A 92,170-nucleotide genomic window follows, 5' to 3' on the forward strand; every position below is an offset into this window, starting at 1 on the left:
TATCCAAGAACCACTTCTTCTTACTACTTCTCTCTCGTGAGCTAAGTAAAGTGAAGGTATTTGAATGTTTTCTCTTTGAATGTAATTCCAAACATCCATTTCTGTCCAGTTACTTATTGGGAATGCTCTAAAATGTTCTCCTTCAAAATATTTACCGTTTAGTAAGTTCCAAAGTTCTGGTCTTTGGTTTTTAGGGTCCCATTGTCCAAAATCATCTCTATGAGAGAAAAAACGCTCTTTAGCTCTTGCTTTTTCTTCGTCACGACGACCACCACCAATAGCACAGTCTATTTTATTACTTTCTATAGCATCTAACAAAGTGGTAATTTGTAATGCGTTTCTGGTTGCATTTTTACCTTTTTCTTCTGCTACTCTACCTTGATCTATAGACTCTTGTACTGAACCAACAATAAGTCTAGCGCCTAGTTCTTCTACTAAATCATCTCTAAATTTTATTGTTTCAGGGAAATTGTGCCCTGTATCTACGTGCATTAAAGCAAATGGTATTTTACTTGGATAAAATGCTTTTTTAGCTAAGTGAGTTACTAAAATGGAGTCTTTACCTCCTGAAAATAAAATTACAGGATTTTGAAATTGAGCATAAACCTCACGCAGTATAAAAATTGCCTCAGATTCTAATTCGTCTAAATAATTTAAATAATATTTACTCATGACTTGGTAGTTGTAATTTTGTTTTTATTTTATCCATTATAATTTGGATGCACTCTGCTATACTTTCTTTTTCTGAATTTACTAACACATCTGGATTAGTGGGAGCCTCGTAAGGGGCGCTAATGCCTGTAAAATTTTTTATTTCACCATTTCTGGCTTTTTGGTAAAGTCCCTTTACATCTCGCTCTTCACAAGCGCTAACGCTAGCTTCTACATAAACTTCTATAAAGTTGTCTTTTCCTACAATTTCTTTAATTTTATTTCTGTCTTTTTCAAGAGGAGAAATAAAGGCGGCTAAGGTAACAACTCCTGCATCGATAAACAACTTTGCAGTTTCTGCTATTCTTCTAAGGTTTTCTTTTCTTCCTTCTGGTGTAAAGTCTAAATCGGTATTTAAACCTCTTCTAATATTATCTCCGTCTAGCACATAAGTTTTAAGGTTCTCTTTATGCAAGTGTACCTCTAATTGATTGGCTAAGGTAGATTTTCCTGAACCAGATAAACCTGTAAACCAAATTAATAAACTGTTATGATTATTTTGTACTCTTCTATCATGAACAGTTACATTATAATCTTGTTGAATAACATTTTTATTCATTTTATAACTAATTATCTTTTTTCTACGTCTTCTTGATAAGAAATTCCAAAATTGGTTTTGTACCATAATCTCTCATGCAGGTAATATAAAACCATTTTTGTAATAACTTCTGTTACACCTATTTTTAATCCCGTATAAGGATCTCCAGAAATTGCCCAACCTAAAAGGGTTGTATCTAATGTACCTATTAAACGCCAAGTTATGGTTTTAGCAATGTGACGTTTTCTACTGTTTAATAACTCTTTGGTTTTATTTAAATCTGCTTTTGCCCATATTCTCTCATGAAAATAATATAAAATTGGTTTTGTTAGCAGCTCACAAGTACCCAACATCATTCCTGTTTCTGAACTATCTATTACAGAACCTAAAAAAATAGTGTCTAGTGTACCTAATGTACGCCAAGTTATGGCCTTTGCTATGTGCCTTTTTTGGGCAATCTTTACTTTTTTATTCTTCTTCTCCATCAATCTATTAAAAGAATTATTTTTTAATTCCGCAGAAATCTAATATTACTTTTTCTTCTGAAATATCTAATTCTTTAAATTCATTATGAGCTACAAGAAACACAATAATATCTGCTTTTTCTACTGCTTCTTTATAACCTGTTATTTTAAAAACCTGATGGCTTTTTATATTTGGTTCTACAATGTAATAATCTTCATCTTGTGCATTTTGCAATACTCTTTGTGCTATATATTTTGCTGGAGACTCTCTTAAATCATCTATATTTGGTTTAAAAGCCAAGCCCATAATAGCGATAGATGGTTTTCTTTTATTCTTAATTTCAAACTCTTGTTTTGCCTTAACTACTTGCTCTGCACACCAAAAAGATTTATAGTTATTAATCTCTCTAGCTTTACCTATTATTTGAGATTCCATAGGGAAATCTGAAACTATAAAATACGGGTCTACTGCAATACAATGCCCGCCAACACCACAACCTGGTTGTAATATATTTACTCTTGGATGTTTATTTGCTAAAGTAATTAGCTCCCAAACATTAATGCCTGCTTTATCACATATGAGTGATAACTCATTAGCAAATGCTATTTGCACATCTCTAGAAGAGTTTTCTGTAAGCTTACACATCTCTGCTGTTCTTGCATTGGTAGCGTGTAACTCCCCTTTTACAAAATCTTTATAAAAAGCAATTGCTTTTTGAGTAGAAGCATCATCTACACCACCAATTACCCTATCGTTATGTACTAACTCATACATTACATTACCAGGTAATACTCGCTCTGGGCAATATGCTATATGTATTTTGTTAACTAGCTCTGGTCTTTCTGCATAAATATAATCACGCATTTTTTCTGTAGTACCTACAGGTGAAGTAGATTCTATAATATATAAATCTCCTTCTTTTAAATGCGGTATAATTTCTTTTGTAGCTGCTTCTACATAAGAGATATCTGGTTCGTGATTACCCTTAAATGGGGTTGGCACTACTACTAAATAAATATCTGCAGCTTTCATTTTTACACCTGCTTTAAAATAACCATCTTTTACTGCTTTAGCAACAATAGTATCAAGCTCTGGCTCTACAATATGGATTTTCCCTTGGTTAATAGTATTTACCACTTCTGGATTAATATCTACCCCAAAAACCGCTACTTTATTACTCGCAATTAATGCGGAAGTAGGTAAGCCTATATACCCTAAACCTATTGTGGTTACTTTTGGTGTCATAAATTTTTATAAATTATAAAAGAACTTGCAAAAATAAGATTTTATACGACTAAGCCTTAGACTTCATAAATGAAATTATTCTTTTACTTGCTTCACCATCTCCATAAGGGTTATGAAGCTTACTAAGTTGCTGATAGTAAGTTGTATTATCTAATAATTTTTGAGTTTCTGTAACAATCTTTTCTTTGTTTGTGCCTACTAAAATTACAGTTCCTGCTTTTACCGCTTCTGGGCGCTCTGTAATCTCTCTCATGACTAATACTGGTTTTCCTAAACTTGGTGCTTCTTCTTGCACCCCACCACTATCTGTAATAATTAAATAAGACTTCTCCATTAGCCATACAAATGCTGGATAATTTAACGGAGCTATTAGTTTTATATTATCTACTTCTGAAAGTAAATCGTAAACCGGTTTTTGTACATTTGGATTTAAATGAACAGGGTAAATTAATTGACAGTCTTTATTATTTTCTGCAATTGTTTTTAAAGCCTGACATATATTAACAAAACCTTCGCCGTGATTTTCTCTACGATGACCAGTAACCAATATAATTTTCTTTGAAGTATCTACTACTTTCTGTACGCTTTCTATTTCTGCATCAGAATAGTTTTGCTGCTGAAGTTTATTTACACTAAACAATAAAGCATCAATCACTGTATTTCCAGTAATTTCTATACTTTCTTCTAAAATTGCTTCGTTAAGCAGGTTTTCTTTAGAACGATCTGTAGGCGGAAAATGATAATCTGCTAGTCTACCTGCAATAGATCTATTTATTTCTTCTGGGAAAGGTGCTCTTTTATTAAATGTTCTTAAACCTGCTTCTACGTGGCATACCTCAGCTCCGCTATAAAATGCTGCTAAAGCTGCAGCCATAGTGGTGGTGGTATCTCCGTGCACGTACACATAATCTGGTTTAAAATCTTCTAGCACTGGTTTCATATTTTCAATAATACCAGCGGTTAATGAATATAGATTTTGATTAGGTTTCATCAAATCTAAATCATAATCAGGCTTAATTTCAAAAAAATCTAATACCTGATCTAGCATTTCTCTATGTTGAGCAGTGATGCAAACTTTAGTTTCAAAGTGTGCTGTATTTTGCTCAAAAGCTTTAACTAAAGGTGCCATTTTAATAGCCTCAGGCCTGGTGCCAAAAACAATAAGATTTTTCTTCATTTAGAGGCTTTTTTGCAAATCTGATAAACTCTTGTCCCACTCCGCAATTTTGAGTCCTAATTTATTCTTAATTTTTTCTTTGGCTAACACACTATTTACTGGTCTCTCTGCAATAGTTTTATACTCGTTAGAGGCTATTAAATCTACTTGATTTAATTTATCTGCATTATTAAATATAGCTTTTGCAAAATCATACCAAGTAGCTTTTCCCTCATTACTGTAGTGATAAATACCGTATGCTGAATTATTGTTTGTTATAATTTGTAATACTGCCAAAGCCAAATCATTTGCATTTGTAGGGGTACCTTTTTGCTCTGTAGTAATTTTTAAGACACAGTCTTTTTCTGTAGATTTTCTCAACATTGTATTGAAAAAATTATGACCAAACTCTGAGTACAACCAAGAGGTTCTTAAAATAAAAAACTCTTTTAATTCTTGCTGAATGTACTGTTCTCCCTTTAATTTGGAAGCGCCGTAAACATTTATTGGGTTTACCTCATCTTCTTCTGTGTAAGTAGAATCTTTTTTCCCGTTAAATACATAATCTGTACTAATATGAATAAGCTTCACCTTATTTTTTGAGCAAGCTTGAGCTAAATGCTTAGCTGCTTCTGCATTTACTGAAAAAGCTTTTTCTTTATCTGATTCTGCCTTCTCTACGTTGGTATAAGCTGCACAGTTAATACACCAGTCGTAATTACCTTGAGCAAATACTTTATTTACATCTTCTGCTTTAGTAATATCTAATTGTACAGACGAAAAATAATGCATTTCTAAACTTGAAAATGCGGTAGATTGCTTTTTAATACATTGCCCTAATTGACCATTAGCACCGGTTATTAAAATTTTCATGCGTTTTTAAATTCTGCTAAGGTTGGTAATTCTTTATCTTTTGCTGAAATAGTTAATTGTTCTTCTGGCAAATGCCAATCTATATTCAGTGTCTTATCATTATAAATTATACCCGCCTCTGAAGCTTTGTTGTAATAATTATCACACTTGTAAGCAAAAATAGCTTCTTCTGAAAGTGTTATAAAACCATGCGCAAACCCTCTTGGCACAAATAATTGATGATTATTTTTCTCATTTAATATAATGCTGTAGGTTTTACCGTAAGTCTCAGAGCCTTCTCTTAGATCTACCACAACATCCATTACCTCACCTTTAACCACACGTACTAGTTTTGCTTGTGCGTGCTCTCCTTTTTGCAAATGAAGCCCTCTAAGCGTTCCTTTTTTAGAAACAGATTGGTTGTCTTGTATAAAGTTTACGTTTAAACCGGTTTCTTTTTTAAATGTTTGTTCATTAAAGCTTTCAAAAAAGCATCCACGGTCATCTTCAAAAACTCGAGGTTTAATAACTAAACAATCTTTTAAAGGTGTTTTCTCTACTTGCATAAATTAGTATTGTAAGTTTTTAGCGTAACCACTTTTTAACAGTGATTGTACTTGATTTTTCATTTCTTCTTTGGTTATATATCCCATTTTATAGGCTACTTCTTCAATAGAACCAACTTTTAATCCTTGTCTCTCTTCAATAGCTTCTACAAAATTAGATGCTTGCATAAGAGATTTAAAAGTACCTGTATCTAACCAGGCTGTACCTTTATCTAAAATACTAACGCTAAGTTTCCCTTTTTGTAGGTAGGCATTATTTACATCTGTAATTTCTAACTCTCCTCTATCGCTTGGTTTTATATTTTTAGCAATGTTTACTACATCATTATCATAAAAATAAATACCAGGAACTGCATAACGAGATTTAGGATTCTTGGGTTTTTCTTCAATAGAAATTGCTTTTCCTTCTTCATTAAATTCTACCACACCGTAACGTTCTGGATCATGAACGTGGTATGCGTAAATTACGCCACCATCTGGGTTGTTATTGCTTTGCAGCAACTCATCCATCCCTGCGCCATAAAAAATATTATCTCCCAGTATTAAAGCAACTTTATCATCTCCTATAAATTCTTCTCCTATAATAAAAGCTTCTGCAAGACCATTAGGTTCTTCTTGTACAGCATACTCGAAATTACAGCCTAAGTTTTTACCGTCTCCTAAAAGCTGTTCAAAAAGAGGTAAATCTTTTGGGGTAGAAATAATAAGAACATCTTTGATACCTGCTGACATTAATGTAGAAAGCGGATAATAAATCATAGGTTTATCATACACTGGCATAAGTTGTTTACTCACTGCAATAGTTAACGGGTGAAGTCTTGTACCTGAGCCTCCTGCGAGAATTATTCCTTTCATATGGATTGTTTTTTGGTTTGTTGGTGGTATTTTTTAATTGCTGTACTTCTGTAAATACCAATTGATTGTTTTTTTAATTCCGGTTTCAAAAGTTTCTTCAGCTTTCCAACCTAAATTATCTTCAATTTTAGATGCATCTATAGCGTATCTAAAATCATGACCAGGACGATCTTTTACAAAAGAGATTAATTCACTATAACTCTTATTAGCCTCTCTTGGTTTTAACTCATCTAAAATAGCACATATTTTTTCTGCTATATAAAGATTCTTACGTTCGTTACGGCCACCTATATTGTAAGTTTCTCCTAATTTACCTTTAGCTACTGCTAACTCTATCCCTTTACAGTGATCTAATACATATAACCAATCACGAATATTGGTTCCTGCTCCGTAAATAGGGATATTTTCTTCACTTATTGCTTTTCTAATAATTGTAGGAATTAATTTTTCATCATGTTGATGCGGACCATAGTTATTAGAACAATTGGTAGTTACTACTTGCATACCATAAGTATGAAAATAACTTCTTACTAACATATCTGAAGATGCTTTAGAAGCACTATATGGGCTATTTGGAGCATAAGGGGTTTCTTCTGTAAAAAGACCTTCTTCTCCTAAAGTACCATACACCTCATCTGTAGAGACGTGTAAAAACTTAGCATTGGCAAACTCTTCTTTTATTTCAAAAGGACCATCCATCCACAATTTATATGCAGTTTGCAATAAATTAAATGTACCAGTAATGTTTGTGTCTATAAAAGCAGAAGGATCTAAAATAGAATTATCTACGTGAGACTCTGCTGCAAAGTGAATAACCTCATCAAATTTATACTCGTTAAATAAAGATTGTACAAATTTTAAGTCACATATATCTCCTTCTACAAAGGTGTAATTATCTGCGTTTGGGTTTTCTATATTATCTAAATTACCAGCGTAAGTAAGTTTATCTAAATTGACAATGTGATTATCTCCTTTATTAATTTGATAATTTACATAATTACTACCTATAAAACCAGCACCACCGGTTACTAATATTTTTTTCATTATTTATTTAGTTTTCTTGCTTTAATAATAACTTTTGAAAATATAATAAATGCAAAGTACGCCAACACTAATAACAATGGTGTTAAGATTAACTTATAAGAAGTTAAACTTTTATCTTCGATTTCTGCTGGGTAACCTAAATCTACCAAAGTAAATAACTCTTCACTAGCAACTTTATTTGCATATAATTTGTCTAATTCTTCTAAAAGATTACTTCTATTACCTATCATTATCCCTAAATCTAATGTGGTATTAGAGTAATTAACAGAAGAGGTAGGTAAAGGTTGATTTTTGTTTTCTTTTGAATAATTTTTTACTAATGAATCTATTTGAGATATTAAAAACTCATTAGAATTTATTAAAAAATCTATCTTTTTTGAATTTAACGTATAAACTTTTTTATAGTAATCATTATCTCTAATAATCTCTAATACTTGGTTTAACACTAATCTTGAATCTAATTTTTCAGGATGTATTAATTTTATTCTATAAAAATTAGAAAATCTTTTTATCATCCCTTCTTTTTCTTCATCACCTAAAAAGTTTGATTCATTTAGAGCTTCGTAATATTTTTCTTGCTCATTGGTCAACTCGTTAATATTGATTAAAGGGGTAATTTCAAAAGAAAGATTTGTTAGGGTATCATTAATTTTTAATGCTTTTAATATTTCTTCGTCTTCTTTTTTGATTTTATACTGTAACTCGTCTATAGATTTATATAAATATTCTGCACTATTAAAGTCTGCAGCAACAATCATTTCTGTTTTTACAAGTTTATCAGAAATATTTTGCAGAAAATAACCTGCTATTGTACCTATTATCACAAGAATAATTAAAACAATAGCGTGCTTTAAAACAAAGCTTACAAAGTTTATAAAAACCGAACCTATACTTTTAAAAATTTGCTTTAATAATCTAAATAAATCTCCCAGATTTACTTCTTGCTCGTTACTTTTCAAATCTTGATTCATTAATCGTTAAATATTTGTTCTAGAATTTTCTCTGTTATTAAATAAGTAGGTTTTACTCCGGTTGTACCTAAACCACCAGAAGCTAAAGTGCTTCCTGTTTCTAGTGGATTATCACTTGCGTAATAAGCATATCTTACCTTTACTTTTGGCTTTATATTACCTCTTAATTGGGAGGCTGCTTGTATTGCTTTTTGGTAATGTGCGCCTTCCATTTCTAGGCCTATAACATTCCAAGTAGAGTCGTGAAAGAAAGATAAAATATCTTTATTTTGAAGAGAAGTACCTAAAACAGTAATCATAGCTCCTTCATAAACATCTATACCATTACCTTCTAAATCTTTTTTCTTTAGGTTATTTTTAAATGGGTAGTTATCTGCTGTTCCTTCAAATAAATGTGCAGACGGAATCATGATATCTCCTTTTTTTCCTTCTAAAATACCTGCTTTTCCCATAATAGAGATAGACTCTACATCTAAGTGTATTTGCTTTTCTCCTAACTGAAAGGGTTTTAAAAGCTCGTCTATGGTTTCGTAAGCTTGTTCTCCAAAAGCATAATCCATCACCAAAATAACTGGCGCATTGGCTTCATCTTTATTGGTATTAAAACGTTCTTCTGGGTTATTAATTTTTGAAGTATCAAAAAGTTGTACATTGATATTTGCACCGCTTTTATCTTCAATATAAATCATTCCGTTCTCTGAGGCAGACTTGTTTACTTTTTGTCTTAATTTTCCGTTAGCACTATTACTTAAATCTTCGTAAATAGCATTAATTGGTTTCTTTTTTAGTTCTGTTGGTAAGGCTAAAGGTGCGTAAAGTGTATTCATTACGCTATGCATATTTGCACTAATAATGTGTATTGGCCTTTGTAACAGTCCGTTTTCAGAAAGTATTTGCTTTATTTTATCTGCCCAAACTTCTCCGTGAATATGATGCCCTAGTCTTTCTCTAAGTACTGGAGTAAAAGTTACAATTCGTTTATTATTGCTTATTGTTTCATCAATAGCTAATCTCCCTAAGTTGTAAATTATATTGAAAAAACGTTCTTTATTATCTGCAGTGCTAAATAGAGGGTGTACTTGGGCAACTTCTTTAAAAGTTCTACCAAGTATATTAGCAGTATGAGTTAATACAACTTCTCTTTCTGCATTAGTTAAATCTTTTTGTTTTACTGCTGCCTCTAACTTTTGCCAATCGCGATTTACGCTTCCTTCTTCATCTATAAGCACTCTTCTCATAATTTTATGAGATTCAATAAATAAAAAAGTTAGGTGAGTTAAAATATCATAAATTTCTGATCGCCCTCTAGTAATTTCAATATTCATCTGCTCTTCGTCTATACGATAGCAGTTTCTTCTTCTTTTAGGCGGTACAATAGGTTTAAAATGAGAATTGCCATAACCCTCATCACTAGTAAGATTAATAAATCTACATTCTTCTATGCCTATTGGTAATCTATCTATTACGTACAATAAACCATCTAACTCTAGCTTTTCTTCTGCTACAGAACCATAAATTTCTGGTCTTAATATAAGCAGGGCTTCCCGAAGTGTTTCTCCAGAAATTCCCATAGGTTTGTAAAAGCCTCTATTAAAAAGATGTCTCATGGTAATGTACATTCTTTCAATAGCATTAGAGCTTTCTTGAGCTCTAGTTCTTCTTATATTTTTTAAATTACTCATAGAGTGATAAATATATAATAAATTTTATTGCTGAAATTTCTCTAATACCTCTGCTATTTTACGATCGTTAGCTAAACGAGGTATTTTATTTTGCCCACCTAATTTACCTATAGATTTCATATATTTTTGAAAACTACCTTGAAGCACAGATGTAATCACCAAAGGTCTTAAAATTTTCCCTTCAATCAAGTCAAAATAATAACTGTTTTGTTGCTGAAGTTTTTGATCTACAAATTCTGCAAAATCTCTTATCGATTCTGGTTCTTTTTCAAACTCTACAAACCACTCGTGGTAAGGCAAACCGTTTTCTGGATTAATTTGCGGTGCCACCGTAAATTCTGCTATTTGCACTTTAAATTTTTGTGTAGCCTCACCTATAGCTGCTTCTACCTCTTTAGCGATAACGTGTTCTCCAAATGCAGAGGTGTAATGCTTTATTCTACCAGAAACAATAACTCTGTACGGTTTTGCATGAGTAAAAATTACTGTGTCTCCTAAATTATATCCCCATAAACCTGCATTGGTAGAAATAATCATTACATAATTTACTCCTACTTCTACTTCTCCAATAGTTAAACGCTTTGCATCTTTATTAAAAAAATCATCTGCTTTAATAAACTCATAAAAAATACCTGCGTTTAAGCGCAATAGCATTCCTTTTTCATCTTGTTTGTCTTGAAAAGCAAAAAACCCTTCAGATGCAGGAAACAATTCTATACTAGAAATTTTTCTTCCTATTAAGTTTTCAAATTTTGCTCTGTATGGCTCAAAATTTACACCTCCGTAAATAAATAGGTTAAATTCAGGAAAAACTTCTCCTATCTTTTTACCAGTTTTGTTGTAAATTTTTTCAAAATACATTTGCACCCAAGAAGGAATACCACTTATTACCGTCATATTTTCTGGTAAAGTTTCTTCTACAATTGCTTCTACTTTTTCTTCCCAATCTTCTATGCAATTGGTTTCCCAACTTGGCAATCTATTTTTTTGGAGGTAAGAAGGTACAAAATGCGCTACAATACCAGATAAACGCCCTAATTGTATACCGTTTTTAGAATGTAATTCTGGGCTTCCTTGTAAAAATATCATTTTACCATTTACAAAATCAGCTTTGCCTGTCTCTGCTATGTAATTTAAGATAGCATTTCTAGCTCCATTAATATGCGTTGGCATAGACTCTTTAGTTAACGGAATATACTTTGCTCCACTAGTAGTACCAGAAGTTTTAGCAAAATAGAGTGGCTTTCCTGGCCAAAGAATATCTTCTTTTCCCTCTACTACTTTAGTTACGTAAGGTTTTAAATCTTCATAATCTCTTACGGGTACGTTTACAGAAAAATCTTTATAATTTTTTATGTTCTGAAAAGAATGATCTTTTCCAAACTCTGTATTTTGAGCAGATTTTATTAACTGTTGAAATACTTTTTCTTGTGCTTCAATAGGTTTTTGAGCCCAACTATTTATTTGATGCTTTATATATTTTGCAAAAACTTTAGCTGCTAATGATTTTATACTCATACTATTCAAATTCTAAAAAATCTGTAGGGTTTACGGGTCTACCGTTGCTCCAAAGTTCAAAATGTAAATGAGGCCCTGTAGTAAGCTCACCTGTTGAGCCTACCATACCTATTACTTCTCCTTTTTTTACTAGTTCTCCTTGCCCTTTTGTTAAACTAGAATTGTGTTTGTATACAGAAATTAACCCGTAGCGGTGTTCTATTATAATTACATTACCAGTTTCTGCTGTCCATTCAGAAAAAATTACAGTTCCTGCTGCTGCTGCTTTAACAGGTGTGTTTTTTTCTGTAACAATATCTACTGCAAAATGATTTTCTTTAGGGTTATAATCTTCAGAAATTTGCCCTTTTACTGGGGTAAATAATTTGAAGTCTGTTTTGTCTATAGCTCCATCTACAATATTATATTTATCTTCTTGCTCTACTTGTTGACGTAATAAAGAGTCTTCTTTAGAGGGACTTAAACTTATAGCTGATATAGTTTCTTTGTTTATTTCTATAGAATCATCTTCTAAATTTTCTACAAGTACCTCGCCATTAAGAACTTTTCTAATAGAATTAAAATATTGATTTTTTTGGTGTATTACTTGCTGTAAAGAATCTGTTTTTAGCAATAATTGGGTTGCTTCATTTTTTAATTTTGCTGAAGAGTAACCAGGTATATACTCTCTTAACGGAGTAAATGCTATTAACAACGTGGTGAAAATTATTAAAATTAATGCAGAGATACCTGTAGTTACAAATACGTTTAACATAGTTAGCTTAAAGGTGAACTTTTCTTCAAAAGTGTCTTCATTTAAAACTACTAAACGGTATTTGTGTAGCAATTTTTTTGCTAATTTCTTGTCTTTCTTTTTTTTTGTTGCCATACCAGCTTATTACTTTACAAATATAGAATAATCTATTATTGTAGACTTATTTATTAGATTGTTAACGTAAACATTAAATATTAATTATTATGTTTGTACCACACTAAAAACAAGAAATTATGTCATTAGGTATTTTTTTAATGATGGGAACACCTCAAATTATTCTTATTGTGGTGGTTGTGTTATTAATATTTGGCGGAAAAAAGATTCCTGAATTAATGAAGGGATTAGGAAGCGGAATAAAAGAATTTAAAGATGCTTCAAAGGAAGATGAAGCAACTACTGACAAAAAAGTTGAAGACAATAAAAAATAAAAATTTATTTGTTGAAAACCATTTGAAATAAAAAAGCCCGATGAAAATTTCATCGGGCTTTTTTATTAATTAATTTTTGCAGATTTTAATATAGATTCTAACTCAAAAACATTGTCTCTTTTAGAATTAGATGGTTTAAATACAAAACCTTCTAATATTACGTATCTATCATTTTTTTCGTCTCTTACCGCGTAGTTTATAAATGGCCCGGCCATAAACGCTCCTTTAACCTCCCAAGTACCTTTAGTTTCGTAAGCAAATTTTCCATCTATTTTAGACTCAAACAAATATGGTGCGTAAGCTTCTTCTGTGATAAGAAAACTACCCTCGTTAGGCCCTGGTACGTGTTGCTCACCAATAGAATCACGCATTTTAATAATATTGCCAATTACATTGGTATCTTTATCTATTACGCTTAATGGCACTTCATAAATTAAAATTTCCATACTACCGTGTCTTATTTCTTTTCTTATCCAGAAAAAATCATCTTCGTTTTTAGCATATCTATATGCTGTAGGAAACTTTAAACTAACTCCTAATTTTTCTTTTAGCTTATCATCACTTTTTAAAGATTTAGATATTCTTTTTTGTTGTTCTTTTAGCTCTGTATTTTTAAAACTCTGAATGATTTTAGAAATATTTTCATTTATTATTCCGTTAATTTCATTAGAAGATGATCCTGCAACATAAATACCTGTTTGTGGTCTTGCTAAAGTATCTTTTACAATTTCAAAAGTTGGAGTAGCGCTTTTTTTAATATGTAAAAAGGTTCTATTTCTAGCTGCAAAACCAGAAAATGATTTAAGCGGCATTTGGTCTAATGAAAATAATGGTTCTTGTTGTGGTAAACCGTCTACAGGAGATGCTAGTTTTTCTCTAATATTTTCTCCAACAGAACCTTCCCAGAGTTCATTATCTACAATTATAGATAGGCTATTTAATCTACCAGAAGACTCTGCAAGTATTTTAGTATTCTTTTTATTAGATTCTTTACAAGCAACCAATAAGGCGATTGCAAATAGTAAAAACACGATTTTTTTCATTAGTTTAACTTTAGATTAGTTATTAACCGTTAGAAACTTTTAATTTCATTCCTGGTTTTAGCTTATGACTACTAATATCGTTCCAATTTTGAATATTTTGTACAGTAATACCTGGAAATTTTTTAGAGATACTCCATAAAGAGTCTCCTTTTTTAACGGTATAATATTTTTCCGAGATACTAGACTTAGAGACTTTTACTTTTTTACTGCTTACAGGTGCACTTGCTACCGGTTTTCTTGGGTAAATAGTTAAATATTGCCCTATTCTAAGATTATTGCTTCTTAAATTATTCCACCCTTTAATTTTACTAACTCTAACTCCATATTTTTCTGCTATTTTACCTAAATAATCTCCAGATTTTACACGGTATCTAATTCTATCATTAGCTTCATAATATTTAGGTAGTGGGTCTTCTTCTGCGGTAGCTAAATTAGCTTCTTCTGCGTAATTGTAAATTAAATTTTCATTCGCTACAAAAACTCCTGTTTCTACCAATGGTAATCTTATGTAGTAATCTTTATCTTCAATATACGGAATTATATTGAGTTTATAACTTGGGTTTAAAAACTCTAACAACTCTGTATCAATATTAGTAACTCTAGTTATTTGATCAAATTTTATTAAGTTTTTTACTTTAATTGTATCTGTCTCAAAATAAGTTACTCTAGGCTCGTATGGTTGGTAACCGTGTTCATCTGCGTATTCAAATAAATACATGGTTGCTAAAAACGCTGGCACATAACCTGCAGTTTCTCTAGGTAAATAATCTCTTAATTCCCAATAGTTCTTTTTACCTCCGCTACGTCTAATTGCTTTAGAAACATTTCCTGGACCTGAGTTATAGGAAGCCAATGCTAGATCCCAGTCGCCAAAAATATCATATAAACTAGAAAGGTATTGACAAGCAGCCTCTGTAGCCATAACAGGATCCATACGCTCATCTACATAACTACTTACGTCTAAGCTCATCATTTTACCTGTAGCAAACATAAATTGCCATAAACCTGTTGCTCCCACTCTAGATTTTGCTCTTGGGTTTAATGCAGACTCTACAATGGCAAGGTATTTTATTTCTAAAGGAATATTGTATTTATCTAGCTTCTCTTCAAACATTGGAAAATAATAATGGCTTAAAGACATTAAGCTTTCCATTCCTTTTTTATTTCTTTTCAAATAATATTGAATTACACTTTCTAAAGACTCATTATAAGTAACATTAAAAGGTGTTTTTGCATCTAACCTTGCAAGACGTGCTTTAAGAGTATCTGTAGAAACAGCTTTGTTTATGGTATCTAAATAAGGCGAAGTATTCACCATTTCTTGCATTTCTGCATATAGCTCTGAATTTAATAGAGTTTTTGTCCAAACAGAGTCTATTAATGCTGGCTGATGATAGTCTTTTAGACCAAATAAGACAGAGTCTTTTAAAAAGGTAGAAGTGGGAGAAAAAGCTGTAAATTGAGGTTCTATGTACTTATTAAAACCTTCAGTAGATTGTTTATTTATTGAAGTATTTGTTTTGGTAATTGAATCTGCTGGTTTTTTTGGGGTTTGAGCAAATGCTATGCTACTTACAAATGCTAATCCCAGCATTGTTTTACTAATATTCATATAAGTTTTTTCCTATTTAAATTTTTGGGTATAAAAACATCTGTACTATAACTCAAAAATTAGAGAAATAGTACAGATGTATAATAAACTGAAACAAGAATTATGCCTAAGCGTTCTCTATAGCAGCTATTCCTGGTAAAGATTTACCTTCTAGTAATTCTAGCATTGCTCCACCCCCAGTAGATACATAGCTTACTTTATTTTCAAAACCAAATTGCTTTACAGCAGCTACACTATCACCACCACCTACTAAAGAAAAGGCTCCTTTTTTAGTAGCTTCTGCAACAAAATTACCTACTTGTATAGTTCCGTTAGCAAAAGATTTCATTTCAAAAACACCAAGAGGACCGTTCCAAAGTATAATTTTAGAGTCTAAAAGTACTTTCTCTAAATTTTCTAAAGATTTTGGCCCAGCATCTAATCCCATCCATCCGTCAGGAATTTCAAAAATATCTGCTGTTTTTTTATTTGCATCTTCAGAAAAATCGTCTGCAATTACACAATCTACAGGTAATAAAATGTTTGTGTTTTGCTCTTTCGCTTTCTTCAAAATTGATAATGCTAACTCCATTTTATCATCTTCACAAAGAGAATCACCTATTTTACCTCCTTGGGCTTTTATAAAAGTATAAGCCATACCCCCACCAATAATCAAGTTATCTACTTTAGGTAAGATATTTTCAATTACTGTAATTTTAGAAGAAACTTTTGCTCCACCTAAAATTGCTGTTACAGGCTTTTCTGTAGAATGTAAAACTTTATCTAAGCTTTTAATCTCTTTAGCTAATAGATAACCAAAGCACTTATCTTCAAAAAATTGAGCTACTACAGTGGTAGATGCATGTGCTCTGTGGGCTGTACCAAAGGCATCATTAATATAAATATCACCGTGTTTAGCAAGTTTTTCTGCAAAGTCTTTATCTCCTTTTTTCTCTTCTGCATAAAAACGAAGATTTTCTAGTAATAATATTTCACCATTACCAAGCTCTTCAGACATTTTAAAAGCTTCTTCTCCAACACAGTCTTCTGCAAATTTTACCTGAACACCAATTATTTCTGAAACTTTACTTACAATGTGTTTTAGAGAATACTTTTCTTCTACACCGCTAGGTCTTCCTAAGTGAGACATTAAAACTACAGCGCCTCCATCTTCTAATACTTTTTCAATACTAGCTTTTGCAGCTTCAATTCTGGTGGTATCTGTTACTTCATTTTTATCATTTAAAGGGACATTAAAATCTACTCGAATTAATGCTTTTTTATCTTTAAAATTATAGTCTTCAATGGTTTTCATAAGTATGTTTTTTTCAAATTTAATTATTTATTGCTTTGTAGGGTAAATTCAACGCAAATAAATGAAAAATAACTATTTTCGCTGCTATGTTATTTTCTAATATTTTAGGCTTAGAGCACATTAAAAAACACCTAACTGGCACAGCAGATAGAGGTAGAATACCACACGCTCAACTTTTTATAGGTGAAACAGGTTATGGTACTTTACCTATGGCTATTGCTTATGCTCAATATGTTTTGTGTAAAAATCAAAATGGGGAGAATACTGGTGAAAATGCATCGTGTAATACAAAATTTACCAATTTTACCCATCCAGATTTACATTTTGCTTATCCTGTTATAACGGGAAAAGTGGGTACTAAACCAAAATCTACAGATTTTATTGAAGAATGGCGTTCGTTTATTTCTAATAATTTATACGGAAGTTTATATGAATGGTACCAACATTTAGGCGTTAAAAATCAGCAAGGTGAAATTAGAGTACAAGAAGCAGCAGATACTTTAAAAAAGCTTTCTTTAAAATCTTATGAGGGCGGGTTTAAAGTTTCTATTATTTGGGGAGCAGATAAAATGAATACTGAGTGTGCTAATAAACTGCTTAAGTTAATAGAAGAACCGCCAAACAAAACGCTTCTTATTTTAATTGCAGAAAATGAAGAAGATATTTTACAAACCATAAGGTCTCGTTGCCAGGTATTGCATTTTCCTCCGTTAGGAGAAAAAGTAATTGCAGATGCTTTAGAAAATAAAAAAGGTTGTACGCAAGCAGAAGCTCTAAAATTAGCTCACCGTGCACAAGGAAATTATAATACCGCTTTACAATTTTTAGACGAAGATAATGCAGATGATATTTATGAAGAATGGTTTATTGCTTGGGTTAGAACTGCATTTAAAGCTAAAGGAAATAAAGCTTCTATTAGAGAATTAATTAGTTGGAGTGAAGAAATTGCTGGTGTTGGAAGAGAGTCTCAAAAAAGATTTTTATTATACTGCCAAAACTTTTTTAGACAGGCTTTGATGCAAAACTACACACAAGGAAAACTAGTATATTTTGAACCTGCTACCAAAGGTTTTCAATTAGAAAAATTTGCGCCTTTTGTTCACGGTAATAATATTATTGAAATTACAGAAGAGTTAGAAAAAGCTATTTACCACATAGAACGTAATGTAAATGCAAAAATAGTTCTTACAGATTTGTCTATTAAACTCACTAGATTACTTCATAAAAAAGCATAAAAAAGCATAAAAAAGCATAAAAAAGCATAAAAAAGCATAAAAAAGCATAAAAAAGCATAAAAAAGCATAAAAAAGCCCTCTATTGAGGGCTTTTTTTAACTTAATAAGTAAGTTTTATTTACTTTTCTGTTGATGCTTCTTCTAAAGTTGCCTCAGAACCGCCATATTTACTGTTTAAAGCACTTAATACTTCTGTTGTAATATCTTTACCTTCTTTTGCATACATAATGTTAGCAGACTCATTAGAACCAAAAATATACGTGTAACCTTTTTCTTTACCGTAATCTGCCACAAAGTCTTTCACTTTAGTAATTAAAGAATCAATAATTTTATCACTCTCTTCTCTTAGTTGACCACTTTGTACTTGTTGTTGTCTAGATAATACTTGTTGCTTTTGCATTAACATCTGCTCTTGCTCTTGGCGTTGGCTACTAGACATACTTGCAGATTGAGACTGATAGTCTTGTACTTCTTTTTGAAAAGCAAGAGCTACAGAATCTAAACTTTTTTGAAGTTTTTCTGAACGTTCATTAAAATATGCTTCTGTTTCTTTCATCTCCTTAAAATCTTGAATTAAAACCGTATTATCTACATAAGCGGTTTTTTCTTGTTCTTGATTACAAGAAGCTAAAGTAATTGCTCCTAAAATTACAACTGCAATTTTTTTCATAGTTTGAGTTTATTTTGAAGCGCTAAAGTAAAGAGTAAATTTTAAAAAATCAATGAATTATTAAATATCAATTATTTCTATTAAAATAAATATTTCAATAAAAATAAGCAATTAAAAAAGAGGTTTTTTAATGCGTTTTAAGAGGTTTTCTCTAAAAACATATACACTACATTAATTTATATTTAAAAGCGCTTTAAATCGTCTGTAAAAAGATAATTACTCTTTTTTAAAGATATAAATTAGAGAAGAATACTCTGTAGATGATCTTGCTTTAAGGTTGCTCTTTAATCCTAAGAAAAATGCTTTTATTAAATTAGATTTTCCTGTTTTATTTTTTTCTGATAAAAGACTTACGTAAAAAGAGTCAAAATACAATGGTTTTGTTTTTACCAATTTAAATTGATTTTCTTTAAATAATCTTTTAATTCCTTTTTGAGAAAAATGCCAAAGATGTTTTGGCACATCATAAGCTGCCCAAAATTCTTGATAATAATTAGCATCAAAACTTTTAAAGTTAGGTACTGCAATTACCACGTGACCATCATTACTTAAAAGTGAATGTAATTCTTGTAATTGTTTTTTTACATCTGGTACATGCTCTAAAACATGCCACATAGTAATTACTTCAAAATTTTTATTTTTTAATTCTTCTGTAGTTAAATGTAAACTTATTCCTTTTGCTTTGGCAAGCTGTTTTGCTTTATCATTAGGTTCAATACCTTCTACCTCCCAGTTCTCTTTTTTTGCTGAAAGAAGAAAATCTCCCGTTCCCGCACCAATATCTAATAAACGCTTAGTAGATTTTTTAGAAAGTGCATTTATTAATTTCACTTTCTTTTTAAGCATTACACTTTTTACAGTTTGATATAATTTATCTGAGATACTTTTAGAAGCATCTGTATGAGAAATATAATCTTCCGTTTGGTAATATTTTGGTAATTCTAAAGGGGAAGGTTGAGGAGTAGTAATTAAAATATCCTTTTCTTTATTCCAAACTAATTGAAATTCTTCTTTAGAAACAGTAAAATCTTTACAGGTTAAAAACAACTGCTGATTTTGCATTAGTATATATTTTCTAATTGGTTTTTAAATCTATTTAAATTTTAAATTACCAGATGTAATTTAAAAGCATTTTCTCCTTAACTAACCATCATTTGAAAGTAAACACAATAATTGAATTTTAAATTATTAATTGATTTAACTTTCTTTCGTTTCTGTTTTTTTGGATTATCGAAATACTCTTTAGATTATTTAATTATTCTATTATTTTTAAAATACCAAGAGAGCTATCATAATCTTTGTGATAATAAATAAACACATTCATCTTCTCTTTCTGAAAAAATAAAGTTATCTGATAATTAGATTTTTTTTAAAAGAATTTTCAAAATATATCTGATATCGTGAATACTTAATAGAACAGGATTATACATCTACATAAATATTATTAGGTATTAATATATTATCATCTTGAACACATTCTGCACGACACGTAGATATATAAAAAAACTGAATGCAATAGCTAAGAAGAATAGTAATTTCATATTTACAATACAAACTGACTATTTTTTTTATACCTAAAGCATTCGGTTTTTTATAATTTATTGCAATGTTCCACGTGGAACATTTAATTTATCTTCCCATATAAACTAGTAGTACAGAAATATCACTAGGACTAACACCACTTACTCTAGATGCTTGAGATACGGTTGTAGGTTGAATTTTATTTAATTTTTCTCTTGCTTCTAAAGACATAGATTTAAGCTTAGAATAATCAAAATTAGCAGGGATTTTTAAATTTTCTAGACGATGAAGTTTATCTGCATTGTTTCTCTCTTTAGTAATATAACCAGAATACTTTACTTGAATTTCTGTTTGTTCTAAAACTTCTTCATCTAAATTATTTTCAGAAATATAACTTTCTACTGCTTTAAAATTTCTTACATCATCCATGGTGATTTGTGGACGTGCAAATAACTTAAACATCTTTCCGCTTTGCTTAACTGGGGCAGAATTTTTCGCAGCTAAAACTTCATTTGCTTCTTCTGGAGAAACGCTAGTTTCTTTAAAAAAGTTTACAAATTTTTCTGAAGCATTAAGTTTCTCATTCATTCTATGTAAACGCTTTTCTGAAGCTAAACCTATATCAAAAGATTTTTGAGTTAATCTAAAATCTGCATTATCTTGTCTTAATAGAGTTCTATACTCAGCTCTTGAGGTAAACATTCGGTAAGGTTCTTCTGTTCCTTTAGTAATTAAATCATCTACTAAAACACCTATGTAAGCTTCATCTCTACTTAAAATAAATTCTTCTTTCTCTTGTACTTTTAAAGCTGCATTTATACCAGCCATCAATCCTTGAGAAGCAGCTTCTTCATAACCAGTAGTACCATTAATTTGTCCGGCAAAATATAAACCATCAACCAACTTAGTTTCTAAAGTATGTTTTAATTGTGTAGGCGGAAAATAATCATACTCTATAGCATAACCTGGTCTAAAAAACTTTACATTCTCAAAACCTGCTACAGATTTTAATGCTTTGTATTGTACTTCTTCTGGCAAAGATGTAGAAAAACCATTTACATAATATTCTACCGTATTCCAACCTTCTGGTTCTACAAATAATTGATGACGATCTTTATCTGCAAAACGATTTATTTTATCTTCAATACTTGGGCAATATCTTGGCCCCACACTTTCTATTCTACCATTAAACATTGGAGATCTATCAAAACCTTCTCTTAACAAATTGTGCACTTCTGGTGAAGTATATGTCATTTGGCATGAGCGTTGTTTAGTAAGTGGTTTGGTTATATCTAAATAAGAAAATTTAGCAGGTTTCTCATCTCCTGGTTGCTCTATCATTTTAGAAAAATCTAACGATCTACCATCTACTCTTGGCGGCGTACCAGTTTTCATTCTTCCAGATTCAAAACCTAAATTTATTAAATCTGCTGTAATTCCAGTTGCAGCCCTCTCTCCTGCTCTACCACCACCAAAGTTTTTTTCACCAATATGTATTAATCCATTTAAAAAAGTACCGTTAGTTAAGACTACAGATTTAGCTTTAATCTCTATTCCTAAAGATGTTTTTACACCTACTATTTTATGATTTTTGGTAATAATACCAGAAACCATTTCTTGGTAAAAATCTAAGTTTTTGGTGTTCTCTAACATCAATCTCCAATCTTCTGCAAAACGCATACGGTCACTTTGCACACGTGGACTCCACATAGCTGGTCCTTTAGATTTATTAAGCATTTTAAATTGAATAGCACTAGTATCACTAACTATACCGCTATAACCACCTAAAGCGTCAATTTCTCTAACAATTTGTCCTTTTGCTATACCACCCATAGCAGGATTACAAGACATCTGAGCAATGTTTTGTAAATTCATAGTCACCAACAAAGTACTACAGCCCATATTGGCTGCAGAGGCAGCTGCCTCACTCCCTGCGTGACCACCACCTACTACAATAACATCATATTCCTTATCAAACATATACTTAAAATCTTCTATTGTTCCACGTGGAACATTTTAATTTTTTCGTCTTCTTTACTTCTCATTAATGCAGAATCTTCTGGAGTTTTATCTTTGTAACCACAAAAATGAAGTACTCCGTGAGCTAAAACTCTTTTTAGTTCTTCTTGAAAAGTTACTTTATATTTTACTGCATTTTCTGTAACTCTTTCTGTACTTATAAAAATATCACCGTGAAGTATATTACCTACAGCATTATCAAAACTAATGATATCTGTATAGTCGTCATGATTTAAATACTTTACATTTATTTCATGTAAATAATCATCATCACAAAAAATATAATTAATCTCTCCTTCTTTTTTATTTTCTGAAGAAATAATTTCTTGAATCCATTTTAAATAATGCTCTTCATTATCTAAACTAAAATTGTTTTCACTAAAAAAATTAATCATTAGATTGGAAATATTCTTGAACTTTTTGTTTATAATTTGCGCGCAAAGGTAAGCTTTGTCTATTTAAAATTTCAGTGGTATTAAAATATTCTTTTGCTTTCTGTAAACCTTCATTTACATCGTTAGTAAACTTATTTTTATTAGTTTGAGATTCTCTCTTGTTATCTTGGCCTTGTTGTAAAGAAGCTTCTTCTAATTTTAATAATTGATGTTCTATATTCTTCATTTGAGATTCTGTTCTATTAGTAACACCATTACGCAAAAGTTCATCTTCTATATTCTTCATAGATTGGGTTAACTCTTTTACTTTTTGAGTTAAACCTTCTTGCTGAATCATATTTTCTAATTGGTTTCTAAGATCTTGTTGTTGTTTAAAAATCTCATATATTTCACCACTAAGTTGTTCTTGACTTTTACCTGCTTTACCGTTTTTGCCTTCTGTACCACCTTCAGAATTACCATTAGAACCTGAACCTCCTTCACCAGATTTGCCTCCTTTTTTTCCATTATCACCGCCAGAGTCACCATCACCAGATTCACCAGGTTTTTTACCTTTACCTTGGCCAATTTGCTCACCTAATTCTCCTTGTTTTTTAATTATGTCTGATAATTGAAATCCTTTATCTTGACCAGAAGAACCTTGACCTGATTGGGGTTTACCCTCACCCTGACCGCTACCCATAGCCATTGCTTGCATTTGGTCTAAAGATTCATTTAACATATTTGCTAAATCATTAGCACCTTTAAAAGTGTACTGTTGACTAGAAACACCTGTAGTAATATCATTTTCAGATAATCTTTCTAAAGATTTATTTATATTATAATCAATATCAGTGAGTTGAACAGTAATTTTATCTCCTATCATAGGATTTCTTAATGCTAATGCGTATAAACTATCGTCAATGTGTTTAAAATTTTCTTTTAAAACATATTGGTATTTTAAATTACGAGGATAGTTAGGACTATTTTCTTTAAAAGATTTAAAATCTTCCATCAACTCTTCTTGCTGAAAAGAAAATGTAATTAAGTTATCTAAAATTTGACGAAGCATTTCTGCATCTTCTTGATTTTGTTGTGAGCTTCCTTGCATCATCATCTCCATCATTTCACCAGCCATTTGTTGCATTTTTTTTGCAGCAGACTTTTGCTTTTGTTGTGCTTTTTGAGGTGGAGAAGGTTTTGAAGATTTACTTTCTTTAGAAGAATTACTTTCTTCTTTCTCTTCAGATTTTTTTAATTCCTCTTGAGCTTCTTGTTGTTCTTTCTCTATTTCTTTTTCGGTATCATTATCACGAGGGAGAAATAAGGGCTTTTTTAAATTTTCATTTTCTTTTTCTAAATCATTTAATTCTTCTTGCAATTTTTTAAATTCCTCGTTTAATTCATTTTGTTTTTCAGAGGTATTAGTACTATCATTTTTTGCTAAAGCCTCTTGCTTTTTTGCCATTTTATCTAAATCTGTAGTAAGTTTTTCTGCTTTTTTCTGCACGTAATAACGCTTAGTTAACTCTAAAAGCTGCTCTAAACTTTTTTGCTGATTTTGATTTTGTTTACTTAATTTTTCAATTTTTTCGTTTAATTGTTCTTTCCCTATTTTATCTTTATACTTTTCTAATTCTTTTAAAAGCTCTTCATTTTCTTCTATACGTTTTTCATTATTGTCTAAACGCTTCTTTAATTCCTCTTTATATACATCTTCTTTATTAGGCTGAAACTCTTCTAAATTTTCTTTTAGTTGTTTAGAATATTGTTTCATTAATTTTTCTTGTTGTTGTTGCCTTTGTAAATAATTATCTAATTTTTTTTGATCGTTGTAATTAAGTTTAGGCTTTTCTTTTTGTAACTGATCTAGCTCTTTAAGTTCATCATTATCCTTTTTCATTTTATCTAAAGAGCTATCCATTTCTTTAATGGTTTCTTCTTGTTTATTTAATTGCTCGTTCTCTTCTTCACTTTCTGTAAATTTTTTATAACTAAAGGTTTTACTCTTTGTATTTTTATTTCCATTTACTCTATCATTATCAAAAACCTCAAAATAAAATTCGTAAGCAATACCTCTATCTAAATTTAAATCTGCAGGAAAAGAAAACACAAAATCATCAAAAGTAGATGTGGCAATTGGTAAAGATTTTTTATTAATTTTATCTGGTGAATCTAAACGGTAATACACTAATTGTAATTTAGTTAAGCCATAATCATCTGCCACTTTACCATAAAAATACATTAATTGAGAGTCTAAAGAATCTCGTTTCATTTGTATTTCTAACTCTGGATGTTCATCTCTAACTACTTTTAATTGGTAAGACAACTTTTCATAATCTTTAAGTTGCTCATTAGAAGTAGAGATTTGATAATTAGTATTTCTAAAAATTTGTTCTTCTAAAGAAAAAATACTAGAAGATTGTTTAAATGTTTTAATGGTATCTAGTAAATTTAATTGAATTAGATTAGTAGATTTTGCCTTTAATTGCCATGTAACTTTAGTACCTTCTGGTATAGTTGCATTTCCTGTTCCCTTTAAAATTTCATCTTGCTTACCAACATAGGCAGGATAATTTAATTTCATTTCAAAATTAATTAAAGTAGGAACATTGATAACTTCTATTTGATAATTGCGAGAAGTAACATTATTAGAACTTAAATAAAAATCTGTATTCTCTGTAATTCTATCAAAAGTGTATTCAAAAACACCAGGAGAAATTTTTTCTAGAAAATAAGTTTCTCCTTGATAATGAATACTTGCGTTTTCTGGGATAACCGTACCGTTGGTGTAAAAACGTAAACGTAAACTTTCATTCTCTTTAATTTGAAGTAAGTTTTCATCTAACTGAAAAGAAAAAGGAGCTGGTGGCTCATAAGCTTGTTCATAATTTACCACACGAGTATAACTTTCTGAAAACATAGTACTATTACCAGAAATATAAATTGCAATAAAAATGAAAACCGGAATTATTGCATACTTTACGTATTTAAGATTAGATTTAAAATTTACTGCAATTTGAAAAGGAACCGGTTTTAGCTCTAAAGATTTTTGATTGATACTTGCTAATAATAATTCAGAATCTGTAGTATTTGCATTTTTATGTAGCTGAAGAATATTAAGTAATTTATCATTTACTTCTGGAAAATGATTACCAATAATTTTTGAAGCTTGCTCATAATTAATTCCTTTAGAAATTTTAAATAATTTAGCGAGTGGGTATAAAATAAACCTACCAAACAACGCTACCTCTACTCCAACAAAAAGCCAGAATAAAATTTTTCTTCCTAAGGTGTTTAACCAGAAAAAATACTCAAAAGAAACTGTAAGTAAAAAATACAGAAACCCGATAGCAAAAAATAAAATTGCACCTTTTACCAATTCGTTCAGGTAATATTTTCTTATAAAAGCTTCTAACTTATGCTTGATAAGTTGGTAATTATTCATCTAAAATAAGTTTGAGTAACGGTTAACTTTTAAAACTACAATAAAAATTTAAGAAGTCTAAATGCCTTAATTAGTTTAACATCAGCTATTCAACAAATTTCTTACCAATTTTATCTTTAGCATAAGGTTGAATTTTCGGTAGATAAGATTGTATCTTTGTAAAAAAATAGATAAAAATGTCTCAAAAAGTACGTGTGCGTTTTGCACCAAGCCCAACAGGACCTTTACATATTGGTGGTGTAAGAACTGCTTTATTCAACTATCTTTTTGCTAAAAAACACGGTGGTGATTTTGTATTGAGAATAGAAGATACAGATCAAAATCGTTATGTAGAAGGCGCAGAAGATTATATTGTAGAAGCTTTAAATTGGTTAAACATACCTTACGATGAAGGGCCAGGTAAAGAAGCAGATGCTGGACCTTATCGTCAAAGTGAACGTAAAGCCTTGTATAGAAAATATGCAGATAAATTATTAGCTAGCGGAAATGCTTACTATGCGTTTGATACTGCAGAAGAATTAACTGAAAAAAGAGCAGAATACGAGGCTAGAAAAGAGACTTTTATCTATAACTGGCACAACCGTAAAAAATTAAACAACTCTTTAACTCTTACAGAAGAAGAAACCAAACAAAAAATTGAAAGTGGTGAAGCGTATGTAATTAGATTTAAAGCGCCAGAGAATGAAGACTTACACTTAAAAGATGAAATTAGAGGAGACATAAACGTTAACACAAAAGTGTTAGACGATAAGGTCTTATTTAAAAGTGATGGTATGCCTACTTACCATTTAGCAAATATTGTAGACGATCATTTAATGAACATCACTCACGTAATTCGTGGTGAAGAATGGTTACCTTCTTTAGCTTTACATGAACTTCTATATAAAGCATTTGGTTGGGAAGCACCAAAATTTGCGCATTTACCACTTATTTTAAAACCTACCGGAAAAGGAAAATTAAGCAAACGTGATGGAGATAAAATGGGATTCCCTGTTTTTCCATTACAATGGAAAGATCCAAAAACCGGAGATATAGCTTCTGGTTATCGTGAAGATGGTTACTTGCCACAAACGGTAATTAACATGTTAGTTTTCTTAGGATGGAATGAAGGTGATGGAACGGAAAAAGAAATTTATACTCTAGATGAATTAACCCAAGCTTTTAGTTTATCTCACGTTTCTAAAGGAGGTTCTAAATTTGATCCAGAAAAAACAAAATGGTTTCAGCACCATTACTTACAAGAAGAAGACAACGTAATATTGGCTGAACAGTTTTTACCAGTATTAAGAGAAAAAAATATTGATGCTGCTCTAACCTATGTTGAAGAAGTAATTGAAACTATAAAAGAACGCGCAACATTTGTAAGTGATTTTTGGGATTTATCTTCTTTCTATTTTGTAGCACCAACAGAATTTGATGCAAAAGCAGCCAAGAAAGCCTGGAAAGATGAAACTTCTGATATTATGACTTCTGTAAAAAATATTATTACTGAAGTAGATAATTTTGAACAAGAAAACCTTCAAGATAAAGTAAAAGGATGGATTACCAATGAAGGAATTGGATTTGGTAAAGTAATGCAACCACTACGTTTATCACTAGTTGGTGAGATGAAAGGTCCCGATCTATTTCATATTATGGCTTCTATTGGTAAAGAAGAAACCCTAAAACGTATCGATTTTGCAATTGCAAATTTAGGATAATACCAAAATAATTTCATCTTGAACCGTCACACTGAGCAGAGTCAAAGTGTTTCTTCAAGATTAAAAAGCAGTTTGATATCTTCAAGCTGCTTTTTTTATTCTAATAAGAAGGTAACGGTTAATCATGTATATTTAGAGCATTAATCAATTTATAAGTTATGGGTATATTTTTTACAGGTTTTATTATTTTCTTGGGGTTAATCATATTAATTTCAGGAATATTTACCGTTAAGCAGCAAACCTCAGCAATAGTGGAGCGTTTTGGTAAATTTAATTCTATTAGAAATTCTGGTTTACAATTTAAAATACCAGTTTTTGATAAAATTGCAGGTAGAATTAATTTAAAGATTCAGCAATTAGATGTAATTGTAGAAACAAAAACAAAAGATGATGTTTTTGTAAGACTTAAAATTTCGGTACAGTTTCAAGTATTAAAATTAAAAGTTTATGATGCGTTTTATAAGCTTGAAAATCCGCAAGATCAAATCACATCTTATGTTTTTGATGTAGTACGTGCAGAAGTGCCTAAAATGAAGTTAGATGATGTATTTGAACGTAAAGATGATATTGCAAATGCCGTGAAATTAGAGCTAAATGATGCGATGATAGATTACGGATACGATATTATTAAAACATTGGTAACAGATATTGATCCAGATGTGCAAGTTAAAGCCGCTATGAACCGTATTAACGCGTCTGAGAGAGAGAAAGTAGCTGCAGAGTATGAAGCAGAAGCAGAACGTATTAAAATTGTTGCTAAAGCACGAGCAGAGGCAGAAAGTAAACGTTTACAAGGGCAAGGTATCGCAGACCAGCGTAGAGAGATTGCAAGAGGTTTAGAAGAATCTGTAGATGTGTTGAATAATGTAGGTATTAACTCACAAGAAGCATCTGCATTAATTGTAGTAACTCAACATTACGATACATTACAATCTATTGGTGAAGAAACAAATAGTAATCTTATTTTATTACCTAACTCTCCGCAAGCAGGTAGTGATATGTTAAATAATATGATTGCTTCTTTTACTGCCTCTAATCAAATTGGAGAAGAGATGAAAAAGCAAAATAAGCTTAGAGGGATTACTAATAAAAAGAAATCTAAGCCTAAAAATATAGATCTTCCGTCATCTGAAGAAAATGATGATGAATACAGAAGTGAAGAGTAAATCTTTTTATGACTAAAAGCAAAAAACCCGCTAAAATTAGCGGGTTTTTTTATGAAATAATATTGCTATTACTCTACTTCTTCTGGATTATGAATTGCTAAAATATAACCATCTGTTAAATATTTTTTAGCAACTTTCTTTAAATAAGAGGTATTAATTTTTTTAAGATTCTTCTCAAAATCAAATACTTTTGAAGCATCTGTATTTTCATAATCTGCATTTTGTAGTAGAGACAACCAATAGTTATTCTTTTTAAGTGACTCTTTGTGCTCTAGCAATTGTGTTTCTTTTACCTTTTCAAGATCAGTTTCAGAAGGTCCTTCTTCTACTAATTTTTCTACTTGTTTTATAGCAGCAGCTTTAAGCTTATCTACATTTTCTGGTCCGCAAGGAAAACTAATACTAAAGTTATACCAACCATAAGGGGTTTTACTTATACTACCATTAGCTCCTACTCCATACACACCACCTTCTTCTTCACGTAGTTTTTCAACTAATTTAATGGTTAAAATTTCACCTAAAGTTTTTAATGCGTAGGCTTCTTTTTTGTTGTATTTAGCCTCACCTTGGTACGTAATTTTTACAGAACTTTTAGGGTCTTTTCCTTTTTCTACAATTTTTTCATGAGAACCAGAAAGTGGTCTAAAATCTGAAACTTTGTATTCTTCTTTTAAATTATTAGATGGTAAACTTGCTAAATATGTAGTAGCATAATCTTTAAGTTTAGTTTCGTCTATATTTCCTACAAAATAGAAATGAAAGTCGCCTGCATTTGCAAAACGCTCTTGGTATTTTTTATAAGCTAAATCATAATCTGCTTCGTCCATCTTTTCTGGCGTTGGGAAACCTGTGTAACGAGGATTGTCTCCATACATAAATTCTCCTAATTCTTTTTGAAAATAAAATTGTGGACTTGCTAATAAGTTACCTAAAAATGCTTTTTGCTTATTTATATAAGATTGGTAAGCTTCTTCATCTTTATTTAATTTAGTAAAATATAAATACGTTAATTGAAACAATTCTTCCAGATTTTTTGGAGCTGCATTACCTCTAAACCCTTCTGAATATGTAGAAATATATGGACGTACAGATACTATTTTACCAGACATCATTTTGCTTAAATCTACTTTACTAAAATTGTTAATTCCAGCTTCTGTTAAACCACTATTAGCAAAAGTTGTTGCTTTATAATCTTCTAGAGAATATAAAGAAGTACCTCCATAACTAAAGGCTTGAAAAAGAACTTCGTCATTTTTAAAATCGGTGATTTTATAAGTTACCGTAGCGCCATTACTTAAAGTTAATGTAGTAGTACCTAACTTATCGTTAGTTTCTGTTTTAGTAATACTTCCTTTTTTAGGTGTTGTATCCATAAAAGAATCAGCAACTTCTGTTTCTTGATAGGCTTCTAATTCTTTGTTTTCAATTTCTTTAAAAAGAGCTTTTACTTCTTCTTCTGTAGGTTGTTTTACATCATCTTTTTTTGGTCCTGTAAGCACCACTACTCTATTTTCATCTGTAATATAATTAGAAATTAAACTATTAATTTCTTTTAAATTAATAGTAGGTAATTGTTCTTTATAAAAGTTAAATTCCCAATCTATACCAGGCATTGGTTCATTTTGAAGAAAATTTCTTACGTATTCACCTATAATTCTAGAAGATTCATTTTTACCTTTATTTTTAAAAGATTGCTCTAACCTAGCTAAAATGTCTTTTTTAGCACGATCTAATTCACCTTTACCAAAACCGTGTTGTTTAACTCTTTCATTTTCTTCTAATAAAGTTCTTAAAGCAGTTAATTGTTTGCTTGCATCACACATAGCAAAAGACTGGTAAGCTTCTTTAGTACGTGCCCAAGTGCCACCGTGAAAACTATAACCATATACAAATGGAGGGTTTGCACTATTTCTTAATTCGTCTAAACGGTTATTAAGCATTTGTGCAAAAAGAGACTCTACCATAGATTCTCTATAATCTTCTAAAGTTTCATCTTTTTCTGCTAAACCTTGATCTTTAAATAAAACTTGAACATTAGCAAATGTTGCTTCTTCATCAGATTCTATAGCTATTAAGGTTTCTTTGTGGTTAGGAAGCTCAAAAACTTCTCTTTTCTTTTCATTTGTAGGGTTTTTAATTCCAGAAAAGTGTTCTTTTATTTTCTTTTCTAGTACGTCTACATCTACGTCACCAACTGCCATTACAGACATTAAATCTGGACGATACCAATCTTTATAAAACTTTCTAATACTTTCATAATCAAAAGTTTCTAGATTTTCTTTCGTACCAATTGGCAATCTATCTGCATATTTAGATCCATGTAGTATTTTAGGTAAATACTCTTGGCGCATACGTTGTTCTGCACCCTGGCCTAATCTGTATTCTTCTAAAACAACGCCACGTTCTTCATCTATATCTTTATCTTCTAATAATGCATTGTGTGCCCAATCTTCTATAATTTGAAATCCTTTTTCTAGCTTTTCTGGATCGTCACTTGGTATAGGAAGAATATAAACGGTTTCATCAAAACTAGTGTAAGCGTTTAAATGAGCTCCAAATTTTACACCTATACTTTGAAGATAATCTACTAATTCATTCTTTTTAAAATTTTTGGTACCATTAAAGTTCATGTGCTCCATAAAGTGAGCTAAACCTCTTTGGTCTTCATCTTCTAAAATAGAACCTGCATTTACTACAAGTCTTAGTTCTACTTTATCTTCTGGTTTACCATTGTTTTTAATGTAATAGGTTAAGCCATTTTCTAAAACGCCTTTTTTTACTTCTGGATTAAATGGAATTTTAGATTGTAAATCTTGTTTTTGAGCATAAGTGACTGCACTGAGTGATAAAAATGCTGCCACAAAAAGACTCGAAAGGTTAAGTTTTCTCATTTTTGATAGTTAAGATTAAGTAATAAATATATAATTTATATATTAAACCGTAAAATTTGCAATTTATTATACCTTAATAAAAACAAAAAAAACCCGCTAAAATTAGCGGGTTTTTTTTATAAAAATATTGAAAATATCTTATTTATCTACAATTTTTGCTCTTTGTATACCTACTAGTTTGGCAACTGTTTTTAAAACAATTGCTTTTTTAGCAATATTGCTAGCAATGCCAGTAATTACACTTACTACAGAAAAATCTTCTTTAATATTATTGGTAGATAATTTTATTTTTTCTCTATTAATTTGTGTTTGAAGTTTTAAAATTTTTAGATCGTGTTCTACCTCTTCGTATGTTTCGTAAATCTTCATATTAACTATCTATTTCATCTTTAAGAGAACTTTCTACTACTTCTTCTACAGTGCTTTTGTTGAATAACATTTTAGAAAATTCTTTAAGAATCATTTTGTCAATTAATTTACTACCAAAAACTATTAGTAAAATAAATACGAAAAGGAAAAAACCTCCCATTATAAAAAATCCTAAAGCAAAATTTTCTAAAGCTTTTCCTATTAATAATGCTAAACCAATAGAAACAAATGCTAGAAAGATTAAAAAAATACTACCAAAAACTATCAATTTTATAAATTGTGAAGAGCCTTTAGTAAGATTTTTAAATGCTTCTAGCTTGTAATATTCAAGCATACTATCTATGTATGCCTGAATATTATCATTAAGGTCGTTAATATGATTAGATATATCTTTAAAAGCCATAAACAACTATTATGCTATAGCATTTTTAGTATCTGTTTTAATTTCTTCTTCTTTCAAATTTTTATGAAGCTTGGCATTTTTTGCTCTTAAAGCTTCTAATTTTTCTTCCATAGCAACAAGAATATCATCTGCTTTATAACTTGCAGAAGATAATGTTTCTTCTAATTTAGACTCAAAAGTTAGTTTTGCTTTTTTAGCAGAATCTGACAAATGAGAAGAAGTTTCTTTTACTTGTTTATCTAATTGCTTTTTTGCTTTTTTAGCTTCTTTATTTAGCTTTTTTCTAGTGTTTTCACCTTTATCTGGAGCATACAATAAACCAATACCTGCTCCAATTGCTGCTCCTGTTATTAATGCTAAAAGTGTGTTTCCTGTATTTGCCATGATAAGTTAAGTTTAAAGGTTAATTATTTACATCAAAGTTAAATTTAACTTCTGTATATAGCTGTTAATAACCGGTTAATATCTTGAAATTCAATGCTAAAATATTCTTAATTATTCTTTTTAGCCCAAGAGTCTTTAAGCGTAACCGTTCTATTAAATACTAACTTATCTTTAGTAGATGTTTTATCTACACAGAAATAACCAATTCTTTGAAACTGAAAACTATCTAACTCTTTAGAAGTTTGTAAACTTGGTTCTACGTAACCCGTAATAGTGGTTAGTGAATTTGGATTTACAAATTCTAAATAATCTTTTTCTTTATCTGCATCTGGTGCTTCTACTGTAAAAAGACGATCATATAATCTAACATCAGCTTTAAGAGCGTGTTTAATAGATACCCAATGTAATGTTCCTTTTACTTTACGCTTAGATTCTTCTGTACCACTACCACTTTTACTTAATGGATCGTAAGTACAGTGTATTTCTAAAATATTTCCATCTTCATCTTTTACAACATCTTCACCTTTAATGATATATGCATTTTTTAAACGAACTTCTTTACCTAAAGTTAATCTAAAAAATTTACGGTTAGCACTCTCTTTAAAGTCTTCTCTTTCAATATAAATTTCTTTAGAAAATGGTATTTGTCTTGTTCCTGCAGTTTCATCTTCTGGATTATTCTCTGCTTCTAACCATTCTTCCTCTTTATCATAATTAGTAATAACTAACTTTACTGGATCTAAAACTCCCATTACTCTTTGGGCTGTTTTATTTAAATCTTCACGAGCACAAAATTCTAAGTGAGACATATCTATAATATTCTCACGCTTCCCTACTCCAATAGACTCTGCAAAATTTCTGATAGATGCTGGAGTATATCCCCTTCTTCTTAATCCAGAAATAGTTGGCATTCTAGGATCATCCCAAGACTCTACAAAGCCTTTTTCTACAAGTTGTGCTAGTTTACGTTTACTAACAATAGTATGACTTAGGTTACGCCTTGCAAACTCTCTTTGTTTAGGTTGAAAATCTTCTGGTGTACTTACTTTATTTACAAACCAATTATATAATTCTCTATGTGGAAGAAACTCTAACGTACAAAAAGAATGAGAGATAGATTCTACAAAATCACTTTCACCATGTGCCCAATCATACATTGGATAAATTTTCCAATCGTTGTTAGTACGGTGGTGCGCAGTATGCAATGTTCTATACATAATAGGGTCACGCATAAGCATATTAGAAGAAGTCATATCTATTTTTGCACGAAGAACGTGAGCTCCTTCTGGAGTTTCACCATTTTTCATTGCTTCAAAGAGACTAAGATTTTCTTCTACAGATCTATTTCTATATGGGCTTTCTGTACCGTGTTTGGTAGGAGTACCTTTTTGAGTAGCAATTTCTTCAGAAGTTTGGCTATCTACATAAGCATCTCCATTTTTAATAAGCGCTACAGCCCAATCATACAATTGCTGAAAATAATCTGAAGCGTAACATTCTTTAGCCCATTTAAAACCTAACCACTCTACATCTTTTTTAATAGAATCTACAAATTCTTGCTCTTCTTTTATAGGGTTAGTATCATCAAAACGAAGGTTTACAGGAGCGTTGTATTTAAGCCCTAAACCAAAATTTAAATTGATGGAAGAAGCATGACCTATATGTAAATAACCATTAGGTTCTGGCGGAAATCTAAATTTTAATTCCTCTTTTTTATAGCCATTGTTTGCTAAATCTTCTTCTATAATTTGCTCAATAAAATTGAGTGATTTTTTTTCTTCTGACATAATTTTTCTTGTAAAGCAACAAAGTTATCAAAAATTAAAATGTATAGTATAACTATCAAAGGTTTTATAACTTTATAATTAAAACAAAAAGATGAATGAGCTTCAAAAAATAATACTTTATGCAGGACTTTCTGGAATTACAGTATTTATAGGTGGTTTAATTGCTAATCTAGTAGAAAAAAAATCTAAAAAAAATTCTACGGTAATTAAAGAAATAAACCACGGCATTTCAGCATTTGGTGGTGGTATTATAGTATCTGCTTTAGCTTTAGTATTAATCCCCAAGGGTATAGAAAAATTATCACTTTTTCCTGTAATATTATGGTTTACCTTAGGTTCTATCTGTTTTTTTGTCTTAGACAGATTAATTGCTAAAAAAGGCGGAAAAATAGCACAACTCTTAGCAATGTTAATGGATTTTGTACCTGAAGCTATTGCTTTAGGTGCTGTATTTGCCACAGACAATAAAACAGGGATACTTCTTGCAGTATTTATAGGTTTGCAAAATTTACCTGAAGCTTTTAATTCTTACAAAGATTTAAAAGCTACTGGATTTAGTAGTAAAAAAACACTCAGCCTTTTATTTTTTCTAAGTTTTAGTGGTATTGTAGGCTCTTTAATAGGTTATACATTTTTACAAGACCAACCAGAAATTACTTCTTCATTAATGCTTTTTGCAAGTGGTGGTATTTTATATTTAATTTTTGAAGATATAGCTCCAGAAGCTAAATTAAAACATACTTGGTTACCTGCTTTAGGAGCCAATTTAGGTTTTCTAGTAGGTATAATTGGTCACCTATTAATTTAACTGCATTAAAATTTAGATAGTATATTCGTAAAAAAAAATTATGGGAATTATTAAACTGAATAATATACGTGTATTTACTAACCACGGTTGTTTGACTGAAGAAGCTAAAATTGGTAGTGAATATAGAGTAGATTTAGAAATTCATGCTTCTTTAGAAGCTTCTTCTATTTCAGATGAATTAAAAGATACAGTTGATTATGTGCATCTTAACCAAATTGTAAAAGATGAAATGGCACAACGTTCTAAACTTTTAGAACATGTAGCTAAACGTATTATAGATCGTATTTTTGAAGAGTTACCAATGGTAGAACAAGCAGAAGTTGCAGTATCTAAAATAAACCCACCATTGGGCGGAGATGTAGAAAATGTAACTATTGTATTATCTAAGGCAAGATAATAGTTTGCATTTAGCTAAAAATTATTACATTTGCAGTCCTTAATAACAAAGGGTGCCGTGGCCGAGTGGCTAGGCAGTGGTCTGCAAAACCATCTACAGCGGTTCGAATCCGCTCGGCACCTCAACAAAAAAGCCTTCTAAATTTTAGAAGGCTTTTTTATTTAGTTAATAGTATCTTTTTCAGGAATTATATTTTCTACTTGATTTTCAATCTGTTCCATTTCTGAAGGGAAAATTCCTCTAGATATTAACACCACTCCAAAAATTATAATAAGAATGCTAATTCCTTTTTTTAGCTTATAAATTCTAGTAGGTGTAAGTTTATGGTTAAGCTTTTTGGCTAATAGTATTTTAGCTAAATCTATTACAAAATAGGTAATAATTACGGTAGCAAAGAAAACTAATAATCTGTTAGGGTTCATTTCTAGTTGAGGTCCAAAAACAATAATTAATCCCAACCAAAATCCTAAAACACCAATATTTACGAAGTTTAATAAAAAGCCCTTTACCGCTAATTGAAATAGGGCACTTTTCTTAAGCTTTCTTATTCCATCTTCACCGTCTGGATGCGGAATAGCTTTTTTTTCTTTTACAAATGTAATTACACCGTAAGTTGCCATTATGCAACCACCAAATATAAAAAGTGCAGGATCATCTTTAATACTGTTTAATAATTTGCTGGTTCCTAAATAAGAAACCGATAAAAAGAATATATCTGCTACAATTACTCCTATATCAAAAAAAACAGCAGCTCTAAAACCTTTAATTGCAGCAGTTTCTAATAATACAAAAAACACTGGACCCAATAAAAAGGCAAGAAAAATACCTAAAGGTATTGCAGCTAAAATGTCCTGAAACATATTAATAATTTAATCTAAGTTACTGCAAAGGTAAGTAATCCAAATTTGGTATTATTTTAGTTTAATATTACCGCCAAGAGTAATTTTTTTATCTACTTTTTCTGTATCACCATAAATATTAATATTTCCGCCTGCACTAACTTTGGCTTTACAATATTCTGTTGCATTTACATCTGCATTACCACCTGCTTTTACATTAACATCTGTGGTTTTAGTTTCTAGATCTTCTCCATTATAATTACCACCAGTTTTAATTTCTACAATTTGAGTAGTTGAAGTACCAGAAGTTTGAATATAACCACCGGTTACACTTTTAATTTGAAGATTTTCTACTTTTAACCTTGGTGCAATAATCTCTGCACCTTCTTGTACTTTTAAGGTTAAGGTAGTTTGCTCAATACCATCTTGTATTTCTACGTAAGATCCTTCATTACCATCTATGGTTTCTACACTATTAAAGTAAATTTTTATTTGGGTATCTGTTTCACTCCAAATATTATCTAAGCCTAGTTTTACTTTTAAAACGCCGTTTTTAACTTTAGCATCAATGTCATCTTTATCAAAACCAGTAGCTACTATTTTATTTTCTGAAGAAGGAATTAATTGCGCTTGAATTTTATTGTAAATCTTAATTTCTGAAAATTCTTCGTTGATGGCTATCTCTGTTTCTTGTGCAACTACAGAAGCACTCACACTTAGCAAGAATAAAAACAATAACTTTTTCATAAGGTGTTGAATTGATTATTTTCTACCACAAAAATACAATCTTAATTAAGTTTTTATTCTAAAAACGTGTTAACGGAAATTTTTTAAATGAAAAAAGGAACCTTTTTGAATTGGTTCCTTTTATAAAATAGATAATATCAATATAATTTATTTTGAAAAAATTGTATCACCACTTTTAATTTCTTTGATTCTCAATTTACAATTATTTCTTTTAATAGAATTATCTAATATTTTTTTTAAGCTATCAGTTATTATGAAAGTATTTTCTTCACATCTAACTTCATAAATCTTATAATCGTTGAAAACAGGTTTTATAAAATATGATCCATTTGAAAGTGTATCATACAAGTTCGGATCAATTATATTACAGATTTCATTACACGAATACAATTTATCATCCTTTTCGTTTTTATTTATACCACAGGATACTATAATAAAAAATAATATAAAATACTTCTTCATTTCATTAAGGTGCAATTAAAACTATTTCTCCATTATTGGGTTCAAATTCCCAATAACCTCCAACAAATAGCGCTTCAAAAAGTTCACCTAACTCTTTCTTTGGTGTGTCTTGCATCGAGCCATCAAATTGGAAATCTTCGTAATGAACTAATTCATGTAAACAAACTGCAAATATCATTAATGAATTTAGTTTTGCTAACTCCTGCTGTTGAGGTTGAGTTGGGTTTTCTATATCACTTATTTGCTCTAAATGATTAAGATATATATCTCAACTTCAATGTTTATAACTTTTAGAAAATTTGAGGGACTTTATAAAATATACTAAACTTTGGGTTAAATGCCAAAACCCATATTATTTTGGCTATTGTTAGCTATAATTTTATCGTCTTCTTCTGCTAATTACTGGTGGACTGTAAATATTATATTCTAAATTTAATTCTTCATTAAGACTTTTGATTATTTTTTCGGCATAATCTCTTCTTCTCGTTATCAGTATAATATCTTTATAAGAATGATTACTGTTCAATAGTACAACTTTTGATATTTCTGTACTTACTGATAAATCGGGATTTGCAACTGAAACCCAAGCTAGTTTTTGAGAAGCCCGGTAGGTTAGAATTGTAATGTCAGTAATATTTTCAAGGTTTATTTTTTTTGACAAGAAAGGTATTCCAAAAATGAATAAAGAATATTTTAGATTTCCATTATCCGTAATTATTCCTTGTTTACTGAATAGTAGCATAAATAAAAATATAGAAACGAAAAATAATGAAGAAAAAAAGTAATCACTAAAACTATTTACATAATTTGGTTGTCCTGGCATTTCAATGAAAAGGTAAATTAGAGTAGGTAGTCCAATTAAGAATGCTATAATCATAAACACTGTTAACATTAATTTTTGTTGTCCAGTAAATTTTGAATTGATGATAGTTTTTTTCATAGTTAATTTTTAATTATTACCTATAACGTTCAGTATAAGAAACGTAAGGCAGGTGATAAGCATTATCGTTTAGGTTTATAACTTATCCAAATATTTATATTTTGATTTTATACTTTCTTCTATTAAATGCCAAATTTTATATTTAGCCGACTTAGTAAATAGACACAGAACTTTGTATTTAATACCAAAGCCCTATTTTTTATACATTGTTGTATGCCGTATTTTAATTTTTTTTTGCGTTAAGGATGGAAGTGGCATCCTTTTTTGCTCGCCTTTACTTTTTGAGTGAGTAAAGACGAGCAAAAAAGATACAACGTACAGCCTGACCCGCAGGGTAACGCCCTTATCTAAATTATGCTTCTACTTGTTCTTTTGTACCAATTAAATTAAAATCTAAATGACGTTTTACTAGGTCTGCATTTTTTACAGTTACGTAAACCTCATCACCTAATTGGTAGGTTTTATCTGTATTACGACCTACGATGGCAAAATTTTCTGCATCAAAATCAAAATGGTCTTCTTTAATATCTTTAAGTCTCACCATTCCTTCACATTTATTTTCTTCAATTTCTACATAGATTCCCCATTCTGTAACTCCAGAGATAACTCCTAAAAATTCTTTGTTTTGGTGATCTTGCATAAACTTTACTTGCATATACTTGATAGAATCCCGCTCTGCAGATGTAGCAAACATTTCCATTTCACTACAGTGGTTACAACGAGCTTCATAATCTTCTTCACTTACCGAAGGTTTTTTATCTAAGTACAGTTGCAATAAACGGTGTGCCATTACATCTGGATAACGACGTATTGGGGAGGTAAAATGTGAGTAATAATCAAACGCTAACCCGTAATGACCAATATTTTGGGTACTGTAGTAGGCTTTACTCATGGTACGTATGGTAAGTGTATCTACCATATTTTGTTCTTTTTTACCTTGAACATCTTTTAAAAGTCCGTTTAAAGACTTGCTAACAGATTTTCTATCTTTTAGGTTAAGCTTATACCCAAATTTACCTACCAGTGTTTCTAAAGATGCTAATTTATCGTCTTTAGGTTCATCGTGGCAACGGTACACAAATGTTTTTTGTGGTTGCTGTTTCCCTATAAATTCTGAAACTTTTCTGTTTGCCAATAGCATAAATTCTTCTATCAATTTATTGGCATCTTGTGAGGTTTTGAAGTAAACGCCTACCGGATCGTTGTTTTGATCTAAATTAAATTTTACTTCTACTTTATCAAAAGAAATAGCACCGTTAGACATACGTTTGGTACGCATAGTTTTGGCTAGCGTATCTAAAGTAATTACAGCTTCTACAATTTCTGGTTTTGCTTGGTAGGCTTTATCTGTAATAGAAATTTCTGTTGGTATTTCTCCTTTTTTAGTTTCTATTATATGTTGTGCTTCTTCGTAGGCAAAACGGGCATCACTGTAAGTTACCGTTCTGCCAAACCACTCTTTTACTACTTCGGCTTTTTTGTTAATTTCAAAAACGGCAGAGAAAGTATATTTTTCTTCGTGCGGTCTTAAAGAACAAGCGCCGTTAGATAAAACTTCTGGTAACATTGGTACTACTCTATCTACCAAGTAAATAGATGTTGCACGCTCGTAAGCTTCATCATCTAAAATAGTGCCTGGTTCTAGGTAGTGAGAAACATCTGCAATGTGAATACCTACTTCGTAATTTCCGTTTTCTAAAACTTCAAAACTTAAGGCATCATCAAAATCTTTTGCATCTTTTGGGTCTATGGTAAACGTTAGCGTTTTACGCATATCCCTACGTTTTTTTATTTCTTTTTCTTGTATAGAAGTATCTATATTATTAGCATAATCTTCTACTTCTTTAGGAAACTCTGTAGGTAAACCATTTTCTGCAAGTATAGATTGCATTTCTGTTTCATGCGCGCCAGCTTCTCCAAGAACTTCTAAAATTTTACCAGTTGGTGAATCTTTTCTTTTTGGCCAATCTTCCATTTTTACCAAAACAACAAGTCCGTCTTTGGCTTCTGGTATTAAATTTTCTTTAGGTATAAAGATATCTGTATACATTTTTGGATTTTGTATTACTACAAAACCAAAATTGTCGTTGAGGTGTAATACCCCTACAAAATTTTCTTTTTTACGTTTTAAAACTTCTACTATTTCACCTTCACTTTTTCTACCTCTTCTGCTTTTGTAGATATATACTTTTACTTCATCACCATCTAATGCTCTATTAATATTGTTACTAGGTATGTAAATATCTTCTTCTAAATCTTCTACCACTACGTAACCATCTTTACGAGTAGTCATATCTAAATAGCCAACGTGGTAATTTACACGTTCGTTAATTTGAAATTTTCCAGTTTCTACTTGTACAGTTTGGTTTCCTTTGGCAAGTTTAGCTAGTTCTTTTATAATTTGATTTCTGCCAAAAGCATCTGTTACTTCTAGTTTGGCAGCAATTTGTTTGTAGTTAAAGGTACTTTTAGGGTTACTTCTTAAAATTTGTAGAATCTTTTTAGAAAGACCTTGTATTTTATGGTTACTTTTTTTTTTACTTCTTCGTTTTGTCATTTATTCTTTTCTCTATTGATTCTAAATTTACAGTTTATAATCTAGAATACATTTTTTTTAAATTAAAGTTTTGTTAAGTCAAACTTTATAAACCTTCGTTATTTATTTAACTGAATATATATTTTTCTCTTGTTAATATAGCACTAAATACCTAAAGTTTTAAATTCTATTTTTTTTGAAGCATTTTAATATTAGAATAAAAAACTTAAACAACTAAACATCAATAATTTATATATATAAGCTCTTTTTATAAATCTTCTTATTCTTCTAACAATATTGGCAAACAGAAGAAAACAATAAAACCATTCTTTTTTTTTAATAGTAAGAGAGTTTAAATAGAATTACTAAACTTTAGTTTTTTTATTCTTCTATTTAAAAGTAGTTGTTATTAACACTATATATAATTATTATCTTTTTTTTATAAATTTTAAAAATCTAATGATGGTATATTATTGCTTGTTAATAGCGGTAAATTTTTTTGAAATATAATTTTGATTTGTGTTTTGTAAATTGATTTGAACCGAATTTTATATAGATTGTTAATAGTAAATATTTGATTTTAAACTAAATTCTAAACGTTATTAACATTATGAATATAACTTGTTAATAGCTAAAAGTTGATTATTAATTTCTAAAATTACTGTTAATAACCTGTTTTTACCTCTTCATAACTTTTCATCAAAAAATGAAAACAAAATTTGCATAGCTAGAATAATTTTACTGATGGATAAATTATTGAGATAATCAAAAAAAGTTTATCAGAAACAATAAATAGTTATTCACAAAAGTTGTTAAATGCTACTCGTTTGAAAATAAACTTATTAATTATTTTAATTAACAGGCTAAATTATTTGGGTTATACAGGGTTTATTTACCTTTGTTCTTTAAACAAAATAGACACTCATGAAAATAGCTATTGGTAACGATCACGCTGGTACAGCTTACAAAAACGAAATTATTAAATATCTTGAAAGTAGAGATATAGAAGTGACAAATTACGGTACTAACACCGATGATAGTGTAGATTATCCTGATTTTGTACATCCTGTTGCTAATGATGTTGAAAACGAAAAAGTACAATTAGGTATTATTATATGTGGTAGTGGTAATGGTGCTTCTATGACTGCTAATAAACACCAACAAGTAAGATCTGCTTTATGTTGGACAACAGAGATTGCAAAATTAGCTAGAGAGCATAATAATGCTAACGTAATTAGTATACCTGCACGATATACTTCTATACCTCAAGCATTAGATATGGTAAAAACTTTTTTAGATACACCTTTTGAAGGAGGAAGACACCAAAATAGAGTAGATAAAATTGCTTGCCAATAATAACCTATGCATTCCCACGCAGAACATAATCACCCAACCGTAAAAGGTAAAAACTTATGGTATTCTATATTATTAAATATAGTAATTACCGTAGCACAAGTAATAGGTGGTTTGTTAAGCGGTAGTTTATCTCTACTGTCTGATGCTTTGCATAATTTTAGTGATGTTATATCTCTAATTATTAGCTTTATTGCTAATAGAATTGCAGGTAAAGAAGCATCTTACAATAAAACATTTGGTTATAAAAGAGCAGAAATTATAGCTGCATTTGTAAACGCACTCTCTTTAATTGTAATTGCAATATTATTAATTAAAGAGGCTGTGTTTAGATTTTTAGATCCGCAACCTATAGAATCTAACTTAGTAATAGGTTTAGCAATTCTTGCAATTATAGGTAATGGATTAAGTGTTTTACTTATGAAAAATGATAGTAAAACCAATATGAATATGCGTTCTGCATATTTACACCTCTTTACAGATATGCTAGCTTCTGTTGCAGTATTAATAGGAGGATTACTCATGAAATTCTATCAAATTTTTTGGGTAGATAGTTTACTAACAGTAGCCATTGCAATATATTTAATATTTGTAGGTTGGGATTTATTAAAAGATAGCTTTAAAGTATTAATGCTATTTACACCTAGTGAAATACCTTTAAAAACTATTGCTGAAGAAATTTGTAAAATAGAAGAGGTTAAAAACATGCATCATATTCATGTATGGCAGTTAAATGAAACAGAAACTCATCTTGAAGCACATATAGATTTTAAAGAAGATATTACTTTGTCTCAATTTGATACCATACTAGTAAAAATTGAAAATAAAATACGAGAGTATGGCATTAACCATATTAATATTCAGCCAGAATTTAATAAACCAGATAATAAATCTATAATAGTTCAAGATTAAATATGATTCAAATAGAAACTAAGACTTTTCAAGATTTAAGTATTCATGAATTATATGAATTGTTGCAACTTAGGTCTGAAGTTTTTGTGGTAGAACAAGATTGCGTTTATCAAGATATAGATGGTAAAGACCAAAAAGCTCTTCATATTATAGGAAAAAAAGAAGGTAAAATAGTAGCTTATACTCGTTGTTTTGCTCCTGGTTTTTATTTTGAAGAAGCATCTATAGGAAGGGTTGTAGTAAAAGAAACTGAACGTACATATGGTTTTGGTCACGAAATTTTAAAAGTTTCTATTTCAGAAATCGAAAAAAAATACAACACTTCTGTTATTAAACTTTCTGCACAACAATACCTTACAAATTTTTATGAATCTCACGGTTTTGTACAAATTGGTGAAGGATATTTAGAAGATGGCATACCTCATATTGCCATGATAAAAAATTGATTCACATAAAGTTATAGTATTAGTTTTGGTAAAAGCTGTTTTATCTCTACTTTTGCACGCTTAAAAATTTAGCTCTAATGAAAAAAGTACTCAACCTTTTTGATTTTAAACAGAAAGTAAACTATAAAACAGAAATTTTAGCCGGTTTAACGGTCGCTATGACGATGATTCCAGAGTCATTATCATTTGCAATACTTGCTGGTTTTCCTCCATTAGTAGGTTTGTATGCCGCATTTATTATGGGAATTATTACAGCTATTTTTGGTGGTAGACCTGGTTTAGTTTCTGGAGGTGCAGGTGCAACAGTAGTGGTACTAATAGCATTAATGAACTCTCACGGGTTAGAATACGTTTTTGCTGCAGTAGCTGTAGCAGGAGTTATTCAAATAATAGTTGGTCTTTTTAAATTAGGAAAATTTATAAGATTAGTACCACAACCAGTAATGTTTGGTTTTGTAAATGGTCTAGCTATTATAATTTTCATGTCTCAGTTAGAGCAATTTAAAACAGTATTAAATGGAGAAGTAGCTTGGTTAACGGGTACACCGTTATTAATTATGGGCGCTTTAGTAGCATTAACTATTGCTATTATAGTAATACTACCAAAGTTTACCAAAGCTATACCAGCTTCTTTAGTTGCTATTATAGTAGTATTTGCTATTGTATTAGTATTTAATATAGATACCAGACAAGTAGTAGATATTGCATCTGTAAGCGGTACATTACCTCCGTTTCATATTCCTCAAATTCCATTTACTCTAGAAACGCTACAAATTATTTTACCATATGGGTTAATTATGGCTGCAGTAGGTTTAACAGAAGGTTTATTAACCTTAAACCTAGTAGATGAAATTACAGGTACAAAAGGAAGTAGTAATAGAGAATGTGTAGCACAAGGTGTTGCTAATATTGCTAACGGATTTTTCTACGGTATGGGTGGATGCCCAATGATTGCTCAAACATTGGTAAACCTTTCTTCTGGTTCTAGAGCTCGTTTATCTGGTATTGTAGCAGCATTAACTATTTTAACTATAATATTAGTAGGTGCACCAGTGATAGAATTATTACCTATGGCAGCACTTACAGGAGTTATGATTATGGTAGCTTTTGGTACGTTTGAGTGGGCTAGTTTTAGAGCTTTAACCAAAATGCCAAGACACGATATTTTTGTAATGCTTATTGTTACTTTAATTACTGTACTACTACATAATCTTGCGCTAGCTGTTTTAGTTGGTGTGGTAATTTCTGCATTAGTTTTTGCTTGGGATAATGCTAAACGTATTAGAGCTAGAAAGTTTGTAGGAGAAGATGGTATTAAATATTATGAAATTTACGGACCATTATTTTTTGGTTCTACTACTGCTTTTAATACTAAGTTTGACGTATTAGAAGATCCAGATGAAGTTGTAATAGATTTTTCTGAAAGTCGCGTGGTAGATATGTCTGCTATTGAGGCTTTAAATAAATTAACAGAGCGTTACCACCAAGCAGGTAAAAAAATTCATTTAAAACACCTAAGTAACGATTGTAGAAAACTATTAAGTAATGCTGAAGCAATTATAGATGTAAATATAATTGAAGATCCTACTTATCGTGTGGTGACCGATAAATAGTTACCTTACAAGTGTCGTCATTCTGAATTTAATTCAGAATCTTATTCTGTTTGTTTATCTAGTATTAAGATTCCAAATTAAGTCTAGAATGACGATTTTTTTATATACTATCTCTTCGAGTAATTTTGTGCAGAGAAACGAAGCAAAATTGTAACAATAATCAAATTTTCATTCGAATTGAAGTTTTTAAAATTTATCTACTTCAACCAAAATTTAGCAAAGTTTAGTAATTTTTCTTGTTTTACTCCTCTAAAAAAACCAAACATCACCATACCGTATACAAGTTGGGTTTTAAAGTTTCCGTGATTATCGTAAGTTCTAGTGCTAACTAAAACATCTTTTTGTATTACTTTATAATCAGTTTTTTTGGCAGCTCTTTTTAAAAAATCATATTCTTCCATAAGTAAGAGAGAATCATTATAACCATTTAAATCACTAAAAAGTTGTTTTGTAATCCATAACGTTTGTCCGCCACCTCTAAACATCATTCCTTTAAATCTAGAAAAATAACTATTTATAAGTAAAAACTTATTTTTAGTATCAAACAAAGATCTAAAACAACCAAATTGATAACCTGTTTCTATTTGTTTTAAAATATCTTGGTAAAAACTACTAGGCGGTATACTATCTGCGTGTACAAAATATAGAATATTACCAGTTGCTATTTTTGCACCCGCATTCATTTGTTTTGCTCTGCTTTTAGGTGAATCTATAACCTTTATATTGTAAGATAATGCTATTTCTTTACTATTATCTGTGCTCCCACCATCTACCATTATAATTTCTTCTGCGTGATTATTTTTAAGATGCGGAAGTAACTTTTTTAAATTGTCAGCTTCATTTATAACAGGAATAATTACACTAATTTTTTTGCCACTCATTATATTATCAAATATTTGATTATTGTTTGTAATTAACCCTATTTAACTTGCTAAGCAGAATTTATATTCATTTTATATCAGAATTATATAAAATGAATATAATTTAAAATTAGATGTAATTTTTTAAATCTAGCTCCCAATTATAGTCTAAAAACTCTACCTCTGGATCTGCAGATTCAGGTATAAATTGATAATTTTTCAAAATTTTAATAGCACCATCTTTTCCTCCAAAATCACCTCTAAACCAATCCATCAATTTAGGTACATATACTTTACCTACTTCTTTTTTGTAGTTAACTACTTTAGTTAAATAGGTTTTAGAAGATTTTTCTAATTGTTCATTAATAGTTTCTGATTTATAAAATGCTACAGGTGGGCAACTTTTTGCTCCACAATTTAAAGCAAAATGAACGCGCCAATCTTTTTCACTTACTCTAAATTTCTTTTCAAATTTAGAAGCAAAAGGATCTTTTAAATGCCCCATAGATAGCTTTACACTAGAATCTCTAATAATACCATGTTCTACATCATCTAGGCTTAGTTTTTTACCAGCAATGGTAAATCTTTCTTCTGTAAAAAAATTAGAACGGTCTTCATATAATTCTGGATTTTTAGTTAACAAATACTGTACGTAAGTATTATAAATATTAATCCAAAATGCCTTTTTTTGATCGTTTGTTTGAAGTTGACTTTCTAAATTATCTTTAGTAATATTTTCTAATTGAGTAATATAAGTTTGAGCATTTTCGCCATTTTTTACCGCGAAATAAAAATTTTCTGCAAGCTTAAAAGCATCTACATTTTCTTGAATATAGTTTGCAGTAGTAGTTAATTTTTCTTTTTGTTTTACATCTGTACAAGCCATTAATAATGAAACATGAGAAATTACGACTACCGTGAGTATACTTTTTAAATAGTTATTGAACATGGGGATTTTTTTTAGTTTTTAATATATACGAAAAACACAGCATATGGTTTTACTTAAATAATATTTTAAGCTTAAATTTAATAGCTGTCTGTATTTTTTGTCTGAATCTGCTAGAGATTCTTACACTAATTATTCAATTTTAAATAAGTTGAGAATTATATACGTTTTAAAGAGTTTACCACCACACTACAAAAAACCGCTCAAAAGTAAAATTGTCTTTCTTCATCCATAGCAAGGCTGCTTTTTGGTGCTGAAACAAAACTTCTATTTGCTCTAAAATTTCATTAAAAGATTTCCACTCTGTATGGTATTGTGGTTCTACTGGCCAATTAGCTTTTTTAGGAGAATAAAATTGATGAGGTTGGTATTCATTTGTAAGAAACTCATTTTTCTTAATCCAATACCCAACTATGGCTTTATTATTAATCTCACAAAATTCTTGATTAATTCTATGTTTAGGTACAAATAGATTTGCTAAAAAACAGACCTGTTGTTCTATTTTGTGTGCATTTAAACTTAATTTAGAAAGTACTTGGCTACTTTCTTCTTGATATAATAAAGGAAGCTGATGTGTTTTTAAATGATTTATTTTCTTTAAAAAAGTATCTCTTCGGTTAGGTCCAATCCACCCTTCTAACTCATTTTTAAAATCGGGATCAAAAATGTAAAATTTATACACTAGCTCTACGTGTATAATTTGGTTACGTTTTACATCTTTCAGAAAAAAATCAAATTCGCCTAGAGTTCTTTTTTCGTGTATAATTTGAAGATTACTTGCCAGTAACTCAAAAGTAGAAGATTGTTTAATAGCTTCTGCAAAAAAAAGTTCTGCACGTTTCCCTAACACTAAATTAGCAGGAATATTAAATTGTGAAGTAAGTGCTGCTGAGGTTTTAGGTAATTTAAAGCAATGTATATTTAATGCCGACTCTTCTTCAAAAATAGAAGCTGTTTTTAAAAAACCTTGGTATTGAAGTTGGATTGATGAAATAGCATTTAAATTTTTGTGGTTTTAGAAAGCTTCTCGACTCCGCTTGAAGTGACACTCTACACTCGTCATTCCGTGCTTGACACGGAATCTCATCTTACTAAGTAAATAAACTTATCGTCATGCTGAATCAAGTTTAGCATGACGATAAGTTTGTAACTATAATTTCCCTAAAATTCTATTATACTCTTTACTATTATTTAGTATTTCTACAGCTTTTAAAATTTCCGGATTTTCTTCTATATAAAAGTTATATAAACCTTCTTGGTAAAAATAGCGCTTAATAATTTCGTCAGTTAACAAGTTAACTATTTCAGGTTTTTTATCTTCTAAATCTTTCTCTTTTGCCTTATTAATAGAATTTAAAAGTTGTTGGTATTGTGTGTTAATATCATCACTAAATCCTTCTTTTTGAGCTATTTTTAAAGTATTTTTTAATTCTTTTTCAGTTTTGGTGGTGTAATCAAAATCTGTAGACTTTAAAAATGTTTTAAAATCTTGGTAATCTTTATCTGTAAAATTAAAATCTTTTACATTAGTTAATTTGTGAGAAAAATAATAATGCGTAGCATAATCAAAAATCGCATTTTTTTCTACCAAAGCTTGTGTTACTCCACTAAACTTAGAAGTCTCTAGCAATACATCTGGTAAAATACCACCGCCATCGTAAACTTTTCTACCATTACGAGTGGTAAATTCATTATAATCTTCTGCTTTGGTTCTTACTGCATTTCCATCTTTATCTCTGTTCCAATAATCTAAGGCTTGTATACATCTTCCGCTAGGGGTATAATAACGAGAAATAGTTACTTTAAGCTGCGTATTGTAGGTTAATGGTTTTGGGCGTTGTACTAAACCTTTACCAAAGCTTCTTGCACCAATAACCACTGCACGGTCTAAATCTTGTAAACTACCAGAAACAATTTCACTAGCAGAAGCACTTCTACCATTTACCAAAACAGCTAACGGTATATCTATATCTAAGGGATCTTTTTGGGTTTTATAACTCTGGTTATATTTTTCTATAATAGATTTTGTTGTGGTAATTACCTCTCCCTTATTTACAAAAATATTGGTAGTATTTACAGCTTCTGTTAGTAAACCACCAGGATTACCTCTTAAATCTAAAATTATTTTTTTAGCACCTTGTTCTTTCAATTTTTTTAAAGCAGAGGCAACTTCAGAAGAGGCTTTTCTATTAAATTTAGAAAGTACAATGTAACCAATATCATTATTAAATAATTTAAAAAATGGCACTGCATTAAGCTCTACCGCTTCCCTTTTTAATTCTGTAGTTTCAATTTTACCTTGACGTCTATATTTTAATTGTACGCTAGTACCAGGAGCACCTTTAAGTAGCTCTCCTGCATCATCATTAAAATCTGATACGTTTACTTCTCCAATTTGTATAATTTCGTCTCCAGCTTTTAAACCGGCCTTATCTGCGGGATAACCTTTGTACGGTTCTACAATAGTTATTTTATGATCTCTAGTTTGTACACTTGCACCAATACCAGTATATTCTCCAGAATTTTGAATTCTTGCTTGTTCTACTTCTTGCTCGTTCCAATAAACCGTATACGGATCTAATTCTGCTAACATTGCAGTTATGGCAGTATCCATTAACTCTGCAGGATTAGTTTCATCTACATAATTCATATTAATTTCTTTAAAAAGCGTAGTAAAAATTTCAATCTGCTTTGCTATTTCAAAAAAATCTGATTTATAAGAAGTAGTTGTAAAAAATATTGCAACAGCTATAATGGGTAAAATTATTTTTTTCTTCATCATCTTTCTAAATTATTCTTGCTGCATAAATTTAGTTAATATTTTTTGAACCGAATTTTGCAATTCTTCTAAGCTCGCTTTTTTTCTACCTAAATAAATAAACATGAGAGCATAATTATTTTTTTCATCTTTAAGTAAATGTTTATTTTCTCTATACGCTTCTCTTAAAAGTCTCTTTAAATAATTACGATCTACTGCAAGTTTAAAACTTCTTTTAGGTACAGAAAATGCTACTTGATTTTTTACAGAAGCGTTGGTTAGAGGTAAGTACACCAATTTTAAAGGAAAACTTTTTACACTCCTGCCCTCTTCAAATAATTTTGAAATCAAGATTTTGCTTTTTAGCTTTTCTGCTTTTCCTAAGGTTTGCTTCATTTATTAGAATTCTATTTAATAGCTAGATGTGATGCAGAATCAAGTTCTGCATAACGTGCTTATAAAAAATATGGTAATTAATTAATAATCAAAAAAAAACCTTTCAATTTAAAACTGAAAGGTTTTTGTAATCTTTTTAATATGTTAGCTACATTTAGCTAGAAATAATATGTTGGGCGTTTCCCTATTGGGTCGGGCTATTCGTTACAATTCCTCATTTCGCTTTGCTTCATTGCGGGATTTTCACTGCTATCCCTAACGCTAAATTAATTTTCCCAAACGTTATTACTTCTATCTATATCTGCCATTAAACCACTAGGATCAATTTCAATCTTTTTAATGTTTTCTTTTGCAGCATATAATTCAATAACATGAGTTGGGTAAGCCCAAGCCCAAGAACCAGAATTTTCTAAATCTTCTTTTTTCCAATTCATCATCGTTAACGGAGTGTAAATAATTGCTGTTTCACCATTACTAAAAGTAATTTTCACTTCAATTGGCATTGGCATTTGCCCTATTCTTTCTAAGGTAACTTGAGTCATATTTTCAACTTCTTCTACAGATTTAATACCGTAATCTATAGTGTTGGTAGTTCTTGTCCAATCATTAAGGTACCAGCTTAATTCTGCACCACTTACTTTTTCTGCAACACGAATAAAATCGTTTGGTGTTGGGTGTTTAAACTTCCATTCTTGGTAGTAACGTTTTAAAGTTTTGGCTAAATTTTCTTCTCCAATTATATAACCTAATTGTGCTAAGAAAACAGAACCCTTAGAGTAAGCACCAATACCATAATTCATATTAGTTTGGTAACGATCTGCGTGTGTAGAAAGTGGTTGTTCTTGCCCAGAGTTTGCTAAATAATTATAACCACGATAAGAACCATTTAAAGGATTTGGGCTATTTTGATTTAGAATTTCATCTTCTGCAAGAACAGAAATATAGGTTGTAAAACCTTCATCCATCCACTCGTGCTGAGACTCATTGGTAGCTAAAAGAAACTGAAACCAAGAATGTGCAAATTCGTGAGCGGTAACACCTACTAAACTTTCGTAACTTCTTTCTCCAGTAATTAAAGTACACATAGCATACTCCATACCACCGTCACCACCTTGAATAACAGAATATTGATCGTAAGGGTATTGACCAATGTGTTTGTTATAATATGCTAATAACTCTGCTGTTTTAGGTTGCAGTTTTTTCCAGTTCTCTTTAATTTCTTTGTTGTCTTTGTATAAAAAGTGAAGCATTGTACCATCTTCCGCTTTTAATTTATCGTGAATATAGTCTGGATCTGCTGCCCAAGTAAAATCATGTACGTTTGGTGCTAAAAAGTGCCAAGTAATTTTTTTGCCTTTACGTTTTACTTTTTGGCCTTCTTCTTCATACCCGTAACCAATTTCTTGTGGGTTTTGTAAGTAACCTGTACCACCTAAAATATAATCTTTATCGATGGTAATTTTCACATCAAAATCTCCCCAAACTCCATGAAATTCACGGCCAATATATGGGTCAGCGTGCCAACCTTCAAAATCATATTCGGCTAATTTTGGGTACCATTGCGTCATAGAAAGTGCAACACCTTCCGCATTATTTCTACCAGAACGTCTAATTTGTACGGGTACTTGACCTTCAAAATCCATACTAAACGTAGTAGATTTTCCAGGAAGTAAAGGTTTATTTAATGCTACTTGTAAAACGGTTTCTATGGTTTTATAAGTTACTTTGTCTCCATCTTGCTTTAAAGATTTTACTTTAAGAAAACCAATTTCATCTTCATTTAGTTTACTAATTCTACTTTCATATTCAGGATTTTCACGAGTACCTAAATTATTTACCATTCTACCATCTGGATCTGGAATTGATTGCAAGCGTGCATCCATTTGGCTTCCTGGCTGAAAAGCATTAAAAAATAAATGATAAAAAACTTTGGTTAAAGTATCTGGAGAGTTGTTGGTATAGGTAAGTTCTTGTTTACCATTGTACTGGTAATTTTTAACATTTACATCTACCTCCATTTTGTAATCTACTTTTTGCTGCCAATAACCAGACTGGTTTTGTGCAGTTAAAGCTCCTGTTACCAAGAGTGAGAATAATAGACCTTGAAGATTAAATTTCATAAATTTTAAAATTTTAAATTAAAAAAAGGGCGTTCACTTTGCTAAGATAAGCTAGTTAACGCCCTTATAAAAATACATCTTAAAAGATGATTACATTTTGCTTGCCATAATTAAGGCATTGTATAAGTTTACCATTTTACCAGAAACAGATAACTGAGCAAAAGGTTTTACATTATCTGCATCTCCTCCAACAATTACTTCTTGCGGAGTAGCTAAACCACTTTTCATGATAACTTCTTTTACTTCTGCAGCACTTAACTTAGGATAGTAAGATCTAATTATTGCAGCTACACCTGCTACAGCCGGAGAAGCCATAGAAGTACCTTGTAAATATTGGTATTCGTTATTTGGAGTGGTAGACCATATTTTTGTTCCTGGAGCAAAAACATCTACGTTAGTTTGACCGTAGTTAGAAAATCTAGCTACTAAACCTTCACCATATTCAAAATTTGATGCACCTACTGTTAAAAAGTTATCTGCAATTTCTTCTGTATTTTCTGGCGTTTGATCGTTAGGGTAAATTCTAGTAACATCCATATCTAATGCATCGTTACCTGCTGCGTTTACAATAAGAACATCTTTTTTAGCAGCATATTTTATAGCATCTAATACCCACTCTGGGTGGTTAGAGAAATACTTACCAAAACTTGTATTTATTACTTTAGCTCCATTATCTACTGCATATCTAATAGCTAAAGCAATATCTTTATCGTACTCATCACCATCTGGAACGGCACGTACAGCCATTATTTTTACATTGTTAGCAACACCGTTCATCCCGATATTGTTATTTCTTTGAGCTGCAATAATACCAGCTACGTGAGTACCGTGTTTAGCGTCTTCTTTTTTAGGGTCTGGACCATCTACATCGTTATTACCGTAGTTAGTATCTGTAATATCATTTACATCATCTCCTGTTTTTCTTCCGTCTAACTCTAGGTTTAAGTGAGACTCAAGACCACCTTGAAAATAATCTATACCACCTTGCAGTTGTTTAAGTACTTCATCTACATCTCCGCCAACATTATTCATAATGTTTAATAGAAAAGCAGCTTTTTGTTGCACAGTAGTATCTTCTGTTTCTATGTTTTTTAAGTCTTCTGCAGTAAAATCTTCTTTTCCTAGTGCTGCTGCTACATCTTTTTTAGCAGTAGTAACTTGTTGTTTTATTGCTGAATAACGGTCAAATCCTGCTTTTTTATCGTTATATTCTTTTTCATACTCTTCTTTTGCTCTTTGGTAAAGCGCAAATTCTTCTTGGTCTGCAGCACTAATTTCTGAAGCTGTTTTACCGTCGTACTTTGGTTTTAGGTCTCTTAAAATTCTAACAAATTCTAAGTTTTCTTTGATGGTATTTCCTAAGAAATTCCATCCGTGAATATCGTCTACATATCCATTTTTATCATCATCTATTCCGTTACCAGGAATTTCATCTTCATTAGTCCAGATAATATTTTTAAGATCTTCGTGCTCAATATCTACACCACTATCTACCACACCAACAATAACTGTTTTTCCTTGAAAATCTTTAATAATTTCACGGTAAGCTTTTTGTACGCTCATTCCAGGAATAGTGTCTGTCACTAAATCTAAACTTCCCCAAGTTTCTAGTTCAGTTTCTGTAAGATCTGCAGTTTTTAATGCTTGCTGATCTATATTTTCTATTGGGGTTGAAGTAATTGTAGGTCCTGTAGTACCACAACTTGAAGCTAAAATAGCAGCAAACACTGCTGCTAGGGTAGGTTTAATAAATGCTCTTTTCATTTAGGGGTTTTTATTATGAATTAAATAATTGATTAAATGTGTAGGTTTGGTCTAATCGAACTCCTTTTTCAGTTCTTTTTACCGTAATAATTTCGTGATGAGCATCGTGTTCTAAAAATAAATAGAAACCTTCATCTGCTGCTTTTTCTAAAAAAGCTTCTTTTTCACCTAAAGTTAATAAAGGTCTAGTATCATAACCCATTACATATGGTAAAGGGATATGCCCTACAGTAGGTAGTAAATCTGCCATAAAAACTAGGGTTTTATCTTGGTAGGTAATGTGTGGTATCATTTGTTTTTCGGTATGACCGTCTACAAATAGAACTCCAAAATTAAGGTGTTTATAAAAGTGAGAACCTTTATCTCGATCTAAAAAGTGTAATTGTCCACTTTCTTCCATTGGTAAAAGGTTTTCTTTTAAAAACGAAGCTTTTTCTCTTGGGTTTGGTTTAATTGCCCAGTCCCAGTGGTTTTTATTTGTCCAAAATTTTGCATTTTTAAAAGCAGGTTCATAACCTGTTCTGTCTTTATTCCATTGTATACTTCCGCCGCAGTGATCAAAATGAAGATGGGTTAAAAAAACATCTGTAATATCATCTCTATGAAAGCCTAGTTTTTTTAGTGAAGAATCTATACTAAAATCTCCCCAACGGTGATAATGGCTAAAAAATTTATCACTTTGTTTGTCTCCTAATCCGTTATCTATCAATGTAAGTTGATTACCTTCTTCTATTAAAAGGCAACGTGCACCAATATCTATTAAATTATTATTATCTGCAGGGTTGGTACGGCTCCATAAACTTTTAGGAACGACACCAAACATAGCTCCTCCATCTAGTTTAAAATTACCGGCTTCAATTGGATATAAAGTCATAAATTATGAATTAATTGAAAAATGATTCGCAAAATAAGAAATAGTTAGTTTTTGGACTATAATATTAGAGATGAATTAACTATTTATAAGAGAATCTTTTTCTTAATAAAACATATTTAGTTAACAAGTGTTTTATAAGCATAAAAATCTTATTTTGCAAAAAAATGAAATATGTTAGAATTAGCAGGAATAATCATATTAGGGATATTGGCTCAATGGGTTGCTTGGAAGTTTAAAATACCAGCAATTTTACCATTAATTTTAATTGGTTTAGCAGTAGGCCCACTAGCAACTTTTTATACAGAAGATGGTTCTAAATTAATAGAACCTATATGGAATGGTACTTCTGGACTTTTTCCTGGAGAGAGTTTATTCTATTTTGTTTCTTTAGCCATAAGTATTATTCTTTTTGAAGGTGGTTTAACTTTGCGTAGAGGAGAGGTATTAAATGTAGGCCCAGTAATTGTAAAATTAATTACTATTGCTGTGGTAGTAACTTTTTTTGGAGCAGGTATTGCTGCACATTTTATTTTTGATCTTTCTTGGCAAATATCATTTTTATTTGCTGCCTTAATTATAGTAACGGGACCAACTGTTATCACGCCTATTTTAAGAAACATTCCTTTAAAAAAAGACGTATCTGCAATTTTAAAGTGGGAAGGTATATTAATAGATCCTATTGGAGCATTAGTAGCAGTATTAGTATTTGAGTTTATAAGTGCTGGAGAAGGACGTGAGTTTACAGAAACAGCTTTAGCAGAATTCGGAAAAATAGTTTTATTTGGTTTTACCTTTGGTTTTACCTTTGCTCACGCTTTAGGTTTTTGTATTAAAAAGAATATTATACCTCACTACTTATTAAATGTATTTACACTAGCAAGTGTTTTAGGGGTTTTTGTGTTAGCAGATTTATTTGCTCACGAAAGTGGACTTTTAGCTGTAGTAGTAATGGGTATGGTATTGGGTAATATTAATTTACCTAACATTAAAGAGTTGTTATATTTTAAAGAATCTCTTAGTGTACTTTTAATATCTATTTTATTTATCCTGCTTTCTGCAAACATTAATATTGAAGATTTATTATTAATTTACAACTGGAATGCCTTACTACTTTTTGGTGCTGTAGTATTTTTAGTGAGACCACTAGGTGTATTTTTAAGTAGTATTAATTCTTCTCTTAAGTTAAATGAAAAATTGTTTATAAGTTGGGTAGGGCCTCGTGGTATTGTAGCTGCGGGTATTGCCTCTTTATTTGGATTAAAACTAGCTAGCCAAGGTATTGAAGGAGCAGAATATATTACCCCATTAGTGTTTATGATTGTATTGGGTACTGTATTATTAAATGCAACTACAGCTAGAGGTTTTTCAAAATTAGTGGGTGTATTTTTAACTAATTCTGAAGGTATATTAATAATTGGTTCTTCTTCTATCTCTAGATTAATCGGGGCTTATTTAAAAAAGAATAACCGTCATGTAGTTTTGGTAGATAATAATAGAACTAATATTAGAAAAGCTAAAGAATTAGGTTTAGAAGCAATTGAAGGGAGTGTATATTCTGACGATTTAGGGAATAATATTGAGCTGAATGATGTTGGTTATTTAATGGCACTAACTGGTAACTCAGAGATTAATAAAACTGCTATTTCTAAATTTCAGAAGCATTTTGGAGAGAACGGATCTTTTAGAGTGGTTTCTGCAGATGAAATGTCTGATCCAGAAAACAACCCAGTAGAGGGTCTTTTTTCTCATACAGATGATTTTATTAAACTTACAGAAGTGGCAAGAAAATTTCCTACTATTCAAGAAATTCAGCTTAATTCTCAAGAGCATTATAGCGGCTTAATAGAAATAACTAAAACAGATGATGATATTATACCATTATTTGTAAAAGATAACGAAGGTGATTTAAGTATTATACCTTCTAACAGTCAAGAAGTAGAAATTAAAGAAGGTTATATATTGGTTTACTTAGGTAAAACTATAGAAGTAGAAGCACCAGAAGAGACAACAGATTTAGAAGAAACAGTTTCTAAAATAGATGACGAAGATTAAAAGTAGTTTAATATTATAAAAAGAAAAACCCTCTGAAATTTCAGAGGGTTTTTTTATATCTAATCGTTAAGTTTTAAAACTGCCATAAATGCTTCTTGAGGTATTTCTACATTACCTACTTGACGCATACGTTTTTTACCTTTTTTCTGTTTTTCTAATAACTTACGTTTACGAGAAATATCACCACCATAACATTTTGCAGTAACATCTTTACGTAATGCTTTCACGGTTTCTCTAGCAATAATTTTAGCACCAATTGCAGCCTGAATTGGAATATCAAATTGCTGACGCGGAATTAGTTCTTTCAGTTTTTCACACATTTTCTTCCCAATATCATACGCATTGTCCACGTGTAATAAAGCAGAAAGTGCATCTACATTACTCCCGTTAAGTAATACATCTACTTTTACTAGTTTAGAAGTTTGCATTCCTAATGGTGAGTAATCAAAAGAAGCATAACCTTTAGAAACGGTTTTTAAACGATCGTAAAAATCAAAAACAATTTCTGCCAAAGGCATTTTAAACGTTAGTTCAACTCTTTCTGTAGTTAAGTAAGTTTGGTTAGTTATTTCTCCCCTTTTTTCAATACAAAGAGACATTACCGGCCCTACAAAATCTGATTTCGTAATAATTGTAGCCTTAATAAAAGGTTCTTCTACTCTATCTAATTTTGATGGTTCTGGTAAATCTGAAGGGTTATTTACCAAAATTTCTACTTCTGGTTCTTTATTAGTAAATGCGTGGTAAGATACGTTAGGTACAGTAGTAATCACCGTCATATCAAATTCACGCTCTAAACGTTCTTGAATAATTTCTAGGTGAAGCATTCCTAAAAATCCACATCTAAATCCAAAACCTAATGCAGCAGAGCTTTCTGGTTGAAATACTAAAGAAGCATCATTTAATTGTAGCTTTTCCATACAAGAACGTAGCTCTTCATAATCTTCTGTATCTACGGGATAAATACCAGCAAAAACCATTGGTTTTACATCTTCAAAACCTGCAACAGCCTCTGTAGTTGGTTTTGCAGCATCTGTAATGGTATCTCCTACTTTTACTTCACGCGCATCTTTAATACCAGTAATAAGGTAACCTACATCTCCTGTTTTTATTTCTTTTTGTGGAGCTTGTTTTAATTTTAGCGTACCCACTTCATCTGCAGAGTAATTTTTGTTGGTATTAACAAATTTAATTTGTTGCCCTTTTTTTATACTACCATCTAATACTCTAAAAAAGGTTTCTACTCCTCTAAAAGGGTTATACACAGAGTCAAAAATTAATGCTCTAAGTGGAGCATCTACTTTACCTGTTGGTGCAGGTATTTTATTAATTACTGCGGCTAAAATTTCTTCAATACCAATACCTGTTTTAGCACTAGCAGGTATTACATCTGTAGCATCACAACCTAATAAATCTACAATATCGTCTGTAACTTCTTCTGGACTTGCACTTGGTAAATCTACTTTATTTAGTACAGGAATAATTTCTAAATCATTCTCTAAAGCTAAGTATAAGTTAGATATAGTTTGTGCTTGTATACTTTGTGCAGCATCTACCACCAATAAAGCTCCTTCACAGGCAGCGATAGATCTAGAAACTTCGTAAGAAAAATCTACGTGTCCAGGAGTATCAATTAAATTTAGTACATATTCATCGCCATTATACGTATAATTCATTTGTATAGCGTGACTCTTAATGGTAATACCACGTTCACGCTCTAAATCCATACTATCTAATAGTTGCTCTTGCTTTTCTCGCTCTGTTACAGAACCTGTAAAGTCTAAAAGCCTATCTGCCAAGGTACTTTTACCGTGATCAATGTGTGCGATTATGCAGAAATTTCTAATATGCTTCATATATCATTTTCAGTGTTTTGTATTGATAGTTAACATTTTAAAGCCTAAATATATACCAGATTAATGGACTTTATAGATCAATACACTTTTGCAAATATAGTTTTTTTGAAATCTAAAACAGAAGTATCTAAAAACGATATAAATTTTAATACTAAAATTATAGAATAGTCTCTTATTTATAGGTGTAAATTTTATCTATTATAAGGGTGTTGAGCTTTTAATTTTAAGAATAATAAATCTGATATAAATTGTTAAAACATAACATTATTAGACGAAGCCGTTTGGTTTTTTTATTTTTATAAGAATAGTTAATAAACTAGACTTAGAGTAAACAAAAATCATATGAAATATCTTTTCTTATTTTTCATTTTCTTATTTAGCCTTACTTGTACTTGTCAAAACCAAGCAAGAGTAGAGTATGCATATACTAGTTATTATAAACCTAAAAAAACGGATAAAAACGATTTAAAAAGTCAAACGGTTCATAAAATATTTAAAAGCACTGAAGAATTATCTTTTGAATTAATTTTTGATGGAAATAAAAGCCTTTTTAAGGTAAAAGAAAGAATGGCAGTAGGTAATAAATCAGGAAGTTTAGCTAGAATGTTACCAAGATATTATGTAGATTTTAAAGATAATACAGTCTATAGTTTACACGAAATGCCTAGTCAAACCTTTTTTGTAAAGCAAGAAATAGAAAATGATTGGCAAATTACTTCAGAGAAAAAGAAAATATATGGTTATCAATGTAAAAAGGCAATACTTTTAGATAAAGAGGGTAATAAACAAGTTGAGGCTTGGTTTACCTCAAAAATACCTGTAAATATTGGCCCATTAGAGAGTTATGGACTTCCTGGTCTTATTGTTTTAACGAAAAGTTTTAATAGAAAAGGAGAAGCTTATTCTGGCTTTAGTGTTATAGATATAGATTTTTCAAAACAAAAAGAAATAGAAATACCAGATTTAGAGCCTATAACTCAAAAAGAATATATTGAAAAAACCAAGAGGTTATAAAGGTTATTTTTTGATATAGATTATTTAAAAAATATAATTAGAAAGAAAACGTACTAGACACAAAACAAAACCATTTTATTTAAACTTTCTTATAAATTATAGTATTTTGGGCAAAGCCTGCGGCCCGGGCTATGCATTGCCATCTTTTTTTGCCATATATCAAAGCAAAAAAAGGATGTTCATTACTATCCCTTTTGCGGTATTTACTTCAAACTTTTTATAAAGAAATAGCAATTCATACTTATTTATTAGTTTTGCAACTTCAACTTTTAATAAAATTCAGTTTTGGCAAAGATAGGAGATATAGATGTAGGAGAGTTTCCATTATTATTAGCACCAATGGAAGATGTGAGCGACCCACCTTTTAGAGCATTGTGCAAAGAGCAAGGCGCAGATGTGGTGTATACGGAGTTTATCTCATCAGAAGGTTTAATTCGTGATGCAGCTAAAAGCGTCATGAAACTAGATATTTACGAGAAAGAACGCCCAGTGGGTATTCAGATTTTTGGAGCCAATTTAGAATCAATGTTAGAGTCGGTTGCCATTGTAGAGAAATCGGGTCCAGATATTATCGATATTAATTTTGGTTGCCCGGTAAAAAAAGTAGTTTCTAAAGGCGCCGGTGCCGGAATTTTAAAAGATATAGACCTCATGGTTTCTTTAACAGAAGCGATGGTAAAACATACCAATTTGCCTATCACGGTGAAAACACGTTTAGGTTGGGATCATGATTCTATTAAAATTGTTGAGGTTGCAGAGCGTTTACAAGATGTAGGCTGCAAAGCTATTTCTATACACGGTAGAACACGCGCACAAATGTATAAAGGTGAAGCCGATTGGAAACCTATTGCAGAGGTAAAAAATAATCCGCGAATGCATATTCCTGTTTTTGGTAACGGTGATGTAGACTCTCCAGAAAAAGCAATGAAAATGCGAGATGAATTTGGACTAGACGGAGCGATGATTGGTCGTGCTAGTATTGGTTATCCTTGGTTTTTTAGAGAAGTAAAACATTATTTTGAAACCGGAGAACATTTAGACCCACCCACTATGGCAGAGCGTTTAGATGCTGCTAGAAGGCATTTACAAATGGCAATAGATTGGAAAGGAGATAGATTAGGAGTTTTTGAAACTCGCCGACACTATACCAATTATTTTAAAGGAATTCCGCATTTTAAAGAACACCGAATGAGAATGGTTACTAGTGATGAAGCGGTAGATGTTTTTAAAGCTTTTGATGAAGCTGAAAAAGAGTTTGGAGACTTTCAGTTTACTAGATAAATAAATTTTAATCTTTTTATTACTGAAATATTTGTGATATACTCGTCATCTTGAACTTAAGATAAGATGACCTCATTTATAATGGGAGTTTAAAATATTAAGATTTTCAGTATAAACTTTTTACCTTATTTAGTTCCCGTCATCCTGAACTGGATTCAGGATCACATCTTCTATAACAGGAATAATTCAGAGTATCAGGGTTTCAGTATAACTACGTCCCTATTTATTCAATTTGAGTTAGAATTTTTATACATCGTATTTTGTGGTCGCTGTATATATTTGAATATTTATCATCCAGCTATCATCATCCTGAACTGGATTCAGGATCTCATCTTCCTATAATGAAATATTCTATTTTCTTGTCTGAAAAACAGGTAATTAAGAGTTTACCTCAATCACTCTTTTAATACGTGTAGAACCAATATAAGAGGCAATAATACCTAAGGTCATAATTGTTAAAAATACGATGACTAAGTTTTTTGTTTCAAATAACACAGGGTAAGGTAAACTTGCAGTGATCATAACTAAGCTAAATTGTTGTTGTAGTACAATTACAACACAAGCAATAACTAAACCTAAAACTCCGCCAATAAAGGTGAGCAATGTTCCTTGTAAAAAGAAAACCCTACGTATTTGATGAATGTTTGCTCCTAAATAATACAAGGTTTTTATATTGCTTTGTTTATCTAAAATTGCCATAACAATAGCACCACCAACATTAAACAATGCAATAATCAAAATTAGCGTGAAAATTAAATAAACTGCTAAATTTTCGGTATTTAGCATCTTATAAAGTTTATCATTCAACTGAATTTTATTTTTGATAATTACTTGATGATCAAAAACTTCTTCAATTTTTTCTCTCACTTTGTCTTCATCTGCTCCTTTTGCTAAATTTATTTCGATAGCAGAAATTTCATTAGGTTCTAATTCTAATAATTGTTGTGTAAAAGAAAATGGAGCGTATACATATTTATTGTCAAGCTCTTCATTAATACTATAAATACCAATCACCATAGAAGAAATAGTATTAAAGGCTTCTGAAGGGTTGGATACTTGTCCTTTTCCTGGTTTTGGTACAAAAATCTTTAAAACATCACCGTAACCTGCTACACCAATAGAGAGTTTTCTAGAAATACCATTCCCTATTACTACTTGCTTTTCTTTTTGATGTAACCAAGCGCCAGCTAATAAAGTACTATCTACCGCATTTACATTTAAAAAATTTTCATCTACCCCTTTTATATAAGAAGAGGGAACATTTTTATCTCTAAAATTTAGTAGTACACGCTCTTCAATAACTTTAGAAGATTGTTTAATTTCAGAAATAACAGCAATTTTTTCTTGTTGCTCTGGTAAATAATTAAAATACTTACCTGTTTTAGGTAATACTTTTAAATCTGGATCATATTTATTAGAGAAAGATAAACTAAACTCTTTGAGACCAGAAAAGCCTGATAATACTATAAAAAGCGCCATTGCGCCAGCAAAAACACCAATACTAGCTATTATAGTAATAATATTGATGGCATTGTTCTTACTCTTGGTAAACAAGTAGCGCTTGGCGATATAGTATGAAAAATTCAAATTAAGATTTTTTACGCTTATCTAATAAGTCTGGGTTTTCAATAGGGTTTTCTTCTCCCTTCACCGCTTTTTCTATACTTTCAATATAGTCTAAAGAGTCATCTAAATAAAAACTTAGTTCAGGCATTTTGCGTAATTGATTTTTAGTACGCTGTGCCAGTTGGTGTTTAAGTTTAGATTTTATGGCTGTTAATTCTTCTAATAAACCTTTTGCATCTTTTGCAGGGAAAATACTAATATAAGCCTTTGCAATAGATAAATCTGTAGTTACTTTTACCTTAGAAACAGAAACAATAATTCCTGTTACATTATTTGTTTTTAGTTCTTGCTGAATCACATCTGCAAGATCGCGCTGTAAAACGCCTCCAATTTTTTTCTGTCTATTTGTTTCTTCCATAGTGCAAAAATAGTTTATTTAATAGGAATTGTTATTTTGGTAGAACAAATTTTACAAAAATGAAAAAAATAGAACACATAGGCATAGCGGTTAATAACCTAAATGAAGCAAATAAACTATATACTACTTTGCTTAATACACCACCTTATAAAGAAGAAGAAGTAGAAAGTGAAGGTGTAATTACTTCTTTTTTTGAAGTAGGAGAAAGTAAAATAGAATTATTAGCAGCTACGAGAGAGGATAGCCCAATTGCTAAGTACATAAAAAAGAAAGGAGAAGGTATTCATCATATAGCTTTTTATGTAGATAATATTGAAAGTGAGATTGCTAGATTGCAAAAAGAAGGTTTTGTATTATTAAATGACTCTCCTAAAAAAGGAGCAGATAACAAAAAGATAGCATTCTTGCACCCTAAGTCGGCTCACGGGGTTTTAATTGAGTTATGTGAAGATTTAAAATAATTAATCAAAATAAATTTGGTTGGTATAGATCTATTACATATTTTTGCGTCCTGTCAGGACCCATAGCTCAGCTGGTTAGAGCACCTGACTCATAATCAGGGGGTCGATGGTTCGAGCCCATCTGGGTCCACAGATTTTTTTTGAAATGTTAGAGGTCTTGTCGTTATATAAAAACCTTAATTAAACTTTAGCTTTTAATTAATGATTTTTTAAGATATAAAAGACTGGTTTTAAGTTATCATTTTCTAATTTAGCACCTCTTATGAAAAATATGAAAAATAAATATTTGCTAGTTGTTGCTGTAGTTTCTTTAACTACGGTTTCTAGTTTTGCATTTCAAGGCGGAGCTCCACCAAACCCAACACCTCCAGGTTTACCAATTGATGGTTTTGTTTCTATAATTTTAGCTGCAGGAGCTTTTTTTGGAGTAAAAAGTTTAAGAAGAAAAAAATAATCCCTTTATAGAGATTATTTTTTATAAAGTTTCTTAGCGTATTTCCCTATTACATCAAACTCTAAATTTACTTGATCTCCTATACTTAGATACTTAAACGTAGTATTCTCTAATGTATAAGGTATAATAGCTACACTAAACGTATTATCACCACTGTTAAATACGGTTAGGCTTACCCCATTAACTGTGATAGAGCCTTTTTCAATGGTAATATTCTCGTATTCGTTACTATATTCAAATGTAAAAATGTGGCTTCCGTTTTGAGAAGTTTTATTAATACAAATACCGGTTTGGTCAACGTGCCCTTGTACTAAATGGCCATCTAGTCTTTCACCTAAAATCATTCCTCTTTCTAAGTTCACAAAATCACCTACAGAAAGGTTATTGAGTGTAGTTTTATTAAGAGTTTCTTTAATAGCTGTAACCTTATATAGATTACTATTAATTTCTACAACCGTTAAACAAACACCATTATGAGCTACGCTTTGATCAATTTTAAGTTCAGATGTAAAATTTGCTTCTACAGTAATATGTAGGTTTTCATTTTCTTTTTCTATACTATGTATACGAGCTACCTCTTCTATTATTCCGGTAAACATATTTTGAAGATTATTTAGTTACCTTTGTCTTAAGACAAAAGTAGTCATTATTATATGAAAAAAGCAGAAAAAGTAAGGATAGGGATTAGTATTGGTGATTTAAATGGAATAGGGAGTGAAATTATTTTAAAGACTTTCCATGATGCTAGAATGTTAGAATTCTGTACCCCAGTAATTTTTGCTAATACTAAATTACTTTCTTTCTATAAAAAGCATTTTAAAATAAATATCAATTTTCAAGGTATAGATAATGCTTCTAAAATTATTGATGGAAAAATTAATGTAGTTAACGTTTGGAAAGATAATACCAAAATTAATTTTGGTAAAGAAGATAAGTTTTTAGGTAAGTTCACCGTAAAATCTTTAGAAGCTGCTACAAATGCTTTAATCAATAAAGAAATAGATACATTAGTAACAGCACCCATTAATAAAAATGTTATTCAATCTAAAGAGTTTAATTTTCCTGGTCATACAGATTACTTAGCTCAAAAAATGAAAGGTGATAGTTTAATGTTAATGGTATGTGATAAATTAAGAGTAGGTTTATTAACAGACCACGTGGCAGTGAAAGATATAGCAGAAAAAATCACTTCTGAATTAATTCAGAAAAAAGTAGCAATAATCCACGATACGTTAAAAACAGATTTTAGAATACAGAAACCTAAAATAGCTATTTTAGGTATTAATCCACACAGCGGAGATAATGGAGTAATAGGTAAAGAAGATGAAGAGGTATTAAAACCAACAATTCTAAAAATAAACGAAAGAGGCACATTGGTTTATGGTCCTTATGCAGCAGATAGCTTTTTTGGAACTAAAAATTACAAAAATTTTGATGCTGTAATAGCCGCTTATCACGATCAAGGTCTTATCCCTTTCAAAACATTATCTTTTGGCAAAGGGGTAAATTTTACAGCAGGACTTTCAGAAATAAGAACCTCACCAGATCATGGAACTGCTTATGAAATAGCAGGTAAAGGAGAAGCAGATTATACTTCTTTTAAAGAAGCTGTATTTTCATCAATAGAAATTTTTAAGTGTAGAAGCGAGTATAATTCTCTTATAGAAAACCAGCTGCAAAAGCAATCAAAAAAATTATAAACATTTTTTGTTAATAAAAGATAGCTAATTAATTATATTTTATATATTTGCACGCCCGAAAAGGATGATGTGATGAAGAAGTTAAAAAATTTTACAATCCAGTTTGTTGGATTAAAAATCGGGAGGCATCAATATGATTATCAAATTGATGACCAGTTCTTTGAACATTTTGAGTATGATGATTTTAATCACGTAGATGTAAAAGTAGATCTAGAATTAGAGAAAAAAGCTAATATGTTAGATTTACGATTTACTATAAAAGGATTGGTAAACATTAATTGTGATGTTACTAACGAGCCTTTTGACTTACCTATAAAAAATTCTTTAGAATTAGTAGTTAAGTTTGGTGATGAGTTTAACGATGAAAATGAAGAACTACTAATTTTACCTCACGGTGAGTATGAGTTAGAAGTTCAACAATATATTTATGAGGCCATAGTTTTAGCTATACCTTATAAAAGAGTTCATCCTGGTGTAGAGGATGGCTCGCTACAGTCTGAAGTACTTAATAAATTAGAAGAACTACAGCCTAAACAAAAAGAGATTAAAGAAGAAGAGGATGAAATTGATCCTCGATGGAATAAATTAAAGAATTTACTTAACGATAATAAATAAAGCTTAGAGCTATGGCACATCCAAAGAGAAAAATATCTAAGACAAGAAGAGATAAAAGAAGAACGCATTATAAAGCAACTGTACCGCAAATTGCTAAAGATCCTACAACAGGAGAAGCTCACTTATACCACAGAGCTCACTGGCACGAAGGAAAACTTTACTATAGAGGTCAAGTTTTAATTGATAATACAGAAGAAGTAGAAGCATAAGCTTTTATTTTTTAAACTTATAACAATCCCACACCGGTATTCGGTAGTGGGTTTTGTTTTTACATAAAATTTAAGCTGTATTATTGCATAATCTATTAATTTTGAAAGGTTATTTTTGAGACTTTGAACTCAAATCTTTCAAAAATTTATGATATATCGAACGTAATTTGTAGGTTTACATTTTATTTTTGTGATATAAACCCTATTATATGAACAAAATTAGCGCAGCAATAACAGCTGTAGGATCTTACGTCCCTGATCATGTACTAACAAATCAAATGTTAGAAGACATGGTTGATACCAATGATGAGTGGATTACCACCAGAACAGGTATTAAAGAAAGAAGAATTCTAAAAGACCCAAATAAAGGGACTTCATATTTAGGAATTCAAGCAGCAAAAAACTTAATAGAGAAAAATAATATTAATCCAGAAGAGATTGATTTAATTATTTTTGCAACTGCAACACCAGATATGTTGGTAGCCTCTACAGGAGCTTATACCGCATCAGAGATTGGAGCAGTAAATGCTTTTTCTTACGATTTACAAGCAGCTTGTTCAAGCTTTCTTTATGCAATGTCTACCGCAGCAAGCTATATTGAAACAGGACGTTATAAAAAAGTATTAGTAATTGGGGCAGATAAGATGTCGTCAATTATAGATTATACAGACAGGGCCACCTGCATTATCTTTGGAGATGGTGCAGGTGCCGTTCTTTTTGAGCCTAACCAAGAAGGTTTAGGGTTACAAGATGAATACCTGAGAAGTGACGGTATTGGTAGAAATTTCTTAAAAATTGAAGCAGGAGGATCATTACTTCCGCCAAGTGAAGAAACCGTAGCCAATAGACAACACTTTGTACATCAAGACGGGAAAAATGTATTTAAATATGCAGTTTCTAACATGGCAGATGTAAGCGCTAAAATAATGGAAAGAAATAATCTTTCTGATAGCGATGTAAATTGGCTAGTTGCACACCAAGCCAATAAAAGAATTATTGATGCTACTGCTAAAAGAATGGGAGTGCCAGAAGAAAAAGTATTGATGAATATTCAGCGTTACGGTAATACTACTTCTGCAACATTACCACTATTATTAAGTGATTTTGAGAATAAGTTAAAAAAAGGAGATAATTTAGTTTTTGCTTCATTTGGTGGAGGTTTCACTTGGGGATCTATTTATCTTAAATGGGCATACAACTCCTAAAAAATAAAATGATTAATACCTTATAATTATGGAATTAAAGGAAATTCAAAATTTAATAAAATTTGTGGCCAAATCTGGTGCAAGCGAAGTGAAGTTAGAAATGGATGACATAAAAATCACCATTAAAACAACTTCAGAAGAAAAAGAAACCACAATTTTACAGCAAATCCCAATGGGAGGAATGCAACAGGCACCACAAATGCCTGCTCAGCAAATGCAACAGCCAGTAGCACAAGATACAGCTGCAGCAACTGAAACTGTAAGTAAAGAAGATGACTCTAAATACATCACAGTAAAATCACCAATTATTGGTACTTTTTATCGTAAACCTTCACCAGACAAACCTGTTTTTGCAGAAGTAGGAGATGAAATTAAAGAAGGAGATGTAGTTTGTGTAATTGAAGCTATGAAACTTTTTAATGAAATAGAAAGTGAAGTAAGCGGTAAAATTGTAAAAGTATTAGTTGATGATGCTTCTCCAGTTGAGTTTGACCAGCCACTTTTCTTAGTAGATCCATCTTAATAAATTTTAAGTCTCAAGTGAAATTTAATTTCATGTAAAGTCATTAAAATTAAGGATTTATAAATTAAAATATCAAGCGATGTTTAAAAAAATATTAATTGCTAACAGGGGAGAAATTGCTCTTAGAGTAATTAGAACTTGTAAAGAAATGGGAATCAAAACGGTTGCCGTTTATTCTAAAGCAGATGCAGATAGTTTACACGTTCGTTTTGCAGATGAGGCTGTTTGTATTGGTCCAGCACCAAGTAGTGAGTCTTATTTAAAAATACCAAATATTATTTCTGCTGCAGAAATTACAAATGCAGATGCAATACACCCTGGCTACGGTTTTTTATCTGAAAATTCTAAATTTTCAAAAATCTGTGAAGAGCACGATATTAAATTTATTGGTGCAAGCGCAGAGATGATAGAAAAAATGGGAGACAAAGCTACGGCTAAAGCTACCATGAAAGAAGCAGGTGTACCTTGTGTACCAGGATCTGAAGGTATTCTAGAAGATTATGATGAGTGCCTTAAAGTAGCAAAAGGTATGGGCTTCCCTGTAATGCTTAAAGCCACCGCAGGTGGTGGAGGTAAAGGGATGCGTGCTGTTTGGGCAGTAGAAGATCTAGAAGATGCTTGGAATTCTGCTCGTCAAGAAGCAGGTGCTGCTTTTGGTAACGATGGTATGTATATGGAAAAACTTATTGAAGAGCCACGCCATATAGAAATACAAATTGTAGGAGACAGTAGAGGTAAAGCTTGTCACCTTTCAGAAAGAGATTGTTCTGTACAACGTCGTCACCAAAAATTAACAGAAGAAACTCCATCTCCATTCATGACAGATGATCTTCGTGAAAAAATGGGGAATGCAGCAGTAAAAGCTGCCGAGTTTATTAAATATGAAGGTGCAGGTACAGTAGAGTTTTTAGTAGATAAACACCGTAATTTCTACTTTATGGAGATGAACACTCGTATACAAGTAGAGCACCCAATTACAGAACAAGTTATAGATTACGATTTAATTAGAGAACAAATATTAGTTGCTGCAGGAGTGCCAATTTCTGGTAAAAACTATTTCCCTAAACTTCACTCTATAGAATGCCGTATAAATGCAGAAGATCCTTACAAAGGTTTTAGACCTTCTCCAGGAATGATTACCAATCTGCACGCTCCAGGAGGGCACGGAGTACGTATAGATACTCACGTATACAGTGGGTATGCAATACCACCAAATTATGATTCTATGATTGCTAAGTTAATTACTACCGCTCAAACAAGAGAAGAAGCAATTAACAAAATGAAAAGAGCTTTAGATGAATTTATTATAGAAGGTATACAAACTACTATTCCTTTCCATAGACAATTAATGGATGATCCAGCTTATATATCTGGTAATTACACCACTAAATTTATGGAAGATTTTGTAATGGAAGAGAAATATGCAGATCACGATTAAGTGAAAATGCACTATAAATAAAAAAATCCTCGATAATTTCGAGGATTTTTTGTTTTTGGGCGTTACCCTTTGGGTCGGGCTGTTCACTATATCTTTTTATATGAAAAATATAAAAAGGATGCCGTTACCATCCCTAACGCAAGAAAATCAACATAAAAAATATTCTTCTATATTTACTTCATAAAAACAAGAAGATTGATAAAAAAAATATTCAAATTTATTGGTAAAATTTTAATTGCGTTTGTGTGTATTTCTATAATATTGGTAACCTTGTATAAATGGGTTCCTGTGCCTATTACACCATTAATGGTAATTAGATATTTTGAAACACCTTCAGAAAAAAGGAGTTTATGGAGTCACAACTGGGAGTCTATAGATAATATTTCTATCAATTTACAAAAAGCGGTGATTTGTAGTGAAGATCAAAACTTTGTAAAACACAGTGGTTTTGATATAAAAGCAATAGAAAAAGCTTTTGAAAATAATAAAAAAGGAAAAAATATTAAGGGCGCAAGTACTATTAGCCAACAAACTGCAAAAAATGTATTTCTATGGCCAGAAAGATCTTGGTTAAGAAAGGGATTAGAAGTCTATTTTACGTTTTTAATAGAAACCATTTGGAGCAAAGAGCGCATATTAGAAGTTTATTTAAATAGTATTGAAATGGGTAATGGTATTTATGGAGCTGAAGCTGCAGCAAAATACTGGTTTCAAAAATCGGCATCTCAATTAAGTATACAAGAAGCAGCTGCTATTGCTGCTGTTTTGCCAAATCCCTTAAAGTATAAAGCAAACCCAGCAACAAGCTACATACAGAGCAGAAAAGCGTGGATTAGCAAACAAATGCGTTATTACGGGCCATTGCAACTTAAATTAGAGAAGAACAATGACTAATAAAGAAATGCTTGTTAAAAAATGCACTAGCTATGTAGAAGAAAGATTACATAGGCTTCAATTAGCTTTAAAAGATTTAGAGCAAGATTTAAGCAACGAAACTAAAAGTAGCGCAGGAGATAAGTATGAAACCTCTCGAGAAATGATTAATATAGAAATTAACAAGCTACAAAATCAAATACAAGGTTTTAAAAAATTAAAAGAAATTTTAACGCTAGTTGAACATAGAAAAAGCTCAACTTCTATTCAGTTAGGCAGTGTGGTAAAAACCAATCAAGCAAATTATTTTATTGCCATCCCCGTAGGTGAAATAACTACCGAAAAAGAAAAATTTTACGGTATTGGTTTAAATTCACCAATTGGGCAACTTTTATTAGGAAAAAAAGTAGGAGAGGAGTTTAATTTTCAGCAAAAGCAATACATAATTAAAGAGGTATTGTAGACTAATTTTGTACTAACCGCTTTTCTAACAAATCTTCTGGATAACTTATTTTTATGCTAGAAGAAGTGGGTAATTCTTCTTTAGAATTTACATATAGTAATTGATTGTTTTTGCAAATAGTTTCTACAAAATAATGATCTCCATTAAAATAACATTTTTTCACTTTTACCGTAAGTTTTCCCTCTTCATGAATTTTTAATTCAGAAGGGTATAACAAAACGATTCCTTCTTTAGTAAGCTCTTCAAAAAGCTCTGCTTTTAAAACATTTACTTCTTTAAATAGAGAAGCTATGTACTGGTTTGGAGGTAAATTATACAATTGCTCTGGTGTGTTGTTAGCAATTAGCTCTCCATTTTTCATTACTAAGGCTTGATCTGCAAAACCTAACATATCTGTACTATCGTGAGTAGCAAAAAGGCACGTAATTTTTTGTTTTTTTAGATAATTAAAAATATTTCGGCGTAGTTTATTTTTTCTAAAGTTATCAATAAAATTAAATGGCTCATCTAATAAAAGCAATTCTGGTTCTCTAGCCAAAACCTGTGCAAGTGCCACTCGTTGTTTTTGTCCGCCACTTAGGTTTTTAACCTTTGTTTTTGCAAAATGAAGCATATCAATTACTTCTAATAGTTCTTCTGTTCGTTGTTTGCTTTTTTCTGAATATTGTCTACTTAGATATTTCTGAATATTTTCTGAGACCGTTGTATAAGGCATTAAATGGTCTTCTTGTGCTAAGTATTTCATTTTAGGGTGACCAGGCACTAAGTTAAATGCCGGACCAAGAACCTGTTCATTATTCCAATAAATGCTACCTTCTTCTAAATCTAATAACCCGTATACGGCTTTTAAAAGTGTACTTTTTCCGCAGCCACTTTCTCCAATAATACAAGTATGACTTCCTTTTTTTACTGAAAATTGGATGTTTTGTAAGGTAGCTTTGTTTTGATAAGCAAATAAAACCTGATTAACTTTTAGCATAGAAGCATAATTTTTATCAAAGATAATAGATAAAATATGCAAAACCTTTTAAAAAGTAAAACCTGTAATATTATGAAACTCCTTAAGTCTTTAGTTAAATAAATATTATGAGATGGATTTTTATGTTTCTAATATTTTCTCCAACATTATTAGCTAGCCAAACTATAAGCGGGGTAATTTATAGTGAAGAAAATAAACTTGAATACATAAGCGTAACTAATATTACGCAAGGTTTAAAAACACAGTCTACCAAAGACGGTTATTTTTCTATAAACGCGATAGAGAATGATACGTTATTATTCTCTTCTTCCTTATACATAAACAAAAAAATAACTGTAACTGCTCTTCATTTTAAAGAAAAACTAATTGTTGAATTAGAAACTCCTGTAAATGAGTTAGAGGAAGTATATATAACTAATACTACTTTTAATGAAAAAGAATACAGCCTGAAGCTGAAAAAGCAATTTTTATATGATATAGAGCATAATCCACAGGAATATGTAAAACCAGCTAGCGGATATGTTGATTTTATGAAGATATTTAAAGATGCTAAAAAATACTTAGGTAAAAATAAAAAGACAATTACAATTGAAAAACCAGAATACTTATCTTTTGAAGAGATAAATAAAGTTCTTTTAAAGCAAAATAATCAAGAAGAAAGAATAGTAGATATAATAGAAATCTCTGAAGAGAGTTATTACCTATTTATAGATTTTTGCATAGGTAAAATAGAAAAGCACTTATTAGATGATAAAAATTATTTTTTATTATTAGATAAAATGTTCAACTTAGCTAAAGAGTTTAAATGAGCAATATTTAATTAAAAAAGGCACTAAAGTTATTTAGTGCCTTTTTTAATGATATTACTCTTTTGGTAAATTTTTAAAGCCCATATTCCATAATGTAAAACCATAAATATCTGCATATTGTTCGATGGTTTTGCTAACTGGAGTACCAGCACCGTGACCTGCATTAGTTTCAATTCTAATTAATACAGGGTTATTTCCGGTCTGTTTAGCTTGTAACTCTGCAGCAAATTTAAAACTATGTGCAGGTACAACACGATCGTCATGGTCTCCGGTAGTTACCAATGTTGCAGGGTATTCTATGCCTTCTTTTACATTGTGTACAGGAGAGTAGTTGTATAGATAATCAAACATTTCTTTAGAGTCTTCTGCAGTTCCATAATCATACGCCCAACCTGCACCTGCGGTAAACGTATGATAACGCAACATATCTAAAACTCCAACAGCAGGCAAGGCAACCTTCATTAAGTCGGGTCTTTGAGTCATAGTTGCTCCAACTAGTAAACCTCCGTTAGAGCCACCTCTAATAGCTAAATAATCGCTAGATGTATAGTTTTCTTTAATAAGATATTCTGCAGCAGCTATAAAATCGTTAAATACATTTTGTTTTTTAGTTTTAATACCTGCATCGTGCCACTCTTTACCATACTCACCACCGCCGCGTAAATTAGCTACAGCATAAATACCACCTTGCTCCATCCAAACGGCATTGGTAATGCTAAAAGATGGCGTTAAACTAATGTTGAAACCGCCATAACCATAAAGAATAGTTGGGTTTTTACCGTTAAGTTCAATTCCTTTTTTGTGCGTGATAATCATAGGTACTTTAGTACCATCTTTTGAGGTGTAAAATATTTGCTTACTTACATATTCTTCTGAATTAAAATCAATTTTTGGTTTTCTATATAATTCAGAAGTTCCTTTTTCAATATCATATTTGTAAATGCTACCTGGAGTGATATAGTTGGTAAACGAATAATAGAGTTCTTTTTCTTCTTTTTTAGTGCCAAAACCACCAACACTACCAACACCTGGTAATTTTACGTCTCTTACTAAATTACCTTCATAATCGTATTGTTTTACGGTAGAAACAGCATCTTGCATATATTCAGCAAAGAAATAGTCACCTCCTGTAGATGGGCTAAGTACGTTTTCTGTTTCGGGTATAAAATCTTGCCAATTTTCAACGCTTGGGTTGGCCGCATCTACAGTTACAATTTTTTTATTAGGGGCATTTAAATTGGTAACTAAAAACAATTTACTTCCTTTATTTTCTATTAGGTAAGTATCTGTATCTGTATTGCCAATAATTGTTTTTAACTCTGCATTTGGATTAGATAAATCTTTTAAAAATAATTTATTACCAGAAGTAGAAACACTAGCTCTTATGAGTAAGTATTTATTGTCTTCTGTTACGCTACCACCTACGTAACGATGTTTTTCTGCTTCTGTGCCTCCAAAAATTAGTTGATCTTCTTTTTGTGGAGTATTTAATTGATGATAGTATAGTTTATGCTGATCTGTTTTTGCAGAAAGCTCACTACCTTTTGGTTTATCGTAACTAGAGTAGAAAAAACCTTCGTTCCCTTTCCAAGACATTCCGCTAAATTTAATATCTACTAGCGTGTCTTCTGTAATTTCTTTTGTTTCTACATTCATTACCATTACTTTTCTCCAATCACTCCCGCCTTCAGAAATAGCGTAGGCAAGAATTTTTCCATCTTCAGAAAAACTCATTCCGCCTAAAGAAGTGGTTCCGTCTTCGCTAAATTTATTAGGATCTAAAAATACTTCTGCAGTAGAAGGGTCTTCTCCCGTTTTGTAACGATAAACCACATACTGGTTTTGCAAACCATCATTTTTACTGAAGTAAGTATAATTTCCCTCTTTATATGGTGCGCCTACTTTTTCATAATTCCAAAGAGTAGATAGTCGTTGTTTTAGTGTATCTCTGTAAGGGATTTGGTTTAAGTACTCAAAGGTTACTCTATTTTCTTCTTTTACCCAAGCTTCTGTTTCTTTACTTCTATCGTCTTCTAACCAGCGATAAGGGTCTTTTACATCGGTACCAAAATAGTTGGTGGTAGTGTCTACTTTTTTAGTTTCTGGATATTTCAAGGCAATTTCTTTTTTCTTAGTTTCTTCTTTTTCTTTTGGTTGATGATCACAAGCAATTAGTGATAAAACAACAAGAGGGAAAAATAATTTTTTCATAGTGTTGGTATTGAGTCTTTTCAAATATAATTAAACTTTTAGTAGCGCATAAAACAAAACCCCACGATTAAAGTGAGGTTTTGTTCTGTAATATATCCTGACAATATATTTTATAATTTACAGAATTTCTAGATCAAAAGTAACAGCAGCATCTGTCTCACCACCTACTACAGCACCTTCTTCTGGATCTGTAATTTTTTCTGTTGGTTGGTGTACTAAACTTACTAATACGCTTCCTGTACCAGTTGTACCTGCAACCCATTCTGTAGATAAACCTATTTGTACACCATCACTATCTGTAGAGTTAGCACCATCTGTACGAGTAAATTCAATATCTACATCACTAAAACCATAAGTTAAAAAGTGGTCGTCACTTTCTTCTTCTACTTCTTCTGTAATTAATTCTGGATCTTCTGGATCTGAGTTATTATAGAAGTTAGTTTCTACTTCGTAAGTTTCTCCACTAGTTAAAGAAATTACTGGAGCAACATAACTATCATCACGATATTGAGGGTCTGTGTAAGTATAAGTTACACTACCTTCTGTTGAATTTGTAAAAGTTAAGGTTACATCTGTAATTACTTCTTCTTCATTAATAATTTCTGGACTATCATCATCACTAGAACAAGAAGATATAAATGGGACGATAGCTAAGAAAAGAGCCAATAATTTTAAGTGTTTCATATTTATTTATTTTAAGATTATATTTATTAATAATTAAATTTTATTTGTAGCATTATATTTCTTCCTAAATTATCTGAATAGTACCTAAGTCTATTAAGGTAATCTCGATAAGAAGTATTTAAAAGGTTGTTTACGCGTAAGCCTACTTGCATACTACCGTGTGAAAAAGGCGTGAAAGTAGAGTTTGCCTCAAAACCTAGTAAAAAGTAATCTTCTGGAGGCGTGCTTACATCTACCAAAGTACTTGTGTAAACTCCATCTTCTAGAACATCGTAATAAAAATTATTATCAGGATAATTTTTTTGTTGGGCCACATAATTGCCCGTGATACTTAATTTTAATTGATGCCATTTTTCTTGCTGAAAGCTAATGGTGTTAGATAGATTTGCAGGAGGCATATTTATTAAATCTCTGTTATTTTGGGTGTCTTTACCATTTACATAGGCAAATTTACCACGGTAACTAAAATTATGATTTATTTGATAGCTCCAATCTATGTCTACCCCAAACATGCGCGCATCTGTTTGTTTATAATCCCAAACAGGAAAAGCGCCACGTATGGTGGTTTCTACCCCAGATGGCTCAATAAGTAAAAAATTTGAAATGTTATTGTAAAAAGGAGAAACGCCAAAAGTGAAGTCTCCTTGGTTTTTGCTAAAATCTAAACTTACTTTATGAGAAGTTTCAGATTCAAAACTTAAATCTCCCAACTCTATTACTGCTGCAGAATGATGTAAGCCATCTGCAAATAACTCTGATGGGTTAGGAGCTCTATTTGCTAAAGCATAATTACCATTTAATTTAAATTGATTAAATGTATAACTTAATCCCGCTGTAGAAGATACATTATGATAACTAAATACAGGGTTGGTTAAATACTGAGTAGCAAATTCTTCTACAATAATATCGCTATAATTTTCACTATAGTTACGTTCTTCCCATCTAGATTTTAAATAATATTTTTGTGCATCTATGTGGGTAAAATCATATCTCACACCTGCTTCTGCTAATAGATTTTCTGTTAACTTATATTCACCAATTGCAAATGCACCTAGTTTATATTGATCATAATCAGGTATAAGTCTTCTTACTCCAGTAAGCGGATTTGGATAATTGGTTTGGTAGCTTCCGTTTAAGCCCACGTTTAATTTATACTCATTTCTAGCATCAAACTTAAAATTGGTAGTCAAAGTGTGGGTTTGTAATTCTAAATCTACAGAAGGAGTATCTTTATCGTCTCCCGTTCTAATATCATACTCTAATCTATTATTAAGTTGATAGTCGTATTGAACATTCCACTTACCTAAACCCTCAAAACGTTTGTAGTAATTAACTCTAGCTAAGTGATGTTCTACTTTTTGTTTGGGAGCATTAATAGTGTAAGTAAAATTATTAACCACTGCAGGTTCTTCACTGTTAATGGCTCTTATTAAATCACTTACATTACCTATGTGTGAAGAACGTAAAATACCTATTTCAGAATTATAATAGCTATAATAAACATTAAAACCAGAAGAGAATTTATTAATTCCGAAATTTAAAGAAAAGTCTTTCTCTTCTGTCCCCGTATTAGAGAGTACGTAATCTGGAGCTTCAAAATCTCCAAACTTTTTAAAGGTTCCTTGCAAATTAGCAAACCAACCATTGCTGTAACTCTTGGTAATACTCGTAGTTATAGAACCACCGCGACCATTAGTAGCCCCGTTTAATATAGTTTTACCGTAGAGGGTATCTTTTACAGGAATTTTTGCAGGATCTATAATAATAGCTCCACCAATTGCATCACCACCATATTGCAATGCAGAAGCACCTTTAACCACGGTAATATTTCCTGCAGAATTTAAATCGATATTTGGGGCGTGTTCTGCTCCCCATTCTTGATCTTCCATTCTTACGCCGTGATTCATCATTAAAATTCGGCTACTATGTAAACCTTGAATAACAGGCTTTACTACACTATTACCAGTATTAAGAGAAGATACACCACTTATTTCTTTTAAAGCGTCTCCTAAAGTAGCAGAGCTATAACGCTCTAAAGTTTCAGCTTTTAATACCTCTTCTTGTCCTGTTTTAGAGTTTTCTATGGTGCTATTACCTGATAAGGCAACTTCGCCTAGTTCTTCTAAATGATGTTCTAATTTTATATTTTCATAAGTATCTCCTTCTATTAAAACGGGATAAATAAGATCTTGACAATCTGGATGAGTAATTTTTAATTCAATTTTTCCGTTGCAAAGATTTTTTATATTGAAATTACCATCAAAGTCTGAGTAGACCTCCACATCACGACCAATTATTTGAATGGTTGCATAAATAAGCGGATCACCATTATGGTAATCTATTATTTTGCCTGTAAGGGTATTTTTACAATCTTGGGCTTGTAAAGAAACACTAACCGCTATCATGAAGATAACCGTTAAAAGGGTTTTCATAATTTAATTTTTTGTACTGTTGAAACTACTATCTAACAAATTGACAGATAGGTTATCTAAAGCTTTTTAACTTATAAACTATAAAATTGATAAGCAGAAAGAATAGCAAATACTTTGATAGTAATACCAAAGTAAATAAGTATTAAACAGTATAAAAAGGAGGAGGTTTGTTATATATTAAGCATACAGGGGTTTTCTCTGAGGCTAGAGAATTGTAGTTGTTGTTGGTAATAGTTATGTCTTGCGGAACAACCTCTTGAAGATCAAAAATTGCTTCAGAGACTAAAAGAAGTGTGTTATTGTCTGTGCCAGATAAATGGCACCACATGCAGGTTTTAGTATGTTTTAGGTCGTCTTGATGAGTTAAGCTATGCAGTCCCGCAACTTTTATAAGCATAAAAGCAGTAAGAAATAACCATGAAAGGCTAATTTTAACTTTGTTAGACAAAACCATAGGGCAAAATTAAAAAGAAAAACCCAATCAAGTGTTAAAATAGTAAAAACTTGATTGGGCTTTAGATAAGATATTCTTTTATAAAGCTAGTTATGCTTTATATATTAAGCATTCACTTTAATTAAGTGTTCTGCAATTTGTACTGCATTTGTAGCAGCTCCTTTTCTTAAATTATCTGCTACAATCCACATGTTTAATGCTCTTGGGTGTGAGTGGTCTTTTCTAATTCTACCAACAAAAACATCGTTTTTACCTTCTGCATAAATAGGCATTGGGTAAGTATTTACAGCAGGATTATCTTGCAATGTAATACCTGAAAAATCTTTTAATGCAGCTTTAATTTCTTCTACTTCAAAATCTTTTTCAAACTCTATGTTTACAGACTCACTATGGCCACCAACTACAGGTATTCTTACAGCAGTTGCAGAAACTAATACAGTATCATCATTTAAGATTTTTTTAGTTTCGTGTGTTAGTTTCATTTCTTCTTTTGTGTAATCATTTTCTAAGAAAACATCACAGTGAGGTATTGCATTACGGTGAATAGGGTAAGGGTAAGCCATTTCTCCATTCTCACCTTTGTACTCATTTTCTAATTGTTGTACAGCTTTTACTCCTGTACCTGTAATAGATTGGTAGGTAGAAACTACTACTCTTTTTATACCAAACTTATCATGTAATGGTTTAAGAGCCAATACTAATTGAATAGTTGAGCAGTTAGGGTTTGCTATAATTTTATCTTCTTCTGTTAAAGCATCTGCATTAATTTCTGGCACTACTAATTTTTTAGTAGGGTCCATACGCCAAGCAGAAGAATTATCGATTACCGTTGTACCTACTTCTGCAAATTTAGGAGCCCATTCTAAAGAGGTGTCTCCTCCTGCAGAAAACAAAGCGATCTCAGGTTTTCGTTTTACAGCTGTTTCTAGGTTAACTACTTTATAATTTTTTCCGTTAAACTCAATTTCTTTACCAACAGATTTTTCTGATGCTACAGGAATTAATTCGGTTAAAGGAAAATTTCTTTCTGCTAAAACTTTTAGCATTACTTGGCCAACCATACCGGTGGCTCCAACAACAGCTACTTTCATTTTTACTGAGATCTAAAATTTTTAATTAAAACTTAAAATAGATATTAATAATAAGTTACAAAGATAGTAGAGAAAATTAGATTGTAGCTTTATTGGATTTATAAAATAACATTGAACACAAAAAAACCCTGCTCATTAAGCAGGGTTTACTATTAAAATTTAAATATGTAGATAAATTATCTAATATTAGGCATTGTTTTTCTTTCTTAACTCGTCTCTAATTTCAGCAAGTAATTCTTCTTGAGTAGGTCCCTTTGGAGCTGCAACTGGTTTTGGATCTTCTTTTTGCTTTGTTTTTTCGTAAGCTCTTAAGAATAAAAAGATAAATAAACCAACAATTACAAAGTTGATAATTGCTTGTATTAAATTACCATAAGTCATAACTGCAGCTTCAGCTTCTTTAGCTGCTTCAAGAGTAGCATAGGTTTCTCCGTTAAGCGCAATAAATTTTGTAGTAAAATCTGTTCCGCCAGTAATAACTCCAATAATTGGGGTAATAATGTCTTTTACAACAGAATCTACAATTGTTTTAAAAGCAGCACCAATAACAACTGCAGTAGCAAGGGCAACAATATCACCCTTCATTAAGAATTTTTTAAAGTCAGTAAAAAAGCTCATATTATATTTGATTAGTTAATATTTGGTTAAAAATATTAAAAAAATCTTTAGCTATATAAATTAACGTTGAAAAGTGCTTTTCTGTAGTTTAAGTGTTTTAATTTAGTTATGAGTGGTGTTAGTTAATAATATTACGCTTTACTCGTTGAGAGATAGAAGTGATTAGCTCATAAGAAATAGTACCTGCATTATTGGCAAACTCTTCTGCGCTTTTTTCTTTTCCAAATAGTATAACTTCATCTCCTTCATTACAATCTACATTGGTAACATTTATCATTAACATATCCATACAAACATTACCAATTATTGGAGCTAATTTACCGTTTATCAATACACTGGTTTTTTGTTTACCATAAATTCTATTAATACCATCTGCGTGCCCAAGAGGTAGGGTAGCTGTTTTGGTATTTTTGGAAGCTATAAAGCCACGATTGTAACCTACACTTTCTCCCTTTTTTATGTGGTGTATTTGAGATATTAATGTTTTTAAAGTACCTACTGGGATTAAGTTTTTATCTTCTTTTGCAGAGTTACCATAACCATAGAGACCAATACCAGTTCTTACCATATCATAATGAGCTTCTGGGTAATTAATAATCCCAGATGTATTACATAAATGACAAATAGGTTTGTATGCTAATTGAGGTAAGATTTTATCTAAGGCTTTTTGGTAATTTTTTATTTGTAGTAACGTAAAGTCTTTTTCTGCAGTATCTTCACTAGCTCCCAAATGAGAAAATATACCTTCTACTTTGGTACTTTGTGTGGTGGTAAGTTTATTTACTATCCAATCTATTTCTTCAATAGAAAATCCTAACCTATTTAAGCCTGTATTTATTTTTAAATGGATTGGGTAATTTTTCTGATGAAGTTTTTCTGCAGTAGTAATAAAAGTGTTAAGTGTGTATTTACTGTAAATATTTGGCATTAAATTATATGCTATTACCTCTTCAAAATTAGAAGATTGTGGGTGTAAAACCAAAATAGGTTTAGTGATACCGCCTTTTCTTAAAGTAATACCCTCTTTAGTATAAGCTACTGCAAAATAATTTACGCCTAATTTTTCTAAACGAGTAGCAATTTTAACAGAGTCGCTCCCGTAGGCAAAAGCTTTTACTACCCCAAGCATTTTAGTAGAAGCACCAATTTTAGAACGCATATAGTTGTAATTGTGTTCTAAAGCGGCTAAATCTATTTCTAAAACAGTTTCAGAAGTTTGTGACATAATTATTCTTCTTTACCAGGTAACTCTTCTATACCTTTAACGTCTATTTTTTTCACTTTTTCATTAAGCATAGCCTTGTAATAAGCTGCTCTACTTAGTGGCTCATATTCTTCTGTTTCTCCCAATAACACTAAATCTTTACTAGCAGATTTTCTAAAACTGTATTGGGCTAAATTACCAGTGCGGGTACAAACAGCGTGAACTTTAGTTACATACTCTGCCGTAGCCATTAAATTTGGCATTGGTCCAAAAGGATTTCCTTTAAAATCCATATCTAGACCAGCTACAATTACTCTAATTCCTTTATTTGCTAAATCATTACATACACTTACAATTTCTTCATCAAAAAATTGTGCTTCATCAATACCTACCACATCACACCCATCTGCTAAAAGTCTAATATTTGCAGCAGCAGGAACTGGGGTAGACCTAATTTCATTAGCATCGTGAGAAACCACCATTTCTTCATCATAGCGTTTATCTATGGCGGGTTTAAAAATTTCTACTTTTTGTTTTGCAAATTGGGCACGTTTTAACCTGCGGATAAGCTCTTCGGTTTTGCCAGAGAACATACTTCCACAAATTACTTCAATCCATCCAAATTGCTCTTCGTGATTTACGGTATTTTCAAGAAACATTTTGTAATTTTCAGCATTAAAACAGAAATATACTGTTTACATTTAAGCAAGGTAAAATTACTAAAAATACACCCGCACAAAAAAAGTTAATCATAAAGTTATGAAGAAGTCTCTGGAAGCTGAATTAATTAGCATAGCACACAGAATATTACAACTTAAAAACAAGGAAGATATTCATGAATTAAAAGCAATTACTGCTGTTTTATATGAAAAAATTTCTGTTTTATCTTATGCAGAAAAGCATTTTGCAGGATCCAGACCTACTATTGGTTTACAACAAGTAAAAGAAGAGGTAACTAAGGTTGAAGAAACTAAAGAAGAAATTGTAGCAGATTCTACAGAAGAGGTTACCGAAAAAGTAGCACACTCCAGTGGAGTAAAACATAATACCGAAGGTTTTGTAGAACTAAATACAGAAATTTTAAAAAATATTTTGGCAGAGATGCCTATTGAAAAGTTAATGGCCATTAAAGAACAAAACGCAAGACCCGATGGATTGCAGTATAATAAAGAGGCTATTACAGAACCCAATACAGAAAAAATAAAAGATTTAGTAGCACAGATGTTACCAGAGTCTGAAAAGGTAGATGAAGAGTTAGAAAAAATTATTCCGCAAGATAATACTAACTCTAAAGAACAACATTTTGGTGTACATTATGATGATTTACCACAGTTTGAACCGGTACAAACCAATGAAATACCTGAAACACCGCAGGTAGAAGAAATAAAAGAAGAGGTAAAAGCAGAAGCCCCAAAAGATACAGAACCTTCTTCTAAGCAAGACTTATTTCATGAGCATAAAACACCAGAGTTTGAGCCAAAAGAAACTTCTACAAGAAACGATGTAGGAGGCGAAAGAAAATCTTTAAATGATAGATTAAAAAAAGGGATTAATATTGGTTTAAACGATAGGTTAGCTTACATCAAACATCTTTTTGAAGGTAATGCAGCAGATTACAACCGTGTGCTTTCTCAATTAAATACTATAAATACTTATGCAGAAGCACATCAATTTATTCAGCAGCAAATAAAACCAGATTATGGTAATTGGGAAAACAAAGAAGTTTATGAAAATCGCTTTTTAAAAGCCATTGAAAATAAATATGACTAATGGCAAAACTTTTTTTAGTACCAACTCCTATCGGTAATTTAGAAGATATGACTTTTAGAGCTATTAAAGTTTTAAAAGAAGTAGACTTTATTCTTGCAGAAGATACGCGCAATAGTGGTAAATTACTTAAGCATTTTGATATTTCTACCACAATGCATAGTCACCATATGCATAATGAGCACAAAACGGTAGAATTAATAATAAAACGTATACAAAATGGAGAAACTGCAGCTTTAATTAGTGATGCAGGAACTCCAGCAATATCAGACCCCGGTTTTTTATTAACCCGTGCTTGTGTAGAGAATAACATAGAAGTAGATTGTTTACCAGGTGCAACAGCATTTGTTCCTGCTTTGGTAAATAGTGGTTTACCTAACGATAAATTTGTGTTCGAAGGTTTTTTACCCGTTAAAAAAGGAAGACAGACTCGTTTAAAAATTTTAGCAGAAGAGACAAGAACTATTATTTTTTATGAGTCGCCACATAAATTATTAAAAACATTAAAACAATTTGTAGAGTTTTTTGGAGAAGATAGGGAGGTCTCTGTCTCTAGAGAAATTACCAAACTTCATGAAGAAACAGTAAGAGGTACCACAGTAGAAGTATTAAACTACTATACTAATAAACCACCTAAAGGAGAAATAGTGGTAGTGCTAGCAGGTAAAAAATAAAAGGTTTGCTTTAAAAAAGCAAACCTTCGTTATTAACATCTAGATTTAAAAAATTACTACTCTAAAGAGGTTAGGTAATTTAGTGCTTCTGTTGCATTAGACAACTCTGCAAATTTTTGTGCAGTATATTTGTTTTTGTCAGATTTCATAGATAAATCGGCACCATTTTTTACCAACAGTTTTAAAACTTCTACTTTATTATATCGAGCTGCAAACATAGCAGGAGTTTTACCTAAAGATTTTTTGTTTACATCTTCTCCAAATTCTATAAGTTGTTGTACCATTTTGGTGTCTCCTTTCATAATTGCTTTGCAAAAAGAGTTAAGGTCTTCATTTTTCTCCCAATTTATTTCAGATAAATTTTTTGGGTTAATTTCATAAGTGTTGTTGGCAAATGTAATACAGCTGATGAATGCAAATACTACGGTGATAATTGATTTTTTCATGATTAATGAATTTTGATTAATGAATTAGTTTTAAGTAACTTACTCTATTATTATAGACAAAAATAAATAGAATATGTTACAGAAAAATTTCAAAAATTTTATTAAAACATCATGAAAAGGTAAGTAAAGTGTATATAAATTAGAGCTCTATATTAACATTTAAAAGCAGCCATTTTTTCTAATAATTGCTTAAATTCTGTAATAGAAGAAGAAGAGTAATTGGTTAAATTTATAGTAGCCATCTTTTCTTCATTTAATTTTACAAAAAGAGATTTTTCGTTTTGATCTACCCCGCAAATTTCATCTACTTTTAATCGTTTAGTAGGCCCTTCATCTAGTTTGTATTTTATAAAAACTGCATCATAAATAACGTGGTGTTTTTTTATTTGACTTTTTATAATAACATAGATGACTAAAATATTTGCCAAGGCAACCAAATAGAAGTAAGAAACCTCTTTACTTAAAACATAACCAATTAGACCAATAATTAAAAGTATAATACCAACTAAGAGAATAATTAATATTTGAAGGGTGTTTTTGTATTTTAGGGTAAGATCTTGATTCATTTCATTTAATTCTGTGCACGAATTTAACTAAAACAAGGAAGCTGCCCTCAGTATACTAGTCAAATTTTAATAAATTTTTTGTATATTATAACTTATATTTTTTTGAAATGGGTTTTGGAGGATCGGTACAAGGAATGATTACTAGCTTGAAGAATAACTCAAGGCGTGGTAAAAGAGTAAATTATTTTGATAAAGGTTATAAAGCTACTTCAGAAAATAACTCTGGTATACCTGTTAAAAAAATATCAGCCAAAAAACTAAGAACAATAAAGAAAAAAATTAAGGAAGAAAATAGAAAAGAAGAAGTGAGAATATGGCTTATTTTTTCTATAGTATTTACCGTCATTATTGCATTTAGTATAAAATTTATTTTCTTTTAAAAGATCTTTTCAGAAAGCAAAGCACTTTATATTTGTATCTAAAATTTTTCTAAATGCGTTGGACAATAAAACCTCTACCAGATTCTATAAAAGTACAAGAACTTCAACAATCACTAGGTGTAGAAAAAGCAATTGCAAGTCTATTGGTACAGCGTGGAATTGAAACTTTTGAAGATGCTAAAAAATTTTTCCGTCCTAGTTTAGAAGAGCTGCACAGTCCTTTTTTAATGAAAGATATGAGCAAGGCGGTAAAAAGAATAGAACAAGCCATTGCTACAGGTGAAAACATCATGGTTTATGGAGATTACGATGTAGATGGTACAACCAGTGTAGCTTTAATGAGCTCATATCTAAAAACAAGAACTCCGCAAGTAGCTACATATATTCCAGATAGATATGCAGAAGGTTATGGGGTTTCTTATCAAGGAATAGATTATGCCGCAGATAACGATATCTCTTTAATTGTAGCCTTAGATTGTGGTATAAAAGCTATAGATAAAGTAGCTTATGCCAAAGAAAAAGGAGTAGAGTTTATTATCTGTGATCATCACCGACCAGGAGCTGCAGTTCCAGATGCTGTGGCAGTTTTAGATCCCAAACAAGAAGATTGTACTTATCCTTATAAAGAACTTTGTGGTTGCGGTGTAGGTTTTAAACTAATACAAGCCTTAGAAGAAAAATTAGGAAATACTGTAGATACTCTAATGCCTTATTTAGATTTGGTAGCTACTGCTATTGGTGCAGATATTGTCCCTATTACTGGAGAAAATAGAGTATTGGCATATTTTGGATTACACGTGATTAACACCCTTCCAAGAAATGGGTTTAAAGCTATTTTAGATCAAATAAAAAAGAAGGTTTTTACCATTACAGATGTAGTTTTTATTGTAGCGCCACGTATTAATGCTGCCGGAAGAATGAAGCACGGTTTGCATGCTGTAGAGTTATTAACCGAAGAAAATTTAGAAAACGCTCAAAAGTTTGCTCAAGAAATAGAACAATACAATGCAGATAGGCGTAGCGCAGATAGAACAATTACAGAAGAAGCATTAGACTTAATAGAAAAGTCTAACGAGCAAGAACGTTTTACTACTGTTGTTTATCAAGAAGATTGGCATAAAGGAGTAATAGGTATTGTTGCTTCTCGTCTTACAGAAACTTATTACCGTCCTACGTTAGTATTCACTAAAAGCGGAGATAAATTAGCAGCATCTGCACGCTCAGTTAAGGGATTTGATGTTTATAATGCTCTAGAAGCCTGCGCAGAACACATAGAGCAATTTGGCGGACATAAATATGCCGCAGGATTAACATTAAAAGAAAGTAATTACAAAGTCTTTAAAGAGAAGTTTGAAAAAGTAGTAAGCACAACAATAGATAAACAACTTCTAACTCCAGAAATCACTATAGATCAAGAACTTAATTTATTAGATATAACTCCCAAATTTTACAGAATTTTAAAACAATTTGCTCCCTTTGGTCCAGGTAATATGTCTCCCGTTTTTTTAACCAGAAGCCTTACCGATACAGGTTATGCAAAAGCAGTAGGAGAAACCAAAGATCATTTAAAATGCAGCGTACAACAACTACCAAATAAAGCGTCAATAGGCTCTATAGGTTTTAACTTAGGCAATAAATTAGAGTTGCTTAAAGACAAAAAACCATTTGATGCTGTATATTCTATAGATGAAAATGAATGGAATGGTAATGTGTCTTTACAATTAAAATTAAGAGATATTAGGTAAATGAATATTGTACAAATAAAAAAGCCCTCTGTTTAGAGGGCTTTTTAAATATATATTGATAAGTATTAATTATCTTTTTAGAGTAAAGTTAGCTTTAAATTCTGCTTTTACTAACTCACCATCGGTTTGTAATTGTAAATATTCAATTCTAAACCAGTAATCTCCTGAAGGCATTACTTTCCCATTAAAGGTACCATCCCATCCTTCACTTGTTGGGCTTAATTGTTTTAATAATTTACCGTAACGATCAAAGATATAGATCTGTGCTCCTGCATTCTCTTCTCCTAATCCTATAATATTCCAACGGTCATTATAACCATCTTCGTTTGGAGTGAAGAATTTAGGGTAATCTATAAAGTTAATTACATTAACTGTTACACCACATCCATTTTTATCTCTACCATATACAAGGTGACTACCTGAAGATAAACCATCTATAGTAACAGTACCATCTTCACCGATATCAAACCAAAGACCATCGTCTACTCTAAACTCATAATCTCCGTTACCAGAAGCGGTAATTAATAAAGCATGTTCTCCTTCAAAAGCTAAGGTTAAAGGCTCTACGCTAAACTCTGGTGGTGTACTTTGAATTAGTGTAGTACTACTTGTGCTGCTACATCCTGTTACTATGTTAGTAACAGTTACGGTATAGGTTCCTGACTGTGTAGCCTCTAATACTCCTCCTGTTTCAATTAAGATATTACCATCAAGACTCCATTCAAAACTATAGATTGTAGTGTCTAAACCTGTATCAATTACTACTGGATCATAATCTCCTCCTTCTGTTGGAGTAGATGGATCTACGTCTTCACAAATATACCCATCATAACCAGAGATATCTACCACAGGTCTATCGTCTACTTCAATAGTGATTGTTGCATATAATGCAGACTCACATAGTGTTACTGTATCTATTACTTCTGCAATAATCGTTTGTGGATTTTCAACTGTTGTATAAGATGACAATTGACTTGCATCAATGTTAACTCCTGACATATAATCATCCATACTTGCATAGTATACTATTTCTGTATCTGCTGGCGCTCCTGGGTTAATATCATCGTTATAAGCAGTTAGATCTATAGTTGCAGTGCTTCCTCCTTGTTCGTCTGAACAAACAATCTCCATAAGATCTACTTCTTCAATATCAGGTCTTGGCTCTACAGTTATTCTTACTGCTCCAATTGCTCCTGTATTATAACAACCAGTATCTCCGTACTCTATTCTTATGTATAATAAGTCACCGTCTGAAGCTAACTCTCCTGATGAGATTGGGTTTGTTCCTGCTTCAGCATCACTTTCTGAATCATAATATGTTATGATATAATTATCAAGATCTAAATCAGTATTCTCTGACTCATCTAATAAAGAGATAAGTTCTGAAGTTACAGGATTAGCTACAGTATTATCGTAAACATTTTCTGCAATATCTTCTAAGAATAAAGTCGCTTGAGAACTATTACCATCTTCACATAGAGTATATCCAAATTCATCTGGATTTACTAAAGCAAGTACTGGAGCTTTAATTACTGCAATCTCTATTGGTACAATTACGTAACAGAAGTTACCATTAATACCACTATCTACTCTTACAAAGATTTCTTGAACAATAAGATCATTATCATTAATGCTATTGTAAGAAGGCTCATTAACATAAGCAGTTGGATCTACAATATATTCTGCCGATGAAGTATCTCCATCTTCTGCTGCTCTTTCTGTTTTGTAGTAAGTTAAAATTACATTTTCACTACCGCTAATCATAGCGCCTGCTTCTGTTAAATCAAACGGATATGCAGTAATACCATCATTATTATCATCACACTCTTCTAGTCTAAGTTCATCTGGATCTGTTATTGATGGACTTGGTAGAGGTAATACTTCTAAAGTTAATACAACTACATCTGAACATAATCCTTGTGTAGCTGTATTTACTACTTCTACATAAATTTCTTGGTTATTAATTACATTCTCGTAGTTTGTTGGATCTGCAATTTCATTTCCATTTAAGTAATCTTGTTCACTTGCATAGTAAGTAAATGAATACGTATTTGGAGGTAATGCTTGACCTGTAATTTCTCCTTCTTTAGAAGTTAAGTCAAATATTGTTTGTGCTACAGGGACATTATTATAATCATCATCACATAATTGTAATGGTGTTGGCTCTGCAATTGTAGGCAACATTTCTACATTTAAAGTAAAGGTGTTGTTATTAGTTGCATCAAAAGCATCTATACAACCTGTTATATTACTTTCTATACGAACGTAAATTACTTGACCATTAAATGTATTGGTATACATAGATGGTACTATAATAGCATTAGTTCCTGCTTCTGCATCTGCTTGAGATATGTGGTAACTAACCATTACATCTGCTGGGTTTTGAGAACCAATAATATTAGCAGTATTTACTGTTAAATCAAACACAGCAAAACCATCATTATTGTCATCACAAACATAAAGATCTTCTAAATTCTCTATCTCTGGAGTTGGTACAGAAATTAATTCTACTTGTCCTGTTACATAACAATCTGTAAGGTCGTTGGTTGCTCTTACATAAATAATTTGGCTACCAGAACTATTTACTCCATATAAGCTAGAAGTGTCTATTGGATTACCTCCACTGTTTGCACTAGATATAGTGGTATGGAAAGTAATAGTAACATCTGGCTCAGTTCCTAAGATATCTACTGCTAAAAGTGCAAGATCAAACTCTGCAATACCATCATTATCTTCATCACAAACTTCAATAGGTAAAGTTGGGATTTCTGGAGATGGAAGTGGGTTTACCGTTAATGTTAGTGTGTAACCTTGACTTACATAACAACCTGTGTTACTATCTTCTGCTCTAATGTAGATAGTTTGGTTATTAATGGTATTTTCATAAGGACTACTTAGAGCATTCACGTTATTGTCTGCATCTGCTTGAGTTAAATAGTACTGAACATCTATACTTGTATCTCCGCCATTAATTTCTAACGTAGCATCTGTTAAATTGAAAAACTCTTTTTCATCTCCTGGATTATTATCATCACATAACTCTAAAGGTACCGGAGGATAAATAGTTGGTAAAGAGTTTACAATCACCTCAAAACTAGTTTCGTCTTGACAACCATTACTACCCTCTACTAAAACATATATAGTTTCTGAAGGAGCGTTAGCAGTATACGCTGTTGGCACTGAAATTTCATTACCAGAAGTAAGATCTGCTTGGCTTGCATAGTAAGTTAACGTAAAGGCTGACGGATTAGTTTCATTTGCTAATATATCATCTGCCATATCTGTAAGGTCAAACACAGCATTTCCTGAACTAGTTGTATCACATTCTTCTAGTGCTACTAAGTTTGCAGCCGCTACAAGGTCTGGACTATCTAGAACTAATAAACTAACGTCTACCGTGTTGAAACAAGCTACCCCTGGACTCTCTACTCTTGCATAAATGGTTTGTGAGTAATTTACAGTATTAGTAAATGGACTACTTATTGGGTTAACATCATTATCTGCATCTGCCTGAGTTCTATGATAAGTTACCGTTACTCCAGTAGCTCCTCCAGTAATTTCAGCATCTAAATCTGTTAAAATAAAGATTCCCTCTCCATCATTATCATCATCACAATATTCAAACACAGCTGGTGTATAAGCTGCAGGTGAAACATCTACCTGAAGATCTAAACTAGTTACTGTAAAACAACCAGTAGTATTATTAGTGATGTTTAAATAAATAGTTTGAGCATAAGCGGTAGTATTCATATAACTAGTTCCTAAATCATTAGTTCCTGCAGCTTGAGCATCTGCCATATTCTCATAATAAAGAACGGTTAAATTAGGATCATTTCCTGTGATTTGAGAAGTTGCAGTTAATAAATCAAAAGTGGCTAAACCATTAGCTTGACCTTCATCACAAACTACCAATGTCGTTGGAGTGTTATATGCTGGTAATGGATTTACAACTAAATCAAAAGTGGTTGTTGAACTACAGTTATTACCATCTGTTACCTCTACTGTTATAGTGGTTGAACCACTAGAGTAGTTATTAACATCACTTGCTGCTATTGCTGCACCTGTAGCATCATAATAAGCTACGGTATAAGCCGCTGGATTTGCTAGATTTGCTAATACCTCTGTCTCACGATCTTGTAAATCAAAAATCATTATTCCTGTTTCATTCTCATCACACTCTTCAATAGAAGTTATAGTTGAAGGAAGATCTGGAGAAGGATTTACAATTAAATCTACACTTACTGTATTGTAACAACTAATAGTTGCACTATCTACACGAGCATAAACTGTTGCCGTACCAGAAGTATAAGGAGAAGTAATTAAATCTGAAGCAGTAGCATTACTAGCACCAGTTTGTGTACCGTAATAAGCCACGCTTAAATCTGGATCACTACCTGTGATAAATGCATCTAATTGTGATAAATCAAAAGATTCTGAACCATCATTATTAGCATCACATAACTCTAAAGCTGTTGGTGTGTTTGCAGTTGGTGCTGCAATTACATTAAGA

The 92,170-nt window shown here is 31.2% G+C and carries 83 protein-coding genes and 2 tRNA genes (1 of these 85 running past the window's edge); 30 read left to right on the top strand and 55 right to left on the bottom strand.

What is annotated here, in order from left to right; genetic code table 11:
- The 13 genes in view from cysD to BUC03_RS05975 are tightly spaced (at most 49 nt apart) and all read right to left on the bottom strand, a layout consistent with a single transcriptional unit that may run on beyond the window.
- A protein-coding gene (gene cysD / locus BUC03_RS05915; protein ID WP_073149243.1) for a sulfate adenylyltransferase subunit CysD crosses the window boundary here: on the bottom strand, positions 1-672 show its 5' portion. It extends 234 nt beyond the left edge of the window; only the first 672 of its 906 coding nucleotides appear in the window; it begins with the start codon at positions 670-672; its stop codon lies off the left edge, out of view.
- Positions 665-1,270 carry an adenylyl-sulfate kinase gene (gene cysC / locus BUC03_RS05920; RefSeq protein WP_073149429.1) on the bottom strand — a complete coding sequence of 202 codons (606 nt, stop codon included), beginning with the start codon at positions 1,268-1,270 and terminating at the stop codon, positions 665-667. Before cysC ends, cysD begins: the two co-directional genes overlap by 8 nt.
- An 11-nt stretch (positions 1,271-1,281) precedes the next feature.
- On the bottom strand, positions 1,282-1,734 hold the full coding sequence (locus tag BUC03_RS05925) for a DUF2061 domain-containing protein (RefSeq protein ID WP_073149245.1): 453 nt from the start codon (positions 1,732-1,734) through the stop codon (positions 1,282-1,284).
- Between the two features lie 16 nt (positions 1,735-1,750).
- Positions 1,751-2,959: a UDP-N-acetyl-D-mannosamine dehydrogenase gene (gene wecC, locus BUC03_RS05930; protein WP_073149247.1), complete on the bottom strand. Its 1,209-nt coding sequence runs from the start codon at positions 2,957-2,959 to the stop codon at positions 1,751-1,753.
- A 49-nt stretch (positions 2,960-3,008) separates the two neighbouring features.
- Positions 3,009-4,136 carry a non-hydrolyzing UDP-N-acetylglucosamine 2-epimerase gene (wecB, locus tag BUC03_RS05935; protein WP_073149249.1) on the bottom strand — a complete coding sequence of 376 codons (1,128 nt, stop codon included), beginning with the start codon at positions 4,134-4,136 and terminating at the stop codon, positions 3,009-3,011.
- A complete protein-coding gene (gene rfbD, locus BUC03_RS05940; RefSeq protein ID WP_073149251.1) occupies positions 4,137-4,988 on the bottom strand; it encodes a dTDP-4-dehydrorhamnose reductase in 852 nt (283 codons plus the stop codon).
- The gene (rfbC, locus tag BUC03_RS05945) at positions 4,985-5,533 is read right to left on the bottom strand and encodes a dTDP-4-dehydrorhamnose 3,5-epimerase (protein ID WP_073149253.1); all 549 of its coding nucleotides are present in this window, start codon (positions 5,531-5,533) and stop codon (positions 4,985-4,987) included. The genes rfbD and rfbC overlap by 4 nt, the downstream gene beginning before the upstream one ends.
- A 3-nt stretch (positions 5,534-5,536) precedes the next feature.
- Positions 5,537-6,388, bottom strand: coding sequence for a glucose-1-phosphate thymidylyltransferase RfbA (gene rfbA, locus BUC03_RS05950; RefSeq protein WP_073149255.1), 852 nt, complete (start codon positions 6,386-6,388; stop codon positions 5,537-5,539).
- Between the two features lie 33 nt (positions 6,389-6,421).
- Positions 6,422-7,432 carry a dTDP-glucose 4,6-dehydratase gene (gene rfbB, locus BUC03_RS05955; protein WP_073149257.1) on the bottom strand — a complete coding sequence of 337 codons (1,011 nt, stop codon included), beginning with the start codon at positions 7,430-7,432 and terminating at the stop codon, positions 6,422-6,424.
- Positions 7,432-8,403 carry a hypothetical protein gene (locus BUC03_RS05960; RefSeq protein WP_073149259.1) on the bottom strand — a complete coding sequence of 324 codons (972 nt, stop codon included), beginning with the start codon at positions 8,401-8,403 and terminating at the stop codon, positions 7,432-7,434. The genes rfbB and BUC03_RS05960 overlap by 1 nt, the downstream gene beginning before the upstream one ends.
- Positions 8,403-10,085, bottom strand: a complete 1,683-nt coding sequence (locus tag BUC03_RS05965; protein ID WP_073149261.1) for a DUF6909 family protein — start codon at positions 10,083-10,085, stop codon at positions 8,403-8,405. Before BUC03_RS05965 ends, BUC03_RS05960 begins: the two co-directional genes overlap by 1 nt.
- Positions 10,086-10,109: 24 nt before the next feature.
- On the bottom strand, positions 10,110-11,603 hold the full coding sequence (locus BUC03_RS05970; protein ID WP_073149263.1) for a GH3 auxin-responsive promoter family protein: 1,494 nt from the start codon (positions 11,601-11,603) through the stop codon (positions 10,110-10,112).
- A gap of 1 nt (position 11,604) precedes the next feature.
- Positions 11,605-12,471, bottom strand: coding sequence for a M23 family metallopeptidase (locus BUC03_RS05975; RefSeq protein ID WP_073149265.1), 867 nt, complete (start codon positions 12,469-12,471; stop codon positions 11,605-11,607).
- Between the two features lie 119 nt (positions 12,472-12,590).
- On the opposite strand from BUC03_RS05975, the gene tatA reads away from it, so the two are divergent.
- On the top strand, positions 12,591-12,785 hold the full coding sequence (gene tatA, locus BUC03_RS05980; RefSeq protein WP_084112824.1) for a twin-arginine translocase TatA/TatE family subunit: 195 nt from the start codon (positions 12,591-12,593) through the stop codon (positions 12,783-12,785).
- A gap of 65 nt (positions 12,786-12,850) precedes the next feature.
- On the opposite strand, the gene BUC03_RS05985 is transcribed toward tatA, so the two are convergent.
- The 3 genes from BUC03_RS05985 to BUC03_RS05995 form a co-directional block, all read right to left on the bottom strand.
- Positions 12,851-13,828, bottom strand: a complete 978-nt coding sequence (locus BUC03_RS05985; protein ID WP_073149269.1) for a DUF4837 family protein — start codon at positions 13,826-13,828, stop codon at positions 12,851-12,853.
- A gap of 22 nt (positions 13,829-13,850) precedes the next feature.
- Positions 13,851-15,440 carry a lytic transglycosylase domain-containing protein gene (locus BUC03_RS05990; protein WP_073149271.1) on the bottom strand — a complete coding sequence of 530 codons (1,590 nt, stop codon included), beginning with the start codon at positions 15,438-15,440 and terminating at the stop codon, positions 13,851-13,853.
- 106 nt (positions 15,441-15,546) lie between these two features.
- The gene (locus BUC03_RS05995; RefSeq protein WP_073149273.1) at positions 15,547-16,734 is read right to left on the bottom strand and encodes a phosphoglycerate kinase; all 1,188 of its coding nucleotides are present in this window, start codon (positions 16,732-16,734) and stop codon (positions 15,547-15,549) included.
- Positions 16,735-16,820: 86 nt separating this feature from the next.
- On the opposite strand from BUC03_RS05995, the gene BUC03_RS06000 reads away from it, so the two are divergent.
- On the top strand, positions 16,821-17,969 hold the full coding sequence (locus tag BUC03_RS06000) for a DNA polymerase III subunit (protein ID WP_073149275.1): 1,149 nt from the start codon (positions 16,821-16,823) through the stop codon (positions 17,967-17,969).
- A gap of 118 nt (positions 17,970-18,087) precedes the next feature.
- Here BUC03_RS06000 and BUC03_RS06005 read toward each other — a convergent pair whose 3' ends face one another.
- The 5 genes from BUC03_RS06005 to BUC03_RS06025 form a co-directional block, all read right to left on the bottom strand.
- Complete coding sequence (locus BUC03_RS06005) at positions 18,088-18,639, bottom strand: OmpH/Skp family outer membrane protein (protein ID WP_073149277.1); 552 nt, start codon at positions 18,637-18,639, stop codon at positions 18,088-18,090.
- Positions 18,640-18,855: 216 nt separating this feature from the next.
- A complete protein-coding gene (locus tag BUC03_RS06010; protein ID WP_143159142.1) occupies positions 18,856-19,701 on the bottom strand; it encodes a class I SAM-dependent methyltransferase in 846 nt (281 codons plus the stop codon).
- 567 nt (positions 19,702-20,268) lie between these two features.
- A complete protein-coding gene (gene mnmG, locus BUC03_RS06015) occupies positions 20,269-22,140 on the bottom strand; it encodes a tRNA uridine-5-carboxymethylaminomethyl(34) synthesis enzyme MnmG (RefSeq protein ID WP_073149281.1) in 1,872 nt (623 codons plus the stop codon).
- Positions 22,141-22,154: 14 nt separating this feature from the next.
- A complete protein-coding gene (ybeY, locus tag BUC03_RS06020) occupies positions 22,155-22,574 on the bottom strand; it encodes an rRNA maturation RNase YbeY (protein ID WP_073149283.1) in 420 nt (139 codons plus the stop codon).
- Positions 22,567-26,001, bottom strand: a complete 3,435-nt coding sequence (locus BUC03_RS06025) for a DUF4175 family protein (protein ID WP_073149285.1) — start codon at positions 25,999-26,001, stop codon at positions 22,567-22,569. Before BUC03_RS06025 ends, ybeY begins: the two co-directional genes overlap by 8 nt.
- Positions 26,002-26,177: 176 nt before the next feature.
- Here BUC03_RS06025 and gltX point away from each other — a divergent pair, with 176 nt between their 5' ends.
- Together gltX and BUC03_RS06035 are read left to right on the top strand one after the other, a co-directional pair.
- The gene (gene gltX, locus BUC03_RS06030) at positions 26,178-27,701 is read left to right on the top strand and encodes a glutamate--tRNA ligase (RefSeq protein WP_073149287.1); all 1,524 of its coding nucleotides are present in this window, start codon (positions 26,178-26,180) and stop codon (positions 27,699-27,701) included.
- A gap of 158 nt (positions 27,702-27,859) precedes the next feature.
- On the top strand, positions 27,860-28,867 hold the full coding sequence (locus BUC03_RS06035) for an SPFH domain-containing protein (protein WP_073149289.1): 1,008 nt from the start codon (positions 27,860-27,862) through the stop codon (positions 28,865-28,867).
- Between the two features lie 68 nt (positions 28,868-28,935).
- On the opposite strand, the gene BUC03_RS06040 is transcribed toward BUC03_RS06035, so the two are convergent.
- From BUC03_RS06040 to BUC03_RS06060, 5 genes are all read right to left on the bottom strand, one after another.
- The gene (locus BUC03_RS06040; RefSeq protein WP_073149291.1) at positions 28,936-31,758 is read right to left on the bottom strand and encodes a M16 family metallopeptidase; all 2,823 of its coding nucleotides are present in this window, start codon (positions 31,756-31,758) and stop codon (positions 28,936-28,938) included.
- Between the two features lie 138 nt (positions 31,759-31,896).
- Positions 31,897-32,127 (bottom strand): DUF6327 family protein, encoded by a 231-nt coding sequence (locus BUC03_RS06045; protein ID WP_073149293.1) that lies wholly within the window; start codon positions 32,125-32,127, stop codon positions 31,897-31,899.
- 1 nt (position 32,128) lies between these two features.
- Positions 32,129-32,530 carry a phage holin family protein gene (locus BUC03_RS06050; RefSeq protein ID WP_073149295.1) on the bottom strand — a complete coding sequence of 134 codons (402 nt, stop codon included), beginning with the start codon at positions 32,528-32,530 and terminating at the stop codon, positions 32,129-32,131.
- 9 nt (positions 32,531-32,539) lie between these two features.
- Complete coding sequence (locus tag BUC03_RS06055; RefSeq protein WP_073149297.1) at positions 32,540-32,914, bottom strand: YtxH domain-containing protein; 375 nt, start codon at positions 32,912-32,914, stop codon at positions 32,540-32,542.
- A gap of 107 nt (positions 32,915-33,021) precedes the next feature.
- Positions 33,022-34,701: a glutamine--tRNA ligase/YqeY domain fusion protein gene (locus BUC03_RS06060; protein ID WP_073149299.1), complete on the bottom strand. Its 1,680-nt coding sequence runs from the start codon at positions 34,699-34,701 to the stop codon at positions 33,022-33,024.
- A 91-nt stretch (positions 34,702-34,792) separates the two neighbouring features.
- On the opposite strand from BUC03_RS06060, the gene BUC03_RS06065 reads away from it, so the two are divergent.
- The 3 genes from BUC03_RS06065 (at position 34,793) to BUC03_RS06075 (ending at position 36,028) form a co-directional block, all read left to right on the top strand.
- Positions 34,793-35,509, top strand: a complete 717-nt coding sequence (locus tag BUC03_RS06065; RefSeq protein WP_073149301.1) for a ZIP family metal transporter — start codon at positions 34,793-34,795, stop codon at positions 35,507-35,509.
- Between the two features lie 40 nt (positions 35,510-35,549).
- Positions 35,550-35,906 carry a dihydroneopterin aldolase gene (gene folB, locus BUC03_RS06070; RefSeq protein WP_073149303.1) on the top strand — a complete coding sequence of 119 codons (357 nt, stop codon included), beginning with the start codon at positions 35,550-35,552 and terminating at the stop codon, positions 35,904-35,906.
- A gap of 51 nt (positions 35,907-35,957) precedes the next feature.
- Positions 35,958-36,028, top strand: a tRNA-Cys gene (locus tag BUC03_RS06075).
- A gap of 39 nt (positions 36,029-36,067) precedes the next feature.
- Here BUC03_RS06075 and BUC03_RS06080 read toward each other — a convergent pair.
- The 5 genes from BUC03_RS06080 to rnr form a co-directional block, all read right to left on the bottom strand.
- Positions 36,068-36,766 carry a LysE family translocator gene (locus BUC03_RS06080; protein WP_073149305.1) on the bottom strand — a complete coding sequence of 233 codons (699 nt, stop codon included), beginning with the start codon at positions 36,764-36,766 and terminating at the stop codon, positions 36,068-36,070.
- Positions 36,767-36,817: 51 nt separating this feature from the next.
- Positions 36,818-37,492 (bottom strand): head GIN domain-containing protein, encoded by a 675-nt coding sequence (locus BUC03_RS06085; protein WP_084112826.1) that lies wholly within the window; start codon positions 37,490-37,492, stop codon positions 36,818-36,820.
- A 466-nt stretch (positions 37,493-37,958) separates the two neighbouring features.
- Positions 37,959-38,132, bottom strand: coding sequence for a hypothetical protein (locus tag BUC03_RS15170; RefSeq protein WP_159432701.1), 174 nt, complete (start codon positions 38,130-38,132; stop codon positions 37,959-37,961).
- Between the two features lie 201 nt (positions 38,133-38,333).
- Positions 38,334-38,894 (bottom strand): hypothetical protein, encoded by a 561-nt coding sequence (locus BUC03_RS06095; protein WP_073149309.1) that lies wholly within the window; start codon positions 38,892-38,894, stop codon positions 38,334-38,336.
- 352 nt (positions 38,895-39,246) lie between these two features.
- Entirely contained in the window at positions 39,247-41,451 is a 2,205-nt protein-coding gene (rnr, locus tag BUC03_RS06100) for a ribonuclease R (RefSeq protein ID WP_073149311.1), read from the bottom strand.
- A gap of 903 nt (positions 41,452-42,354) precedes the next feature.
- On the opposite strand from rnr, the gene rpiB reads away from it, so the two are divergent.
- The 4 genes from rpiB (at position 42,355) to BUC03_RS06120 (ending at position 45,754) form a co-directional block, all read left to right on the top strand.
- Positions 42,355-42,786, top strand: coding sequence for a ribose 5-phosphate isomerase B (gene rpiB / locus BUC03_RS06105; RefSeq protein WP_073149313.1), 432 nt, complete (start codon positions 42,355-42,357; stop codon positions 42,784-42,786).
- Positions 42,787-42,792: 6 nt separating this feature from the next.
- A complete protein-coding gene (locus BUC03_RS06110) occupies positions 42,793-43,695 on the top strand; it encodes a cation diffusion facilitator family transporter (protein WP_073149315.1) in 903 nt (300 codons plus the stop codon).
- Positions 43,696-43,697: 2 nt separating this feature from the next.
- A complete protein-coding gene (locus tag BUC03_RS06115; protein ID WP_073149317.1) occupies positions 43,698-44,141 on the top strand; it encodes a GNAT family N-acetyltransferase in 444 nt (147 codons plus the stop codon).
- Between the two features lie 77 nt (positions 44,142-44,218).
- Positions 44,219-45,754 carry a SulP family inorganic anion transporter gene (locus tag BUC03_RS06120; protein WP_073149319.1) on the top strand — a complete coding sequence of 512 codons (1,536 nt, stop codon included), beginning with the start codon at positions 44,219-44,221 and terminating at the stop codon, positions 45,752-45,754.
- 197 nt (positions 45,755-45,951) lie between these two features.
- Here the strand turns inward: BUC03_RS06120 and BUC03_RS06125 are convergent, their stop codons facing one another.
- The 8 genes from BUC03_RS06125 to BUC03_RS06160 form a co-directional block, all read right to left on the bottom strand.
- On the bottom strand, positions 45,952-46,635 hold the full coding sequence (locus BUC03_RS06125) for a TIGR04283 family arsenosugar biosynthesis glycosyltransferase (protein ID WP_073149321.1): 684 nt from the start codon (positions 46,633-46,635) through the stop codon (positions 45,952-45,954).
- 109 nt (positions 46,636-46,744) lie between these two features.
- Positions 46,745-47,563 carry a DUF547 domain-containing protein gene (locus BUC03_RS06130; RefSeq protein WP_143159143.1) on the bottom strand — a complete coding sequence of 273 codons (819 nt, stop codon included), beginning with the start codon at positions 47,561-47,563 and terminating at the stop codon, positions 46,745-46,747.
- 175 nt (positions 47,564-47,738) lie between these two features.
- Positions 47,739-48,554, bottom strand: a complete 816-nt coding sequence (locus BUC03_RS06135) for a DUF1853 family protein (protein ID WP_073149323.1) — start codon at positions 48,552-48,554, stop codon at positions 47,739-47,741.
- 156 nt (positions 48,555-48,710) lie between these two features.
- Complete coding sequence (locus BUC03_RS06140; RefSeq protein WP_073149325.1) at positions 48,711-50,339, bottom strand: S41 family peptidase; 1,629 nt, start codon at positions 50,337-50,339, stop codon at positions 48,711-48,713.
- Between the two features lie 12 nt (positions 50,340-50,351).
- Positions 50,352-50,714, bottom strand: a complete 363-nt coding sequence (rnpA, locus tag BUC03_RS06145; protein ID WP_073149327.1) for a ribonuclease P protein component — start codon at positions 50,712-50,714, stop codon at positions 50,352-50,354.
- Between the two features lie 266 nt (positions 50,715-50,980).
- Positions 50,981-52,834, bottom strand: a complete 1,854-nt coding sequence (locus BUC03_RS06150; protein ID WP_073149328.1) for a M1 family metallopeptidase — start codon at positions 52,832-52,834, stop codon at positions 50,981-50,983.
- Positions 52,835-52,924: 90 nt separating this feature from the next.
- The gene (locus BUC03_RS06155; RefSeq protein WP_073149330.1) at positions 52,925-54,598 is read right to left on the bottom strand and encodes a S8 family peptidase; all 1,674 of its coding nucleotides are present in this window, start codon (positions 54,596-54,598) and stop codon (positions 52,925-52,927) included.
- A gap of 13 nt (positions 54,599-54,611) precedes the next feature.
- Entirely contained in the window at positions 54,612-55,472 is an 861-nt protein-coding gene (locus BUC03_RS06160; protein WP_073149333.1) for an MBL fold metallo-hydrolase, read from the bottom strand.
- A gap of 171 nt (positions 55,473-55,643) precedes the next feature.
- Here BUC03_RS06160 and BUC03_RS06165 point away from each other — a divergent pair, with 171 nt between their 5' ends.
- A complete protein-coding gene (locus BUC03_RS06165) occupies positions 55,644-57,524 on the top strand; it encodes a cation:proton antiporter (protein ID WP_073149334.1) in 1,881 nt (626 codons plus the stop codon).
- A gap of 59 nt (positions 57,525-57,583) precedes the next feature.
- On the opposite strand, the gene lepA is transcribed toward BUC03_RS06165, so the two are convergent.
- Positions 57,584-59,380, bottom strand: coding sequence for a translation elongation factor 4 (lepA, locus tag BUC03_RS06170; protein WP_073149336.1), 1,797 nt, complete (start codon positions 59,378-59,380; stop codon positions 57,584-57,586).
- Between the two features lie 342 nt (positions 59,381-59,722).
- On the opposite strand from lepA, the gene BUC03_RS06175 reads away from it, so the two are divergent.
- A complete protein-coding gene (locus tag BUC03_RS06175) occupies positions 59,723-60,394 on the top strand; it encodes a GLPGLI family protein (RefSeq protein ID WP_073149338.1) in 672 nt (223 codons plus the stop codon).
- A gap of 285 nt (positions 60,395-60,679) precedes the next feature.
- Entirely contained in the window at positions 60,680-61,675 is a 996-nt protein-coding gene (gene dusB / locus BUC03_RS06180; protein WP_073149340.1) for a tRNA dihydrouridine synthase DusB, read from the top strand.
- 378 nt (positions 61,676-62,053) lie between these two features.
- On the opposite strand, the gene BUC03_RS06185 is transcribed toward dusB, so the two are convergent.
- Positions 62,054-63,262, bottom strand: a complete 1,209-nt coding sequence (locus BUC03_RS06185) for an ABC transporter permease (RefSeq protein ID WP_073149342.1) — start codon at positions 63,260-63,262, stop codon at positions 62,054-62,056.
- A gap of 1 nt (position 63,263) precedes the next feature.
- Positions 63,264-63,659 (bottom strand): 30S ribosome-binding factor RbfA, encoded by a 396-nt coding sequence (gene rbfA / locus BUC03_RS06190; protein WP_073149344.1) that lies wholly within the window; start codon positions 63,657-63,659, stop codon positions 63,264-63,266.
- 59 nt (positions 63,660-63,718) lie between these two features.
- Here rbfA and mce point away from each other — a divergent pair, with 59 nt between their 5' ends.
- The 3 genes from mce (at position 63,719) to BUC03_RS06205 (ending at position 64,574) form a co-directional block, all read left to right on the top strand.
- Positions 63,719-64,120 carry a methylmalonyl-CoA epimerase gene (gene mce / locus BUC03_RS06195; protein WP_073149346.1) on the top strand — a complete coding sequence of 134 codons (402 nt, stop codon included), beginning with the start codon at positions 63,719-63,721 and terminating at the stop codon, positions 64,118-64,120.
- 56 nt (positions 64,121-64,176) lie between these two features.
- A tRNA-Ile gene (locus tag BUC03_RS06200) sits at positions 64,177-64,250 on the top strand.
- A gap of 141 nt (positions 64,251-64,391) precedes the next feature.
- Positions 64,392-64,574 carry a PID-CTERM protein-sorting domain-containing protein gene (locus BUC03_RS06205; protein WP_073149348.1) on the top strand — a complete coding sequence of 61 codons (183 nt, stop codon included), beginning with the start codon at positions 64,392-64,394 and terminating at the stop codon, positions 64,572-64,574.
- 14 nt (positions 64,575-64,588) lie between these two features.
- Here BUC03_RS06205 and BUC03_RS06210 read toward each other — a convergent pair whose 3' ends face one another.
- On the bottom strand, positions 64,589-65,173 hold the full coding sequence (locus BUC03_RS06210; protein ID WP_073149350.1) for a riboflavin synthase: 585 nt from the start codon (positions 65,171-65,173) through the stop codon (positions 64,589-64,591).
- A 54-nt stretch (positions 65,174-65,227) separates the two neighbouring features.
- Here BUC03_RS06210 and pdxA point away from each other — a divergent pair, with 54 nt between their 5' ends.
- The 8 genes from pdxA to BUC03_RS06250 all read left to right on the top strand — a co-directional run bounded on the left by pdxA (position 65,228) and on the right by BUC03_RS06250 (position 71,600).
- A complete protein-coding gene (gene pdxA / locus BUC03_RS06215) occupies positions 65,228-66,274 on the top strand; it encodes a 4-hydroxythreonine-4-phosphate dehydrogenase PdxA (RefSeq protein ID WP_073149352.1) in 1,047 nt (348 codons plus the stop codon).
- A 72-nt stretch (positions 66,275-66,346) separates the two neighbouring features.
- Positions 66,347-66,889 carry a YceD family protein gene (locus BUC03_RS06220; RefSeq protein WP_073149354.1) on the top strand — a complete coding sequence of 181 codons (543 nt, stop codon included), beginning with the start codon at positions 66,347-66,349 and terminating at the stop codon, positions 66,887-66,889.
- A gap of 11 nt (positions 66,890-66,900) precedes the next feature.
- Positions 66,901-67,098, top strand: coding sequence for a 50S ribosomal protein L32 (gene rpmF, locus BUC03_RS06225; RefSeq protein WP_073149356.1), 198 nt, complete (start codon positions 66,901-66,903; stop codon positions 67,096-67,098).
- A 209-nt stretch (positions 67,099-67,307) separates the two neighbouring features.
- On the top strand, positions 67,308-68,303 hold the full coding sequence (locus BUC03_RS06230; RefSeq protein ID WP_073149358.1) for a beta-ketoacyl-ACP synthase III: 996 nt from the start codon (positions 67,308-67,310) through the stop codon (positions 68,301-68,303).
- 28 nt (positions 68,304-68,331) lie between these two features.
- Positions 68,332-68,826: an acetyl-CoA carboxylase biotin carboxyl carrier protein gene (accB, locus tag BUC03_RS06235; RefSeq protein ID WP_073149360.1), complete on the top strand. Its 495-nt coding sequence runs from the start codon at positions 68,332-68,334 to the stop codon at positions 68,824-68,826.
- A 79-nt stretch (positions 68,827-68,905) separates the two neighbouring features.
- Entirely contained in the window at positions 68,906-70,264 is a 1,359-nt protein-coding gene (gene accC / locus BUC03_RS06240) for an acetyl-CoA carboxylase biotin carboxylase subunit (protein WP_073149362.1), read from the top strand.
- Positions 70,265-70,459: 195 nt separating this feature from the next.
- Positions 70,460-71,158 (top strand): monofunctional biosynthetic peptidoglycan transglycosylase, encoded by a 699-nt coding sequence (gene mtgA / locus BUC03_RS06245; RefSeq protein WP_073149364.1) that lies wholly within the window; start codon positions 70,460-70,462, stop codon positions 71,156-71,158.
- Positions 71,151-71,600 (top strand): GreA/GreB family elongation factor, encoded by a 450-nt coding sequence (locus BUC03_RS06250; RefSeq protein ID WP_073149366.1) that lies wholly within the window; start codon positions 71,151-71,153, stop codon positions 71,598-71,600. The genes mtgA and BUC03_RS06250 overlap by 8 nt, the downstream gene beginning before the upstream one ends.
- A gap of 1 nt (position 71,601) precedes the next feature.
- Here the strand turns inward: BUC03_RS06250 and BUC03_RS06255 are convergent, their stop codons facing one another.
- Entirely contained in the window at positions 71,602-72,579 is a 978-nt protein-coding gene (locus BUC03_RS06255) for an ABC transporter ATP-binding protein (RefSeq protein WP_073149435.1), read from the bottom strand.
- A gap of 107 nt (positions 72,580-72,686) precedes the next feature.
- Between BUC03_RS06255 and BUC03_RS06260 the strand changes: the two genes are divergently transcribed.
- Positions 72,687-73,388, top strand: coding sequence for a peptidase associated/transthyretin-like domain-containing protein (locus BUC03_RS06260; protein WP_143159144.1), 702 nt, complete (start codon positions 72,687-72,689; stop codon positions 73,386-73,388).
- A gap of 54 nt (positions 73,389-73,442) precedes the next feature.
- On the opposite strand, the gene BUC03_RS06265 is transcribed toward BUC03_RS06260, so the two are convergent.
- From BUC03_RS06265 to BUC03_RS06300, 8 genes are all read right to left on the bottom strand, one after another.
- Positions 73,443-75,599: a prolyl oligopeptidase family serine peptidase gene (locus tag BUC03_RS06265; protein ID WP_073149370.1), complete on the bottom strand. Its 2,157-nt coding sequence runs from the start codon at positions 75,597-75,599 to the stop codon at positions 73,443-73,445.
- 117 nt (positions 75,600-75,716) lie between these two features.
- Positions 75,717-76,283, bottom strand: a complete 567-nt coding sequence (locus tag BUC03_RS06270) for a hypothetical protein (RefSeq protein ID WP_073149372.1) — start codon at positions 76,281-76,283, stop codon at positions 75,717-75,719.
- Positions 76,284-76,309: 26 nt separating this feature from the next.
- Positions 76,310-78,715 carry a TonB-dependent receptor gene (locus tag BUC03_RS06275; RefSeq protein WP_073149374.1) on the bottom strand — a complete coding sequence of 802 codons (2,406 nt, stop codon included), beginning with the start codon at positions 78,713-78,715 and terminating at the stop codon, positions 76,310-76,312.
- A gap of 142 nt (positions 78,716-78,857) precedes the next feature.
- Positions 78,858-79,112, bottom strand: coding sequence for a hypothetical protein (locus tag BUC03_RS06280; RefSeq protein ID WP_143159145.1), 255 nt, complete (start codon positions 79,110-79,112; stop codon positions 78,858-78,860).
- Between the two features lie 161 nt (positions 79,113-79,273).
- On the bottom strand, positions 79,274-80,260 hold the full coding sequence (locus tag BUC03_RS06285; protein WP_073149378.1) for an aspartate-semialdehyde dehydrogenase: 987 nt from the start codon (positions 80,258-80,260) through the stop codon (positions 79,274-79,276).
- 186 nt (positions 80,261-80,446) lie between these two features.
- Positions 80,447-80,878, bottom strand: coding sequence for a large conductance mechanosensitive channel protein MscL (gene mscL, locus BUC03_RS06290; RefSeq protein ID WP_073149380.1), 432 nt, complete (start codon positions 80,876-80,878; stop codon positions 80,447-80,449).
- A 118-nt stretch (positions 80,879-80,996) separates the two neighbouring features.
- Positions 80,997-82,103, bottom strand: coding sequence for an alanine racemase (gene alr, locus BUC03_RS06295; RefSeq protein WP_073149382.1), 1,107 nt, complete (start codon positions 82,101-82,103; stop codon positions 80,997-80,999).
- Between the two features lie 2 nt (positions 82,104-82,105).
- Complete coding sequence (locus tag BUC03_RS06300) at positions 82,106-82,741, bottom strand: thymidine kinase (RefSeq protein WP_073149384.1); 636 nt, start codon at positions 82,739-82,741, stop codon at positions 82,106-82,108.
- 100 nt (positions 82,742-82,841) lie between these two features.
- Here BUC03_RS06300 and BUC03_RS06305 point away from each other — a divergent pair, with 100 nt between their 5' ends.
- Together BUC03_RS06305 and rsmI are read left to right on the top strand one after the other, a co-directional pair.
- Positions 82,842-83,852 carry a hypothetical protein gene (locus tag BUC03_RS06305; protein WP_073149386.1) on the top strand — a complete coding sequence of 337 codons (1,011 nt, stop codon included), beginning with the start codon at positions 82,842-82,844 and terminating at the stop codon, positions 83,850-83,852.
- Positions 83,852-84,523, top strand: coding sequence for a 16S rRNA (cytidine(1402)-2'-O)-methyltransferase (gene rsmI, locus BUC03_RS06310; protein WP_073149388.1), 672 nt, complete (start codon positions 83,852-83,854; stop codon positions 84,521-84,523). Before BUC03_RS06305 ends, rsmI begins: the two co-directional genes overlap by 1 nt.
- Before the next feature lie 56 nt (positions 84,524-84,579).
- On the opposite strand, the gene BUC03_RS06315 is transcribed toward rsmI, so the two are convergent.
- Both BUC03_RS06315 and BUC03_RS06320 read right to left on the bottom strand, forming a co-directional pair.
- Complete coding sequence (locus BUC03_RS06315; protein WP_073149390.1) at positions 84,580-84,969, bottom strand: ankyrin repeat domain-containing protein; 390 nt, start codon at positions 84,967-84,969, stop codon at positions 84,580-84,582.
- A gap of 152 nt (positions 84,970-85,121) precedes the next feature.
- Positions 85,122-85,535 (bottom strand): hypothetical protein, encoded by a 414-nt coding sequence (locus BUC03_RS06320; protein WP_073149392.1) that lies wholly within the window; start codon positions 85,533-85,535, stop codon positions 85,122-85,124.
- A 107-nt stretch (positions 85,536-85,642) separates the two neighbouring features.
- Between BUC03_RS06320 and BUC03_RS06325 the strand changes: the two genes are divergently transcribed.
- Together BUC03_RS06325 and recJ are read left to right on the top strand one after the other, a co-directional pair.
- Positions 85,643-85,915 carry a hypothetical protein gene (locus BUC03_RS06325; RefSeq protein ID WP_073149394.1) on the top strand — a complete coding sequence of 91 codons (273 nt, stop codon included), beginning with the start codon at positions 85,643-85,645 and terminating at the stop codon, positions 85,913-85,915.
- 53 nt (positions 85,916-85,968) lie between these two features.
- Positions 85,969-87,660: a single-stranded-DNA-specific exonuclease RecJ gene (gene recJ, locus BUC03_RS06330; RefSeq protein ID WP_073149396.1), complete on the top strand. Its 1,692-nt coding sequence runs from the start codon at positions 85,969-85,971 to the stop codon at positions 87,658-87,660.
- A 69-nt stretch (positions 87,661-87,729) separates the two neighbouring features.
- Here recJ and BUC03_RS06335 read toward each other — a convergent pair.
- Positions 87,730-92,170 (bottom strand): T9SS type B sorting domain-containing protein (locus BUC03_RS06335; RefSeq protein WP_084112830.1); only part of this gene is annotated, 4,441 nt, incomplete at its 5' end.

Origin of the sequence: Mesonia phycicola, assembly GCF_900141885.1 — a bacterium.
GTDB classification, from domain to species: Bacteria; Bacteroidota; Bacteroidia; order Flavobacteriales; family Flavobacteriaceae; genus Mesonia; species Mesonia phycicola.

Coding starts and splice junctions, on each gene's coding strand:
- cysC (WP_073149429.1), bottom strand. CDS start 1,270: ATGAATAAAAATGTTATTCAACAAGATTATAATGTAACTGTTCATGAT.
- BUC03_RS05925 (WP_073149245.1), bottom strand. CDS start 1,734: ATGGAGAAGAAGAATAAAAAAGTAAAGATTGCCCAAAAAAGGCACATA.
- wecC (WP_073149247.1), bottom strand. CDS start 2,959: ATGACACCAAAAGTAACCACAATAGGTTTAGGGTATATAGGCTTACCT.
- wecB (WP_073149249.1), bottom strand. CDS start 4,136: ATGAAGAAAAATCTTATTGTTTTTGGCACCAGGCCTGAGGCTATTAAA.
- rfbD (WP_073149251.1), bottom strand. CDS start 4,988: ATGAAAATTTTAATAACCGGTGCTAATGGTCAATTAGGGCAATGTATT.
- rfbC (WP_073149253.1), bottom strand. CDS start 5,533: ATGCAAGTAGAGAAAACACCTTTAAAAGATTGTTTAGTTATTAAACCT.
- rfbA (WP_073149255.1), bottom strand. CDS start 6,388: ATGAAAGGAATAATTCTCGCAGGAGGCTCAGGTACAAGACTTCACCCG.
- rfbB (WP_073149257.1), bottom strand. CDS start 7,432: ATGAAAAAAATATTAGTAACCGGTGGTGCTGGTTTTATAGGTAGTAAT.
- BUC03_RS05960 (WP_073149259.1), bottom strand. CDS start 8,403: ATGAATCAAGATTTGAAAAGTAACGAGCAAGAAGTAAATCTGGGAGAT.
- BUC03_RS05965 (WP_073149261.1), bottom strand. CDS start 10,085: ATGAGTAATTTAAAAAATATAAGAAGAACTAGAGCTCAAGAAAGCTCT.
- BUC03_RS05970 (WP_073149263.1), bottom strand. CDS start 11,603: ATGAGTATAAAATCATTAGCAGCTAAAGTTTTTGCAAAATATATAAAG.
- BUC03_RS05975 (WP_073149265.1), bottom strand. CDS start 12,471: ATGGCAACAAAAAAAAAGAAAGACAAGAAATTAGCAAAAAAATTGCTA.
- tatA (WP_084112824.1), top strand. CDS start 12,591: ATGTCATTAGGTATTTTTTTAATGATGGGAACACCTCAAATTATTCTT.
- BUC03_RS05985 (WP_073149269.1), bottom strand. CDS start 13,828: ATGAAAAAAATCGTGTTTTTACTATTTGCAATCGCCTTATTGGTTGCT.
- BUC03_RS05990 (WP_073149271.1), bottom strand. CDS start 15,440: ATGAATATTAGTAAAACAATGCTGGGATTAGCATTTGTAAGTAGCATA.
- BUC03_RS05995 (WP_073149273.1), bottom strand. CDS start 16,734: ATGAAAACCATTGAAGACTATAATTTTAAAGATAAAAAAGCATTAATT.
- BUC03_RS06000 (WP_073149275.1), top strand. CDS start 16,821: ATGTTATTTTCTAATATTTTAGGCTTAGAGCACATTAAAAAACACCTA.
- BUC03_RS06005 (WP_073149277.1), bottom strand. CDS start 18,639: ATGAAAAAAATTGCAGTTGTAATTTTAGGAGCAATTACTTTAGCTTCT.
- BUC03_RS06010 (WP_143159142.1), bottom strand. CDS start 19,701: ATGCAAAATCAGCAGTTGTTTTTAACCTGTAAAGATTTTACTGTTTCT.
- mnmG (WP_073149281.1), bottom strand. CDS start 22,140: ATGTTTGATAAGGAATATGATGTTATTGTAGTAGGTGGTGGTCACGCA.
- ybeY (WP_073149283.1), bottom strand. CDS start 22,574: ATGATTAATTTTTTTAGTGAAAACAATTTTAGTTTAGATAATGAAGAG.
- BUC03_RS06025 (WP_073149285.1), bottom strand. CDS start 26,001: ATGAATAATTACCAACTTATCAAGCATAAGTTAGAAGCTTTTATAAGA.
- gltX (WP_073149287.1), top strand. CDS start 26,178: ATGTCTCAAAAAGTACGTGTGCGTTTTGCACCAAGCCCAACAGGACCT.
- BUC03_RS06035 (WP_073149289.1), top strand. CDS start 27,860: ATGGGTATATTTTTTACAGGTTTTATTATTTTCTTGGGGTTAATCATA.
- BUC03_RS06040 (WP_073149291.1), bottom strand. CDS start 31,758: ATGAGAAAACTTAACCTTTCGAGTCTTTTTGTGGCAGCATTTTTATCA.
- BUC03_RS06045 (WP_073149293.1), bottom strand. CDS start 32,127: ATGAAGATTTACGAAACATACGAAGAGGTAGAACACGATCTAAAAATT.
- BUC03_RS06050 (WP_073149295.1), bottom strand. CDS start 32,530: ATGGCTTTTAAAGATATATCTAATCATATTAACGACCTTAATGATAAT.
- BUC03_RS06055 (WP_073149297.1), bottom strand. CDS start 32,914: ATGGCAAATACAGGAAACACACTTTTAGCATTAATAACAGGAGCAGCA.
- BUC03_RS06060 (WP_073149299.1), bottom strand. CDS start 34,701: ATGTCAGAAGAAAAAAAATCACTCAATTTTATTGAGCAAATTATAGAA.
- BUC03_RS06065 (WP_073149301.1), top strand. CDS start 34,793: ATGAATGAGCTTCAAAAAATAATACTTTATGCAGGACTTTCTGGAATT.
- folB (WP_073149303.1), top strand. CDS start 35,550: ATGGGAATTATTAAACTGAATAATATACGTGTATTTACTAACCACGGT.
- BUC03_RS06080 (WP_073149305.1), bottom strand. CDS start 36,766: ATGTTTCAGGACATTTTAGCTGCAATACCTTTAGGTATTTTTCTTGCC.
- BUC03_RS06085 (WP_084112826.1), bottom strand. CDS start 37,492: ATGAAAAAGTTATTGTTTTTATTCTTGCTAAGTGTGAGTGCTTCTGTA.
- BUC03_RS15170 (WP_159432701.1), bottom strand. CDS start 38,132: ATGATATTTGCAGTTTGTTTACATGAATTAGTTCATTACGAAGATTTC.
- BUC03_RS06095 (WP_073149309.1), bottom strand. CDS start 38,894: ATGAAAAAAACTATCATCAATTCAAAATTTACTGGACAACAAAAATTA.
- rnr (WP_073149311.1), bottom strand. CDS start 41,451: ATGACAAAACGAAGAAGTAAAAAAAAAAGTAACCATAAAATACAAGGT.
- rpiB (WP_073149313.1), top strand. CDS start 42,355: ATGAAAATAGCTATTGGTAACGATCACGCTGGTACAGCTTACAAAAAC.
- BUC03_RS06110 (WP_073149315.1), top strand. CDS start 42,793: ATGCATTCCCACGCAGAACATAATCACCCAACCGTAAAAGGTAAAAAC.
- BUC03_RS06115 (WP_073149317.1), top strand. CDS start 43,698: ATGATTCAAATAGAAACTAAGACTTTTCAAGATTTAAGTATTCATGAA.
- BUC03_RS06120 (WP_073149319.1), top strand. CDS start 44,219: ATGAAAAAAGTACTCAACCTTTTTGATTTTAAACAGAAAGTAAACTAT.
- BUC03_RS06125 (WP_073149321.1), bottom strand. CDS start 46,635: ATGAGTGGCAAAAAAATTAGTGTAATTATTCCTGTTATAAATGAAGCT.
- BUC03_RS06130 (WP_143159143.1), bottom strand. CDS start 47,563: ATGTTCAATAACTATTTAAAAAGTATACTCACGGTAGTCGTAATTTCT.
- BUC03_RS06140 (WP_073149325.1), bottom strand. CDS start 50,339: ATGAAGAAAAAAATAATTTTACCCATTATAGCTGTTGCAATATTTTTT.
- rnpA (WP_073149327.1), bottom strand. CDS start 50,714: ATGAAGCAAACCTTAGGAAAAGCAGAAAAGCTAAAAAGCAAAATCTTG.
- BUC03_RS06150 (WP_073149328.1), bottom strand. CDS start 52,834: ATGAAATTTAATCTTCAAGGTCTATTATTCTCACTCTTGGTAACAGGA.
- BUC03_RS06155 (WP_073149330.1), bottom strand. CDS start 54,598: ATGAAAAGAGCATTTATTAAACCTACCCTAGCAGCAGTGTTTGCTGCT.
- BUC03_RS06160 (WP_073149333.1), bottom strand. CDS start 55,472: ATGACTTTATATCCAATTGAAGCCGGTAATTTTAAACTAGATGGAGGA.
- BUC03_RS06165 (WP_073149334.1), top strand. CDS start 55,644: ATGTTAGAATTAGCAGGAATAATCATATTAGGGATATTGGCTCAATGG.
- lepA (WP_073149336.1), bottom strand. CDS start 59,380: ATGAAGCATATTAGAAATTTCTGCATAATCGCACACATTGATCACGGT.
- BUC03_RS06175 (WP_073149338.1), top strand. CDS start 59,723: ATGAAATATCTTTTCTTATTTTTCATTTTCTTATTTAGCCTTACTTGT.
- rbfA (WP_073149344.1), bottom strand. CDS start 63,659: ATGGAAGAAACAAATAGACAGAAAAAAATTGGAGGCGTTTTACAGCGC.
- mce (WP_073149346.1), top strand. CDS start 63,719: ATGAAAAAAATAGAACACATAGGCATAGCGGTTAATAACCTAAATGAA.
- BUC03_RS06205 (WP_073149348.1), top strand. CDS start 64,392: ATGAAAAATAAATATTTGCTAGTTGTTGCTGTAGTTTCTTTAACTACG.
- BUC03_RS06210 (WP_073149350.1), bottom strand. CDS start 65,173: ATGTTTACCGGAATAATAGAAGAGGTAGCTCGTATACATAGTATAGAA.
- pdxA (WP_073149352.1), top strand. CDS start 65,228: ATGAAAAAAGCAGAAAAAGTAAGGATAGGGATTAGTATTGGTGATTTA.
- BUC03_RS06220 (WP_073149354.1), top strand. CDS start 66,347: ATGAAGAAGTTAAAAAATTTTACAATCCAGTTTGTTGGATTAAAAATC.
- rpmF (WP_073149356.1), top strand. CDS start 66,901: ATGGCACATCCAAAGAGAAAAATATCTAAGACAAGAAGAGATAAAAGA.
- BUC03_RS06230 (WP_073149358.1), top strand. CDS start 67,308: ATGAACAAAATTAGCGCAGCAATAACAGCTGTAGGATCTTACGTCCCT.
- accB (WP_073149360.1), top strand. CDS start 68,332: ATGGAATTAAAGGAAATTCAAAATTTAATAAAATTTGTGGCCAAATCT.
- accC (WP_073149362.1), top strand. CDS start 68,906: ATGTTTAAAAAAATATTAATTGCTAACAGGGGAGAAATTGCTCTTAGA.
- BUC03_RS06250 (WP_073149366.1), top strand. CDS start 71,151: ATGACTAATAAAGAAATGCTTGTTAAAAAATGCACTAGCTATGTAGAA.
- BUC03_RS06255 (WP_073149435.1), bottom strand. CDS start 72,579: ATGCTAAAAGTTAATCAGGTTTTATTTGCTTATCAAAACAAAGCTACC.
- BUC03_RS06260 (WP_143159144.1), top strand. CDS start 72,687: ATGAGATGGATTTTTATGTTTCTAATATTTTCTCCAACATTATTAGCT.
- BUC03_RS06265 (WP_073149370.1), bottom strand. CDS start 75,599: ATGAAAAAATTATTTTTCCCTCTTGTTGTTTTATCACTAATTGCTTGT.
- BUC03_RS06270 (WP_073149372.1), bottom strand. CDS start 76,283: ATGAAACACTTAAAATTATTGGCTCTTTTCTTAGCTATCGTCCCATTT.
- BUC03_RS06275 (WP_073149374.1), bottom strand. CDS start 78,715: ATGAAAACCCTTTTAACGGTTATCTTCATGATAGCGGTTAGTGTTTCT.
- BUC03_RS06280 (WP_143159145.1), bottom strand. CDS start 79,112: ATGCTTATAAAAGTTGCGGGACTGCATAGCTTAACTCATCAAGACGAC.
- BUC03_RS06285 (WP_073149378.1), bottom strand. CDS start 80,260: ATGAAAGTAGCTGTTGTTGGAGCCACCGGTATGGTTGGCCAAGTAATG.
- mscL (WP_073149380.1), bottom strand. CDS start 80,878: ATGAGCTTTTTTACTGACTTTAAAAAATTCTTAATGAAGGGTGATATT.
- alr (WP_073149382.1), bottom strand. CDS start 82,103: ATGTCACAAACTTCTGAAACTGTTTTAGAAATAGATTTAGCCGCTTTA.
- BUC03_RS06300 (WP_073149384.1), bottom strand. CDS start 82,741: ATGTTTCTTGAAAATACCGTAAATCACGAAGAGCAATTTGGATGGATT.
- BUC03_RS06305 (WP_073149386.1), top strand. CDS start 82,842: ATGAAGAAGTCTCTGGAAGCTGAATTAATTAGCATAGCACACAGAATA.
- rsmI (WP_073149388.1), top strand. CDS start 83,852: ATGGCAAAACTTTTTTTAGTACCAACTCCTATCGGTAATTTAGAAGAT.
- BUC03_RS06315 (WP_073149390.1), bottom strand. CDS start 84,969: ATGAAAAAATCAATTATCACCGTAGTATTTGCATTCATCAGCTGTATT.
- BUC03_RS06320 (WP_073149392.1), bottom strand. CDS start 85,535: ATGAATCAAGATCTTACCCTAAAATACAAAAACACCCTTCAAATATTA.
- BUC03_RS06325 (WP_073149394.1), top strand. CDS start 85,643: ATGGGTTTTGGAGGATCGGTACAAGGAATGATTACTAGCTTGAAGAAT.
- recJ (WP_073149396.1), top strand. CDS start 85,969: ATGCGTTGGACAATAAAACCTCTACCAGATTCTATAAAAGTACAAGAA.